This window comes from Enterobacter cloacae complex sp. I3, assembly GCF_014896175.1.
In the GTDB taxonomy this organism is placed as follows: Bacteria; Pseudomonadota; Gammaproteobacteria; order Enterobacterales; family Enterobacteriaceae; genus Enterobacter; species Enterobacter bugandensis.
In genome coordinates this window covers 57,672-172,767 of sequence record NZ_JADBQZ010000005.1, presented here as the reverse complement: position 1 = coordinate 172,767, position 115,096 = coordinate 57,672, and the positions used below count along the sequence as shown (strand labels likewise).

102 protein-coding genes (2 of these 102 only partly in view) are annotated in these 115,096 nt (G+C 57.3%); 50 read left to right on the top strand and 52 right to left on the bottom strand.

What is annotated here, in order from left to right:
- The 3 genes in view from IM271_RS05450 to cecR are tightly spaced (each overlapping or abutting the next) and all read right to left on the bottom strand, a layout consistent with a single transcriptional unit that may run on beyond the window.
- Nucleotides 1–953, bottom strand: the 5' portion of a protein-coding gene (locus IM271_RS05450; protein WP_193052285.1) for an ATP-binding cassette domain-containing protein. The gene continues 787 nt to the left of window position 1, outside the view; 953 of the gene's 1,740 nt are visible here — the first part of the coding sequence; it begins with the start codon at nt 951–953; its stop codon lies off the left edge, out of view.
- A complete protein-coding gene (hlyD, locus tag IM271_RS05445; RefSeq protein ID WP_193052300.1) occupies nt 946–1,941 on the bottom strand; it encodes a secretion protein HlyD in 996 nt (331 codons plus the stop codon). The genes IM271_RS05450 and hlyD overlap by 8 nt, the downstream gene beginning before the upstream one ends.
- The gene (gene cecR, locus IM271_RS05440) at nt 1,941–2,615 is read right to left on the bottom strand and encodes a transcriptional regulator CecR (protein ID WP_045630915.1); all 675 of its coding nucleotides are present in this window, start codon (nt 2,613–2,615) and stop codon (nt 1,941–1,943) included. The genes hlyD and cecR overlap by 1 nt, the downstream gene beginning before the upstream one ends.
- Before the next feature lie 205 nt (nt 2,616–2,820).
- Here cecR and rhlE point away from each other — a divergent pair, with 205 nt between their 5' ends.
- Both rhlE and dinG read left to right on the top strand, forming a co-directional pair.
- Complete coding sequence (rhlE, locus tag IM271_RS05435; protein ID WP_028012434.1) at nt 2,821–4,203, top strand: ATP-dependent RNA helicase RhlE; 1,383 nt, start codon at nt 2,821–2,823, stop codon at nt 4,201–4,203.
- A gap of 97 nt (nt 4,204–4,300) precedes the next feature.
- Nucleotides 4,301–6,478 carry an ATP-dependent DNA helicase DinG gene (gene dinG / locus IM271_RS05430; RefSeq protein ID WP_193052284.1) on the top strand — a complete coding sequence of 726 codons (2,178 nt, stop codon included), beginning with the start codon at nt 4,301–4,303 and terminating at the stop codon, nt 6,476–6,478.
- Here the strand turns inward: dinG and IM271_RS05425 are convergent.
- From IM271_RS05425 to IM271_RS05405, 5 genes are all read right to left on the bottom strand, one after another.
- On the bottom strand, nt 6,465–6,968 hold the full coding sequence (locus tag IM271_RS05425; RefSeq protein WP_047368144.1) for a fimbrial protein: 504 nt from the start codon (nt 6,966–6,968) through the stop codon (nt 6,465–6,467). The two genes, dinG and IM271_RS05425, sit on opposite strands and share 14 nt — an antisense overlap.
- Before the next feature lie 5 nt (nt 6,969–6,973).
- Nucleotides 6,974–7,963, bottom strand: coding sequence for a fimbrial protein (locus tag IM271_RS05420; RefSeq protein WP_193052283.1), 990 nt, complete (start codon nt 7,961–7,963; stop codon nt 6,974–6,976).
- 22 nt (nt 7,964–7,985) lie between these two features.
- A complete protein-coding gene (locus IM271_RS05415; protein ID WP_155026411.1) occupies nt 7,986–10,529 on the bottom strand; it encodes a fimbria/pilus outer membrane usher protein in 2,544 nt (847 codons plus the stop codon).
- A 26-nt stretch (nt 10,530–10,555) separates the two neighbouring features.
- Nucleotides 10,556–11,230 (bottom strand): molecular chaperone, encoded by a 675-nt coding sequence (locus IM271_RS05410; RefSeq protein WP_028012439.1) that lies wholly within the window; start codon nt 11,228–11,230, stop codon nt 10,556–10,558.
- Between the two features lie 69 nt (nt 11,231–11,299).
- Entirely contained in the window at nt 11,300–11,836 is a 537-nt protein-coding gene (locus IM271_RS05405; RefSeq protein ID WP_028012440.1) for a fimbrial protein, read from the bottom strand.
- Nucleotides 11,837–12,091: 255 nt separating this feature from the next.
- Between IM271_RS05405 and ybiB the strand changes: the two genes are divergently transcribed.
- Complete coding sequence (gene ybiB, locus IM271_RS05400) at nt 12,092–13,054, top strand: DNA-binding protein YbiB (RefSeq protein ID WP_193052282.1); 963 nt, start codon at nt 12,092–12,094, stop codon at nt 13,052–13,054.
- Between the two features lie 120 nt (nt 13,055–13,174).
- Here the strand turns inward: ybiB and ybiJ are convergent, their stop codons facing one another.
- The 3 genes from ybiJ to mcbA all read right to left on the bottom strand — a co-directional run bounded on the left by ybiJ (nt 13,175) and on the right by mcbA (nt 14,379).
- On the bottom strand, nt 13,175–13,435 hold the full coding sequence (gene ybiJ / locus IM271_RS05395) for a DUF1471 family protein YbiJ (protein ID WP_014883102.1): 261 nt from the start codon (nt 13,433–13,435) through the stop codon (nt 13,175–13,177).
- Between the two features lie 286 nt (nt 13,436–13,721).
- The gene (locus tag IM271_RS05390) at nt 13,722–13,988 is read right to left on the bottom strand and encodes a DksA/TraR family C4-type zinc finger protein (RefSeq protein WP_028012442.1); all 267 of its coding nucleotides are present in this window, start codon (nt 13,986–13,988) and stop codon (nt 13,722–13,724) included.
- A gap of 124 nt (nt 13,989–14,112) precedes the next feature.
- Nucleotides 14,113–14,379, bottom strand: coding sequence for a DUF1471 family periplasmic protein McbA (gene mcbA / locus IM271_RS05385; RefSeq protein ID WP_047368146.1), 267 nt, complete (start codon nt 14,377–14,379; stop codon nt 14,113–14,115).
- A gap of 243 nt (nt 14,380–14,622) precedes the next feature.
- On the opposite strand from mcbA, the gene rlmF reads away from it, so the two are divergent.
- Nucleotides 14,623–15,534 (top strand): 23S rRNA (adenine(1618)-N(6))-methyltransferase RlmF, encoded by a 912-nt coding sequence (gene rlmF, locus IM271_RS05380; protein ID WP_041910718.1) that lies wholly within the window; start codon nt 14,623–14,625, stop codon nt 15,532–15,534.
- A gap of 45 nt (nt 15,535–15,579) precedes the next feature.
- Here rlmF and ybiO read toward each other — a convergent pair whose 3' ends face one another.
- From ybiO to rhtA, 6 genes are all read right to left on the bottom strand, one after another.
- Entirely contained in the window at nt 15,580–17,793 is a 2,214-nt protein-coding gene (gene ybiO / locus IM271_RS05375) for a mechanosensitive channel protein (protein WP_047368148.1), read from the bottom strand.
- A gap of 124 nt (nt 17,794–17,917) precedes the next feature.
- Complete coding sequence (gene glnQ, locus IM271_RS05370; protein ID WP_028012446.1) at nt 17,918–18,640, bottom strand: glutamine ABC transporter ATP-binding protein GlnQ; 723 nt, start codon at nt 18,638–18,640, stop codon at nt 17,918–17,920.
- Nucleotides 18,637–19,296: a glutamine ABC transporter permease GlnP gene (gene glnP, locus IM271_RS05365; protein ID WP_003858462.1), complete on the bottom strand. Its 660-nt coding sequence runs from the start codon at nt 19,294–19,296 to the stop codon at nt 18,637–18,639. Before glnP ends, glnQ begins: the two co-directional genes overlap by 4 nt.
- A gap of 93 nt (nt 19,297–19,389) precedes the next feature.
- Nucleotides 19,390–20,133 (bottom strand): glutamine ABC transporter substrate-binding protein GlnH, encoded by a 744-nt coding sequence (gene glnH / locus IM271_RS05360; RefSeq protein WP_193052281.1) that lies wholly within the window; start codon nt 20,131–20,133, stop codon nt 19,390–19,392.
- A gap of 361 nt (nt 20,134–20,494) precedes the next feature.
- Entirely contained in the window at nt 20,495–20,998 is a 504-nt protein-coding gene (dps, locus tag IM271_RS05355) for a DNA starvation/stationary phase protection protein Dps (RefSeq protein WP_008501171.1), read from the bottom strand.
- 299 nt (nt 20,999–21,297) lie between these two features.
- Nucleotides 21,298–22,185: a threonine/homoserine exporter RhtA gene (gene rhtA, locus IM271_RS05350; protein ID WP_041910716.1), complete on the bottom strand. Its 888-nt coding sequence runs from the start codon at nt 22,183–22,185 to the stop codon at nt 21,298–21,300.
- A gap of 355 nt (nt 22,186–22,540) precedes the next feature.
- Here rhtA and ompX point away from each other — a divergent pair, with 355 nt between their 5' ends.
- A complete protein-coding gene (ompX, locus tag IM271_RS05345; RefSeq protein ID WP_028012448.1) occupies nt 22,541–23,059 on the top strand; it encodes an outer membrane protein OmpX in 519 nt (172 codons plus the stop codon).
- A 117-nt stretch (nt 23,060–23,176) separates the two neighbouring features.
- Here the strand turns inward: ompX and IM271_RS05340 are convergent, their stop codons facing one another.
- Entirely contained in the window at nt 23,177–24,760 is a 1,584-nt protein-coding gene (locus IM271_RS05340) for a phosphoethanolamine transferase (RefSeq protein WP_193030887.1), read from the bottom strand.
- 269 nt (nt 24,761–25,029) lie between these two features.
- The gene (gene mntS, locus IM271_RS05335) at nt 25,030–25,158 is read right to left on the bottom strand and encodes a manganase accumulation protein MntS (protein WP_014831181.1); all 129 of its coding nucleotides are present in this window, start codon (nt 25,156–25,158) and stop codon (nt 25,030–25,032) included.
- Nucleotides 25,159–25,341: 183 nt separating this feature from the next.
- Between mntS and mntR the strand changes: the two genes are divergently transcribed.
- The 7 genes from mntR to iroN all read left to right on the top strand — a co-directional run bounded on the left by mntR (nt 25,342) and on the right by iroN (nt 34,874).
- Nucleotides 25,342–25,815 (top strand): manganese-binding transcriptional regulator MntR, encoded by a 474-nt coding sequence (mntR, locus tag IM271_RS05330; protein WP_008501176.1) that lies wholly within the window; start codon nt 25,342–25,344, stop codon nt 25,813–25,815.
- Nucleotides 25,812–26,921, top strand: a complete 1,110-nt coding sequence (locus IM271_RS05325) for an anion transporter (RefSeq protein WP_028012451.1) — start codon at nt 25,812–25,814, stop codon at nt 26,919–26,921. The genes mntR and IM271_RS05325 overlap by 4 nt, the downstream gene beginning before the upstream one ends.
- A 101-nt stretch (nt 26,922–27,022) precedes the next feature.
- Nucleotides 27,023–28,117, top strand: coding sequence for an HlyD family secretion protein (locus IM271_RS05320; RefSeq protein ID WP_041910714.1), 1,095 nt, complete (start codon nt 27,023–27,025; stop codon nt 28,115–28,117).
- Entirely contained in the window at nt 28,114–29,685 is a 1,572-nt protein-coding gene (locus IM271_RS05315; protein ID WP_028012453.1) for a DHA2 family efflux MFS transporter permease subunit, read from the top strand. The genes IM271_RS05320 and IM271_RS05315 overlap by 4 nt, the downstream gene beginning before the upstream one ends.
- The gene (locus tag IM271_RS05310; RefSeq protein ID WP_193052280.1) at nt 29,685–31,208 is read left to right on the top strand and encodes an efflux transporter outer membrane subunit; all 1,524 of its coding nucleotides are present in this window, start codon (nt 29,685–29,687) and stop codon (nt 31,206–31,208) included. The genes IM271_RS05315 and IM271_RS05310 overlap by 1 nt, the downstream gene beginning before the upstream one ends.
- Before the next feature lie 104 nt (nt 31,209–31,312).
- Nucleotides 31,313–32,353, top strand: a complete 1,041-nt coding sequence (locus IM271_RS05305; protein ID WP_193052279.1) for an aldo/keto reductase — start codon at nt 31,313–31,315, stop codon at nt 32,351–32,353.
- A gap of 346 nt (nt 32,354–32,699) precedes the next feature.
- Nucleotides 32,700–34,874, top strand: coding sequence for a siderophore salmochelin receptor IroN (gene iroN / locus IM271_RS05300; protein WP_193052278.1), 2,175 nt, complete (start codon nt 32,700–32,702; stop codon nt 34,872–34,874).
- 44 nt (nt 34,875–34,918) lie between these two features.
- Here the strand turns inward: iroN and IM271_RS05295 are convergent, their stop codons facing one another.
- The 4 genes from IM271_RS05295 to iroB all read right to left on the bottom strand — a co-directional run bounded on the left by IM271_RS05295 (nt 34,919) and on the right by iroB (nt 42,206).
- Complete coding sequence (locus IM271_RS05295; protein ID WP_028012457.1) at nt 34,919–35,875, bottom strand: alpha/beta hydrolase; 957 nt, start codon at nt 35,873–35,875, stop codon at nt 34,919–34,921.
- Nucleotides 35,876–35,958: 83 nt separating this feature from the next.
- Complete coding sequence (locus tag IM271_RS05290) at nt 35,959–37,188, bottom strand: esterase family protein (protein ID WP_032102662.1); 1,230 nt, start codon at nt 37,186–37,188, stop codon at nt 35,959–35,961.
- Nucleotides 37,189–37,289: 101 nt separating this feature from the next.
- Nucleotides 37,290–40,949, bottom strand: a complete 3,660-nt coding sequence (gene iroC, locus IM271_RS05285; RefSeq protein ID WP_193052277.1) for a salmochelin/enterobactin export ABC transporter IroC — start codon at nt 40,947–40,949, stop codon at nt 37,290–37,292.
- A 141-nt stretch (nt 40,950–41,090) separates the two neighbouring features.
- Nucleotides 41,091–42,206: a salmochelin biosynthesis C-glycosyltransferase IroB gene (iroB, locus tag IM271_RS05280; protein ID WP_017384908.1), complete on the bottom strand. Its 1,116-nt coding sequence runs from the start codon at nt 42,204–42,206 to the stop codon at nt 41,091–41,093.
- 670 nt (nt 42,207–42,876) lie between these two features.
- Here iroB and IM271_RS05275 point away from each other — a divergent pair.
- The 6 genes from IM271_RS05275 to IM271_RS05250 all read left to right on the top strand — a co-directional run bounded on the left by IM271_RS05275 (nt 42,877) and on the right by IM271_RS05250 (nt 51,042).
- Nucleotides 42,877–44,064 (top strand): efflux RND transporter periplasmic adaptor subunit, encoded by a 1,188-nt coding sequence (locus IM271_RS05275; protein WP_023303343.1) that lies wholly within the window; start codon nt 42,877–42,879, stop codon nt 44,062–44,064.
- Nucleotides 44,061–46,001 carry a MacB family efflux pump subunit gene (locus IM271_RS05270; RefSeq protein WP_023296167.1) on the top strand — a complete coding sequence of 647 codons (1,941 nt, stop codon included), beginning with the start codon at nt 44,061–44,063 and terminating at the stop codon, nt 45,999–46,001. Before IM271_RS05275 ends, IM271_RS05270 begins: the two co-directional genes overlap by 4 nt.
- Nucleotides 46,002–46,004: 3 nt before the next feature.
- On the top strand, nt 46,005–47,375 hold the full coding sequence (locus IM271_RS05265; protein WP_193052276.1) for an efflux transporter outer membrane subunit: 1,371 nt from the start codon (nt 46,005–46,007) through the stop codon (nt 47,373–47,375).
- Between the two features lie 184 nt (nt 47,376–47,559).
- Entirely contained in the window at nt 47,560–48,936 is a 1,377-nt protein-coding gene (locus IM271_RS05260; protein ID WP_193052275.1) for a glycoside hydrolase family 1 protein, read from the top strand.
- Nucleotides 48,937–48,987: 51 nt separating this feature from the next.
- Nucleotides 48,988–50,310, top strand: coding sequence for a PTS sugar transporter subunit IIC (locus IM271_RS05255; RefSeq protein ID WP_048999183.1), 1,323 nt, complete (start codon nt 48,988–48,990; stop codon nt 50,308–50,310).
- 15 nt (nt 50,311–50,325) lie between these two features.
- Nucleotides 50,326–51,042, top strand: coding sequence for a GntR family transcriptional regulator (locus tag IM271_RS05250; protein WP_193052274.1), 717 nt, complete (start codon nt 50,326–50,328; stop codon nt 51,040–51,042).
- A gap of 41 nt (nt 51,043–51,083) precedes the next feature.
- Here IM271_RS05250 and ldtB read toward each other — a convergent pair whose 3' ends face one another.
- A complete protein-coding gene (gene ldtB / locus IM271_RS05245; protein WP_008501186.1) occupies nt 51,084–52,004 on the bottom strand; it encodes a L,D-transpeptidase in 921 nt (306 codons plus the stop codon).
- A 222-nt stretch (nt 52,005–52,226) separates the two neighbouring features.
- Between ldtB and IM271_RS05240 the strand changes: the two genes are divergently transcribed.
- Nucleotides 52,227–53,822 carry an ABC-F family ATPase gene (locus IM271_RS05240; protein ID WP_041910703.1) on the top strand — a complete coding sequence of 532 codons (1,596 nt, stop codon included), beginning with the start codon at nt 52,227–52,229 and terminating at the stop codon, nt 53,820–53,822.
- A 92-nt stretch (nt 53,823–53,914) separates the two neighbouring features.
- Here IM271_RS05240 and IM271_RS05235 read toward each other — a convergent pair whose 3' ends face one another.
- Nucleotides 53,915–56,278 (bottom strand): TIM-barrel domain-containing protein, encoded by a 2,364-nt coding sequence (locus IM271_RS05235; RefSeq protein ID WP_193052273.1) that lies wholly within the window; start codon nt 56,276–56,278, stop codon nt 53,915–53,917.
- Between the two features lie 17 nt (nt 56,279–56,295).
- Complete coding sequence (locus IM271_RS05230) at nt 56,296–57,597, bottom strand: MFS transporter (RefSeq protein ID WP_059357997.1); 1,302 nt, start codon at nt 57,595–57,597, stop codon at nt 56,296–56,298.
- Nucleotides 57,598–57,885: 288 nt separating this feature from the next.
- On the opposite strand from IM271_RS05230, the gene IM271_RS05225 reads away from it, so the two are divergent.
- Nucleotides 57,886–58,959: a LacI family DNA-binding transcriptional regulator gene (locus IM271_RS05225; protein WP_060572581.1), complete on the top strand. Its 1,074-nt coding sequence runs from the start codon at nt 57,886–57,888 to the stop codon at nt 58,957–58,959.
- On the opposite strand, the gene IM271_RS05220 is transcribed toward IM271_RS05225, so the two are convergent.
- From IM271_RS05220 to IM271_RS05205, 4 genes are all read right to left on the bottom strand, one after another.
- Complete coding sequence (locus IM271_RS05220) at nt 58,956–60,212, bottom strand: DUF1479 domain-containing protein (RefSeq protein ID WP_193052272.1); 1,257 nt, start codon at nt 60,210–60,212, stop codon at nt 58,956–58,958. The two genes, IM271_RS05225 and IM271_RS05220, sit on opposite strands and share 4 nt — an antisense overlap.
- A gap of 149 nt (nt 60,213–60,361) precedes the next feature.
- Entirely contained in the window at nt 60,362–61,177 is an 816-nt protein-coding gene (locus IM271_RS05215) for a Cof-type HAD-IIB family hydrolase (RefSeq protein WP_193052271.1), read from the bottom strand.
- Between the two features lie 166 nt (nt 61,178–61,343).
- Nucleotides 61,344–63,776, bottom strand: coding sequence for a formate C-acetyltransferase/glycerol dehydratase family glycyl radical enzyme (locus IM271_RS05210; RefSeq protein ID WP_193052270.1), 2,433 nt, complete (start codon nt 63,774–63,776; stop codon nt 61,344–61,346).
- Nucleotides 63,777–63,780: 4 nt separating this feature from the next.
- Nucleotides 63,781–64,680, bottom strand: a complete 900-nt coding sequence (locus IM271_RS05205; protein ID WP_193052269.1) for a glycyl-radical enzyme activating protein — start codon at nt 64,678–64,680, stop codon at nt 63,781–63,783.
- A gap of 127 nt (nt 64,681–64,807) precedes the next feature.
- Here IM271_RS05205 and fsa point away from each other — a divergent pair, with 127 nt between their 5' ends.
- Entirely contained in the window at nt 64,808–65,470 is a 663-nt protein-coding gene (gene fsa, locus IM271_RS05200) for a fructose-6-phosphate aldolase (protein ID WP_193052268.1), read from the top strand.
- 89 nt (nt 65,471–65,559) lie between these two features.
- On the opposite strand, the gene moeB is transcribed toward fsa, so the two are convergent.
- Nucleotides 65,560–66,312, bottom strand: a complete 753-nt coding sequence (gene moeB / locus IM271_RS05195) for a molybdopterin-synthase adenylyltransferase MoeB (RefSeq protein ID WP_048999333.1) — start codon at nt 66,310–66,312, stop codon at nt 65,560–65,562.
- Nucleotide 66,313: 1 nt separating this feature from the next.
- Nucleotides 66,314–67,546 (bottom strand): molybdopterin molybdotransferase MoeA, encoded by a 1,233-nt coding sequence (moeA, locus tag IM271_RS05190; protein WP_193052267.1) that lies wholly within the window; start codon nt 67,544–67,546, stop codon nt 66,314–66,316.
- 188 nt (nt 67,547–67,734) lie between these two features.
- Between moeA and iaaA the strand changes: the two genes are divergently transcribed.
- The 5 genes from iaaA to gsiD are packed head-to-tail and all read left to right on the top strand — an operon-like array spanning nt 67,735 to nt 73,957.
- Nucleotides 67,735–68,673 (top strand): beta-aspartyl-peptidase, encoded by a 939-nt coding sequence (gene iaaA, locus IM271_RS05185; protein ID WP_192972081.1) that lies wholly within the window; start codon nt 67,735–67,737, stop codon nt 68,671–68,673.
- Between the two features lie 11 nt (nt 68,674–68,684).
- A complete protein-coding gene (gene gsiA / locus IM271_RS05180) occupies nt 68,685–70,556 on the top strand; it encodes a glutathione ABC transporter ATP-binding protein GsiA (protein ID WP_048999335.1) in 1,872 nt (623 codons plus the stop codon).
- Nucleotides 70,557–70,579: 23 nt separating this feature from the next.
- Nucleotides 70,580–72,118 carry a glutathione ABC transporter substrate-binding protein GsiB gene (gsiB, locus tag IM271_RS05175; protein ID WP_048999336.1) on the top strand — a complete coding sequence of 513 codons (1,539 nt, stop codon included), beginning with the start codon at nt 70,580–70,582 and terminating at the stop codon, nt 72,116–72,118.
- Between the two features lie 5 nt (nt 72,119–72,123).
- Entirely contained in the window at nt 72,124–73,044 is a 921-nt protein-coding gene (gsiC, locus tag IM271_RS05170) for a glutathione ABC transporter permease GsiC (protein ID WP_045630942.1), read from the top strand.
- 1 nt (nt 73,045) lies between these two features.
- Complete coding sequence (gene gsiD / locus IM271_RS05165) at nt 73,046–73,957, top strand: glutathione ABC transporter permease GsiD (RefSeq protein ID WP_028012480.1); 912 nt, start codon at nt 73,046–73,048, stop codon at nt 73,955–73,957.
- Nucleotides 73,958–74,020: 63 nt separating this feature from the next.
- Here the strand turns inward: gsiD and rimO are convergent, their stop codons facing one another.
- Nucleotides 74,021–75,346, bottom strand: a complete 1,326-nt coding sequence (gene rimO / locus IM271_RS05160) for a 30S ribosomal protein S12 methylthiotransferase RimO (protein ID WP_041910688.1) — start codon at nt 75,344–75,346, stop codon at nt 74,021–74,023.
- 216 nt (nt 75,347–75,562) lie between these two features.
- On the opposite strand from rimO, the gene bssR reads away from it, so the two are divergent.
- Both bssR and IM271_RS05150 read left to right on the top strand, forming a co-directional pair.
- A complete protein-coding gene (bssR, locus tag IM271_RS05155; protein WP_048960862.1) occupies nt 75,563–75,946 on the top strand; it encodes a biofilm formation regulator BssR in 384 nt (127 codons plus the stop codon).
- Nucleotides 75,947–76,054: 108 nt separating this feature from the next.
- On the top strand, nt 76,055–77,173 hold the full coding sequence (locus IM271_RS05150) for a PQQ-dependent sugar dehydrogenase (RefSeq protein ID WP_048957049.1): 1,119 nt from the start codon (nt 76,055–76,057) through the stop codon (nt 77,171–77,173).
- Here the strand turns inward: IM271_RS05150 and IM271_RS05145 are convergent, their stop codons facing one another.
- Nucleotides 77,174–77,800: a glutathione S-transferase family protein gene (locus IM271_RS05145; RefSeq protein ID WP_193052266.1), complete on the bottom strand. Its 627-nt coding sequence runs from the start codon at nt 77,798–77,800 to the stop codon at nt 77,174–77,176.
- A 240-nt stretch (nt 77,801–78,040) separates the two neighbouring features.
- On the opposite strand from IM271_RS05145, the gene dacC reads away from it, so the two are divergent.
- On the top strand, nt 78,041–79,246 hold the full coding sequence (dacC, locus tag IM271_RS05140) for a serine-type D-Ala-D-Ala carboxypeptidase (RefSeq protein ID WP_032644979.1): 1,206 nt from the start codon (nt 78,041–78,043) through the stop codon (nt 79,244–79,246).
- A 39-nt stretch (nt 79,247–79,285) separates the two neighbouring features.
- Here the strand turns inward: dacC and deoR are convergent, their stop codons facing one another.
- From deoR to IM271_RS05125, 3 genes are all read right to left on the bottom strand, one after another.
- Nucleotides 79,286–80,044, bottom strand: coding sequence for a DNA-binding transcriptional repressor DeoR (gene deoR, locus IM271_RS05135; RefSeq protein WP_193052265.1), 759 nt, complete (start codon nt 80,042–80,044; stop codon nt 79,286–79,288).
- Between the two features lie 66 nt (nt 80,045–80,110).
- Complete coding sequence (gene ybjG / locus IM271_RS05130) at nt 80,111–80,719, bottom strand: undecaprenyl-diphosphate phosphatase (protein ID WP_028012487.1); 609 nt, start codon at nt 80,717–80,719, stop codon at nt 80,111–80,113.
- Nucleotides 80,720–80,726: 7 nt separating this feature from the next.
- Nucleotides 80,727–81,455 carry a phosphatase PAP2 family protein gene (locus tag IM271_RS05125; protein WP_047368172.1) on the bottom strand — a complete coding sequence of 243 codons (729 nt, stop codon included), beginning with the start codon at nt 81,453–81,455 and terminating at the stop codon, nt 80,727–80,729.
- Nucleotides 81,456–81,623: 168 nt separating this feature from the next.
- Here IM271_RS05125 and IM271_RS05120 point away from each other — a divergent pair, with 168 nt between their 5' ends.
- Nucleotides 81,624–82,856, top strand: a complete 1,233-nt coding sequence (locus IM271_RS05120; protein WP_193052264.1) for an MFS transporter — start codon at nt 81,624–81,626, stop codon at nt 82,854–82,856.
- Between the two features lie 67 nt (nt 82,857–82,923).
- Here the strand turns inward: IM271_RS05120 and IM271_RS05115 are convergent, their stop codons facing one another.
- Together IM271_RS05115 and IM271_RS05110 are read right to left on the bottom strand one after the other, a co-directional pair.
- Nucleotides 82,924–83,736: a Cof-type HAD-IIB family hydrolase gene (locus IM271_RS05115; RefSeq protein WP_059355492.1), complete on the bottom strand. Its 813-nt coding sequence runs from the start codon at nt 83,734–83,736 to the stop codon at nt 82,924–82,926.
- Complete coding sequence (locus IM271_RS05110) at nt 83,726–84,940, bottom strand: MFS transporter (protein WP_193052263.1); 1,215 nt, start codon at nt 84,938–84,940, stop codon at nt 83,726–83,728. Before IM271_RS05110 ends, IM271_RS05115 begins: the two co-directional genes overlap by 11 nt.
- An 81-nt stretch (nt 84,941–85,021) precedes the next feature.
- On the opposite strand from IM271_RS05110, the gene IM271_RS05105 reads away from it, so the two are divergent.
- Nucleotides 85,022–85,573, top strand: coding sequence for a TetR/AcrR family transcriptional regulator (locus IM271_RS05105; RefSeq protein WP_028012492.1), 552 nt, complete (start codon nt 85,022–85,024; stop codon nt 85,571–85,573).
- A gap of 21 nt (nt 85,574–85,594) precedes the next feature.
- Here the strand turns inward: IM271_RS05105 and arsC are convergent, their stop codons facing one another.
- From arsC to IM271_RS05085, 4 genes are all read right to left on the bottom strand, one after another.
- Nucleotides 85,595–86,026: a glutaredoxin-dependent arsenate reductase gene (gene arsC, locus IM271_RS05100; protein WP_193052262.1), complete on the bottom strand. Its 432-nt coding sequence runs from the start codon at nt 86,024–86,026 to the stop codon at nt 85,595–85,597.
- 12 nt (nt 86,027–86,038) lie between these two features.
- Nucleotides 86,039–87,328: an arsenic transporter gene (locus tag IM271_RS05095; RefSeq protein WP_069732578.1), complete on the bottom strand. Its 1,290-nt coding sequence runs from the start codon at nt 87,326–87,328 to the stop codon at nt 86,039–86,041.
- A gap of 40 nt (nt 87,329–87,368) precedes the next feature.
- Nucleotides 87,369–87,689: a metalloregulator ArsR/SmtB family transcription factor gene (locus tag IM271_RS05090; protein WP_193052261.1), complete on the bottom strand. Its 321-nt coding sequence runs from the start codon at nt 87,687–87,689 to the stop codon at nt 87,369–87,371.
- Between the two features lie 253 nt (nt 87,690–87,942).
- Nucleotides 87,943–89,628, bottom strand: a complete 1,686-nt coding sequence (locus IM271_RS05085; protein ID WP_014169303.1) for an aspartate:alanine antiporter — start codon at nt 89,626–89,628, stop codon at nt 87,943–87,945.
- A gap of 279 nt (nt 89,629–89,907) precedes the next feature.
- On the opposite strand from IM271_RS05085, the gene IM271_RS05080 reads away from it, so the two are divergent.
- Complete coding sequence (locus IM271_RS05080) at nt 89,908–90,276, top strand: inner membrane protein YbjM (RefSeq protein ID WP_080339193.1); 369 nt, start codon at nt 89,908–89,910, stop codon at nt 90,274–90,276.
- A 30-nt stretch (nt 90,277–90,306) separates the two neighbouring features.
- Here IM271_RS05080 and IM271_RS05075 read toward each other — a convergent pair whose 3' ends face one another.
- Nucleotides 90,307–90,576 carry a GrxA family glutaredoxin gene (locus IM271_RS05075; RefSeq protein WP_028012502.1) on the bottom strand — a complete coding sequence of 90 codons (270 nt, stop codon included), beginning with the start codon at nt 90,574–90,576 and terminating at the stop codon, nt 90,307–90,309.
- Nucleotides 90,577–90,761: 185 nt separating this feature from the next.
- Between IM271_RS05075 and nfsA the strand changes: the two genes are divergently transcribed.
- The 11 genes from nfsA to IM271_RS05020 all read left to right on the top strand — a co-directional run bounded on the left by nfsA (nt 90,762) and on the right by IM271_RS05020 (nt 101,481).
- Complete coding sequence (gene nfsA / locus IM271_RS05070; protein ID WP_193052260.1) at nt 90,762–91,484, top strand: nitroreductase NfsA; 723 nt, start codon at nt 90,762–90,764, stop codon at nt 91,482–91,484.
- A gap of 69 nt (nt 91,485–91,553) precedes the next feature.
- The gene (rimK, locus tag IM271_RS05065) at nt 91,554–92,456 is read left to right on the top strand and encodes a 30S ribosomal protein S6--L-glutamate ligase (protein WP_028012504.1); all 903 of its coding nucleotides are present in this window, start codon (nt 91,554–91,556) and stop codon (nt 92,454–92,456) included.
- Between the two features lie 63 nt (nt 92,457–92,519).
- Nucleotides 92,520–92,996 carry a YbjN domain-containing protein gene (locus IM271_RS05060; RefSeq protein ID WP_003858385.1) on the top strand — a complete coding sequence of 159 codons (477 nt, stop codon included), beginning with the start codon at nt 92,520–92,522 and terminating at the stop codon, nt 92,994–92,996.
- Between the two features lie 350 nt (nt 92,997–93,346).
- Nucleotides 93,347–94,459 carry a spermidine/putrescine ABC transporter substrate-binding protein PotF gene (gene potF, locus IM271_RS05055; protein WP_193052259.1) on the top strand — a complete coding sequence of 371 codons (1,113 nt, stop codon included), beginning with the start codon at nt 93,347–93,349 and terminating at the stop codon, nt 94,457–94,459.
- 143 nt (nt 94,460–94,602) lie between these two features.
- Nucleotides 94,603–95,736 carry a putrescine ABC transporter ATP-binding subunit PotG gene (gene potG, locus IM271_RS05050; protein ID WP_045630953.1) on the top strand — a complete coding sequence of 378 codons (1,134 nt, stop codon included), beginning with the start codon at nt 94,603–94,605 and terminating at the stop codon, nt 95,734–95,736.
- A gap of 9 nt (nt 95,737–95,745) precedes the next feature.
- Nucleotides 95,746–96,699, top strand: a complete 954-nt coding sequence (gene potH, locus IM271_RS05045) for a putrescine ABC transporter permease PotH (protein ID WP_193052258.1) — start codon at nt 95,746–95,748, stop codon at nt 96,697–96,699.
- Nucleotides 96,696–97,541, top strand: coding sequence for a putrescine ABC transporter permease PotI (potI, locus tag IM271_RS05040; protein WP_028012508.1), 846 nt, complete (start codon nt 96,696–96,698; stop codon nt 97,539–97,541). The genes potH and potI overlap by 4 nt, the downstream gene beginning before the upstream one ends.
- Nucleotides 97,542–97,606: 65 nt before the next feature.
- Nucleotides 97,607–98,080, top strand: a complete 474-nt coding sequence (locus IM271_RS05035) for a YbjO family protein (RefSeq protein ID WP_028012509.1) — start codon at nt 97,607–97,609, stop codon at nt 98,078–98,080.
- A 40-nt stretch (nt 98,081–98,120) separates the two neighbouring features.
- Complete coding sequence (rlmC, locus tag IM271_RS05030) at nt 98,121–99,248, top strand: 23S rRNA (uracil(747)-C(5))-methyltransferase RlmC (RefSeq protein ID WP_193052257.1); 1,128 nt, start codon at nt 98,121–98,123, stop codon at nt 99,246–99,248.
- A gap of 72 nt (nt 99,249–99,320) precedes the next feature.
- Nucleotides 99,321–100,028 carry a response regulator transcription factor gene (locus IM271_RS05025; RefSeq protein WP_041912037.1) on the top strand — a complete coding sequence of 236 codons (708 nt, stop codon included), beginning with the start codon at nt 99,321–99,323 and terminating at the stop codon, nt 100,026–100,028.
- Entirely contained in the window at nt 100,012–101,481 is a 1,470-nt protein-coding gene (locus tag IM271_RS05020; RefSeq protein WP_193052256.1) for an ATP-binding protein, read from the top strand. Before IM271_RS05025 ends, IM271_RS05020 begins: the two co-directional genes overlap by 17 nt.
- Before the next feature lie 67 nt (nt 101,482–101,548).
- Here the strand turns inward: IM271_RS05020 and artJ are convergent, their stop codons facing one another.
- From artJ to IM271_RS04990, 6 genes are all read right to left on the bottom strand, one after another.
- Nucleotides 101,549–102,280 (bottom strand): arginine ABC transporter substrate-binding protein ArtJ, encoded by a 732-nt coding sequence (gene artJ / locus IM271_RS05015; protein WP_015571008.1) that lies wholly within the window; start codon nt 102,278–102,280, stop codon nt 101,549–101,551.
- Nucleotides 102,281–102,459: 179 nt separating this feature from the next.
- Nucleotides 102,460–103,128, bottom strand: coding sequence for an arginine ABC transporter permease ArtM (artM, locus tag IM271_RS05010; protein ID WP_028012513.1), 669 nt, complete (start codon nt 103,126–103,128; stop codon nt 102,460–102,462).
- Nucleotides 103,128–103,844, bottom strand: a complete 717-nt coding sequence (artQ, locus tag IM271_RS05005) for an arginine ABC transporter permease ArtQ (protein WP_028012514.1) — start codon at nt 103,842–103,844, stop codon at nt 103,128–103,130. The genes artM and artQ overlap by 1 nt, the downstream gene beginning before the upstream one ends.
- 6 nt (nt 103,845–103,850) lie before the next feature.
- Nucleotides 103,851–104,582 (bottom strand): arginine ABC transporter substrate-binding protein ArtI, encoded by a 732-nt coding sequence (artI, locus tag IM271_RS05000; RefSeq protein ID WP_008500032.1) that lies wholly within the window; start codon nt 104,580–104,582, stop codon nt 103,851–103,853.
- A gap of 19 nt (nt 104,583–104,601) precedes the next feature.
- Nucleotides 104,602–105,330 (bottom strand): arginine ABC transporter ATP-binding protein ArtP, encoded by a 729-nt coding sequence (artP, locus tag IM271_RS04995; protein ID WP_193052255.1) that lies wholly within the window; start codon nt 105,328–105,330, stop codon nt 104,602–104,604.
- Between the two features lie 226 nt (nt 105,331–105,556).
- On the bottom strand, nt 105,557–106,075 hold the full coding sequence (locus IM271_RS04990; RefSeq protein ID WP_028012515.1) for a lipoprotein: 519 nt from the start codon (nt 106,073–106,075) through the stop codon (nt 105,557–105,559).
- Nucleotides 106,076–106,172: 97 nt separating this feature from the next.
- On the opposite strand from IM271_RS04990, the gene IM271_RS04985 reads away from it, so the two are divergent.
- The 3 genes from IM271_RS04985 to IM271_RS04975 all read left to right on the top strand — a co-directional run bounded on the left by IM271_RS04985 (nt 106,173) and on the right by IM271_RS04975 (nt 108,219).
- Nucleotides 106,173–106,496, top strand: coding sequence for a heavy metal-binding domain-containing protein (locus IM271_RS04985; protein WP_028012516.1), 324 nt, complete (start codon nt 106,173–106,175; stop codon nt 106,494–106,496).
- Nucleotides 106,493–107,323, top strand: a complete 831-nt coding sequence (locus IM271_RS04980; RefSeq protein WP_045630959.1) for an N-acetylmuramoyl-L-alanine amidase — start codon at nt 106,493–106,495, stop codon at nt 107,321–107,323. The genes IM271_RS04985 and IM271_RS04980 overlap by 4 nt, the downstream gene beginning before the upstream one ends.
- 272 nt (nt 107,324–107,595) lie before the next feature.
- A complete protein-coding gene (locus tag IM271_RS04975) occupies nt 107,596–108,219 on the top strand; it encodes a helix-turn-helix domain-containing protein (RefSeq protein ID WP_028012518.1) in 624 nt (207 codons plus the stop codon).
- On the opposite strand, the gene IM271_RS04970 is transcribed toward IM271_RS04975, so the two are convergent.
- Nucleotides 108,220–108,858 (bottom strand): hypothetical protein, encoded by a 639-nt coding sequence (locus tag IM271_RS04970; protein WP_193052254.1) that lies wholly within the window; start codon nt 108,856–108,858, stop codon nt 108,220–108,222. It lies immediately after the preceding gene.
- Nucleotides 108,858–110,423: an ExeA family protein gene (locus IM271_RS04965; RefSeq protein WP_193052253.1), complete on the bottom strand. Its 1,566-nt coding sequence runs from the start codon at nt 110,421–110,423 to the stop codon at nt 108,858–108,860. The genes IM271_RS04970 and IM271_RS04965 overlap by 1 nt, the downstream gene beginning before the upstream one ends.
- Nucleotides 110,424–110,724: 301 nt before the next feature.
- Between IM271_RS04965 and gspC the strand changes: the two genes are divergently transcribed.
- The 4 genes in view from gspC to gspF are tightly spaced (at most 14 nt apart) and all read left to right on the top strand, a layout consistent with a single transcriptional unit that may run on beyond the window.
- Nucleotides 110,725–111,456, top strand: coding sequence for a type II secretion system protein GspC (gspC, locus tag IM271_RS04960; protein ID WP_193052252.1), 732 nt, complete (start codon nt 110,725–110,727; stop codon nt 111,454–111,456).
- Between the two features lie 13 nt (nt 111,457–111,469).
- Nucleotides 111,470–113,404: a type II secretion system secretin GspD gene (gspD, locus tag IM271_RS04955; protein WP_048959671.1), complete on the top strand. Its 1,935-nt coding sequence runs from the start codon at nt 111,470–111,472 to the stop codon at nt 113,402–113,404.
- Between the two features lie 14 nt (nt 113,405–113,418).
- Nucleotides 113,419–114,897 (top strand): type II secretion system ATPase GspE, encoded by a 1,479-nt coding sequence (gspE, locus tag IM271_RS04950; RefSeq protein ID WP_193052251.1) that lies wholly within the window; start codon nt 113,419–113,421, stop codon nt 114,895–114,897.
- A protein-coding gene (gspF, locus tag IM271_RS04945; RefSeq protein ID WP_045261802.1) for a type II secretion system inner membrane protein GspF crosses the window boundary here: on the top strand, nt 114,897–115,096 show its 5' portion. The gene runs 1,009 nt beyond the window's last position; the window shows 200 of its 1,209 coding nt (coding positions 1–200); its start codon is at nt 114,897–114,899; its stop codon lies off the right edge, out of view. The genes gspE and gspF overlap by 1 nt, the downstream gene beginning before the upstream one ends.

Here is a 115,096-nt window from a genome sequence, read left to right as displayed (position 1 = left end):
AGGATCGAGCCAAGGGGCGATTCCGACGTGCCTGCACCGCCCAGCAGGTCGATAAACGCATCTTCAAAGCGCGGGGCGGTCTCGTCCATTTCAATCTCAGGCATGCCCGGCGCACGGCGAATATCGTCGACGGTGGCCTCTTTTTTGAGGATCACGCGCACCGAGCGGCCCTGAATCATCCCGTCGCTCACCTGCGGCAGCTTCAGCACCCGCTGCAGCAGCCTGCGGTTGGACTCCTGCGGGCTGTGCAGAAGAAAACTGCGCCCGGCCATGGTGTGCGTCAGCTCGGTCGGTTCGCCCTGATAGAGCAGTTCGCCCTCGTTCATCAGCAGCACGTCACGGCACTGCTCGGCCTCGTCGAGGTAGGAGGTGCTCCAGAGGATCAGCATCCCGTCGCCCGCCAGCTCGTGCACCATCTGCCACAGCTCGCGGCGGGAGATCGGGTCTACGCCGACGCCGGGCTCATCGAGCAACAGCACTTTTGGTTCGCCCACCAGCGTACAGGCCAGCCCCAGCTTCTGCTTCATCCCGCCGGAAAGCTTGCCCGCCAGCCGGTCGGTGAACGGGCCGAGGGAGGTAAATTCGAGCAGTCGGGCGAAGGTTTTCTGCCGGGTTTCACCGGTGACGCTGCGCAGGTCGGCGTACAGATTGAGGTTCTCCATCACCGTCAGATCTTCGTACAGGCCAAACTTCTGCGGCATATAACCGAGCATGGCGTGGAGCGCGCCGTCGTCTTTTATCGGGTCAAGGCCAAGCACGCTGGCCGAGCCTTCATCCGGCTTCAGCAGCCCCGCCAGCATCCGCATCAGCGTGGTTTTGCCCGCGCCGTCCGGGCCCACCAGTCCGGTCACGTAGCCTTTCTGAATGGTGCAGTTCAGCGGCGCGACCGCCGGTTTATCCATTCCGGGGAAGCGTTTGACCAGATTATTGAGCTGGATAACCGCATCATTCATGTCGTTCCCCGTCGTTTAAGGTCACGGTAACAGGCATGCCCTGACGCAGCGCGTCGTCCGCGTCGGTGACGATGATGCGCAGGCGGTACACGAGGTCGGTACGCAGATCCGGCGTTTCTACCGTTTTCGGGGTGAATTCGGCGGTAGGGGAGACAAAGCCCACTTTGCCGTGATACGGCTTGTCCGGGCGACCGTCGGTATAGAGCAGCAGCTCGCGGCCCGGCTGCATCTGGCCGAGATTCGGCTCATCAATGTAGGCCCGCACCCATACCGGACGGGTTAAGGACAGCGTCAAGACGGTGCTGCCCGCGCTGAGCATGCTGCCCGGCTCTACCGCGCGGGTCATCAGCGTGCCGTCAGACGGGGCGGTTAAGATAGTGTCGTGCAGATCCAGCTCCGCCTGAGCCAGCTGCGCCTGCGCCTGCTCGAGGCTGGCCTTCGCCTGGGCGATGTCCTGCTCGCGGTTACCGGAGCGGTACTGGCTTAATTTATCCTGCGCGGATTTCAGCGTCGCCTGCGCCTGGTCGCGGGATGACCGCGCGTTTTCCAGATCGTTGGCGGAAATGGTGCGGCTTTTCCACAGTCCCTGCTGGCGGTTATAGAAGTTCTGCGCGTAGTCGTAGGCGGCTTTGGCCTGCTTAACGGCGGCAGCGGCCTGGGCAATCTCCTCATCGCGATAGCCTGCCAGCATCAGGTCATACTGCGCCTGGGCGACGGAGACGCCGGCTTTTGCCTGCATCAGCGCGTTCTCAAAGGGGGCTTTATCCAGCACGCCGAGCGTCTGCCCGGCTTTGATGGCATCGCCTTCGTCAACGCTCAGCGAGGCGAGACGTCCGCCGACGCGGAAGCTCAAATTCACCGTGCGAATATCCACGTTACCGTACAGCGTCAGGCCCCGATCCTGCTGGCTCTGATACCACAGCCAGCCACCGATTCCCGCGGCAAGCAAAACAACAACCACCAGAACGATGGCGACAGGTTTTTTCATCACTTCAGGCTCCTTTGCGTTAAGCCTTGCAGGATCAGATCGAGATGACAGGTGATGACCTGGCTAATCTGCGCGGCTTTATCCTCATCGAATTGTGCCCAGCCTGTGCGTAACAGGATGGTTTCACGCCCCAGACGGAAGGCGAGAATTTCGCCCAGCAGAGCGTGGGTATGCAAAATGGTGTCGGTATCGCTGGCGTCCCGCCCGGTGTAGGCGGCAATCAGCCGGGTCAGATGGGTGTGCATTGGGGCAATCACCTGATCGTGTACCAGCTGATAAGCGGCAGTGGGGGAGAGCTGCTCGCGGGAGATAAATTTGCTCAGGTTGAGCGTATCGTCGTGCGTCAGCAGGCGGATCATATTGTGGCAGGCATTGAGAATAAGTTGCCTGATAGCGGTACGATCCGGCGTCGGCTGGCTCAGCAGCGCGCAGGCCTCCTCAACGTGTGGGCGAAAATTGTTGCCGATAAAATCGGCAATCCACTGGGCGCAGGCGAGGTATAAATCCTCTTTTGAGCCAAAATAGTAGGTAATGGCCGCAATGTTTTGCCCGGCCTGGGCGGCGATATCCCGCGTGGTGGCATGCAGGCCATACTCGCCAAACTGCGCCAGCGCGGCGGCGATAAGCTGGCTTTTGGCCTGTTCACCTTTGGTTGTCGTCGGTGTCGTATTCATGTCGGCATTAAAAATTAATCAATCGATTGATTAAAATTATACCTGAATCGCTAAATCGTCGAGGGATACGACAGGGATATTTTATGCGCCACGTCACAAAAGCTGCTACACTCCGCACCTTCGCGACATTGTGGTTTTTGTCCTTCTATTCGTGATATCTCCCTGAAAACTACACCTGTGATGGTCGGGGCGGTTCGGAGTTTTTATGTCTTTTGATTCCCTTGGCCTGAACCCGGAAATTCTGCGCGCGATCGCAGAGCAGGGCTACGTTGAGCCAACCCCTATCCAGCAGCAGGCTATTCCGGCCGTGCTTCAGGGCCGTGACCTGATGGCCAGCGCCCAGACCGGCACCGGTAAAACCGCGGGCTTTACCCTGCCGCTGTTAGAGCTGCTGGTAAAAAACCAGCCGCACGCCAAAGGCCGTCGTCCGGTGCGCGCGCTGATCCTCACCCCAACCCGCGAGCTGGCAGCCCAGATTGGCGAGAACGTGCGTGAGTACAGCCGCTATCTCAACATTCGCTCGCTGGTGGTTTTCGGTGGCGTGAGCATTAACCCGCAGATGATGAAGCTGCGCGGCGGCGTGGACGTGCTGGTGGCAACGCCGGGCCGTCTGCTGGATCTGGAACACCAGAACGCGGTGAAGCTCGACAGCATTGAAATTCTGGTGCTGGACGAAGCCGACCGCATGCTCGATATGGGCTTCATTCATGATATTCGTCGCGTGCTGGCGAAGCTGCCGCCGCGTCGCCAGAACCTGCTCTTTTCCGCGACCTTCTCCGATGAGATCAAGGCGCTGGCGGAAAAGCTGCTGCATAACCCGCTTGAAGTGGAAGTGGCGCGCCGCAACACCGCTTCCGAGCAGGTGACGCAGCACGTTCACTTTGTGGATAAAAAGCGCAAGCGGGAGCTGCTCTCCCAGATGATCGGTCAGGGCAACTGGCAGCAGGTGCTGGTCTTTACCCGCACCAAGCACGGTGCCAACCACCTGGCGGAACAGCTGAATAAAGACGGCATCCGCAGCGCGGCGATCCACGGTAACAAGAGCCAGGGCGCGCGTACCCGCGCGCTGGCGGACTTCAAGTCCGGCGACATCCGCGTGCTGGTGGCGACCGACATCGCTGCCCGTGGCCTCGATATTGAAGAGCTGCCGCACGTGGTGAACTACGAGCTGCCAAACGTGCCGGAAGATTACGTTCACCGTATCGGTCGTACCGGCCGTGCGGCAGCAACAGGTGAGGCGCTCTCTCTGGTCTGCGTGGACGAGCATAAGCTGCTGCGCGACATCGAACGCCTGCTGAAGAAAGAGATCCCGCGCATCGAAACCCCGGGCTATGAAGTGGACCCGTCCATCAAAGCGGAGCCGATTCAGAACGGTCGTCAGGGTGGTGGTCGCGGTCAGGGCGGCGGTGGTCGCGGCCAGCAGCCGCGTCGTGCTGAAGGTGGCGCGCCGAAGTCATCCGGCAAACCGCCGCGTCGTAATAACGACGGCAAGCCGGCCGGTGAAAGCCCGTGGCGCAGCGGCGAAGGGAAACCGGCAGGCGAGGGGCAGCGCCGACGCCGCCCGCGCAAGCCTGCTAACCCGCAGTAATCTGGAAGCCCGGTCGTAAAGCCGGGCTTTTCTTTTTGCGACGGCGAAGAGAAAGTGCCACAATAGTGGCTGTTTATACAGTATTTCAGGTTTTCCAATGGCTTTAACCGCGGCGCTGAAAGCGCAAATAGGCGCCTGGTATAAGGCGCTTCAGCAGCAGATCCCCGATTTTATCCCCCGAGCGCCGCAGCGGCAGATGATTGCCGACGTGGCAAAAACGCTCGCCGGGGACGACGGGCGACATCTGGCGATTGAAGCCCCGACCGGCGTCGGGAAAACCCTGTCGTATCTCATTCCCGGCATCGCTATTGCGCGGGAAGAGGACAAAACGCTGGTGGTCAGCACTGCGAACGTGGCCTTGCAGGACCAGATCTTCAGCAAAGATTTGCCCCTGCTGCGCAAAATCATCCCCGATCTCCGCTTCACCGCCGCCTTTGGGCGCGGGCGCTACGTCTGTCCGCGTAACCTGGCGGCGCTGGCCAGCAGCGAGCCCTCGCAGCAGGATCTGCTCGCCTTTCTGGATGACGAGCTGACGCCAAACAACAAAGCCGAGCAGGAGCAGTGCGCAAAGCTGAAAGCCGAGCTCGACGGCTATAAGTGGGACGGCCTGCGGGATCACACTAGCCTGGCGATTAGCGACGACCTGTGGCGCAGGCTCAGTACCGATAAAGCAAGCTGCCTGAACCGCAACTGTCACTACTACCGGGAATGCCCGTTCTTCGTCGCCCGGCGCGAGATCCAGGAGGCGGAGGTGGTTGTCGCCAACCACGCGCTGGTGATGGCGGCGCTGGAGAGCGAAGCAGTGCTGCCGGAGCCGAAAAACCTGTTGCTGGTGCTCGACGAAGGCCACCACCTGCCTGACGTGGCGCGGGACGCGCTGGAGATGAGCGCGGAAATCACCGCTCCGTGGTTCCGACTTCAGCTGGATCTCTTCTGCAAACTGGTGGCGACCTGCATGGAGCAGTTTCGCCCGAAAACCGCGCCGCCGCTGGCGGTACCCGAGCGTCTGAGCGACCACTGCGAAGAGGTTTACAGCCTTATCTCGTCTCTGAACAACATCCTCAATCTTTATCTTCCGGCAGCCCAGGAGGCAGAACACCGCTTCGCGATGGGCGAGTTGCCGGACGAGGTGATGGAGATCTGCCAGCAGCTGGCGAAGCATCTCGAAAAACTGCGCGGGCTGGCGGAGATGTTCCTGAACGACCTCAGCGAGAAAACTGGCTCGCACGACGTGGTGCGGCTGCACCGCATCCTGCTGCAGATGAACCGCGCGCTGGGGATGTTTGAGGCGCAGAGCAAGCTCTGGCGACTGGCCTCGATGGCGCAGGCGTCGGGCGCGCCGGTCACCAAATGGGCCACCCGCGAGGTGCGCGACGGGCAGGTGCATCTCTTTTTCCACTGCGTGGGCATCCGCGTGGCCGATCAGCTGGAAAAGCTGATCTGGCGCAGCGTGCCGCACGTGGTCGTTACCTCTGCGACGCTGCGCTCTCTGAACAGCTTTTCACGGTTGCAGGAGATGAGTGGCCTGAAGGAGAAAGCGGGCGATCGTTTTGTGGCGCTGGACTCGCCGTTCAACCACTGCGAGCAGGGCAAGCTGGTCATTCCACGCATGAAATACGAGCCGCTTATCGACAACGAAGAGCAGCACATTGCGGAGATGGCGGCCTACTTCCGCGAGCAGGTCGAAAGTAAAAAATATCCCGGCATGCTGGTGCTATTTGCCAGCGGGCGGGCGATGCAGCGCTTCCTGGAGCACGTCACCGACCTGCGTTTACTCCTGCTGGTGCAGGGCGACCAGCCCCGTTACCGGCTGGTGGAAACGCACCGCAAGCGCATTGATAACGGCGAGCGCAGCGTGCTGGTGGGGCTACAGTCCTTTGCCGAAGGGCTGGATTTGAAGGGGGATTACCTGACGCAGGTGCATATCCATAAGATCGCCTTTCCGCCTATCGACAGCCCGGTGGTGATCACCGAGGGCGAGTGGCTGAAAAGCCTCAACCGCTATCCGTTTGAGGTGCAGAGCCTGCCTGCGGCGTCGTTTAACCTGATTCAGCAGGTGGGGCGTCTTATTCGTAGCCACGGCTGCTGGGGTGAGGTAGTGATTTACGACAAGCGTTTGCTCACCAAAAACTACGGTCAGCGGCTGCTGAACGCGCTGCCGATCTTCCCGATTGAGCAGCCGGAGGTGCCTGAAGTAAAAAAACGCCCGGCAAAACTGGCCGCCGGGCGCAGGAAAAGCATCCGTGCTAAGGGGCGCGGTCCTACTGGTAAGTAAAGGTCACCTGAATCACGCTGCTGAACGTGCCTGCGGAGACGGGCATAGACGTGGCGTAATAGCGGGCGGAGAGCGGAAACGTGGCCGTGTGGTCAGCCGGGTTAATCGGCACGTTAAACGCCGCCTGCGGGGCGATCAGGATCTTGTCCTGTCGGTCGGCCAGCTCCAGCGCCAGCCCCTTCGCGCTGCCGGTGTTGGCGAATTTGGTCGGGTGCACGCTGTCTGCCTGGCCGTAGAAATAGGCCGTGGCAAGCGCCAGCGTGGCGGGACAGTGCGATACCGAGAGCGAAAAATCTTTCCATTCGCCGGTATCCCCTACATCTTTAAAATTACCTGATACTGCCTGGCCTAAATCTACAGTCAGGTTGCGGCTGGCGCTGTCAATGACGCAGGTGTTGGCGTAAATATTCCCCGTCATCTGGATCTGAATATCATCGGCGTGGGCCTGGGCTATCAGGCCCAGCGCCAGCATCAAAGCTGTTTTTTTCATGATCGTCACTTATAAGCGAGGGTAACGGTGGCGACGGTGTTGGCAGGGCCTGGCGTCACGACGTTGCTGGTTTGTTCGTAGCGAACCTCAAACGGGATCGCCAGCGTCTGGTTGGCGATTGCCTGGCTTTGGGTGTTCACGTAGGTGTCAAAGGTGGCGAGTTGGTTATCAACCAGCATTCTGACCCCGACGCCGGTTGCCATGCCGGGCTGCCGGGTGAGTTTGATCACCCCTTCGAACCCGGTTTCGTAGCCGTTCGAACTGGTGACCTTCACTTCAGGCTGCACGTTGCTGTTGCAGTTCACCGTCACGTCAAAGTTTTGCGCCGGGCTGGATAACATCCCCACGCTAACAAAATCGCTGACCGGGAAGTCGCCCAGATTAATGGTCAGGTTTTTTGGGGAAACGGAGCAGGTGACGTTCTGGAAGTTAACGTTTCCTGCGTAGGCGATAACATTGGGTGAACCAATGCCGTCGTTGCCATATACGCCAATACCGAACTCTGTTTGCGCCTGAAGCAGCGTGCCGGACTGTACCGCATCACTGGTTTTAACCAGCTCAAGCGTGACGTTAAAGTCAAAGGACTGATATCCATCGGTCGAGACATAGCCGATGGGCGTACTGCGGGAATCGCAGGCGACCTTTCCCCCGCCTGAAATGCGCTGGCCCTGGTCGTTCCTTAAGGCAATGCCGACTCCAGGCACGCCTGTGTCATAAACGCCGGTCAACCCGGGTATCTCCGAACCACTTCCGTAATAGCAGGAGATGATTTCCATCCCGCTTTCGTAAGGATGGTTGCAGTTACCCGCGACGTGCACAGTCTGCTCCGTACCGGGAATGGTAGCGCCTACTGCCAGCGTCGTTGGGACCGAAATGGTGGCAACGTTGATCATTTTCGGCATATCGGGCGTAGTGCAGTCAGCCTTCGCATGCGGCATAAATAATGCCGCGGTGCCCAGAATCAGTAAGAAAAAGCATTGTTTTATCATTTGCATAGTCGTTAGCCTGAACGGTGAATCAATGACACTGCGCGGCAGCGTTAATGATGCTGGTTTTCTCTTTCTCATCCGTTAGCGCATAGTCAGCGATGCAGTGCTCGCTCGCGTCCTGTCCCCAGGAAACGGCGAGATGCCCCTGCTGCGGCAGACCCGAAAGATAGGTCTGGCCGTCATTACCCACAATAAACTCGCTGTCCTTATCCTCTGTGGTGACCGTCGCGCCGAACGGCAGCGGTTTGCCGTTGTGCGTCAGCGTCATCAGCACGCGGTTGCCCACGCGGGTGTTAAAGCTGGCGCGCACCACGGCCCCGCGAGTTGGGGTGACGACCTGCGCGGCGTGGGTGACGTCGGCATTGTCCGGCAGCGTTTCGGTATCCAGCGCAATGGTGTTGTGGCGATACGCGGTCACAAACGGGACAACGGTGTAGCCGCGGAAGTCGGTTTCAACGCCGGTCTGGTTAGTGATGTGCGTCCCGTGCGTGCCCGGCGCTTTCACCAGCGCGATGGTCTCACCGAGCGGCTGGCTCAGGGTGATGCCGTTCGCATGGGCAACCACGCCGCCCTGCAGACCGACGTTCACGGTCTGCTGATATTTGTCCTGGCTGACGCCGCCGCTCAGTTCGCCGTATGTTGCTTTGTAATCGGCGTTGAGGCTGGTGGAGTTGCCGCTGCCGGTACTGCTCACCCCCTCCTGAATATTCCAGTTGAGGTTATCTTCTTTCAGCGCCGTACCGTTCAGACCGATATTCTGCGTGGTGCCATCTTTGGTGTTGTTCAGGTTGTAGGTGGCCCAGGTGTTATGCATCCAGTGGTCCAGCGGCACCGAGACGCTCAGCGCGAACTGGTTGTCGTTCGTCACCTCATTGCCGTCTTCGTCGCTGTCGCGGGTGTTTTTGTTCATGCTGTAGCTGAGGCTGTAGCTCACGCCGTGCCAGCTGTTGTTGTAGCTGACGCTCACCGAGGTCATGTCCTGGCTCTGGGTCCAGTAGGTCTCTTTCACCAGGCTCAGGGTTACGGAACCCCAGCCTTCCGGCAGCGTCTGGTCGACGGTGGCTTCGGTACGGGCGCGGCGCTGCTGCGGTTCAGACCAGTCGTCAGAGCGGGTATACGACTCCATGGTGTCTTCCAGGGTGTAAAACCCTTTGCTGTTATAGCGGTAGCCGGCCAGCGAGAAGTTAGTGCCTGACTGGGCGATATCTTTGCTGTAGCGCACGCGCCACGACTGGCCTTTGCTGGCCTGCTGTTTTTTCAGCAGGGCTTTGGCGCGAGTGACGTCAATGGAGAAGGCGCCTAAATCGCCCATGTTTTTCCCGACGCCCACAGCCTGAGACTGATAATGGCTGCTCTGCTGAACGCCGCCGTAGGCGGTGATACCGTAGGGTAAACCGTAGATGGCGCTGCCCTGGGCAAACGGGGTCTTTTCGACATCGTTGTCATAGGAACGATAACGCCCGGCGGTCACGCTGTAGCGCAGGTTTTTTTCACGCTGCAAGACCGGCACGGAGGCAAACGGCACGACAAAATGGCTTTCGCTGCCGTCGGTCTCTTTCACGGTAACCTGCAGGTCGCCGCTGCTGCCGGTGGGGTAGAGATCGTTAATTTCGAAGGCACCCGGCGCGACCGTGTTCTGATAAATGACGTAGCCGTTCTGGCGAACCACCACCAGCGCGTTGCTGTGTGCCGTGCCGCGGATAATCGGCGCGTAGCCTTTCTCGCTGTCCGGCAGCATGTCGCTGTCGGATTTCAGCTCCACCCCGGTGTAGGGAACGCTGTCAAACACGTCGGCAGGGGATGAGCTCTGGCCGACGGTGATGTCGCTTTTCATTGCCACGATATCGCGTTGCGCATAGGTATAAACGGAGGTGAATTTCTGCTCCTCCTCATGGCCCGTGGTGCTGCGATTCCAGGTGGAATAGTTGCGAATGCGCCATGCGCCAACGTTCAGGCCTGGGCGCAGGTTTACGTACTGGCTGCTGTTATCCTGCTCACCGTGCTGTCGCGCGCGGCTGTGGCTGGCATTGGCGCTGTAATTAAGCAGGCCCGCAGTGATCCCTTCGTCAAACTCTTTCGGGTCAATGTAACCGCGAGGCACCTGGCCCAGCGCCGTTTGAGGGATGCTCATCAGCAGCTGCTGGTTGCGAACGCGAAAGGTGGCGGATGCAGCAGGAATGACATGTAAATCAGCACACTGGCCTTTGGCCATCAGCTGCGGAAATTTTTTGGTTTTGATGCCGAGGCTTTTTAATTCCTCAAGGCTAAAGCAAGGCTGCAGCGTGCTGTTGCCCTGCGAATCTTTCTGAAGCGTAAAGGTCACGTTGCGGGTATCAATTTTATTATTATTGATAAATACCGCGACCTCATATTTCCCCGGCGCCTGACCTGGCCCTTTTTCATAGATGGACAAATCGGTTTTACCCTGCTGGGGATTATCAATATCCAGCAGGGCAGGGTTAAAATAATCATCAGCCATAACCTGCTGCGCAAAGATCGCCATTGCCAGGCCACAGAGAATGACCAGCAATGAAGACAATCGGCAGGTGAACGGCTTTTTATGGCTGTACATAATTATTTTATTACCGGGCAAAAGAATTAATGAACGGATTTCGACCAGGTATGGCTGATGCTGCCGAAGTCGGTAATAATGGAATACGTCACGTTCGCGCCCCCGACATTACCCGGTAAGGCAAAATGCGTTTCCGTTTTCGGAACAGCCCAGGTAGCTTTCGCGACTTTATGACCATTCAGCGTAACGGTCTGGAAATTCATATAGAACGGCGTGGGGTTATTCACCACCAGATCGTTCCCTTCGCGGCGCCATTCAAGTTTATCCGCCACATCTTCTGGTCTGCCTTTTACCGCAGACGGGCGATACAGTAATTTGATTCGAGTATTAATGGCGATTTGCAGCGTATTTACCCCCTCAACGTGTTTTGAGGAAGGGATTGCTTTAATGTTCAACCAGTACAGGGATTCCCTGTCTTCTGGTAAATTTCCGCCCGTACGCACCACGCGCAGAACGTTATCTTCGTGCGCATCCAGACGGAAAAGCGGCGGGGTGATCAGGAACGGGGCTTTGGCCAGGTTTTTACCGCCGGAATCAACCCAGGACTGCACCAGATAATCCGTCGCATCTGGATTTGAAAGACCAAGAGAAGATTCCTTTTTATCTCCCTGATAGACCAGTCGGGTGCCGTTAATAATGACCCCAGCATGTGAAGCAGTTGCTACCAGTAAAAGCGTGCTCAGTAAATAACCGTGGCGCATAAAGATTTCTCAATGAATAGAGAAGGTATTAATGCTCGCGAAAGCATTAATATCTCCGGATTGATAAGATCAGTTATAAATAACGGTGAAGGTTGAAACGGAGTTAGCAGGGCCTGCGGTAATTGCCGGGCCGGTTTGGATATAGCGTGCGCCGAACTCCAGATCGTTAACCGCCGTGCCGGAGGTTAACTGATACTGCTGAGACGGCGTATACAGGCTGACAGGCTGCTGCGAGGCATCCACCAGCTGAATCGCCACCCCTGTCGCCGCATCGGTATCTGGCGTTAAGGCAAGCGTTGAATTGTTATTCGCATCCGGTGTTCCGCCAAAGTTAATGGCGGCGGAGGTGACCGTGTCAGGACAATTCGTTAACTGAATATCAAACTTCGTTAAGGTGCTGGTAGAGCCTGCACCGGTAAATACCGTTTTAGACACTTTCCCCAGCTGTACATTTAATGGATTACTTAATCCATTTACGACCTGACAAGCAGAATCGATAATTTCGCCGGTGAAGTTTATTTGCCCTTCACCGTTCGTTGCCGCAAACGTGGATGCAGAACATCCCACCGCTGCGGCGATGATTAAACCTAAAGCAACCTTGTTCATAGCAAATCCTGATATGTTTCGGGTGAGAGCGTTGCCTGGACGTTTTCACCGTTGACCCTTAATGACTTTCCGCTGGTTATTTAATCAAAAAATGTATGAATACGAATCTGCTATAGAAATCACAAATACTTGAAAAAAAGCTTGTGTTTATTTTTTGCTATTAAAACAGAAGGTTGTCTTAAGGGATAAAAAACTAACGGAGAGCCATTCATCAGGGCTATAGTGTTAACAAGATAGGCTGTCAGGAGGAATGTCGTGGATTATCGCAAAATTATCAAAGAGGTAGGACGTGGGAAAAACCACGCCCGCGACCTGGACCATGAAACCGCTCGCGCGCTTTACACCCGTATGCTCAACGGCGAGGTACCGGACCTGGAAATGGGCGGCATCCTGATTGCGCTGCGTATCAAAGGCGAAGGCGAAGCGGAGATGCGTGGTTTCTACGAGGCGATGCAAGCGCAAACGCTGCGCTTAACGCCGCCAGTGGCAAAACCGATGCCGATTGTGATCCCGAGCTATAACGGGGCGCGCAAGCAGGCAAACCTGACGCCGCTGCTGGCGATATTGTTACATAAGCTGGGGTTCCCGGTGGTGGTACATGGGGTCAGCGAAGATCCCACGCGCGTACTGACAGAAACCATCTTTGAACTGCTGGGCATTGAACCGACTCTCCATGCCGGTCAGGCGCAGGCAAAGCTGGAGGGGAACCAGCCGGTCTATATTCCCGTTCGTGCGCTCTGCCCGTCTTTGGAAAAGCAGCTGGACATGCGCTGGCGCATGGGCGTGCGTAACAGTGCGCACACCCTGGCGAAGCTGGCAACGCCGTTTGCTGAGGATGCCGCACTGCGCCTTTCCAGTGTTTCTCATCCGGAGTACGTGACGCGCGTCGGTCAGTTCTTTGCCGAAATCGGTGGACGCGCACTGCTGATGCACGGAACAGAAGGGGAGGTGTACGCCAACCCGCAGCGTTGCCCACAGCTGATGCTGATCGATTCTGCCGGTACGCGCGTTGTGCTTGAACGCGGGGAAGAAAACAGCGATGTGATTCTGCCGGAGTCAAAAGATCCGCAGGTTACCGCGCACTGGATTACGCAGTGCCTGGCCGGAAACGTGCCGGTCCCACAGTCGATCAAACTGCAAATGGCCTGCTGCTTGCTGGCGACAGGGGAGGTAGAGACGGTGGAAGCGGGGTTACAGCGGGTGGCACAGTCGTTTTAGGCAAAAAAAAAGCCCGTCCAGTGGCGGACGGGCAAGCAAGGGTAACAAACAACAGGGTCAATGAGGGTTGGAGCAGCTCACCAGAGGGTTTGGCGAGGGTACAGCATTCATTTCAGGCGATTATTTGTAGATAACCGCAGTACCGCTCAGCTTGTTATTGGTGTTAGCGGAGGTGATGGTGTATCCGCTTGCACCGGCAGCAGCGGCTTTCTCAGCCAGCTTGGCTTCCAGGCCGTCCAGCGTGGTCGCGCCTTCTGCACTTACCACACCGATTTTATTCATGCTCTGGGCCTGAGTGGATGAAACAGGCTCTACGGCGAATGCGCCGAAAGACAGAGCGGACAGGGCAACAGCAGCTACAGCATATTTGATGGTTTTCATAATTAATCTCTCGCAGGTGTTTTCTGTTAAGGGGACGATGTTCCGTCGATGTGATAAGTGTCACGTTTTTTCCTGAGGGATAAAATCGAAGAGAATTGACGTGATCAGTCAAAAAAATTGAATGACAAATAACTTATTGAATATTAATAAATTCAAACCAGCGCTTTACACTTCTTGTGGATGCGCTTTACAGAACAAAGATGAAGGGCACATTTTGCTACGCGGTTCGCTAAAAACCGTGAGCGTAAAGGTAAGTGCAGGCAGGGTTAACTTAGGTAAAGGAGAGTCAGCGTAACTGGCTATCTTTCGATCCTCTGCGATTATAACCTGAATGTGAGGCGTTTTTTGAATCTTTATCCTGCTGGCAGGTAATACATAACCTTACGCCTGGAATGGCTTTACGCCGCGCCTCCGGGATCGGCTCTCCGCATTCTTCGCACTCCTTCAAACTTTCGCCGCGCGGAATCTCACCGCGAGCGCGCGCAACCGCATCTTCAATGGTACTGTTGATCTGTTCGTTAACGGCGTCGTCATTCGCCCAACCGGAAGCCATGGCATCCTCCTGAAATCGGTTTATACCCTGCTTTTAATATGGGGTTAAAAAATGAACAATCAAGATAAAGCGGAAATGAACTGCATCCGGCAGGCAGATGCAGTCTTGTTGTGGAGGAAAAAAATTATTTATAGATGGTTGCTGTGCCGTACATATGGTTATCTCCGCCAGCGGAGTTCACGACAAAGCCTTTCGCACCTTCCTGGCGGGCTTTTTCGGCCAGTTTATTCTGCAGATCGTCCAGGTTACTTGCGCGACTTACCGAGACGGTGCCCGCCGGACGCAGTTGGCTAGTATCGGTACTTTCATTCAGTGGCTGAACGGCCATCGCAGAAAATGAAGCCGTTGCCAGGGCGCCGGCGATAACAGCAAGGGTCAGGTACTTTTTCATAATCACATCCTCATGAGGAAACAACAGGTGATTCCCTTTAAGTTTAGAAGCCTGACGAGTGTGACTTAGCGCAAATATTTGATGATGATCTGCTTATTTTTTGAACGATAAAAACTGACAATTCGCTGACAGATCATAGACGTAGAGGTGTTTGATTTACGGTGTTTTTTTAAGCGCCGCAGAGAAAGATTTACCGCTGGGCCAGCACAGGGTATCTTACGCCGCTGTTTAAAGGAGAACGCCATGACTTCCCAAAAGCCGGGATTGCACCCACGAAATCGCCACCGCAGCCGCTACGACATGAACGCCCTGTGCCAGAGCTGCCCTGCGCTGCAGGACTATATTGTCCAGACCCCAGCGGGTGAGCCGACCGTCAACTTTGCCGATCCGCAGGCGGTGAAAACGCTGAACAAAGCCCTGCTGGCGCATTTTTACGGTGTGGCTCACTGGGATATTCCGGAAGGCTTTCTCTGCCCCCCTGTGCCGGGCCGCGCTGATTACGTTCATCACCTTGCCGATCTGCTTGCCGAAGATCGTGACGGCGCTGTACCGCAGCAGGCTTCCATCCTGGATATAGGCACCGGGGCAAACCTGATTTACCCGCTGATTGGCGTACATGAATATCACTGGCGCTTTACCGGGAGCGAAATCGGCGCCGAGGCCTTTGCCAGCGCGCAGGCGATTATCAGCGCGAACCCTGGCCTGAGCCGCTCCATTCGTCTGCGTCGTCAGAAAGAGGCGGCTTCCATCTTCAACGGCATAATTCATAAAAACGAAAGCTATGACGCTACGATGTGCAACCCGCCGTTTCATGATTCGGCGGCAGCGGCTCGCGCGGGCAGCGAACGTAAACGCCGCAACCTCGGTCAGGCGGAAGACGCCGCGCTGAACTTCGGCGGGCAGCAGCAGGAGCTGTGGTGCGAGGGCGGTGAAGTTGCCTTCATCCTGCGCATGATTGCGGAAAGCCAACAGTTTGGCCGTCAGGTGAAGTGGTTCACGACGCTGGTTTCCCGCGGGGATAACCTGCCGCCGCTCTACCGCGCGCTGAGCGAAGCGGGTGCCGTAAAAGTGGTGAAAAAAGAGATGGCGCAGGGCCAGAAGCAGAGCCGCTTTATCGCATGGTCGTTTATGGACGATAACAAACGTCGCAAATAGTATCCCGCCGTAGGCCGGGTAGGGCAAAGCCGCCACCCGGCTCGGTTACAGCGTCGGCTCCTGCGGAGGGAGCGGCGAGGCGGGCGGCGACAATACCTGATACGTCTGCACCGGCGTTCGCACGTTCGCCAGATCGAAGTGCTTTTTCACCATGCTGTCGAGGGCAAAGCGCACCGTCCACTGCTTCAGCGGCTGGGTGGTGAACGACACGCGCAGGGTGAACGCCGTGTTGGTCAGCCCAACGATGCCGGCAAACGATGGCTCGCCAATTACCAGTCCGCGAATATCCTCCATTTCCATCAGTTCACTGACCGCATCCCGCAGCGCCTGCTTCGCTTTGTCGGCATCTTCATGACGATCCACATCGTAATTGGCCACAACGGAGCCAATGCCGCGCACAAAGTTGGCGAAGGTAGTGATCGATGACCAGGGAATGATGTGATATGCCCCGGTATCCTGACGCACGCCTACCGAGCGAATCGACATCCTCTCCACGGTACCGGTCAGCGGCCCGATGGTCACCAGATCCCCTGTGTTCATCCCGTTCTCAAACTGGATAAAGATGCCGGTAATAATATCCTTCACCAGCGTTTGCGAGCCGAAGGAGATCGCCAGACCCAGCGCGCCGGCACCCGCCAGCAGCGGGGCGATATTCACGCCGATTTCCGATAGCACAATCATGATGGTGATGGTGCTGATGATCACCGCCAGCGCATTGCGGAACAGGGTCAACAGCGTGCGTGCGCGGGCGCTGGGGAGCGGTCTGCCGTGAATATCCGATACCAGACGGTTCTCGATAAGGCTCGCCAGCAGCGTCCAGCCGACGGCGGAGAAGAACAGAATCAGCGCGATACGAATTAAAATATCGACGGTCTTCTCGCCTGCGCCGTTATGCAGCCAGTTCCAGAAATCAAACAGGCTCCACGCATTCAGCAGCAGCATAATCGCCACGCAGACGGTCAGAATGCGCGCCACCTTAAGCGATACCGACATCCAGCCGTTCACCCGTTTTTGCAGTTCCGGGTAATTACGCTGCACCTGCGGCGACAGGGTGATGGTTTTCGAGATCCAGCGGGACAGCAGCCCGGACACAAACGCCGCGATGCCGATAATCGCCAGGCTTTTAAACGTCGCCCCCATCATAAATTTCAGGCTGTTTCCCGGGTCGAACAGCGAGAAGAAGCACAGCACAATAAAATACGCGCTTGCCAGCCAGTGCCACACCAGCGCGAAGGCGCGGATAAACAGGCTAAAGAAAGAGAGGGAACGGTCGGCCAGATGCAGCAGACTCTCGGTGATCGCCCTTTTATTGTGAAAGATAAGGTACAGAGACCAGACGGTTATACAGAGCATAATCAGCACGTTCGCCAGCGCGCCAAACTGCACGTTGACCTGGTTGGAGATAATCGGCACGGCAACCAGCAGGCCGTAGCCTATCAGCCCGCTGAGCACGCTTAGCCGCACGGCCCAGTATTTCGCGCTGTCGTCGTTGATGTTGAAAGGGCGAAGTTCAGGCACACGCGGGCAAAAGATGACGCGCAGCACCGCTTTAAAAAATTCGATGAGCGCAAACGCATTCAGGAAGAGCGCCTGCTGGAAGGCAATGGTTTTGTTGCCCGTATTGAGGCGGTCCGCCAGCACCTGACCGACAAACAGCGTCAGGGCCAGCAGCAGTAAATCGATGATAAACGCCCCGGTAATCATGGCCGGGAGGTGCAGCCAGCTGCTTTTATGCTGATTTTTTTTCCGTCCCCAGTGGCCCATCTTCCGGTAGAGCGGCCAGGCGCACAGGCGCAGCAGCCAGTAAAAAATGAATACGGCACCCGCCAGAATCGCAAACTGCGTGGCGGCTGCGGTGAAGGTGTGGGGATTAAAAGGTTTATGCGAGGTGCCAACAAGATTTCGATAGAGCTGGGCAAAACGCGACGACAGGGCTTCCCCGTAGCGGCGGCTGATGTCGGTGACGTTTTCCAGTACCGTCTTTTCCTCTTCGATCTGCGGTGGCGTAATGGTCGGAACCGGATCCTGAGGCGGCGTGGCGGCCACCTTCCTCAACTGTTCGATCAGCTCCTGCCGGGAGGTGTCATTCTCAAGGACGTCGGCAAGTGCGCTATAGGCCGCTTTTTTTTGTTCTGCATCCGGCTCCGGAGGCGGCGTATTTTGCTGAGTAGCAGTTGCTCCGGTGGTGACGCCGGGGATTGCCACGGCGAGCGATGGCGCACTAAACAGGCTTATCAACAGCAGCAGGATCCACGGCACGGCGTCCTCCGACAAAAATATCGTGCAAAATGATAAGTATAGAGGGCGAGAGGCGGAGGGAAGTTTTTGGGAACAATCTGGCGTAAAAAAGCCGGGCAAGCCCGGCTCGGTATGTAGCGAGGGATCAGGAGACGTGCTGCAGGAACTCCTGCAGACGCTGGCTAGGCGGATTCGCGATCAATTCCTGCGGGTTACCGTCTTCGGCGATGCGGCCTTTATCAATAAAGATCAGGCGGGAAGCCACTTTCTCAGCAAAGCCGATTTCGTGGGTCACGATCACCATCGTCATCCCTTCTTCCGCCAGATCCTGCATGACTTTCAACACCTCGTGGCGCAGTTCCGGGTCGAGTGCGGACGTCGGCTCATCAAACAGCATCATCTTCGGTTTCACCGCCAGCGCGCGCGCAATCGCCACGCGCTGCTGCTGGCCACCGGAGAGCTCGGAAGGGTAGTGGTGCGCACGCTCCGCCAGGCCAACCTTCGCCAGCAGATCTTTTGCCAGCGCTTCCGCCGCCGCTTTGTTGGCACCGCGCACGCGCAGTGGGCCAAACATCACGTTTTCCAGCGCCGTCAGGTGCGGGAACAGGTAGAACTGCTGGAACACCATGCCCGCTTCCTGACGAATCAGACGCTCGTCCACTTTCGGGTCGTTTACCTTCAGACCGTCAACGATCAGATCGCCGCTGGTGATCTCTTCCAGCTTGTTGATGCAGCGCAGCAGGGTCGATTTACCGGAACCGGAAGGCCCGATAATCACCACCACTTCACCCTGCTTGATATTCAGATCGATATTGTGCAGCACCTGGGTTGGGCCAAAGTGCTTGGAGACGTTTTTAAATTCAATCACAGGATTTTCATCCTTCTTTCAAGACGGCGCAGAACGAAGCTCAGTACCAGCGTAATGATCAGATAAACGACGGCGACCGCACTCCAGATTTCCAGCGCGCGGAAGTTGCCCGCAATAATTTCCTGGCCCTGACGGGTCAGTTCGGCCACGCCGATAACGATGAACAGCGATGTATCTTTAATGCTGATAATCCACTGGTTACCCAGCGGCGGCAGCATGCGGCGCAGCGCCAGCGGGAGAATAACGTGGCGGATCGTTTCGCGACGAGAAAGACCTAATGCCAGACCGGCTTCGCTGAAACCTTTATGAATCGACAGCACCGCCCCGCGGGTGATTTCCGCGATGTAGGCGCCCGAGTTGATCATAATGGTCACGACGGCCGCGCTGAACGGATCGATGCGCAGGTCGGTAAAGGCCATTGGCAGGGCGAAGTAGATAAACATGACCTGCACGACAATCGGCGTGCCGCGGATCACTTCGATGAAAACCAGTGCGATGTGGTTTGCAATCCAGCCACCGTAGGTGCGGGCGAAACCGGCGACAAGACCGATAATCAACCCACCTACCAGACCCAGGACCGAAATCCACAGGGTCATTTTAGCGCCTTCAAGCAAGAGTGGAATGGCAGGCCAGATGGCGCTCCAGTCAAACTGCATGATGTATTCCTGTATACCGTGGTGAAAAACGAAAAATGTAGGCCCGGCCAGCGTGAGCGCCGCCGGGCGCTATAAACCTGAATTCAGGTAAAATTATTTAGGCTCAGTACCGAACCATTTTTTATAGATTTCGTTGTAGGTGCCGTTCTCTTTCAGCGTTTTCAGCGCGCCGTTAACTTTCGTGCGCAAATCGTCGCTGCCTTTCGGGAACGCGATACCGTACTGCTGAGCTTCCAGAGAGTCGCCCACGGCTTTGAACTTGCCGTGACCAGCCGTTTTAATGAAGTACAGGATGTTCGGCGTGTCGTGCAGAACAGCGTCAGCACGGTTGGTGCCGAGTTCCATATACGCGTTGTCAATGTTCGGGAACTGGCGCAGGTCTTTGGTTTTGATGTTCGCTTTCGCGTAATCCACGGAACCGGTGCCGCTCTTCACTGCCACCACTTTACCGTCGAGGTCTTTCACGCTTTTTACGTCGTTATTATCCGCTTTGACCATCACCAGCAGGCCGCTTTTGTAGTAGCCGTCAGAGAAGTCGATCGCTTTTTTACGTTCTTCGGTAATGGTGATGCCCGCCAGCGCCAGATCGACGTTTTTGGTTTGCAGCGCCGGGATGATGCCGCTGAAGTCCATCGGCTTCAGGGTGTAGTCCAGTTTGAGTTCTTTGGCGATAGCGGCCCACAGATCAACATCAAAACCAACGTATTTGTCACCCTGTTTGAATTCAAACGGAACGAACGCCGTGTCGGTCGCCACAACCAGTTTGTCGGCAGCCTGAGAGGACACCGCAAAAGCCAGGGTAAGTGCAGCCAGTGAAACTTTTAATACAGACTTCATAGCATTTCCTTTTATATCCACGGGGCGATCCCCTGCGAGAACGACTGGCACAATGAAAAAATCGTGCCAACTTTACAAGCTGTTGTTTTACAAAGGGGATGAAATCATACATTGCACAAAAAGCGTGGCAATGATGTCGTGTTGCACCAGCATGGAGCACCATTTTGGTGCGCTTCGTTTGGGTCAACTGACGGGGAGATATTAAGCGTAAATTCTGACGAAAAAACAATCTTCCATTAACGGTTGTGTGAGGTGATTATTACAATTTATTCACTTTTGCACCGTCTCAGGCAAAAACTGTGCACCATAAATGTGCAAAACCCTCACCAGAGGCGAGGGTTTGACAGGAAAGTCTTATGGATTACTCGATGTTAGATTCGATAAACCACAGGAACTGATCCAGGTCGCGGGATGCGGCGGTGAAGATGTCTGCGGTATCTTCATCCTTGGCTTCGCTAATCGCTTTGCGCACGTCATTGGCCACAATCGCGTAGCGGTCCGCCAGCTCTTTCAGGTGATCCTGAACGGTGTGGATATCCAGCGGGTAGCTTTTCAACGGCGTTTTGCTGTTGATCACCTGCGTGGTCCCAAGCGCGACACCACCCAGCTGAACGGCACGTTCAGCCATCGTATCGAGGTGTGTCACCAGTGCTGTGCGGAAGCCATCCAGCATTTCATGGACGGCAATGAAGTTTGCACCGCGCATATTCCAGTGGGCCTGTTTGGTGATCAGCGAAAGATCGATGAACTGGATCACCTGGCGATTCAGCAACTCAATGGTCGCTTTTTTGTCGCTATCCGATACATCGTTACGGGTATAAAGCAGATTAGACGCTTTCGTTTTCACCAGTTTAGCGGTACTCATAATCTCATATCCTCTTGATGTTTATGTCCCAGGTAATTACGGAACTAAGTATAGCACCGGATTTTTTCTCTGCGGTCTGGCTGTGCCTATCGGTTTAATAGCAAGAAGGAGGTTGATAATTTAATTTATTGAAATTAAAAGATAATTTTAAAATTGATACAGATCAATCTTAATTCGCGTAGAGGGGAATGGGTGGGGAAGGATATTTCGGTTATATGACAAACTATGTAAGAAATTATAACGGATGGCGTTCTGGCCTTTATTCTGCATGGCCGTGAAGCCATGCAGAATATATGGCATTAGCCGATGTCGATTTTCTCAACTTTGGGTTCAGGGCGCATGGTGAGCGTTGACCCCATTGACGCCGCGATAATTGAGCAGAGCGCCAGCGTCTGGGTAAACGTCAGCGTTTCGCCCAGGAACACCATCCCGGAGATCGCCGCAAGGGCGGGCTCCATGCTCATCAGGGTGCCAAATATGCGCGTCGGCAGACGCGTCAGGGCAATCATCTCCAGAGAATAGGGGAGTGCCGTTGAAAGAATAGCGACCGCCAGCCCGATGGGCATGACTGACCATTGCCAGATAGACTCCGTGGCCTGCGCCATACCGATCGGCACAAAAACGATAGCCGCAATCACGGAACCCAGGGCGACCGTTGCCGGGCCATGCTCTTCACCCGCTCGCTGCCCGGTGAGTATATAGACAGCCCAGCAGGCTCCTGCTCCCAGCGCCAGCGCTGCGCCCGTGAGATCAATCTCAGAGACATTCTGGCCGAGCGGCAGCAGGAACCATAAGCCCAGAACGGCCAGCACGACCCAGATAAAATCCACCGGACGACGTGACGAGAAAAGCGCGACCGCCAGCGGGCCGGTAAATTCCAGCGCGACGGCAATCCCCAGCGGGATGGTCTGGATGGAGAGGTAGAACATATAGTTCATTGCCCCGAGGGACAGACCATAAAAAAGCAGGGGAAGACGTTGCTCTTTTTTGAAGCGCAGACGCCAGGGTTTGAAGATGACGACCAGTATCGCCGTTCCCAGCACGATACGCAGGGCTGTTACCCCGGGCGCACCCACCAGTGGAAAAAGCGATTTTGCCAGCGAAGCACCGCTTTGGATGGACAACATGGCAATAAGTATGACGGCTACCGGCAACCAGACCGACGACGTGCGGGATAACCCAGGCATCCTTTCTCCTGTCAGCTAATGTCAAGTGGAGTAAAGGTTGCAGTGTAAAGGAAATATACAGCTACGGTTGAGACTAGGTTGAAAAAAAAGACCCGTGAAATCCGTAAAATGGTTAAGCGCTGGTGGATTTATCACCTGAAAGATTAGGAATAATCTGGATGAATGTAACGGCGCAGACGCGCAATATGGGCGTTTAGTAGGAAAAATCGCATGTGATTTGAAAGAGTTAGCTGAGGTTGGAAACGTTCTGTTACAGGAAAGGCCTCATTAGACATCACGAATCACAAAGAGTTTCGCAAAATTTTTTGATATATTTAAAACTTACGGACTTACTTGAAGCACATTTGAGGTGGTTATGAAAAAAATTGCATGTCTTTCAGCACTGGCCGCTGTACTGGCTGTTTCCGCAGGTACCGCTGTAGCTGCTACTTCTACTGTAACTGGTGGTTACGCTCAGAGCGATATGCAGGGCGTGATGAACAAAACCAACGGTTTCAACCTGAAGTATCGTTACGAGCAGGATAACAACCCGCTGGGCGTGATCGGTTCTTTCACCTACACCGAGAAAGATCGTACTGAAAACGGCGCATACAACAAAGGCCAGTACTACGGTATCACTGCTGGTCCAGCTTACCGTCTGAACGACTGGGCGAGCATCTACGGTGTTGTAGGTGTTGGCTACGGTAAATTCCAGCAGACCGAAAACCAGGGTCTGAACCGCACTGCAAGCAACAGCGACTACGGCTTCTCCTATGGCGCAGGCCTGCAGTTCAACCCAATCCAGGACGTGGCTCTGGACTTCTCCTATGAGCAGAGCCGTATCCGCAACGTTGACGTTGGCACCTGGATCGCGGGCGTAGGTTACCGCTTCTAATCACTTCGGTGAGCTAATAAAAAATCCGCCCAATGTGGCGGATTTTTTTTTAGCTTTTCCCTCTCCTTGTGGGAGAGGGTCAGGGTGAGGGCATCAGACCGCACGAGATCGGACAGCTTACTTACTCTTAATATCAAAAATATCGGTACCCAGATGGTTATAGTCAACTTTCTGTAACTTGAAGTTGGTAACGTACACTGGGGGCGCTTTCTTGTTGGAGATAAACGGGTAATCATTTTTTATCTCTTTGGCCTTAATCCCCGTCCACTGCGAGAAGAACTGCAGGAAATCATTCGCCGAGCGCCGCGCTTTGATAACGCGATGCGTTTTATCATCACTCGACAGCACCATAAACGGCACCTGGAAATTTTGCTGGAACTGGTCGTCGTGCGCCAGATACTGCACTTCTTTGCCACGCTCTTTAAACGCCAGCCCGTGATCAGAGAAATAGACCACAGAGAAGCTTTCGCCCGTATTGCGCAGCTGATCGTAAAGCTTGCTGAGCAGCTCGTCGGTTTGCGTCATGGTATAGAGATAGCAAGAGGTCTCTTTCGACTGCACAAACTCCGCGTATTTACCGCCAGTGCGATCGCAGGCCTGCGGGTGCGATCCCATCAGGTGCAGAACAATCAGCTGCGGCTGGGTGCGCTGGGTAGCAAAGACCTGCGCCGTCATCTTCAGCAGCGCCTCGTCTTTGGTGTTTTTGTCGGCTTCAAAATCGCCGCTCTTCAGGAACTGCACTTCGTCAGCACGCTTAGCAATACTGGCGATGGCGGTGTCGTATTCGCCAATTTGCCCCTGATTGGAGAACCACCAGGTCTGAAAACCGGCGCGGTTGGCCAGCGTGACAAAATTATCCTGAAACTGAGGTTTGCCATCCACTACGCGGTTCAGCGTCAGGCCGAGCGATTTCTGCGTCGAGCCGCTGGCCGCCACATAATCGGTAAACAGGGTGCCGTTGACAGAGCTGGCAAACGGCGTGTTATTCCAGTGCCCACCGAATGCGCCCAGCGCGTCGCGACGTGCGCTCTCGCCAATCACCACCACATAGGTATGGTATTTCGGCTTAACCGCCAGCACGTTCCAGGTGTCTTTCATATTGGAAAGTTCAGCCATGCGCGCCTGCTCGTCGAGAACCTCTTTATTGTTCACGACGACGTCTTTAACGAAACGGAACACCGGATAGCCCGTATCTTTCAGCTTGAACACGCCGCCCCAGGCCAGGTTTTGCATCGGCGCAACGAAAAACGTCCCCACGCTAAACGCCAGGCACAGAGACTCCATTTTTCCCCATGATCTCTTCGCGTCTGCTTTGCGACGAACCGCGATGACGCCAAGCGCAAAGATAAAGAGGCCGACGACGTAGCTGTACCAGGGGAAGATCGTCAGGATCTCCGTCGACTCTTCCATATTGGTGGAGTGCAGCGCCAGCAGGGTGTTGAAGTTTGGCGCGCCGTAGGCCTGGCCAAACGGGAAATACATCGCAGCAATCAGCGAACAGACCCCTACCAACGCTTTCTGCACGCGCGGGGCCGCTCGCCACAGCACATGCAGGATGCAGGTGAAAGCCACTGCATAAAGCAGGCTGAAGGGATAGCCGAGCGCAAAGTTAATCAGCAGCGACTGCAAAAAGTAAAATCCCGTCCACGGGCTTAAGGCCCGGCTGCGGGTAACGATGGTATCTATCAGGGTTACATTCATAGGTCACTATCACAAAAACGCCATGTGCTCACCCTGGCGCCAAGGGTCAAAGCCTGCAGGACAGTGCGTGGAAAGGGAATGAGAGGTCCGCTTCAGCGAGCCGCAAATTGTGCAGGGCTGCAAGAAGATAGTGCGAGCGTGAATTAAGGTCAACAGTTGCTAAACAGATGTTTTGCGAAGGGGGCTGCAAATCCGCAAAAATTATCGGGAATTGGTCAGTTTACAACGGAAGTGTGACAGAAAAATGAAGCGGCGTACCGCAACGCCGCTTAGTGGGAAGGTTTGTCGTCCTGATGCGGTTTGTTGTTAAACATATCGCACAGCATGTTCAACAGCATTAAGCGCACTTTAAAAGGAGAGTGGGTAAACACGGTCATGCACCTCTTGAATTCGTTCATGAGACCTCCTGATGTTTGATCCCTTCGATCCGTGAAGGGTGACTGCATTACATACAGATATAGCACAGGCTATATTGTATAGCTATGGCTATTTCGTTAATTTTTTGTGCTTGTGGAGGGATGGTTTACAATGTGCGCTCTCGATACCGGGCGCTGGAAGCGTCACCCCAATGAGGAAGTACAATGAACCGTCGCGCAGGTAAGCCAACCATTAAAAAAACGACGCAACTGGTGAATGTTGAAGAACATGTCGAAGGTTTTCGCCAGGTACGTGAAGCGCACCGGCGTGAACTGATTGATGATTATGTTGAACTGATTTCCGATCTGATCCGCGAGGTTGGGGAAGCGCGTCAGGTCGATATGGCCGCCAGGCTCGGGGTTTCGCAGCCAACGGTCGCTAAAATGTTAAAACGTCTGGCCTCGGTAGGCCTGATCGAAATGATCCCCTGGCGCGGCGTGTTTCTGACGCCGGAAGGGGAGAAGCTTGCGCAGGAGAGCCGCGAGCGCCATCAGCTTGTCGAGAACTTTTTGCTGGTGCTGGGCGTCAGCCCGGAAATTGCCCGTCGGGATGCGGAAGGAATGGAGCACCACGTTAGCGAAGAGACGCTGGTGAAGTTTCGCGAATTTACCCTTAAATATGGTCCCTCCGCTGAATGAAAATCCCTGGACTGCAGGCCCTGTCACGCGATCGCTTCTTCCATCTCTTATTAATCATTGGCGCCGGGTTAAGCCTGTTTGTGCCGTTTGCGCCACAGGCCTGGTCTGCGGCGATTGACTGGCGCACCATCATCACCCTGAGCGGGTTAATGATGCTGACCAAAGGGGTCGAGCTGAGCGGCTATTTTGACGTCCTGGGGCGTAAAATGGTGCGCCGTTTTGCCACCGAGCGCAGGCTGGCCCTGTTTATGGTGTTCTCCGCCGCGGTGCTGTCGACGTTTCTGACCAACGATGTGGCGCTGTTTATCATCGTACCCCTCACGCTCACCCTGCGTAAGCTTTGCGAGATCCCGGTCAGCAGACTGATCATCTTTGAAGCGCTCGCCGTTAACGCCGGTTCTCTGTTGACGCCCATCGGCAACCCGCAAAATATTCTTCTCTGGGGACGTTCCGGTCTGTCATTCGCCGCTTTTACCTGGCAGATGGCGCCTCTGGCGCTGGTGATGATGTTGTCGCTGCTGGCGGTCTGCTGGTTCGCGTTTCCGGATAAAAAGCTGCAATACCATAGCGGGACCACGGGCCCGCAGTGGCAGCCGCGGCTGGTCTGGAGCTGCCTCGGGCTGTATATCGTCTTTCTGTTCGCCCTGGAGCTGAGGTATGAGCTGGCGGGCGTCCTGCTCGTCGCCGCGGGCTTTGTCGTGCTGGCGCGGCGCGTGCTGGTAAGCGTGGACTGGACGCTGCTGCTGGTCTTTATGGCGATGTTCATCGACGTGCATCTGCTTATTCAGCTTCCCGTGCTGCAAAACGTTCTGCACAGCGTCAGCACGCTGTCGCAGCCGGGACTGTGGCTGACGGCGATTGGCCTGTCGCAGTTTATCAGCAACGTGCCTGCCACCATTCTGCTGCTCAACTACGTTCCGCCGGACACGCTGCTGGCCTGGGCGGTGAACATCGGTGGGTTTGGGCTGCTGCCCGGCTCCCTGGCAAACCTGATCGCCCTGCGCATGGCCAACGACCGTCGCATCTGGTGGCGCTTCCACCTCTGGTCGATCCCGATGCTGCTCTGGGCTGCGGCGATCGGTTTCGGACTATTCCTTCTCATATAGTGCGCAATTTGTCAGTTTTTCCTGGCAAATGTATAGCAACGTCCTAGCTTTAGTGAACGGCATAGTGTGATGCCGCTCACTGACAGGACCGTTGCTGAATTATGGCAGAAGAACAAAATCCACCTGCTGACGAGCAGGATAAAAACAATAACGAGCGTAAACGCCCGGGCAAAAAACCGTTAATTATCCTTGGCATCGTGGTCATCGTGATGGTGATCGTGGCGCTGGTCTGGTGGTTTTTAACCCGCAACGAAGAGACCACCGACGACGCCTTTACCGACGGCGACGTGGTGACCATTGCCCCCAAAACGGCGGGCTACGTTACCGAGCTTCGCGTGCGGGATAACCAGCGCGTGAAGAAAGGGGATGTGCTGGTGGTGATCGATCCTCGTGATACCACCGCCCAGCGCGATCAGGCTCAGGCTCAGCTTGGGCTGGCTATCGCGCAGCTGCATCAGGCTCAGGCGCAGCTGGCGCTCTCAAAAGTGCAGTATCCCGCCCAGCGTGACGAAGCCAAAGCGCAGGTGTTGAAAGCGCAGGCCGATCTGGCGAACGCGCAGGCGGAGTACCGGCGCCAGCGCGGCGTTGACCCGCGCGCGACCACCCAGCAAAGTATTGATTCTGCGAACGCTCAGCTGCGCAGCGCCCAGGCTGGCCTTGCCAGCGCACAGGCGCAGCTGGAAGTGGCGGAGCAGGTACAGTTGCAAATCCGCCAGCAGGAGACCAACGTCGAAGCCCGCGAGCGTCAGGTCGAACAGGCCAAAGCGCAGCTGGAAACCGCGAATCTGAACCTCTCTTACACCGAAGTCCGCGCCCCGTTCGACGGCTTTGTCACCAAACGCAACGTGCAGCCCGGCACGCTGGTTCAGGCGGGCACCGCGCTGTTCTCGCTGGTCTCCCCGAACGTGTGGGTGGTGGCGAACTTTAAAGAGTCCCAGCTTGAGCGCATGAAGCCCGGCGATAAGGTTAGCGTCTCCGTGGATGCCTGGCCGGATATGGAGCTTGAAGGCCATATCGACAGTATCCAGCAGGGCAGCGGCTCGCGCTTCTCCGCCTTCCCGTCGGAAAACGCCACCGGTAACTTCGTGAAGATTGTTCAGCGCGTACCGGTAAAAATCGTCATTGATAAAGGTCTGGATCCGAACAAGCCGCTGCCGCTGGGGCTGTCGGTTGAACCGAAGGTCACCGTGGAATGACGGATCATAGCCACGATAACTGGAAGCCCGCCAGTAACCCGTGGGCGGTGGCGATTGTCGTCACCCTGGCGGTGTTCATGGAAATTCTGGACACCACCATCGTCAACGTCGCGCTGCCGCACGTGGCGGGGTCGCTCTCGGCCAGCTACGACGAATCCACCTGGGTACTGACAAGCTACCTGGTGGCGAACGGCATCGTGCTGCCCATCTCGGCGTTCCTGAGCCGGCTCTTTGGCCGCAAGCAGTTCTTCCTCATTTGCATCGTGATGTTCACCATCTGCTCGTTCCTGTGCGGCATCGCCACCGAGCTGTGGCAAATCATCCTGTTCCGCGTGATGCAGGGCTTCTTTGGCGGCGGGTTGCAGCCCACCCAGCAGTCAGTGCTGCTCGACTACTTCAAGCCGGAGGACAGGGGCAAAGCGTTTGGGCTTTCCTCCATTGCGATTATCGTCGCGCCGGTGCTCGGCCCGACGCTGGGGGGCTGGATCACCGACAACTACTCCTGGCGCTGGGTGTTCTTTATCAACATCCCGGTGGGGATTGTGACGGTGCTGGCGATCTACCAGTTGCTGGAAGATCCGCCGTGGGAGAGCAAATCAAAAGAGAAGCTGACCATCGATTGGACGGGGATCGGCCTGATCGCCCTCGGTCTTGGCTGTTTGCAGGTGATGCTTGACCGGGGCGAGGATGACGACTGGTTCTACTCGAACTTTATTCGCACCTTCGCGGTGCTGACGCTGGTCGGCATTATCGGCGCAATCTACTGGCTGATGTATGCCAAAAAGCCGGTGGTGGATCTGCACTGCATGAAGGACCGCAACTTCGCGATCTCCAGCCTGCTGATGGCGGGGATGGCGATGATCCTCTACGGCAGCTCGGTGGTGATCCCGCAGCTGGCGCAGCAGGATCTGGGCTATACCGCCACCTGGTCCGGGTTGGTGCTCTCGCCCGGCGCGGTGCTGATCGTGCTGACCATCCCGCTGGTACTGAAGCTGATGCCGGTGGTGCAGACGCGCTGGATCATCGCCTTTGGCTTTACCTGCCTGGCGGTGTCGTTCTTCTGGTCGCGCACGCTGACGCCGGATATTGACTTCGAAACCCTGGTGCTGTTCCGCAGCGCCCAGTCGATTGGTCTGGGGTTCCTGTTTGTGCCGCTCACCACCATCGCCTTCATCTCGATACCGAGACGGCTCAACGCCGATGCGGCGGCGCTGTTTACCATGTTCCGCAACGTGGCGGGGTCCATCGGGATTTCACTCTCGACGGCGGCCATCACCGAGCGCGCGCAGGCGCACAGCGCGCACCTTGCCTACCACGCCTCGCCGTTTAACGAGCAGTTCCAGCTGGCGATTCGCGAAAGCGCCCAGGCGATCCAGAACTTCACCACCCAGGTGGGCGACCCCACCGGCATTGCCACCGGGCGGATGTACCAGACGATGATCGAGCAGTCCCGCTTCCTGGCCTACATCGACGTCTTCACCATTCTGAGCGCGGTGGCCTTGTTACTGATTCCGTTTTGTTTGTTGCTCTCGCCGGTTAAGAGCGAGGGGAGTGCAGGAGCACACTGATGATACACAGACGTTTACACCCCCTGATGATAATGATGCTGCTGGTGGGCTGCGCCGTCGGGCCGGACTACCAGCAGCCTGCGCCACCCGCCGTTACGCACTGGAACGATAAGGGCGACAGCGCGGTAAAATCGCAAACCACCTCCGCCGCGACCAATCCGCGCTGGTGGAAAACCTTCGGCTCGCCGCAGCTCGACAGTCTGGTTGAACGCGCCATCGCCGGAAACCTGACGCTGCAGCAAACGGTGCTGCGCATTGCCGGGGCGCGTGAACAGATTAACCAGGCGGGCGGGGCATTTTTCCCGTCGGTGAACGGCAATCTGCAGGCGACGCGCCAGCAGCTCGGGCTGGAAGGGGAGCTAAAATCTCACGGCGTGTACGACCAGCTGGATAATGTCGCCCCTGAACTCAGAGGCGCGCTGGGACCGCTGACGCAGCCGATTAACCTTTATCAGGGCAGCTTCGACGCTCAGTGGGAAATCGACCTTTGGGGTAAGGTGCGCCGTCAGGTGGAAGCCGCCGAGGCGCAGCAGAAGGCCGCCATCGAACAGCGTAACGATGCGCTGGTGTCGCTGGAAGCGGAAGTGGCGCGCGCGTGGCTCCAGCTGCGCGGGGCGCAGAGCATTATCGCTACCCTGAACACCCAGATTAAAAGCGCGCAGCAGACGCTGGATCTGACCGAAAGCCGCCAGCGCGGCGGGCTGTCGCCGCAGATGGACGTGGAAAACGCCCGGGCGCAGCTGGGCAATCTTGAAGCCCAGCTGCCGCAGTATCAGGCCCAGGAACGCCAGGCGATGAACGGGCTGGCTATTCTGCTCGGCAAGCCGCCGGGGGCGCTGGATAGCGAGCTGCAATCCGCACAGCCAATGCCCGCGCTGCCGGATATCGTGCAGACTGGTATACCGTCCACGCTGGCGCGCCGCCGTCCGGACGTGCGCGAAGCGGAGGCCAACCTTCATGCCGCCACGGCGCAGATTGGCGTCTCAGTGGCCGAGCTGTTCCCGAGCTTTACCCTCTCCGGACAGTTTGGCCTGCGCAACAGTGAATCCGGCTGGCTGACCGACTGGAGCAGTCACTTCTACAGCTTCGGCCCGCAGGTTTCCATTCCGATTTTCCAGGGGGGTCGGCTGGTCTCCAGCGTCAAGGTGGCGCGCGCGCAGCAGGGGGCGGCGGTGCTGGACTATCGTCAAACGGTGCTCACCGCGCTTGGCGATGTCGAAAATGCCCTGGTGAGCTATCGCACCGACCAGCAGCGTGAGGCGGGCCTCGCGAAAACCATCGACGCACTGCAAAACGCCTTTGATCTTGCCAGCGACAGCTACCGCCAGGGGATCGCCAGCTTTATCGACGTGCTGGACGCCCAGCGGCAACTGGCGCAGGCCGAGCAGCAGCGCGCGCAGGCGCAGGTACAAAGCGCCCTCGATCTGGTGGCGCTCTACAAGGCGCTCGGCGGCGGCTGGGAGCCGTATCAGCAGGTGCAGCTGCCGGACTACAGCGTCTTTGGCGACGCCCCGCGTGGATAAATATTCAAAGGATTGGGCAAGAAACGGACAGGAACGCCACATTCGCGATGGCTGAGGGGCGGGTATAACTATCGGGTACCCAATCGACATGCGAGGATTATCTTATGCGTTATCAAAAACTGGGCAACACCGGTCTGTTCATTTCTGAACTGTGCCTCGGCACCATGACCTTCGGCGGAGAAGGCGGCATGTGGGGCAAGATTGGTCAGCTCCAGCAGAGCGAAGCAGAACAGCTGGTGGGCCGCGCGCTGGACGCGGGTATCAACTTTATCGATACCGCGGACGTTTACTCGGAAGGGCGCTCGGAGGCGATCCTCGGGCAGGCGCTGAAAAATCTCAACGTCCCGCGCGAGAATGTGGTGGTTGCCACCAAGGTGTTCGGCGAAACGGGCACTGCGGGGGTGAACTCGCGCGGCAGCTCGCGCTATCACATCATCAGCAGCGTGAAGGAGAGCCTGCGTCGCCTGCAGCTCGATCATATCGATCTCTATCAGCTTCACGGTTTCGATCCGGCCACGCCGATTGAGGAGACGCTGTATGCGCTGGATAACCTGGTGCAGCACGGCCACGTGCGCTATATCGGCGTCTCGAACTGGGCGGCGTGGCAGATAGCCAAAGCGCTGGGCATTTCCGAGCGACTCGGGCTGGCGCGTTTTGCGTCCCTCCAGGCGTATTACACCATCGCCGGGCGCGATCTTGAGCGCGAGCTGGTGCCGATGATGCAGAGCGAAGGCGTCGGGCTGATGGTCTGGAGCCCGCTGGCGGGCGGCCTGCTGAGCGGAAAATATGGTCGCGACGGGCAGAGCGAAGCCGGTAGCCGCCGTCTGGCGTTCGACTTCCCGCCGGTGGACAAAGATCGCGCCTTCGACTGCGTGGACGTGATGCGTACCATCGCCGAAAGTAAAGGCGTTTCCGTGGCGCAAATCGCGCTGGCGTGGCTGCTGCACCAGAAAGCGGTGACCAGCGTCATCATCGGGGCGAAACGGGTCGATCAGTTGGATGACAACATTGCCGCAACCGGCATTCAGCTGAGCGATGATGAGCTGAAACAGCTGGATGCGGTCAGCGCGCTGCCGCGCGAGTATCCTGGCTGGATGCTGGAGCGCCAGGGCGAGTACCGTCGCAATCAGTTAGCGCAACAATAACCTTTCTTTCCCCGGTGGCGCTTGCGCTTACCGGGGCTGCGTTCCCTTGTAATGACATATTAACGTTATGTCACTACACGAAATACCAATGGGCTGTTCTCTTCTTCCGCTGTTTCAGTATGCCAGCTTTACGAACGCACAGGGCGGTACCCGGGAAGAATCACTCCGGGCCAATGCGTGCGTTTCATTAATGCGCGCATCCGTGTATTAAGGATTGCCTTAATCCTCTCCAAATGATATTAATTATCATTCTTATTATAAAAATAATGGCAGTTTAAAATATCTGGCAAGGATGTGAGCTTAACGATCGATCACTTTTACGTTAGGCATGTATTAGGGAATGGGTATGAGAATTATCAAGATCTTCTGGCCGCTCACTGCGCTCCTGGCAGGGTTGAACAGTCAGGTATCACTGGCAAAATCCTCCGATGATAACGACGAGACCCTGGTGGTGGAAGCCACCGCTGAGCAGGTACTCAAACAGCAGCCGGGCGTGTCGATTATTACCAGCGAAGATATTAAAAAGAACCCTCCGGTCAACGATCTCTCCGATATTATTCGCAAAATGCCCGGTGTCAATCTGACCGGCAACAGCGCCTCGGGTACACGTGGTAATAACCGCCAGATCGACATTCGCGGCATGGGGCCGGAGAACACCTTAATTTTAATTGATGGTATACCGGTGACGTCGCGCAACGCCGTGCGTTATAGCTGGCGTGGAGAGCGTGATACCCGCGGCGACACCAACTGGGTGCCACCGGAACAGGTTGAGCGTATTGAAGTGATCCGCGGCCCTGCGGCGGCACGCTACGGTTCGGGCGCAGCGGGCGGGGTGGTGAACATCATTACCAAACGCCCTACCAACGACTGGCACGGTTCGCTGTCGTTATACACCAACCAGCCGGAAAGCAGCGACGAAGGCGCTACGCGTCGCGCCAACTTCAGCCTTAGCGGGCCGCTGGCTGGCGATGCGCTGGCCATGCGCCTGTACGGAAACCTGAATAAAACCGATGCCGACAGCTGGGATATTAACTCCTCGGCCGGTACGAAAAACGCGGCCGGGCATGAAGGGGTGCGCAACAAAGATATTAACGGCGTTGTCTCGTGGAAATTAAATCCGCAGCAAATTATCGATTTCGAAGCCGGATATAGCCGCCAGGGGAATATCTATGCAGGCGATACGCAAAACAGTTCTTCCAGTGCCGTCACTGAAAGCCTGGCGAAATCCGGCGAAGAGACGAACCGCCTGTACCGGCAGAATTATGGCATTACACATAATGGTATCTGGGACTGGGGTCAAAGCCGTTTTGGTGTCTATTACGAGAAAACCAATAACACCCGCATGAATGAAGGATTATCCGGCGGCGGTGAAGGGCGTATTTCGGCGGATGAAAAGTTCACGACCAATCGCCTGAGCTCCTGGCGAACCAGCGGCGAGCTTAATATTCCGCTGGATGCGCTGGTCGATCAAACGCTGACCGTGGGTGCGGAGTGGAGCCGAGATGAGCTCGACGATCCTTCCTCTACCAGCCTGACCGTGGATGACAGTGATATCGGCGGCATTTCTGGCTCGGCTGCGGATCGCAGCAGTAAAAACCATTCCCAAATCAGTGCGCTGTATATTGAAGATAATATTGAGCCGGTTCCCGGCACGAATATCATTCCCGGCCTGCGCTTTGATTATCTCAACGAGTCCGGCGGTAACTTCAGCCCCAGCCTGAACCTCTCGCAGGAATTGGGCGATTACTTCAAAGTCAAAGCGGGGATTGCCAGAACCTTTAAAGCACCAAACCTGTACCAATCCAGCGAAGGTTATCTGCTCTACTCGAAAGGCAACGGTTGTCCAAAAGATATTACATCGGGCGGCTGCTACCTGATCGGTAATAAAGATCTCGATCCGGAAATCAGCATCAATAAAGAAATTGGGCTGGAGTTCGCCTGGGAAGATTACCATGCCAGCGTGACCTACTTCCGCAATGACTACCAGAATAAGATCGTGGCCGGCGATAATGTTATCGGGCAAACCGCTTCCGGCGCATATATTCTCCAGTGGCAGAACGGCGGGAAAGCACTGGTGGACGGTATCGAAGCCAGCATGGCGTTCCCGCTGGTGAAAGATCGTCTGAACTGGAATACCAATGCCACCTGGATGATCACCTCGGAGCAAAAAGACACCGGTAACCCGCTGTCGATCATCCCGAAATACACCATTAATAACTCGCTTGACTGGACCATCACCCAGGCGTTCTCTGCCAGCGTCAACTGGACGTTATACGGCAGACAAAAACCGCGTACTCATTCGGAAACTCGTAGTGAAGATACTGGCGGTCTGTCAGGTAAAGAGCTGGGCGCTTATTCGCTGGTGGGGACGAACTTCAATTACGATATTAATAAAAATCTGCGTCTTAACATTGGTGTCAGCAATATCTTAGATAAACAGATCTACCGATCTTCCGAAGGGGCGAATACCTATAACGAGCCTGGCCGGGCTTATTATGCCGGTGTTACCGCGTCATTTTGATCGTAGTGTTACAGGTATACTGCCCGCATCAAGGCGGGCAGTGTTTAGCGGCTTAATGAATGACAGCCTGCTGTGTTACCTGCGTTTTCACCACTGATATCTAACAGCGCTCCGCGGAAGGAGGCGTTGAACATCGGCCCGTGTCCCTGGTTTGGGAAATCCCAAAAGGCGGCATTGACGCCTTTATCTTCCAGCGTGGCGAGGGTGGCATGAATTTTCGTCAGCACTCCGGCAGCATGCGTTTCCCGGTTATCGCCCGGTGTCGCCGAACCTTCCATTATCATCAGGCGCCTGGCGCAGTGTTGCGACGGCTCAACCGCCGTGATGCGGCTCAGTAGCGCATCATGGCCTCTGCCCAACGACGGGCTGGCGCTGTAATACGTCCGGAAATAAGGGGAAGACAGCCATGCATCCAGCACGAACAGGCCGCCGTAGGAGTGCCCCCACAGGCCGCGACGCTGCCGATCGATATTCAATCCCTGTTCCACCTTTGGCGCTATACGCGTTTCCAGTAACTGGCGGAAGTCGTTGCTACCCCCACTCTTACGGTTAAAACGCCCGTTGCGGGTATCCGTTTTGCCGCTTTCTTCTGCTGGCGTATAGTCGTAGGCCCTGCCGTTGAGATCGAAGGGGAGGTTGGTCTGATACCCGACAGCCACAATCACCGGCGGTGATTTTTCTGCCAGCTGTTTGAGCAGGTCGTCGTTCAGGCGGTCCATAACTGCGTTGCCGTCGAGCATATATAAAATCGGGTAGCCCGACGCCGGTGCGGCTTTATTTGGCACGGCCGTCCATACCCGATAATGGCGGCTGCCATCGGCGGAGTCGAACGAGTTGACGCTGAAATGGTAAAACGCAGAGCCTTTATCGGCGATATTCGGCCCCAGTGGCTGCATATCCGGCTTTGCGAAAGCGTGCGCATTCCAGATAAGGGTGAGACCAGAAAGAAGAGTGACAAGCGCCTTGCGTGAGCGTGTTGGGCGATACTTGCGGGCATACATCTGATGTTTATTCCTTTTCCGCAGGTGACATTTTCTTTATTCAGGAAGCCTGTACAGTTGCCTGAAAGTGTTCGCGGGTCAAGTCAACCCTGGAGTAAACCAAGCCCGTCAATCAGTGCGCCGCGCCACCATGCGTAATCGTGACCCCCGGTATACATTGCGCAATGGCTGTCGACGCCAGCGGTAAGCAACTGCTGATGCAGCCGCTGAACGTGGGGTACCGTCGAACCTTCCAGCGATCCCACGCACAGGCGGATGCGCACGCCCTGCGGCGGGGCAGAAAGCAGATGTTCGCTCACCCATGACGAATCGGTTTCGCTGAACACGTTTGGCCGGCTGGCACCCTCTGGCGTCCACCACATCGAAGGGGAGTGGCTGAGCGCCAGCCCGAACGTTTCCGGTGCGTAACGAGCGGCCATGAGCGCGCTGACCCCGCCGAGGCTCTGTCCGGCCAGCACGGTGCGCGAACGGTCTGCCCACCGCCGCTGTGGGTGTTCGGCGCGGATCGTCGGCAACAACTGGCCGGCGATATCCTTTATCAGCTCGCTGCGCCCGCCGAGTATCGCAGTTCGCTCGTGTTCATCGATATTGTCGATGCCAAGTACAGCCACAGGCACGATGCGTCCGTTGTTTATGGCGGCGTCAATTGCCGCGCATACGCCAAGGTGATCGAACCAGGTTTCACCATCGGGCAGTACCACCAGGCCGAGGGGCTGCGAAACATCAACGTCCGGCAGATAGAGCCGAACCCGGCGCGATTCCCCGGCGAGAGTGCGCGCCGAGGTAAGCAATTGCCCGCTGGGTGACCCGCCGCGCCATTCGGACTGGGCGGGGGCTTTATCAAGCGCCAGCACCGACTCCTGTGTGCTTCCCCGAACGTTGATCCCCGGCGTTTTGTTTAGCGGATCGGCGTGCCCGACGAGGGTAGCAAAGCGGCCTCCGGACTGTGCAATCGTCTCGGCCGGGGTGCCGGGGGGGATTTCCACCAGCGAATAGGAGCCGCAGTAGCTTGCGGGTAAACGCAGTGTCAGAGTCCAGATATCCGTCGCGGGAAGGGCGGTCATCATCCCTTTCGCCACGTGCTCTTTATCCGTCACCCGATTCAGACGCAGATAAACGCCCTGTAGAGGGTGCCTGGCGCGCCATAGAAATGTCACATCACGCTCGTCTTTCGCTCCGTCGACTGGCGTCACCAGCGGTACATTTAGCGACTCAGCGTCTCGCCAGAAGTCAGAAAGGTTAGCAATGTGGCCTGCTGCCAGCTGGCTGCGCAGCCTGGCGATAGCAGAGGGATGTTGTTGCATGTTCAGCATTCACTCTCTTTGAATATGAAGGGTGTCAGTATAAATAGCTAAAGCGGCTATTCCGGGAACAGCCGCTTTAGCGCGTGTTTTGTAATGTCTTACGTGCGCAATTACTCTTCCACGATTTCCCCCGTGATGTCGTGCTGGCGATGGGGAACAGAGCTGCCGACGCTGTCATGCCACAAGCGGGTGTAGAGGCCGCCGGCCGCTAACAGCTGTTCGTGGGTGCCGTATTCCGCAAGCTGCCCCTTATCGATAACGGCAATCAGATCGCAGCGCTGCGCGGTGGTCAGACGGTGCGCCACAATCAGCGCCAGGTGCTTCCCGGTGTGCGCGACGTCTGTTAACGATGACATCAATCGCTCTTCGGATGTGCGATCCAGGCGTGACGTGGCTTCATCGAGCAGCAGGATGTGAGCATTCGCCAGTTGTGCGCGGGCCAGCGCAATCAGCTGGCGCTGACCTGCGGACAGATCGGCACCGCCGTTATTCACCGGTGTCCGGAATCCCTGCGGCAGATTGCGCACCGTCTCATACAGCCCTGCCTGTTGAGAGGCAATCTCAACGTCGTCATTGGTACTGGATGGCCGTGAATAACGAATGTTTTCCGCGATATCACCACTAAACAACGCCACATCCTGATCGACTAGCCCAATCTGGCGACGGTAATCGGAAAGCGAGGCATCATCAATTATCCGATCGCCAATGCTGATCCTGCCGTGGGTGGGGGAATACAATCCGGCGATCAGCTTAATCAGCGTTGACTTACCCGCACCGCTGCGACCAACGACCGCGACGACCCTTCCCTCAGGGATTGTCAGGGTAAGTTTGTTCAGCGCGGGTTCAGGGCTGTCGGGATAACTGAACGTGACCTCATCAAGATGCAGCGCGCCGGTGGCGGGCGGTGCGGAAGAGGGCTCGATGTTCTCTGTGCCTTCGGTCGCCAGCAGTTCATTGATATGTTTGCCGCTGGCCGTCGCCTGCTGCCAGGCGTCGACAATTCCTGATAACTGCTGCACTGGCCCATAGAATTGCCCCAGCAGCAGGAAGAAAGCCGCCAGCACCCCGGCGGTCATTTCGCCTTCGGCGACCCGCGATGCACCCACCAGAAGAACGGCGGCATAGGAGGCCTCGGTGCAGAAGGTCAGGAACGGGAAATAGACGGCAAGGTATTTTTGCGCACGTACGCGGGTCGCACGGAACCGATCCGATAACGCGCGCAGCCGGGCGGCTTCCTGTTCCTGCTGGCCATGCGATTGCACAACGCGCAAGCCGGAGACTTTCTCCTGCAGGGTGCTGTTGACTTTGCCTATTTCCAGCCGCGCCTGCGCATAAGCAGGGGAGCTGAGGCGGCGATAAATCCAGGTTGCCAGTGCGACCACTGGCACCGCGCTTAATGCCGTCAGCGCCAGGAGCGGGTCGAGCCAGAACATGGCGGCGGCGATGGCGAACATTGTCACCAGGCTGGTGGCTGCACCGGCAAGGCCGTTTTGCAGAAAGCGGGCGAGAGAGTCCACATCTACGGTCATGCGGGTCAGACGCGAATCGACATGCTTTTCATGCCAGGGGAGACCAAGACGCAGCATATGGCCGAAGCTGCGCAAGCGCACCGTATGCTGGACTGACTCTGCCGCTCTGGCGGCGAAGACTGTCTGTAGTGAATAACAGCACCAGCTCACGGCCACCAGGCACAGGGCGAATAGGGCACAGAGGCCGATAGTCGAGATATCGCCTGTGGCAACGCCGGAGTCAATGCCGCGCTGCAGCAGTATAAGTACCCCGACGCCTGCCGCCGAATCGAGGGCGATCAGCAGGGCGGCGATGACGAACATCCACGCCACGGGCTTCAGCAGCGACGTGACTTTGCGGCCTTTACCGGCCAGCGCCTGCTGTACTGCATTTTCCGGCACGCGCGTCATACGGGCGACAAAGCCTTTATCCCCCGTCTGCGCCGCATCGTCTTGTGCCGCTGGTACGGTCGGCCACAATCCGTTAGGCCCACTGTGGGGAGGCGTGAGGAAATCGCCGTCGCCGGTCATCAGCGTGCGGAACGCCGGACAGCGCGCTTCAAGTTCTGCCTGGGTTCCGGTGTCCACCACCCGGCCCTTATCCAGCACCACAATCCGGCTGGCTAACTGAAGCGTCGAACGGCGTCGGGCAATCACCAGCAGCATATGCTTTTCGTCAGCATAGCGACTCAGCGCGGTGTTGATCTCCGCTTCAGTACCGGCATCGACCGCCGAGGTGGTGTCATCGAGGATCAACACTTCCGGCGCGGTAATGAGCGCCCGTGCCAGCGCGATTCGCTGCCTCTGTCCGCCGGAAAGATTCGTACCGCGTTCGGTTAATTGGGTATCGAAACCTTTCGGCAGGGCGTTGATAAAATCGCTGGCTCCTGCTGCCCTCGCCGCGAGGCGAATGTCGTCCGCCGTTGCCTGAGGGTGCCCGTAGGCGATATTTTCCGCCACCGAACCGGCAAACAGAAAAGCATCCTCAAACACAACGCCTACCCGACGACGAAGCGCCTCCAGCCTGAGATCGCGGAGGTTCTGTCGGCCTGCGCTGGTGTTGAGCCATATCTCTCCGGCGCTGGGATCGTAAAAACGCGCCAGCAGCATCAGCAGCGTGGATTTCCCGGAACCCGATGCGCCCACTACCGCCACCGTTTCACCGGCGTGCAGGGAAAAGGAGACATCGCTGAGGATGCGTCTGCCGCCACGGTACTCGAAGCTCATATTCTCCAGTTGCAGCCCGATAACCTGACCGTTAACCGCCTCCGTCCCGTCTTCCATCTGCGAACGGGTGTCGATCAGAGCAAACACGCGCTCCACGGACGCCTGGGTGCGCTGGGCGATAACCAGAAACGATGCCAGTACACGGGTTGGCCCGGTCAGCATCGCGAGGAAGCTGGCAAACGCCACGAAGGTGCCGAGATCGATGCGACCGTGCATAACCGACCAGCCGCCGTAGCACAGCAGGACGATTTGCCCGAGCACCGGTAGCGCCAGCATGGTGGCACCTGGCATCGCCTGCGAGATGGCCGCGCCGATGCGTACCCGCACCATCTGCCGCGACTGGCGATCCAGCCAGCGCGTTTCACGCAGCTCCGCCACGCAGGATTTTACCACTGAGATCTGCGCCAGCACCTCGCGCATATGTTCGGTGAGATTTGCCAGTCGGTCCGAGGCCAGCCCAGTTTGCGCGAAGACCCGGCGACGCGCGCGCAGCGCAGTGATAGCCAGGCATGCCAGTACGCACACGACGATGAGCGTCATGGCGGGTGACATCCACAGCATCACGGCAATGCCGGCAATGTAATAAGTGAACACCGCCAGCGGCACCGGGCACATCTGTAGCAGGGTATGCACCTGCTGCAGATCGCTGTTGGTCCGTGAAATCACCTGCCCGGTGCGCAGTGCGTCCTGGCCTGCGCCGTCAAGTTTTTGAATACTGTCGAATGCCCGTCCTCGCAGGGTGTGCTGCACCCAGAGCGAGAGCTCCCCGGCATAACCGCGGCGCACGTAGTTACCGATGAAATCAAAAAAGGCAATCAGCAATAGCCCGCAGGCCAGCCACGGCAGACGAGTCGGATTGCCCGCCAGCGCGTCGTTCACCGCTTGCCTTGTCAGCAACGGCGTCAGCGCGGCCAGCAGAATGGTCGAGACCGACGCTACCACTACGATGATGCTAAGTTTCTTACGTTCCCAGCACACGCGTGCCAGGCGAACTATCCAGGACCGCGCAGGAGTGGGAGAGTGAGTCGCAGGCATTAAGCCTCCTCCGTCTGTAAAAAATAGGATCCAAGCCGGATCGCTGTGCAAAAAAAAGCGCCAGCCCGATCCGGTCCCGTATTGTTACGGGCGTATCTCCTGGATGTGTGCTGGCGTATGATCGTCATGACGGCGTAGTGGCTACCCTTTCTGTACCCTCGCGATCAGGCTTTTCGCCACCTCGCTCGGACAGGGTTGCGCTGCCATTTCCGCCGCTACCTCTTCAGAGGCGTCGCGAAGCGCGCGATTGTCGAGGAAAGCATTGATCATGCTGCTCGACAGGCCGTCGTCGCCGGGGATGATCCCGCAGCCGCGTTCGACAACAGCGCGGGCATTTACCGGGCGATCGGCACCCTGGCCGAAGACGATCTGTGGAATACCGGCGTGCAGCGCCGTCAGGGTATTGCCCGCGCCACCATGATGAATGAAGCCATCTGCGCCGTTCAGGAAGGCTCCCATGGGTATCCAGTCGACCAGGCGAACATTTGAGGGCAGTGAGCGCAGATCCGACCGCGCATTGGCCGAAAGATGCAGGATGATCTCGGCATCGACTTCACTGGCGGAATCCATCACCCAGGCGATCAGGTCAAGGCCGTCGACCATCGGTTTGACGGTACCGAGACTCACCAGCAGACGTTTACGGTCGGGCGTCCTCTCCCACCACGGTTCCCACACCGCGCCGCCGTTGTACGGGACGTACTGCATGGGAATAATGGGTTCTCCGTCGTTTTCAAGAATGCTCATGCTCGGTGGTGTTACGTCGATCCAGGCCATATCGCGCGGTGCGGCCCCAACGCCGTGGCGATGATAGGCGTCCGCGAGCGAACGCGTTACGCCTTTGATATGCCAGGGCGTATGGCCGAAGCCGACGGTTTGCATTACGACCGGTATATCGTATTTGGCGGCAATCAGAGGCCCGATGACCCCGAGCGGCGGGTAGATGATGAGATCGGGCCGCCAGTGTCCGGCAAACTCCACCAGGTGGTCGGCCATCTCTTCGCTGAAGAATGAGAAGTTGCCCATTTTTGTGCCGATGTTGCTTTCTTTTCGCTGTGCCTCGCGGCGGCGATAGTCAGCTTCAGAATCAAAACCGGGTGCGGCGTCAAATACCACCAGCCCTGCTTCTGCCGCTTTTTGGGCGAATTTTCCTCCGCTGGCGATCAGCACTTCATGGCCGTTAACGCGAAACGCCTGTGCCAGAGACAGCACAGGATACAGCAGCCCATAGAGAGGCGGGCCTACAAACAAAATACGCATGAGAAAATCCCTCTCCGCTTGACGAACTAAATCAGGAAGTCGACGCAGTCATATGCCAGCAGCAGGACGTTAATTTTCGTTAAGCCTGCTTTGACAGACGCTGCGTCCTTTTTGAGTTTCATCAGCCTTACGAACGGTCCTGTCGCTGACTATTCCGTGACGTAGGCTGGTGAATCGGGAATTCCTTGTCCCGGCTTCCATTAACGCTTACGCGCCGTTGTCCTTTTGAACAGCCCAGGCGGCGTCGTGCTGCCACGCCGCGGTGTTCAGATGCATTTGTTGAGTGTGAGACCGTTCAACAAACCTGGAGAGGCTTGTTTCCTGAAACCTCTGTATACCTTGCCAGATAAACCATCAGTGCAAATGCTAATGATAATAATTACTATTATCATATGTGAGTTGCAACTATAATTAAGCACTTAATGCACAATGAATCGATTATGGGAAAAATCGCAGGTGGGGCTCAGCAAAAGGGGACTCTGTGGATTTAGGCACAAAATCCCACGCTTGCGGCGGTTTACAGGCGGACCTGGTGATTCTGTGTAATTGATGGCGGGGGTCTACGATGACGCTACTTCACCAAATTGCGCGGGTTTACCTCCCGTAAATACTGGCGATGTTACTATGATGCCTGATTCACTGCTGTTTATCGTTATGGAAAACCTGCGTAATGTTAACAAAATTCCCTCCCCGACGCGTAATGACCTGTGCTGCGGCGCTGCTAATTATTTTTAGCATCGCCTTGTTCTTCTTCCTGAGAAGCCCCGAGGTTCCTGAGTATGTTACCGCTCCAGTACGCATCGGCGATATTGAAAACGCCGTACTTGCTACCGGTCGAATTGATGCGATTGAGCGGGTCAACGTTGGGGCACAGGTTTCTGGCCAGGTTAAGTCGCTGAAGGTGAAGTTAGGCGATCGTGTCACTAAAGGGCAGCTCATCGCTGAAATTGATGACGTGCCGCAGCGGAATGATTTACGCAACGCAGAAGCTGCTCTCAACGTGGTAAAAGCGGACCTTCAGGCTAAGCAGGCGCAGTTGAAGCAAGCCTCATTGCGTTTTAAGCGCCAGCGCCAGATGTTAAATGAGGATGCCAGCTCGAGAGAAGATTTCGAAACGGCTGAAACCACGCTGGCCAGTACCCGCGCTGAGCTATCGGCACTGAACGCCAAACTCGTCCAGGCGCAAATTGATGTCGACAAGAAAAAGGTCGATTTGGGTTATACAAAAGTTGTTGCTCCCATGGACGGCATTGTTATTGCCGTTGTCACCCAACAGGGCCAAACGGTTAACTCCAGCCAAAGTGCGCCGACCATTATCAAACTCGCACGTCTGGACGTGATGACAATTAAAGCCCAGATCTCTGAGGCGGATATCACGCGAATTTCACCGGGACAGAAAGCCAGATTCACCATTTTCTCTGAGCCGGATAAGCATTATGACGCCACGTTACGTACCGTTGAACTGGCACCTGAGTCGGTTATGAAAGATGATAGCCTTGCCAGCAGTAGCTCAGCCTCAGGGTCAGGCACGTCAAATGCTTCGGTGTACTACAACGCGCTGCTGGATGTCCCTAATCCAGAAAATCGGCTGCGAATTGCCATGACAGCACAGGTGACCTTGCTGGCTGGAGAAGCTAAAAATACGTTACTGGTGCCGATTCAGGCTGTGCACAAGGTGAGTGGCAACAAACAGCAGGTGCAGATATTGACCAGTGATAACCGGCTGGAAACCCGTGAGGTCAAAACCGGCATTACTAACAGTGTGGATATCCAGATCCTGGACGGTGTAAAAGTCGGGGAACATGTTGTGTTATCGCAGCCGGGTGAAAAAGCGCCCGGGGAAGGGTTTGTATCTTGAGTAATATCATAGAACTCAAGGGCATCAGCCGCACTTACAGGAACGGTGGACAGGATCTCACCGTGCTTAAAGGGATTGATTTGACTATCGCTGCTGGGGAGATGGTCGCGATCATCGGCGCCTCCGGTTCCGGTAAGTCAACCCTGATGAATATTATGGGCTGTCTCGATGTCCCTGATTGTGGCGATTACTTTATCAGCGGTCAAAATGCCGCCCAGCTTTCACCTGACGATCTGGCAAGGATCCGCCGTGAGCACATCGGTTTTATCTTCCAGCGTTATCATTTAATGCCCGACCTGAGCGCGTTAAGTAACGTTGAAATTCCGGCGATTTATGCCAACAGTGAGCGCGAAAAGCGCCGTCTGCGCGCGGCGACATTGCTTGGAAGACTCGGGCTGGAAGGTCGTGAACATCATAAGCCGGGAGAGCTTTCAGGCGGCCAGCAGCAGCGTGTGAGTATTGCCCGCTCGCTGATTAACGGCGGTGAAATCATTCTGGCGGATGAACCCACCGGCGCGCTGGATACGCAGTCCGGTCAGGAGGTACTGTCAATACTCAGTGAACTGAATCAGCGTGGCCATACCGTGGTTATGGTGACACATGATATGAAGGTAGCGCAGCATGCTAACCGTATTATTGAGCTGCGTGACGGTGAAATTATTTCTGATACCGGCAGTCGTGTTACCTCCGGGGTTGCCCTTAAACGACCTGACAGCGTTCAGCAAAGCTGGTGGCAAAGTATTGTTGACCGTACCCGTGAATCCCTGCACATGGCGTTAAAAGCGATGAATGCGCATCGCCTGCGCACGACGTTAACCATGACGGGCATTATTTTTGGTATCGCCGCGGTTGTTACGGTGGTGGCACTGGGAGAAGGCGCGAAACAGCGAACCCTTGATAATATCAAGGAGCTTGGAACCAACGTGGTGAGCATCTACCCGGGAAGGGATTTCTTTGACGACAGCACTGAAGCCATTCGTACACTGGTCCCGGCAGACGCCGAAGCATTAGCAAAGCAGGGGTTTGTTGACAGCGTCAGCCCCGAAGTTAACGCTTCCGACAACATTCGCTTTCTGGGTAAATCCGCTACCGCCACGATCAATGGCGTTGGGCGCGATCATTTTCGCGTAAACGGTATTGAACTGTTGCAGGGATCAACTTTCCAGGACGATCGAAATGCCTCGCAGGAAGTCATCATTGATGAAAACGCCCGCAAGGCGTTATTTGACGATGCGGGACTCAAGGCACTTGGGCAAATCGTTTTTCTGGGTTCCGTGCCTGCACGGGTTGTCGGCATCGCCAAAGGGAACAGCCGAAGCTATGCGCCTAATCGCATTAACGTCTGGATGCCTTACAGCACGGTGATGTATCGAATGACAGGAAAACCGGTGTTGACCAGCATCAGCGTAAGGCTTAAGGATGATGTTGCCAACGAGGCAGCGGTCAGCGCTATTTCTCAGCTTCTCACTCAACGCCACGGCGTGAAAGACTTCCAGCTTTATAATTTCGAGCAGATTCGACAATCAATCGAACGGACCTCAATGACCTTTAGCATCCTGATTCTGATGGTGGCCTGTATCTCGCTGATGATCGGCAGCATTGGGGTGATGAATATCATGCTGGTGTCGGTCACGGAACGGACCCATGAGATTGGCGTACGAATGGCGGTCGGTGCGCGTCAGGGCGATATCATGCAGCAGTTTATGATTGAGGCTGTGCTGGTATGTCTAATAGGCGGAGTGTTAGGTATTGCACTGTCGTATGCCGCCGGAGCGCTGTTCACCGCGCTGGCAGGGGGCATTTTCACCGCCATTTATTCGTGGCAGGCCGCTGCTGCCGCATTCTTCTGCTCAACTTTAATCGGCATGATCTTTGGTTATCTCCCTGCCCGCAAGGCAGCAAGGATGGATCCGGTCGTTTCACTGGCCAGCGAGTAACCCATGAAAATATTATCCCCTTTAACGGTATGCTTTGCTGTCCTGCTTAGTGCTGGCTGCGCCGACTCTCTGAAAAGCGACTATCAGCCTCCTGAGGTGAAATACCCTGCCAACTGGTATCAGGCGGATGCTGCGGAGGAGAGGATGCCGTTCGACTGGCAGGCCTTTAACGATCCAGACCTCGACGGCTGGCTGCGGCAGGTGATGGTGCGCAATAACGATGTCGCTGGAGCAGTATTGCGTGTTTATCGCGCCCGCCTGGAAGAAGAGCGGATTGGCATCACAAACGATCCGGGACTAAAAGGTTCGCTCGCGCTTGACGGTAAAAAACAGCTGAACAGCTCAGCCAACTGGAGCAGGGGCAGCGTTGCCAGTATTAATACCAGCTATGAGCTGGATCTGTGGGGCAAAATAGCGCGGCAGCGCGATGCGAAGGCGTGGGCACGTTTTGCCTCGGAAGAGGATCTGCGTTCTGCACGCCTGACGCTGCTTTCAAATGCCAGTAATAATTACTGGCGCTTAGGCTTTATTAACCAGCAGCTGTCTGTCCTGCAACAAAGCATCAACTATGCAAAAGAGACGCTGCGCCTGGCTAACGCGCGTTATGCCGCGGGCGGTGCCTCCTCTCTGGATGTTGTGGATGCTCAGCAGGGCGTGCTTTCGCAGGAAAACAAGCTGGCGGCGTTGAAGAATGAACGTTTACAGGCGCTCAATCAGCAAGCCGTTTTGCTTGGAACCGCGCCGGGCAGCGCGATAGTCGAACCGAAAGCGTTACCAATGGAACCACTGCCGCAGGTCAGTGGAAAGATCCCGGTCAACGTGCTGCGGCATCGACCCGATATCAGCGCTAAAGAGTGGCGGGTACGGGAAGCATTGGCCACCGTTGATGTCCAGCGTACTGCATTTTATCCAGCGTTTAGTCTGACCGGCTCGCTTGGCACCAGCAGCAGCAGCCTTATGGCCTTCCTGGAAAATCCTGTAGGCTCTGTTGGAGCAAACCTGACCCTGCCGTTCCTGGAATGGAGAGAAAGGGGCATGGACGTGAAGATTGCCCGCAACGACTACGAGCAACGGGTTCTGGAGTTTAAACAGGAACTTTACAAGGCGATGAGTAGCATAGAAGATGCGCTTGCTTTGCGTCATCAACTCCTGGAACAGGAGACGCTTCTACGTGAAGGCCTGGAACTGGCGAAAAAATCAGAGAGGCTAAACGAAGTTCGCTATCGCCAGGGCGCGGTGCGAATTTCTTTCTGGCTTGATGCTCAGGAGAAACGCCGTCAGGCTGAACTGGCACTGTATGAAAATCGCTTTAACCAGTTAAATAATCTGGCAAAAATCTATTTGGAGTTCGGCGGTTCGGTATCTTTTCCCTGAATTGCGCAGACTCATTTACGTCTGGCAGCAATAGGACTTGCTGCCAGGGCGCAGTTCGCAAGACATCCCTCGTCATTATTCAAACCCATCTCACAAAAATCGTTCCTCCCCTTTGATCGAAATTTCATCTCCGACTATATGACTAGTCATATCATTTAAATGACTAGTCATATAGGAGGCAACCATGAATCAATCACTGCCGGCCAACTTTTTATGGGGCAACTCGGTGTCCAGCATGCAGACGGAAGGGGCCTGGAACGAGGGTGGGAAGGGGATGTCGGTGTACGACATTCGTGAAGCCGGAGAAAACGTCTCCGACTGGAAGGTGGCAACCGACTCCTACCATCGCTACCGGGAAGATTTCGACCTGATGCAGGATCTGGGCATGAACTGCTACCGCTTCCAGATCTCCTGGAGCCGCGTCTGCCCGCAGGGCGACGGCGCGTTCAACGACGAGGGCATCGCCTTTTACGACCGCTTTATTGACGATCTCATCGCCCGCGGCATCGAGCCGATGGTCTGCCTCTACCACTTCGACATGCCGCTGGCGCTGGCGCAGGAGTACAACGGCTTCAACGATCGCCGCGTGGTGGAGGCTTTTATCCGCTATGGCAAAAAGATGATCGACTGCTTCGGCGACCGGGTAAAGTACTGGCTGACCTTTAACGAGCAGAACATCTTCCATATGCCGGAAGCGTTCCGCATTTCCGGCTATATGAAAGGCGAGAAAACCCTGCGCGAGCTGTATGAGCTTCAGCACCATGCGATGGTGGCGCACATGTCGCTGACCGAGTATCTGCACCAGACAAAACCGGGCCAGCTAATGGGCGGCATGCTGGCGCACCAGCTGATCTATCCGGCCACCTGCAAGCCGCGCGATATCTTCTGCGCCCAGCAGTATGACGAATTCCTCAACCAGAACCTGCTGCGCGTCTTTGCAGGCCAGGGCTACAGCCCGGCGGTGATGGCGGTGGTAGAGCAGGAGGGCTTCGGTGATATCTATCGCGCCGACGATCTCGCTCTGTTTGCCCGCACGAAAAACGACTTTATGGCCTTCAGCTACTACGCCAGCAAAACGCTGGACAGCGATGCGATCCCGGAAGGCACGCCGGTCAACTATTACCTGCTGCACGGTGAGAAAAATAACCCCTACCTGAAAGCCACCGAGTGGAACTGGCAGATCGACCCGCTCGGTTTTCGCACCATCATCACTCGCTATGCCAACGACTGGCGCATGCCGGTCTTCCCGATTGAAAACGGTATTGGGGTGATTGAGTCCTGGGACGGGGTTAACCCGATTGAGGATACCTACCGCATCGACTACCACCGGGCGCATATCGAGGCCATGAAGGAAGCCATGTTCGAGGATGGCGCAGAGGTCATTGGCTATCTCGGCTGGGGGTTAATTGACATTCTCAGCTCGCAGGGGGACATGCGTAAGCGCTACGGCGTGGTCTATGTCAACCGCGAGAATCACGACCTGAAAGACCTTAAGCGCGTGCCGAAGAAGAGCTACGCGTGGTTAAAACAGGTTATCCATACCAACGGACGCGAGATGTAAGCCGTACGCTGCCGGGCCGTTTTTGTGACTGATTGATGGGAACACTCCGCTATGTCTGAAACAAAAATAACACCGCACATGCAGTCTTTTGTCGACAAATTTGTTGAGTTCTCGGCGCGCCTGGCAAACCAGGTGCACCTGCGCTCCCTGCGCGACGCCTTCGCCACGGTGATGCCGATTTTCATCCTCGCCGGTCTGGCGGTGCTGGTGAACAACGTGGTGTTCCCGTGGATTTTTGAGGGCGACACGCTCACACAGTTTAAGGTCTGGGGCGAGGCGATTATTAACGGCACGCTGAACATCGCCGCGCTGCTGCTGGCGCCGATGATTGCCTGGTCGCTGGCGCGCAACAAAGATTTCGACAATCCGGTCTCGGCAGTGGTTATCGCCGTCAGCAGCTTTATCATCATGATGCCGATGCGCTTACAGGTTACGCCCGTTGGCAGCGACGCTGCGGTCAGCGTGACGCAGGTGCTGACGTTCGCCAATATCGGCTCCACCGGGATTTTCGCCGGGGTGCTGATTGGCCTGCTTTCCACCGAGCTGTTCATCGCCATTTCGCGGCTGAAGGCGCTGCACATTTCGCTGGGGGAAAACGTGCCCCCGGCGGTGAGCAAATCCTTTACCGCGCTGATCCCAACCATTCTTACCTTGTCGGTGTTCGCCGTGCTGGCGGCGCTGCTGGCAAACGTGCTGCATACGGATCTGATCCATCTCATCACGACCTTTATCCAGCAGCCGCTGCGGCTGATCAACACCAGCCTGCCGGGGACGATTTTCATCTACAGCTTCGGCAACTTCCTGTTCACGCTCGGCATTCATCAGTCGGTGGTCAACAGCGTGGTGCTGGAGCCGTTTCTACTGATTAACACCAACGAGAACATGCTGGCCTTCGCCAACGGACAGCCCATCCCGCACATCATCAACAACATCTTTGTGCCGACGTTTGGCATGGTGGGCGGTACGGGCAGCACGATCTCGCTGCTGATCGCCATCTTTATCTTCTCGCGGCAACAATCGGCGAAGCAGGTGGCGCGTCTGTCGCTGGCACCGGGCCTGTTCAACATCAACGAGCCGGTGATTTTCGGCCTGCCGATCGTCTTTAACCTGCCGCTGATGATCCCGTTTGTGCTGCTGCCCGCCATCGGCATTTACTTCGCCTGGCTCTGCACCACGCTGGGGTTAATGTCCCGCTGCGTGGTGATGATCCCCTGGACCACGCCGCCGATCCTCAGCGCCTGGCTGGCGACGGCGGGGGACTGGCGCGCCGTGGTGGTCCAGTTGGCAATCATCGTATTTGGTGTATTCTTCTACCTGCCTTTCCTCAAAATTGCCGAGCGAGTGGCCTTGAAAAACAGCGGGATAGAAAACTAACAGAAAGGAAGGACGATGGTGGCGAAGTACATCACCATAGCGCGGGAAATTAAGAAACGCATTATCAGCCAGCAGTACGCCGCCAACGAACCCCTGCCGGATCAGTTTGCACTGGCGGCGGAGTTCAGTACCAGCCGGATGACTATTCAGCAGGCGATGCGCCAGCTGATCGTCGAAGGGCTGGTCTACACCCGTCAGGGGCAGGGGACGTTCATCCGCAAAAACTTCCTCCAGCTCTCGCAGTGGGATCTCTCCGGCAGCGACTACTTTGGCGCGACCAAAACCTGGGCGCATCTGGGTACGGTGACGAGCCAGGTGGTGCATTTCGAACTGCGCTTCCCGAACGAAAAAGAGCAGGCGTCGCTGATGATTAACGCCGATGCGCCGATCTACGACTTCATTCGCCTGCGTCTACTGAACGGCGAACCGATGTCGCTGGATTCCACGGTGATGCCGATGAATCTGGTGCCGGGCCTGACGAAAAACCACCTTGAAGGGTCAGTGTTTCAGTACGTTCAGGAAACCCTGGGGCTGAAAATTATGGGGTCATACCGGGTCGTGCGGGCGCTAAAGCCCAGCGCGCTGGACAGAGAGCATCTGGTCTGTGAGGAAACCGATCCGGTGCTGGAGGTGGAGCAGGTCATTTATCTGGAAGATGGCACGCCGCTGGAGTATGCCCACTGCCACTATCGCTACGACCACGGCGGGATTGTGATAGTGAATAACGGATAAAAAAAAGCGGGCCTCGAGGCCCGCTTTTTTGATGCGCGTAATTAGTTCAGACGCACCGGCATACCGGAACGGTTCTGAATCGCCTGGTCGACGATGGTGGTTTCCACGTCTGGCTGAGAGGTCACTGACTGCACCGCGCTGTTCAGCGTAATCGGCACGATCTCGTTGTTGTTGATCTGGTCTTCGCTGGTGGAGAGCGGGTTGTGCACTTCGATGTAGCGGCTGCCGTCTGGCTCAGACGTCGCTTTCACCGGTTCGTTGATGAACTGCACGCGCGTACCGACCGGCACGTTTTCGAACAGGAACTTGATGTCGTCGTTACGCAGGCGCACGCAGCCGTGGCTCACGCGCAGGCCGATACCGAAGTTGGCGTTGGTGCCGTGGATGGCGTACAGACGACCAATGTACAGCGCGTACAGGCCCATCGGGTTATCCGGGCCGGCTGGCACAACGGCGGGCAGCGGCTCGCCCGCAGCGATGTATTCCGCGTGCATTTTGGCGGTAGGGGTCCAGGTTGGGCCCGCTTTCTTACGCTCTACTTTGGTGGTCCAGTTCAGCGGGGTGTCTTTACCCAACTGGCCGATACCGATTGGCAGCACGATAACGGTGTTAGTGCCTTTCGGGTAGTAATACAGGCGCATTTCGGCGCTGTTAATCACGATGCCTTCATGAACGGTATCCGGCAGGATCAGCTGCTGAGGAATATTCAGCACGGTACCTGCTTTTGGCAGATACGGGTCAACGCCCGGGTTCGCTTCCAGCATGTTGGACAGGCCCAGCTGGTACTGCGCGGCGAAATACTCCAGCGGCTGAGAGTTACCCTCAGGCACCGTCACCACCTGGTTTTGACCCACCAGACGGCTTCCGTCTGTCGGCAGGGGATACGTCACCGCAGACGCGGTCTTACAAAAACCTACTACGGCTAACGCCGCCGCAAAAAGCGTTGTTAATTTCATGTTCATGTTGTGCGAGGTATCTAAGCCATTCAGGCGATGAGTTGATAAGTCTGAATCTGTGATGGGAGCGCATTATATGTGCATTCCCGCTTACAGGGAATTCAGATGTGTACGAAATCACATTTTTTTCGATTTTGTTAAAGTTTAGTGGATTGCCGCAACACGGGATCTCAATTCGGAATTGTGGCATAATGCCGTGTTTATCACACTTTTCGCAGGAATCTCTCCGTGTTAGTTACCAGCAACGTCACTATGCAGTTTGGCAGTAAGCCGCTGTTCGAAAACATTTCCGTCAAATTTGGCGGCGGCAACCGTTACGGCCTGATTGGTGCCAACGGTAGCGGAAAATCCACCTTTATGAAGATCCTCGGCGGCGATTTAGAGCCGACGCTGGGCAACGTGTCGCTCGATCCGAACGAGCGTATCGGTAAGCTGCGTCAGGATCAGTTCGCCTTCGAAGAGTTCACCGTGCTCGACACCGTGATCATGGGGCACGCGGAGCTGTGGGAAGTGAAGCAGGAGCGCGATCGTATCTACGGTCTCGCCGAAATGAGCGAAGAAGACGGCTATAAAGTGGCCGATCTGGAAACCCAGTACGGCGAAATGGACGGCTACTCCGCGGAAGCGCGTGCGGGCGAGCTGCTGCTGGGCGTGGGTATTCCGGTTGAACAGCATTACGGCCCGATGAGCGAAGTCGCGCCTGGCTGGAAGCTGCGCGTGCTGCTGGCGCAGGCGCTGTTCTCTAACCCGGACATCCTGCTGCTCGACGAACCAACGAACAACCTGGACATCGATACCATCCGCTGGCTGGAGCAGACGCTGAACGACCGCGACAGCACCATGATCATCATCTCGCACGACCGTCACTTCCTGAACATGGTCTGTACGCACATGGCGGATCTGGACTACGGCGAGCTGCGCGTTTATCCGGGCAACTACGACGAGTACATGACGGCAGCCACCCAGGCGCGTGAACGTCTGCTTGCCGACAACGCCAAGAAGAAAGCGCAGATTGCGGACCTGCAATCCTTCGTGAGCCGCTTCAGCGCTAACGCCTCTAAATCCCGTCAGGCGACCTCGCGTGCCCGTCAGATCGACAAAATCAAGCTGGAAGAGGTTAAAGCCTCCAGCCGTCAGAACCCGTTCATTCGCTTCGAGCAGGACAAGAAGCTGTTCCGTAACGCGCTGGAAGTTGAGGCGCTTACCAAAGGCTTTGATGAAGGCCCGCTGTTTAAAAACTTCAACCTGCTGCTGGAAGTGGGCGAGAAAATTGCCATTCTGGGCGCCAACGGCGTGGGTAAATCTACCCTGCTGAAAACCCTGGTGGGTGAACTGCAGCCGGACAACGGCACCGTGAAGTGGTCCGAGAACGCGCAGATTGGCTACTACGCGCAGGATCATGAGTACGAGTTCGAAAATGACCTGACCGTCTTCGACTGGATGAGCCAGTGGAAGCAGGAAGGTGACGACGAGCAGGCGGTGCGCAGCATTCTGGGTCGTCTGCTGTTCAGCCAGGACGACATCAAAAAGCCGGCCAAAGTGCTCTCCGGTGGTGAAAAAGGCCGCATGCTCTTCGGCAAGCTGATGATGGAAAAACCGAACATTCTGGTGATGGACGAACCGACCAACCACCTGGACATGGAATCGATCGAATCGCTGAACATGGCGCTGGAGATGTATCAGGGCACCCTGATCTTCGTCTCTCACGACCGTGAGTTCGTCAGCTCCCTGGCGACCCGCGTGATCGAAATTACGCCAGAGCGCGTGGTGGACTTCACCGGTAACTACGAAGATTACCTGCGCAGCAAAGGTATCGACGGCTAAAAAAAAAGCCGGGTGGCGGCTTCGCCTTACCCGGCCTACGTTCTATCCCCTCTCCCTGTGGGAGAGGGCTAGGGTGAGGGCATCAGGCCGTACTACACCACCCACTCGCTCCCTTCAATCCCGTTTACCCGCAGCGTACGTTTTTCCCCCGCCGGTAACGACACCTTCAGCGCCTTCCACGCCGGACGATAATCCCCGCGCGCGTTGACCTTCAGGTTGATGGTTGCGCCATCACACTCCATTTCCCATTCCACCCACAGCGCATTGCCCTTTTGATAGCCCCAGCTTTCACCGTCGTCCTCAAACAGCAGCCCCGTGGTTGTGCCGACGCCTTTAACCGGGAACAGCTTCAGCTCGCGGGTCGTATCTTTTTCAGCACTCACATGCGTGATGCGCTCGCTAAGCGGCAGACCGGCCCCGGCGCGCACCAGCAGCGGCAGTTTTTCCAGCGGCGCATCAAGGACGATGGATTGCCCGCCCGCATACCACGCGTGGGTGTAAAAATCGTACCAGCCCGTTTCGTTATCCGGCAGCCAGACGCGGCGCTCGCGCTGCCCGGCTTCGACGACGCTGGCGACCAGCAGGTCGCGGCCCAGCAGGAAGTCATCGCACTCTTCGAAGGTCTGCGCGTCGTGCTCGTGGTCGAGGAAGGTCGGGCGCAGCATCGGCTCGTCGTCGGCGTGCGCCTGCCAGAGCAGGGTGTAGAGATACGGCAGCAGGCGGTAGCGCAGCTCAATGGCGCTGCGGATCGCAGGGGTCACGCCCGGGTACATCCACGGCTCGTTCACGGTGCGATCGTCATTCCAGGAATGGATGGTAAAGCGCGGGTGCATTACGCCGTTCTGCACCCAGCGCACGAACAGCTCGGCGTCCGGCTTGTCGCCGGAGAAACCGCCGACGTCGTGCCCGACGTTGAATAATCCGGACAGGCTCATGCCCAGCCCCATGCGGATGTTATAGCGCAGGGTGTCCCAGTTGGTGCGGTTGTCGCCGCTCCAGGTCTGAACGTAGCGCTGCATCCCGGCGCAGCCGGAGCGGGAGATGAGATACGGGCGTTTTTCCGGCGCAAAGCGCTGCTGCGCTTCCAGCGAGGCGCGCATCATCAGCAGCGGCATCACCGGGCGAATGTGCTTGATGGCGATCTCCTTGCCGAAGCCAAAGCAGCGGGCTTCCCCGTCCCACACTTCATACTCGTTGTTGTCGTTCCAGGTGGAGTCGATGCCCATCTCCAGCAACTGCGTGGTCACGCCGTTCTGCCACCACTGCACCGTCTGCGGGTTGGTGAAGTCGAGGTGCGAGCCTTCGTCATCCCAGAAGCTGGAACGTTCAGGCGCGTCGGTTTCTGAATCACGGATGAACAGGCCGCTCTCCGCCACTTCACCGTAGCGGGGATGATCCTGCAGCAGGCACGGCTTGATGTTGGCCGCAAGCTTCAGTCCCGCGTCGTGGAAGGCCTGGCTCATCGCCTTCGGCTGCGGCACTTTGTCGTAGTTCCAGTTGAAGACGTAGCGCTTGCCGTTGATGGAGGTATAGCCGGACGAGAGCTGGAACGAATCGCACGGAATGGCGTGCTCTTCGCACAGGCGGATGAAGTTCATCAGCTGATTCTGCGCGTCCGGTGCGTCGGTGTAGTGCATGGTCGAGCCGCTGTAGCCCAGGCTCCACTTCGGCCCAAACAGCGTTTTCCCGGTCAGGCGCACGAAGGCTTTGGTGACGTCCAGCGCGCGCGCGCCGGTAAAGAGGTAGTAGTCGATGTCGCCCGCTTCTGCCTGCCAGCGGCGATAGGCGGTGTGATAGTTGTCGATCTCGTTGCCCAGATCCAGCCAGCAGCTGCTCAGGTTGTCGTAGAACAGGCCGTAGCTCACGTCGTCGCGGCGGGTAAGGGTGAACGGAATGTGCTTGTAGAGCGGGTCGGTGCTGGCGGCGTTGTAACCCATCGCGTCCAGGTTGCGCATCTCGTAGCGTTTGCCGTTGCGCTGCAGATCGCCCGCTTTCTCACCCAGGCCGTAGAAACGCTCGTCCTTGCGACGGCTGAGATAGTGCGCCACGCCGTCGCCGTGGGCGTTCAGCAGGTAGGCGCTGGTCGGGCGATCCTGGACCAGCGGCTGCCATTCGCCCGCATCATTGCGGTAGTGCCACTCCAGCCACAGGGGCTGGTGGACGGTGACGCGCAGCTGCTCGGTTGCCACCGTCACTGCGTCATCCTGCTGCGTCAGGGTCCAGGCCGGGCAGGAGAAACCGCTCAAGTCGTCACGACGGCGGCCTTCCCACGGCACGTCTTGTTCCGGCGCGATGCTCCAGGTGCGGTCCAGCGCCAGCTCGCCTTCGCGCTTAATCAGCACGCGGAACAGGTTCTGTTCCAGCACGTACAGGCACAGGCGGTGCTGATTATCGACCAGCAGCTCCAGATGATTCGCAGACTGCTTATCAACGGTCCAGTTTTTCAGGGTTTTCATATGCAATACATCCACTATCAGGCGCGCTTAGCGCGACGTTCAGCAATAAATGCCACCAGGAAGAGAGCGCCAATCAGGTCAAAAAAGCCCATGGCAATAAAGAGCGGGTTGAAGCCGATTTTGTCGGCGGTCACCCCGATTAACAGGGAGAACAGGAAGCTGGCGATCCACGCCGCCGAGCCGCGCATGCCGTTGACGGTCGCCATCTGGCCTTTGTCGAACGACTCCACGACCAGAGCACTCAGCATGCAGGAGATGATCTGGTGCCCGAAGCCGCCGATGGAGATCAGCACGATGGTGATATACGGGTCGCGGGTCACGGCGACGATGGCCAGAGAAATCATCAGAAACGCGCCGGTGACGGAGCTTGCCACCACCGAGTTCACGCGGGAGCAGCCGAACCAGCGGGTGTACAGACGCGTCAGGTAGCCGCTCGCTACGCTGCCGAGGTCGGCGGCCAGGAACGGCAGCCAGGCAAACATCGCAATCTGCTTCAGGTCCATGCCGTGCTCTTTGGCAAGGTACAGCGGCACCCAGAAGCTCAGCACCGCCCAGGCCGGTTCCGCCATAAAGGCCGGGATGGCGATACCGTAGAAGCGTTTATTTTTCGAGACGGTTTTCAGCGCGGTCAGGAAGGGCAGCTTGACCGGTGCGGGTTCGTTATCCTGTTTGATAAACGCCAGCTCGTCGCGGCTCAGGTTCGGGTGCTGTTCCGGGTTGTGGTAGAACGCCCACCAGAGGAGCACCCACAGCAGCGCCAGCACGCCGGTAAACATAAACGCGCCCTGCCAGCCGAACGACGCGTGAGCAAAGTAAATGATAGGCGGGGCCAGCATCGCGCCGATGGAGAAGCCCACGCCTGCCCAGCCGGCGGCAACGGGACGCTCTGATTTCGGGAACCATTCACCGATGGTTTTGGCGTTCGCTGGCGTGGCGGCAGCTTCGGAAGCACCCATAAAGAAGCGCAGAATCGCCAGGTGCAGCCAGCTTCCGGCGCCCGCGTGGAAGATACACATCAGCGCCCAGATCCCGGCGCAGACCATAAAGCCAATCTTCAGGCCGATAACGTCGATCAGCCAGCCGCACAGGGGCTGGAAAATGGTGTAGGCGATCTGAAACGCGCCGACTATCCAGGAGTACTGCTCGGTGGTGATCCCGAGGCTCTCTTTCAGTTCCGGGGCGAGGATCCCCAGTGAGTTACGGGTGATGTAGTTAACGGTGACGCCAAGTAAAAACAGCACCAGCACGTACCAGCGCAAATTCTTAATGACGCGACGGGTTTTGCTTGTCGCAACGGTGTTATTGATGTCCTGACTCATTTTACTCTCCACAAGACGGACGGTAAGGGGACGGAGGTTCAGGTGTCACACAGATTGTTATGCCTTTGATTTCTATCCGCTTAGAATGCTTAAGTTGCTATACAACTAGTATGGAAGCTGTGTGACAAGTTCACCTTAGGGAAGAAAATGAGAGGGCAAAAGTGGATTTTGTGCAAAATTTCTCATAATTGACGTAAAACCTCTGGCATGATGGTCGTTATGTCAGTTATTGCCTGACAAATACGCCATGAAAATTTTTTCATTTCGCAAATGGAGCCAGATCACAAAATGGACAAAAGGCTAAAAATCACCGAAATTGCCGCCCGTACCCAGCTCTCCATCAGTACGGTTTCCCGTGTGCTGGCAGGCAAAGCGAATACCAGCGAAAAGGCGCGGGCTAAGGTGCTGGCGTGCGCGCGGGAGCTGGGGGTGATGGACGGCATGGCGGCGGGGCGTCTGCTGCTTAACAGCCTGGTGGTTTTTGCCCCTCAGCGTGCCTTCGACGAGCGGTCCGACATCTTTTACTACCGCGTGATCCAGAGCGTGAGCAAAGGGCTTGCCTCGCACGAGGTTCGGCTGCGCTACTGCGCGCTGGAGGAGAACGACAGCGACGCCCAGATTTTTCTGGCACGCATGAACGAGCCGGATACCCAGGCGGCCATTCTGCTCGGTATCGACGATCCGCATATCCACGATCTGGCGGTGGATGTGGGGAAACCCTGCATGCTGATTAACTGCCGGGACCGCCGCATGCGCCTGCCTGCCGTTGCCCCGGATCATCGCGCCATCGGCGAGCGGGCGGCGGAGTACCTGTTCGAGATGGGGCACCGCGAGGTGATGAACGTGCTGTGCCTGCGTCGCTACACCATGGAGCTGCGCCTGGCGGGGATCCGCGACGCGTGGCACGCTCATAATCTCAGGTTTAACGACAGGCGCGATCTGCTGGTGGTGCCAAGCTTCAGCGCCAGAGAGACGGAGCAACTGGTGAGCGAGTGGCTTAACCAACAGAAGGGAAAAGACCTGCCGACGGCGTTCCTGGTAGGCGGGGACTTTATGGCGGCAGGCACCATCAGCGCGCTGCAAAATCACGGTCTGCGCGTGCCGCAGGACGTCTCGGTGATGAGCATTGACGGCTTTAATCTGGCGGCGATTCAGGATGTGCCCTTAACGGCGGTGCATGTTCCCCGCGACGAGCTGGGAACGGAAGCGGTGCATATGCTCCAGCAGCGGCTGATGCGCCCGGACGCGCCGTCAGGAACATTGCTGCTGAACGGCACGCTGGCCGTGCGGGAATCGGTACGGCGGATACGTCAGGGGAAACGACGCACCGCCGTGGAGCGGGAAGGGCTGTACGACAGTTAAGCCATGCCCAGCGCACGCTTGCCGTGGATATTGAGATCGTTCACGGTAAAACGGTCCTGCCAGCTTTTTTCATAATCCTCGCGCGGGAAGTCTCCCGGCGACGCGCCGGTTTCCAGCGCTTCCTTGACCTTTTTCGCATAGGCGAGGTTCTTCTCGCACATTGGCGCGGCGGGGATGTACATCACGTTGCCCCAGCCCTGCTGATTTTCCACCGGCGCGACAGAGTGGATCACGTCGCAGTGCCACCACACGGAATCGCCGGCTTCCAGCGCCGGAATACTGGTTAATGCTTCGACAAGCAGCGGGTGCCACTTCTCGGAAATCGGCAGCACGCGCCCCGGCGCCACGCCGCAGAGTTCGTCTTCCGGCACGTCGTCCAGCAGCGGACGCAGCAGAATGTAGGCCATTGCTTCCGGCATCGGCACCACGTGCAGCAGCCCCTGGCCGGGGATCATGTCCGACAGCGCCGTCCAGCCCTGGAAGGTGCGGAACACCGAGCATTTGGTGGTGTTATCCACGGTGTATTCTTCCACTTCAGTACGGTGCGCGGCGTTCCACGGATCGTATTTCTCGACGTTGCCGTCAAACACGCGGGCAAACACCTGCTGGTAAGCCGGCAGCAGCCAGCGCTCCAGCGCGCCGGAATCGGTATGCGCCCCCAGCCCTTTGGAGGTGGTTCCCGGCGGACGGCGGCGAATGCGGTCCGGGTAAATCACGCTCACGTCAGGGTCGAACCACTGCTTGCCGTTGCTCTCGAATGTCCATAAACGGTTCAGGAACGACTGCACCTGCGCCATCGCTTCACTCTGGCGCGCCTGCATTTGTGCCTGGGACCAGTAGATCGGGTAAATCTCCGGGCGGGAGGCGGTTAAGGTGCCGAAGAAGTTGTCGCCCGGCCCTTTGTACACCTCGTCAAACTTGTTCAGATCGAGGTAGTCGAGCATCGACCGATCCCACGCCAGCGCCTGCTCGCGGGGGAAGTGACCTTTAATCACCGCGCAGCCGCGGCGCTTAACGGCCTCGCGCTGAGCGTCGGTAATCGTGCCGTTTTTCACATCTGCAAACGGAATCACCGGCCAGACGGATTCGCCTTTATTTTTCAGGGCGTTGATCTCCGCCACGCGGGTGGCGATTTTATCGCTGAGCTTGTCGAACACCGCCTGCACGTCGCCGATCTGCGCGCGTAACTCACGTTTTAACTGACGGATTGCCGCTTTGTGATCCGCCGGCAAGGTTTCACTGGTAAAGGTCATAACTGCCTCGCATCTTTCATTCGAAAGTAAAAATGTCTACAAGTGATACTTTAAGTTAAAAATAAGTTAATGCAATTTTAAAAACTTGACGCAAGCCACAGGACGGAAAAAGAGTGAGAGGCCGGAGCGGGGCTCCGGCGAGGAAAGGATCAGACGTCGAAAGGAGAGTGGTTGTCGAGCACGGCCTGAATGACGTTCAGCGCGCCCTGATGGTTGTTGTCGTCGGTGCTGTAGCGGCTAATGTCTTTAATGCTCTGCGCCGCGTTGCCCATCGCAAAAGAGTATTTCACCAGCTTCAGCATCTCGGCATCGTTGCCGCTGTCGCCAATGCCGACGCACTCCTGCGGGGAGATTTTCCAGCGTTTCAGCAGGCGGCTAATGCCGTTGGCCTTGTGCAGGCCGGGGATAATCAAATCGACAAAACCGAAACCGCTGGTGACCGGCTTCATGATGCCGTCCAGGGAGACGTGCAGTTTATCGACCAGGTTCGGGATATCGCTGTCCGGCAGGTTCAGGGAGAACTTAAACAGCACGTCATCGATTTCGCGGTAATCGCTGATGCGTTTTAAGCGGTGATAGTGCTTTGACATCAGCGCCACGAAGGCGTCCGGGGCTTTGTCGCTGACGTAGGCGCTCTCCAGCCCGCAGGCTACAAAGTTCAGCCCTTTGTCTTTCAGCAGTTCGCCAATAACGATCTGCGACTCATGGTGGGTCAGCTCGCCGTGGAAAACCTGCTCGCCGTGATCGAACACCAGCGCGCCGTTCTCCGCCACGAAGGAGATCTGCTCTTTCAGTTCGGGGAAGAAGGAGATGAGCTGGTAATACTGGTTGCCGCTGGCGACAACGAACTCAATATTGCGGGATTTAAGCTGCTCAAACTGTGCCTGGAAGCGGTCACGATCGTACTGCTTGGCATCATCAAGGAAAGTTCCGTCCATATCGGTGACGATAACTTTAACGGTCATACTGTGCTCCTGGGTCACTGCGTTTTGAAACATTCTAATAACAAGGTGACGGGGAGCACAAATTTAATTTCGAATGAAAGTCAGAAAGCCGGGTGGCGGCTTCGCCTTACCCGGCCTACGGGGAGATGCTGTAGGCCCGGTAAGCGCAGCGCCACCGGGCGTTTTCTTACAGCGTATGCTCAGTACGGGCGATAATATCGTCCTGCGCATCCGGCGACAGGGCGGTGAAGAACGCCGAGTAACCCGCCACGCGCACTACCAGGTCGCGGTACTGGTCCGGGTGCTTCTTCGCTTCCAGCAGCGTTTCGCGGGAGACAATGTTGTACTGAATATGCCAGCCCTTGTGCACCTCGAAGAAGGTACGCAGCAGCACCATCAGCTTCTGGCGATCGCTGTCGTTTTCCAGCGTCGACGGGTTCAGCTTCTGGTTAAGCAGCACGCCGCCAAGAATCGCTTCCGTCGGCAGTTTACCCACGGAGCCAATCACCGCCGTCGGGCCGAGGTGGTCCGTACCGGAGGCCGGGCTAGCCCCTTCTGCCAGCGGGGTGTGGGCCTTACGTCCGTCCGGCGTGGCCATCGTTGCCGCGCCGAACGGAACGTTAGCGGAGATAGACGACGTGCCCGCGTAGTAGTTACCGCCAATCGGGCCGCGGCCGTAGCGGGGGTTGTGGTACTGCTTCAGCTCCTCAATGTAGGTTTCGTAAGCACGGGTCAGCAGCATGTCCACGCTATCGTCATCGTTGCCGTATTTCGGCGCACCGTTGATCAGGCGCTGGCGCAGCTGCTCGTGGGTCAGCCCGTCGAAGTCATCCGCCAGCGCCGCCGCCAGCTGCTGCTGACCGATAGCGCCCTGCTCAAAGACCAGCTTTTTCACCGCTGCCAGGCTGTTGCCGAGGTTGGCGATACCCACCTGCAGGCCGGAGACCCAGTCATACTTCGCGCCGCCCTGCTTGATGCTTTTCGCGCGTTCGATGCAGTCGTCCACCAGCGCCGAGCAGAGAATATCGTGGACGTTCTCCTCCAGCATGGTGTCTACCACGTACTCAATTTCGATAGATTTGCGGGTGTAGTAGCGGATCTGGCTGTCCCACGCCGCCATCACCTCCTCGAAATTGTCGAAGTTGCCGGCTGAGAGCGCTTTTTCCTGCGGCAGGAACACTTTGCCGCTGGTGGCGTCGCGGCCGCCTTCCAGCGCGGCGAGCATGACGCGGGCAAAGTTGATAAAGCTCATGCCGGTGCAGCGGTAGCCCCATTTGCCGCCCACCGCGGTTTCGATGCAGCCGATGGCCGCGTAGTCATACGCATCGTCGCGCTCCACGCCAAGCTTGATAAATTCCGGGATCACGATTTCATCGTTGTTAAATGCCGGCATCCCGAAGCCGCAGCGGATCACCTGCACGCAGGCGTCGAGGAAGTCGTTGCTCATGCCCGCATGATAGCGCACGCTCAGGTTTGGCTGGGTGGAGCGCAGGCGACCGCAGGACTCCAGAATCGCGTAGGAGAGCGGGTTCACCGCGTCCATCGGCTCGCCGTTAACCAGCTTCTGACCACCAATGGTGACGTTCTGGTACAGCGGGCTGCCGGCGGAGGCCTTGGAGTGCGAGCCGGAGCGGATCTTGTTCACTTCCAGCAGCTTCAGCCAGCAGCTGTGCAGCAGCTCGATGGCGTGCTCGCGATCCAGGCTCTGGTCCAGCTCCACGTCGCGGCGATAGTACGGATAGAGATACTGGTCCATACGGGCGAAGGAAACGGAGTGGCCGTTGGACTCAATCTGCAGGATCAGCTGAATGAAGTAGCACAGCTGCAGCGCCTGCCAGAAGGTTTTTGGCGGCTCGTGGGCAATCACGTCGCAGTTTTCCGCCATCGCCAGCAGCTCGTCGCGGCGGCTTTCGCGGGTTTCCGTAGACGCCATCTCACGCGCCAGGTCGGCGAAGCGTTTGATGTGCAGGCTGACGGCTTCCAGCACGATATCAATTGCTTTCAGGAACTGATCGCCGTGCAGGTCTTCCAGCACCGTCAGGTTGATGCGCGAGCGGCGCTCGTCCACTTTGGCGCGCAGGCCGTCGAGACCTTTCTCCAGCACCAGCGGGAAGTTTACCGCCAGGTGCGCGTCGCCGGAGGTCATGTTGCCTTCGGCTTTGATGATGCCGGTTTCCAGCAGGCCTTTCTGCTCGTCGGTGAACATGCCATAGCAGCGATCCTGCACCGTCTGGCCGCGCCACCACGGGCAGATTTCATGCAGAACACGCTTGTTCTCTTCGCTCACCGCGAAGCCCGCACCCGGACGGTCCGCCAGATCGTCAATCTCTTTCTCAATCCAGGAGACGGTATATTCCGGGAAGATCGGCGCGGCGCGCACTTCGCTTGCCTGGTTGCCGATAATCAGCTCGTCGTGCTTGATCCAGATGGTGCGTTCCGCCAGGTGATGTGCCAGCGCCAGGGCGCGACGCACCGGGATCGGCTTGTCCATGTGCTGCTGGTACATTTCGGTGTAATGCTGCGCGCGCTCGGTACAGACCGGCGGCTTGACGATATGCACCAGCGCCATTTTATGCGCTTTAATACGTTCGCTGAGGGTGTTGAGATTCAGGGTGGTCATAGGTTTATCCTCGTAAGGTCGCGGTTAACCCTTTCTGGCAGGCGTACTGCTGCGCGAAATCCAGCAGGGCAGGGTTATCCAGCGGTTTGTCAGGGGCAGAGTAAGGTTGGCCGAGCAGGGTGTATTTGTTCATGCCCAGCGTGTGATACGGCAAAAAGTGAATATCATCGACGCCGAGTTCGTCGGCGGCGAAGTTGGTAATGGCTGTGATGGACGCTTCATCGGCGTTAAAGCCCTGGATCAGCGGCACGCGGATGGTGATCTTTTTCCCGGCAGCGGCGAGGCGCTTCAGGTTGTCCAGGATCCGTTTGGCCGAACCGTCGGTCCACTGTTTGAACACCGCTCCGTCGACGTGCTTAAGGTCGGCAAGGAACAGATCGACGTACGGTAATGACGGCTCCATATAGTGCCACGGAACGTGAAGGCAGGTTTCGACGGCGGTGTGGATACCCTGTTCGTGGCTGGCCTTGAACAGGGCGTGCGCCAGCTCCGGGTTCATAAACGGCTCGCCGCCGGAGAGGGTGATCCCGCCGCCGCTGCGGTCATAAAAAGGTTTGTCGCGCAGCACGGTGGCCATGATCTCGTCCACCTGCTTCTCTTCACCGCAGACGGTAAGCGCCTGCGTCGGGCAGTAGTCGGTGAGGGCGTTAAGCGTCTCTTCACTCAGCTTTTCGCGGTGGATGACCAGGCCATTGAGCGCGCGTTCGATACAGCCCGGTGCCGCCTGCTGGCACAGGTCGCAGCCTTCCAGACACAGGCGCGCGTCAAACAGCACGTCCCGGCTGCGCGAGCGGCTTTCCGGGTTCTGGCACCAGCGACAGCCCAGCGAGCAGCCTTTCAGGAACACCACGGTTCGAATACCGGGGCCGTCGTGGGTGGAATAACGCTGAATATTGAAGATCATATTTTTGCCCTCAAGTTGCATATGAAGATTAAATGACTTTCGAATGAAAGTTATCTTGATTCAGGTCAACTCTTGAGCAGGTTTTATCGTGATAGGGTAAGTGCAGGCTAATTTTGAGGGTGACATCATGGAACTTTATCTCGACACATCTGACGTTGCGGCAGTCAAAAAGCTGGCGCGTATCTTCCCGCTGGCGGGCGTGACCACCAACCCAAGCATTGTGGCGGCAGGAAAAACGCCGCTAGATGAGCTGCTGCCCGCACTGCACGACGCGTTGGGCGGTAAGGGCCGTCTGTTTGCGCAGGTAATGGCAACCACCGCCGAAGGGATGGTGGAAGACGCGCGCAAGCTGCGCGCTATCATTAACGACCTGGTGGTGAAGGTGCCGGTGACCGCAGAAGGGCTGGCGGCCATTAAGATGCTGAAAGCGGAAGGGATCCCGACGCTGGGCACGGCGGTGTACGGCGCCGCGCAGGGGATGCTGTCGGCCCTGGCCGGAGCAGAGTATGTGGCCCCTTACGTTAACCGCGTGGACGCGCAGGGCGGGGACGGGATCCAGACCGTGATTGAACTGCAGCAGCTGTTGGCGCTGCACGCGCCGCAGTCAAAGGTGCTGGCCGCGAGCTTTAAAACCCCGCGACAGGCGCTGGATTGCCTGCTGGCAGGGTGCGAGTCCATCACGCTGCCGCTGGACGTCGCGCAGCAGTTTGTTACTTCCCCTGCGGTGGATGCCGCGATCGTGAAGTTTGAGCAGGACTGGCAGGGGGCGTTTGGACGGACGTCTATCTGACGGGTGCGGCCTGATGCCCTCACCCCAACCCTCTCCCACAGGGAGAGGGAGCAAACACTAAAACGGCAACCTGAAGGTTGCCGTTTGCTTTAACCTCCGCAAACCTCACACCCCGGATTGCGCATCAGCTTCATCTCGCGGAACTGACAGGTCATCGCGTCATACATCACGATTTTCCCCGCGGCAGGCGTGCCGTAGTGTGCCAGCACTTTGATCGCTTCCATTGCCTGCAATGAGCCAATCACGCCGACGAGTGGCGCCATCACGCCCGCCTCGACGCAGGTCAGCGCATTCTCGCCAAACAGACGGCTCAGGCAGCGGTAGCAGGGTTCACCATCCGCGTACGTGAAGACGCTAATTTGCCCCTCCATGCGGATTGCCGCGCCGGAGACCAGTGGGGTTTTGTGGGCAAAACAGCCCGCGTTCAGCTGGTTACGGACGGCGACGTTATCGGTGCAGTCGAGCACCAGATCGTGCTGCGCAATCTGCGCGAACAGCGCGTCGTCATCCAGCATCGCGTCAATCAGTGTGAACTGAACGTTGGGGTTGATGCGCGCCAGCGCCGTGCGGGCAGAGTCTACTTTCGGCTGGCCAACCGTCGCGTCGCTGTGCAGCGTCTGGCGCTGCAGGTTGGACACCGAGACGGTATCGAAATCCAACAGCGTCATCCTGCCCACGCCCGCCGCCGCAAGATACTGCGCGGCGGCGCAGCCCAGCCCGCCGAGACCGACGACCAGCACTTTGGCTGCCTTAAGCGCTTCCTGGCCCTCAAAGTCAAACCCGCGCAGCACGATCTGGCGGTTGTAGCGCATCATCTCCTGGTCGCTCAGCTCCACCGTCATGTCAGCCTCCGAACAGGTGGTTAAAGCGCTCAACCTCAACCCATTCGCCTGCTTCTACATTGCCGCGCTCGCGCTCCAGCACGATGAAGCAGTTACCCAGACTGAAGGAGCTGAAAATGTGCGAGCCCTGGTGCCCAGTGGTGCTCACTTCCATTTCGCCGTCGGCGTTGCGCGCCAGAATGCCGCGCTGGAAATCGAGACGACCCGGTGATTTTTTCAGGCGCGTAGCGGCACGCACGCGCAGGCGTTCCGGTAGCGGGCTGGCTTTGTTGCCGGAAAGCTTCGCCAGCAGCGGGATCGCCAGCTGGTAGAAGGTGAGTGCCGCAGAGACCGGGTTACCCGGCAGGCCGCAGAACCAGCTGTGCGGAAGCTTGCCAAACGCGAACGGTTTGCCCGGCTTGATCGCCAGCTTCCAGAAGGCGATTTCGCCCAGCTCTTCAAGAAGGGTTTTGGTGTAATCCGCTTCGCCCACGGAGACGCCGCCGGAGCTGATGACCACGTCGGCGGATTCGTTCGCCTCGATAAACGCCGCGCGCAGTTTTTCCGGGTCGTCTGGAATAATGCCGAGGTTAATCACCTCGCAGCCCAGCTGCTCCAGCATCAGGTGTACCGCCAGGCGGTTGGTGTCATAAATCTGGCCGTCCTGCAGCGGCTGGCCCGGAAGCTGCAGCTCGTCGCCGGTGGAGAAAACCGCTACGCGCACCTTGCGGATAACGTCAACTTCCGCGATGCCGAGCGAGGCCAGCACCGGCAGTTCACCTACCGTCAATTTCTGCCCGGCGGCAAAAACGGTCGCGCCGAGGGTGATGTCTTCGCCCGTGCGGCGGATGTTCTGGCCCGCTTTAACGTTCGCGGTAAAACGCACGCCGTCGTCGGTCTGCTCGGTCTCTTCCTGCATCACCACGGCATCGCAGCCCTGCGGAACCGGCGCGCCGGTCATGATGCGCACGCAGGTGCCCGCAGGCCATTCGCCGCTAAACGGCTGACCCGCAAAGGCTTTACCCGCCACCGGCAGGGCGTTACCCGTCTGGAGATCCGCCAGGCGCACCGCGTAACCGTCCATCGCGGAGTTATCGAACCCCGGCACGTTCATCGGCGAGACGATATCGCGTGCGGCAATACGACCAAAACAGCGCACAAGCGGCAGCGTCTCAACGTCATGCAGCGGAGAAATACGGTCAAGCATCTGCGAGAGTGCCGTCTCAAGCGGCATCAGTCCGGCGGTAAAATCCATGGTGGGCTCCTGCGGAGTAACAACGAAAGCGCCCATTATGGCAGAAAAGTGCGGCTAACTGTATGACCCGATGGGTGTACGCTTTACATCACTGTTGCGTCTTTCTATATTCAAAAATCATCTGAAGTTTCATCGACGATAATGATATTTATAGAAAAAGCCGCGAATCAGGCTAACGGGTGATGCGAATGGTTAATGCGGTAATCGCAATTCATGGCGGCGCAGGGGCAATCACCCGTGCACAGCTCAGTCCCGAGCAGGAAAAGCGCTACATTGACGCGCTGTACGCCATTGTGGAAACGGGCCAGAAAATGCTGGAAGCGGGCGAGAGCGCGCTGGATGTGGTCACCGAGGCGGTGCGCCTGCTGGAAGAGTGTCCGCTCTTTAATGCCGGAATAGGTTCGGTTTTTACCCGGGATGAAACCCACGAGCTGGACGCCTGCGTGATGGACGGCGTCACCCTGAAGGCGGGCGCCGTGGCGGGCGTGAGCCATCTGCGAAATCCGGTGCTGGCGGCGCGTCTGGTGATGGAGGAGAGCCCGCACGTTCTGCTGGCGGGCGCCGGGGCGGAAAAATTTGCCTTTGAGCACGGAATAGAACCGGTATCGCCGGATCTGTTTTCCACGGAAGAACGCTATCAGCAGCTGCTGGAAGCCCGTACGGCGGGCATAACGCAGCTTGACCATACTGCGCCGCTGGATGAAACCACCAAAATGGGCACGGTTGGCGCGGTGGCGCTCGATAAAGCCGGTAACCTCGCGGCGGCTACGTCAACGGGCGGCATGACCAACAAGCTGCCGGGACGCGTCGGCGACAGCCCGCTGCCCGGCGCGGGCTGCTATGCCAATAACGCCACGGCAGCGGTGTCGTGTACCGGCACCGGGGAAGTGTTTATTCGCGCCCTCGCGGCCTACGACATCACCGCGCTGATGGATTACGGCGGTTTAAGCCTGAGCGAGGCCTGCGAGCGCGTGGTGATGGAAAAATTACCTGCCCTGGGCGGCGTCGGCGGGCTGATTGCGGTCGATCGTGAGGGCAACGTGGCCCTGCCGTTCAACAGCGAAGGCATGTACCGCGCCTGGGGCTATGCCGGTGATGAGCCGAGCACGGGCATCTATCGTGAATAAGGGGGCAGCGCGTGCCGCACACTGAAGAACTGGACAACCGCGAGGTGCTGGCTGTCCATCAGCTGAATATTGCGTTTCAGGAAGAGCGGCAGTTCATCCCCGCAGTACAGAATTTATCGTTCTCGCTCAGGCGCGGCGAGACGCTGGCGATTGTTGGCGAATCCGGCTCCGGTAAATCGGTCACCGCGCTGGCGCTGATGCGCCTGCTGGAACAGACGGGCGGGCAAATCAGCAGCGAGAAAATGCTCCTGCGCCGCCGTAACCGTCAGGTCATCGATTTAAACGAGCTGAGCGGCGCGCAGATGCAGGGCGTGCGCGGGGCGGATATCGCGATGATCTTCCAGGAGCCGATGACCTCCCTGAACCCGGTGTTCCCGGTCGGGGAGCAAATTGCCGAGTCCATCCGGCTGCATCAGGGGCTGAGCGGCGATGAGGCGCTCAGGGAAGCGAGACGCATGCTGGAGCTGGTGCGCATTCCGGAGGCGCAGGCCATTCTGGGGCGCTACCCGCATCAGCTTTCCGGCGGCATGCGCCAGCGGGTGATGATTGCCATGGCGCTCTCCTGCCGTCCGGCGGTGCTGATCGCCGATGAGCCGACGACGGCGCTGGACGTGACGATTCAGGCGCAGATCCTGCAGCTCATCAAAGTGCTGCAGCAGGAGATGGAGATGGGGGTGATTTTTATCACCCACGATATGGGCGTGGTGGCTGACATCGCCGATCGGGTGCTGGTGATGCACAAGGGCAATGCTGTGGAAACCGGTGCGGTCGAGCAGATTTTTCATGCCCCCGAGCATCCTTACACCAAAGCGCTGCTGGCGGCGGTGCCGCGGCTTGGGGCAATGAACGGCAGCGATTTGCCGCGCCGTTTTCCGCTGATTTCCCTGGAGGCGACAGAGCCGCAGGAGGATGAAGGCGAGCAGGACACCGTGGTGTCGGGTAAACCGATACTCGAAGTGCGCAATCTGGTGACCCGCTTTCCGCTGCGCAGCGGAATTTTCAACCGCCTGAAGCGCGAAGTGCATGCGGTGGAAAACGTCAGTTTTGATCTCTGGCCGGGTGAAACGCTGGCGCTGGTAGGAGAGTCCGGCTGCGGGAAATCCACCACCGGGCGGGCGCTGCTCAGGCTCGTGGAGACCCAGGAGGGGACGATAACCTTTAACGGTGAACGTATCGACACCCTGCCAGATAATAAATTACAGGCGATACGGCGAGATATTCAGTTTATCTTCCAGGATCCGTATGCCTCTCTCGACCCGCGCCATACGGTAGGGTACTCAATTATGGAGCCGCTGCGGGTGCATAACCTGCTCGACGGCGAGGCGGCGCAGCGTCGTGTGGCCTGGCTGCTGGAGCGAGTTGGCCTGAAGCCGGAACACGCCTGGCGTTATCCGCACGAGTTTTCCGGCGGGCAGCGGCAGCGTATCTGCATCGCCCGCGCGCTGGCGCTGAACCCGAAGGTGGTGATTGCGGATGAATCCGTCTCGGCGCTGGATGTCTCGATCCGGGCGCAAATTATCAACTTACTGCTGGATTTACAGCGGGATATGGGCATTGCCTTCCTGTTTATCTCGCACGATATGGCGGTGGTAGAGCGTATCAGCCACCGCGTGGCGGTGATGTTTATGGGGCAGATCGTGGAAATTGGCCCGCGAAGGGCGGTGTTTGAGAATCCGCAGCACCCCTACACCCGCAAGCTTATTGCGGCGGTCCCGGTTGCCGATCCCGCGCACCGCCACGGCCAGCGCGTGCTGCTGCAGGATGAGATGCCGAGCAACATTCGTAAACGCGGCGAAGCCGTGGAGCGCGTCACGCTGCGTGAGGTTGGTCCGGGCCACTTCGTGGCTCCGCCGCGCCAGGACAATGCCTTCTCACGGTTATAACTTACAACAGGCAGGAGAACACAATGGTTACATTTGTAGCGCGTAAATGGTTGTTAGCCGCGAGCGTGACGGCAGCCCTGGCCGCTGCCCCCGCGTTCGCCGCCAAAGACGTGGTGGTTGCCGTCGGCTCCAACTTCACCACGCTCGATCCGTACGACGCCAACGACACGCTCTCCCAGGCGGTGGCGAAATCGTTCTATCAGGGGCTGTTTGGTCTCGACAGAGAGATGAAGCTGAAAAATGTGCTGGCGGAGGGGTACACCGTATCCGACGACGGGCTGGTCTATACCATCAAGCTCCGTTCCGGCGTGAAGTTCCAGGACGGGACTGATTTCAATGCTGAGGCGGTAAAGGTCAACCTCGACCGTGCCAGCAATCCTGAAAACAGCCTCAAGCGCTATAACCTGTATAAAAATATCGCCAGCACCGAGGTAGTCGACCCGGCAACGGTAAAAATCACCCTGAAAGAGCCATTCTCCGCGTTTATCAATATTCTGGCGCATCCGGCGACGGCGATGATCTCGCCCGCCGCGCTGAAAAAGTACGGTAAAGAGATCGGCTTCCACCCGGTGGGAACCGGGCCGTACGAGCTGCTCACCTGGAACCAGACCGATTTTGTGAAGGTGAAAAAATTCGCGGGATACTGGCAGCAGGGACTGCCGAAGCTGGACACCATCACCTGGCGTCCGGTGGTGGATAACAACACCCGCGCGGCAATGCTGCAAACCGGCGAGGCGCAGTTTGCCTTCCCCATCCCGTATGAGCAGGCCGCCATTCTGCAGAAAAACAGCAAGCTGGAGCTGGTTGCCAGCCCGTCTATCATGCAGCGCTACATCAGCATGAACGTCACGCAGAAGCCGTTCGATAACCCGAAGGTGCGTGAAGCCATCAACTATGCCATTAACCGTCAGGCGCTGGTGAAGGTCGCTTTTGCGGGTTATGCCACCCCGGCCACCGGCGTGCTGCCGCCGTCTATCGCGTATGCGCAAAGCTATCAGCCATGGCCGTACGATCCGGCTAAAGCGCGCGAGCTGCTGAAAGAGGCGGGTTTCCCGAACGGCTTCAGCACCACGCTGTGGTCGTCGCACAATCACAGCACCGCGCAGAAGGTGCTGCAGTTTACCCAGCAGCAGTTGGCGCAGGTGGGTATCAAGGCGCAGGTGACCGCGATGGATGCCGGGCAGCGTGCGGCAGAAGTGGAGGGGAAAGGGCAGAAAGAGAGCGGCGTGCGGATGTTCTACACAGGCTGGACGGCCTCGACCGGTGAAGCCGACTGGGCGCTGTCGCCGCTGTTCGCCTCGCAGAACTGGCCGCCAACCCTGTTCAACACCGCGTTTTACAGCAATCCGCAGGTGGACAAAGACCTGGCCGATGCCCTGAAAACCACCAAACCGGAAGAGAAAGCCCGCCTCTACAAGGACGCGCAGGACATTATCTGGAAAGAGTCGCCGTGGGTACCGCTGGTGGTGGAGAAACTGGTCTCAGCCCATAACAAAGCGCTGACCGGGTTCTACATCATGCCGGACACCGGCTTTAGCTTTGACGATGCGGATTTAAAATAAACCTCATGCTGAATTATGTTTGTAAACGTCTGCTGGGGCTTATCCCGACGCTGCTGATAGTGGCGGTGCTGGTGTTTTTGTTTGTCCACATGCTGCCGGGCGATCCGGCGCGTCTGGTAGCCGGGCCCGAAGCGGATGCCACCGTCATTGAGCTGGTGCGTAAACAGCTGGGCCTCGACCAGCCGCTGTATATGCAGTTTCTGCACTATATGTGTAACGTTCTGCAGGGCGATTTTGGTATCTCGATGGTGTCGAGGCGTCCGGTGTCGGAGGAGATTGCCAGCCGCTTTATGCCCACGTTCTGGCTAACGATTGCCAGCATGGGCTGGGCGGTGGCGTTTGGGCTGGGCGCGGGGATTATTGCGGCCGTCTGGCGCAACCGCTGGCCGGACAAGCTCGGCATGGCCCTGGCGGTGACCGGCATCTCCTTCCCGGCATTCGCGCTGGGGATGCTGCTGATGCAAATCTTTTCCGTTGAACTGGGCTGGCTGCCGACCGTCGGGGCCGATACCTGGAAGCATTACATTCTGCCCTCCATGACGCTGGGCGCTGCCGTGTCGGCGGTGATGGCCCGCTTTACCCGCGCCTCGTTCGTGGACGTGCTGAGCGAAGATTATATCCGCACCGCGCGGGCGAAAGGAGTCAGCGAGAAGTGGGTCATTCTCAAGCACGGGTTCCGCAATGCGATGATCCCGGTGGTGACGATGATGGGGCTGCAGTTTGGTTTCCTGCTGGGTGGCTCTATCGTCGTCGAAAAGGTCTTCAACTGGCCGGGGCTGGGGCGCCTTCTGGTCGATTCCGTCGAGATGCGCGACTACCCGGTGATTCAGGCAGAAGTCCTGCTTTTCTCGCTGGAGTTTATTCTTATCAACTTAGTGGTGGACGTGCTCTACGCCGCCATTAACCCGGCCATCAGGTATAAGTAAGATGCGATTGTTGAACTGGCGGCGTCAGGCCGTTTTGAACGCGATGCCGGGGCTGAAACCGGAGCATGTCCGCACTCCGTGGTCCGAATTCTGGCGACGTTTTCGCCGTCAGCCGGTCGCAATGGCGGCGGGGCTGTTCGTGCTGGTGCTAATTGCGGTGGCGATCGTTGCGCCGTGGGTAGCGCCGTTTGATGCGGAAAACTACTTTGACTACGACCGCCTGAACGACGGCCCCTCAATGCTGCACTGGTTCGGCGTGGACTCGCTTGGCCGCGATATCTTCAGCCGCGTGCTGGTGGGGGCGCAAATTTCTCTCGCCGCCGGGGTAGTCGCGGTGCTGATCGGCGCGGCTATCGGTACCGTGCTGGGGCTCGTCGCCGGGTATTATGAAGGCTGGTGGGACCGCATCATCATGCGCATCTGCGACGTGCTGTTTGCCTTTCCCGGCATTCTGCTGGCGATTGCCGTGGTGGCGATCATGGGCAGCGGCATGGCCAACGTCATCATCGCGGTGGCGGTCTTTTCGATTCCGGCCTTTGCCCGCCTGGTGCGCGGCAACACGCTGGTGCTGAAACAGCAGACGTTTATTGAATCCGCCCGCAGCATGGGGGCCAGCGATACCACCATTCTGTTCAGCCATATTCTGCCCGGGACGGTATCGTCCATCGTGGTCTATTTCACCATGCGTATCGGCGTGTCGATTATTTCGGCGGCCAGCCTGTCGTTTCTGGGCTTAGGCGCGCAGCCTCCGACACCGGAGTGGGGCGCGATGCTAAACGAGGCGAGGGCGGATATGGTGATTGCGCCGCACGTGGCGATCTTCCCGAGCCTGGCGATTTTCCTGACCGTGCTGGCGTTTAACCTGTTAGGTGACGGGCTGCGCGATGCGCTGGATCCGAGGATTAAGGGGTAGTGCAGTGAAATGTGCCGGGTGGCGGCTACGCCTTACCCGGCCTGTAAAAGATGTGCAGTGAGATTAAACCCGGCTACCCCACAGGTCATACTCGTCCGCGTTTTCAACTTTGACGCGAATAATATCACCCGGCTTAACGTTGGTTTCGCCGTTCAGGTACACCGCGCCGTCGATTTCAGGGGCGTCCGCCATGCTGCGGCCAATCGCGCCTTCTTCGTCCACTTCGTCGATGATAACCATGATCTCGCGGCCCACTTTCTCCTGCAGACGCTCGGCAGAAATCTGCTGCTGCAGCTGCATGAAGCGGTTCCAGCGCTCTTCCTTAACCTCTTCCGGCACCTGATCCGCCAGCTCGTTGGCGGTTGCGCCTTCCACCGGGCTGTACTTGAAGCAGCCGACGCGGTCCAGACGGGCTTCTTTCAGGAAGTCGAGCAGCATCTGGAAGTCTTCTTCGGTTTCACCCGGGAAGCCGACGATAAAGGTGGAGCGCAGGGTCAGATCCGGACAGATTTCACGCCACTGCTTGATGCGCGCCAGCTGGCGGTCAACGGAGCCAGGGCGTTTCATCAGCTTCAGGATACGCGGGCTGGCGTGCTGCAGCGGGATATCCAGGTACGGCAGGATTTTGCCTTCCGCCATCAGCGGGATCACATCGTCAACGTGCGGGTACGGGTAAACGTAGTGCAGACGCGTCCAGATACCGAGCTTAGCCAGCTGCTCGCACAGGCCCACCATGCTGGTTTTCACCGGCTCGCCGTTGTGGAAACCGGAGCGGTGTTTGACGTCCACGCCATAAGCTGAGGTGTCCTGGGAGATGACCAGCAGCTCCTTCACGCCCGCATCGGCCAGACGTTTCGCTTCCGCCAGCACTTCGCCAATCGGGCGGCTCACCAGATCGCCTCGCATGGACGGGATGATGCAGAAGGTGCAGCGATGGTTGCAGCCTTCAGAAATTTTCAGGTAGGCGTAGTGACGCGGCGTCAGCTTCACGCCCTGTTCCGGCACCAGGCTCAGGAACGGGTTGTGCTTTGGTTTTGGCACGTAGTGATGAACATGTTCCAGCACCTGCTCGTAGCTGTGCGGGCCGGTGATCTCCAGCACCTTCGGGTGCACCTCGCGGATTTGGTCCACTTTCGCGCCCAGGCAGCCGGTAACAATCACTTTGCCGTTTTCGGTCAGCGCTTCACCGATGGCTTCCAGTGACTCCTGGACCGCGCTGTCGATAAACCCGCAGGTGTTAACGATCACCATATCGGCGTTGTCGTAGCTTGGCACCACGTCATAGCCTTCAGTGCGCAGTTCGGTCAGGATGCGTTCGGAATCCACCAGGTTTTTCGGGCAGCCCAGGGAGACGAAGCCGATTTTCGGCTGGTGCGTAACATTGCTCATAGGTTAAAAATTCATCAATTATGGAGTTATCAGGGCGGGATTTTACAGCGTATCGCGGGGGATTTATACACTCTTTGCAAGGTGGATGCGCCAGGCCGAGGTTGTAACATTGTAAATAATGTTAATCAGTTAAGAATAATTGATCTCAGGCATTAAACTGTACAAAAAATGACCTTATTCTGAATGTGCAACATGGCTGACAGAGGAGGAAATAGCATGTCCGTTGACAGACTGAAACGCGATCTGCTTAACAAGCTGATCAACGCCCGAATCGACCTGGCCGCCTATCTGCAGCTCAGGAAGGCAAAGGGCTATATGTCAGTCAGCGAAAGCGAACATCTGCGTGATAATCTGTTTGAACTGTGTAATTTCATGCGTGAAAAAGCACCGACCCTGAAGGCGGAATACGATGAATGCGAGCTGATGGCGCTGCGTCGCGCCGCTGAGGTGCTCTCCATTGCAGGGGTATGTTTAATGAACGGACGCCACGACTGCCCGACTTTTATCGCGGTTAACGCGGAGAAGCTTGAAAACTGCCTGACAACGCTCTCTCTTTGCATCATGTGTCTTAACAAGCACGAGACGCTTGCACAGCACTGAGTTCGGGGGGAGACAACTCCCCCCATCTGATTAAGCTTTTGTAAAAGTGGTAACGCGCCCGGAGGTAATGGCTAATCTTTATGCCATATGCCGAAAAAGGAGCGCTTTATGCCTCGATCCTCGTTGATTTTCCTGCCTGCATTGTTCATTCCGTTTTCGCTTCTTGCTGCGCCAGAGGCGGTAAAGGTTGAGGTGCTGCAAAACCGACTCGATCACCCCTGGTCGATGGCGTTCCTGCCGGGCAATGACGGTTTACTGGTCACTCTTAAGGGCGGGCAGCTCAAGCGCTGGCAGGCCGGGAAAGGACTTTCCGATCCCATTGTCGGCGTGCCGAAGGTTTGGGCGAACGGCCAGGGAGGACTGCTGGACGTGGTGCTGGCGCCGGATTTTGAAAAGTCGCGCCGCGTCTGGCTGAGCTACGCCGAAGCCGGGCGTGACGGCAAGGCCGGAACGGCGGTGGGCTATGGTCGCCTGAGCGACGATCTTTCCCGCATCGAGGGATTCCAGGTGGTGTTCCGCCAGATGCCGAAACTCTCAACCGGTAACCATTTTGGTGGGCGACTGGTGTTCGACGGCAAAGGGTATCTCTTTATTGGACTCGGCGAGAACAACCAGCGCCCGACGGCGCAGGATCTGGACAAGCTGCAGGGTAAAGTGGTGCGCCTCACCGAAGACGGTAAAGTGCCGCCGGATAACCCCTTTGTGAACACCTCCGGCGCGCGGCCGGAAATTTGGTCCTACGGCATTCGTAACCCGCAGGGGATGGCGATGAACCCGTGGAGCGACACGCTGTGGCTGAACGAGCACGGCCCGCGCGGCGGGGATGAAATCAACATCCCGGAGAAGGGCAAAAATTACGGCTGGCCGCTGGCGACGCACGGAATTAACTACAGCGGGCTAAAAATCCCGGAAGCCAAAGGCGAGCACGTTGAGGGAGCCGAAAAGCCGCTGTTTGTCTGGAAAGTGTCGCCCGCGGTCAGCGGCATGGCGTTCTATAATAGCGACGTGTTCCCGCAGTGGAAAAACAAGCTGTTTATCGGGGCGCTAAAGGAAAAGGACGTTATCGTGCTGAGCGTGGACGGCAATAAGGTGACGGAGGACGGGCGGATCCTGGGCGACCGGGAGCAACGTATTCGCGATGTGCGGGTGGGGCCGGATGGCTATCTGTATGTCCTGACCGACGAAACGGACGGGCAGCTGTTAAAAGTCAGCCCGTCCGGTGCGTAATCAGGTGACCGGGATCATCACCACGTTACGGTACGCCGGGCGCTCGCTAAGCTGCTTAAGCCAGCGGTCAAGGTTCGGGCGCGGCGTCCATTTCAGACCGAGGTTGGTCAGGTTCCAGACGAACGGCGCTACGGCAATGTCCCCCACGCCGAACGTATCGCCGGAGAACCAGGCGTGCTTCGCCAGCTCATCGTCCATCATCGCAAACAGGTTTTCGCAGGCATCCTGCGCGGCATGAATGGCCGGGTAGTCGCGCTCGGCTTCAGGGGTTCTCACCAGCCCCATCAGGATCACGCGGTGAACGGGAGAGAGCGTCTGATTTGCCCAGTCCATCCACTTCTCACCCTGCGCGCGCTGCGCCGGGTTTTCAACCCACAGGCGGCCAAGACCGTACTGGGCGGCGAGGTAACGCACAATGGTGTTGGACTCCCAAAGGGTTGCGTCTGTTTCGTCATCGCGCAGCAGCGGCACCAGGCCGTTCGGGTTCATCGCCAGATAGTCGGCCTCTTTGTTCACGCCGAACGACATGCCAGCCATGATTTGGTTAAACGGTAAATCCAGTTCCTCCAGCGTCCAGAACACTTTCTTAACGTTGGTCGAATTATTCCTGCCCCACAGCGTAATCATATTTACTCCTGTTGAGTGTGAATCCGGGTCGGCTTTTTGCCATGGTGAGATAAACCTAACAATTACGCAACAGAAGACAAAAAAATCGCCTGAATCAAAGCGTAAATGAATGTTATTGCATAAACTTTAATAACTTTACCCTCGTTGGGTTTCTTTAACCGTTTTACTGCGCTATTACTCATCGCTTCTTGCGACACGGTGATGTGACGTAATTTTTGAATGGACACTCGGGTGGCATTTATGACGCGAAAAATGACTTCTCTGCGCAGCCTGGCGGCAGGCTCTGCGCTTCTTTTCCTGTTTGCACCAACACTCTACGCGGCTGAACAGGCTGCGCCCGAAGCGCCGCCTGTGGACGCGCGCGCCTGGATACTGATGGACTATTCCAGCGGTAAGGTGCTGGCGGAAGGCAATGCGGATGAGAAACTCGATCCGGCCAGCCTGACCAAAATCATGACCAGCTATGTGGTCGGGCAGGCGTTAAAAGCGGGCAAGATCAAGCTGGACGATATGGTCACCATCGGGAAGGATGCCTGGGCGACCGGCAACCCGGCGCTGCGGGGCTCGTCGGTGATGTTCCTGAAGCCAGGCGATCAGGTCTCCGTCTCCGATCTGAACAAAGGGGTAATCATTCAGTCGGGAAATGATGCCTGTATCGCGCTGGCCGACTACGTTGCCGGCAGTCAGGATTCTTTCATTGGTTTGATGAATGGCTATGCGCAAAAGCTCGGCTTAACCAACACCACCTTCAAAACGGTCCACGGCCTGGATGCGCCGGGACAGTTCAGTACCGCGCGCGACATGGCGCTGCTGGGAAAAGCGCTGATCCACGACGTGCCGGATGAATACGCCATCCACAAAGAGAAAGAGTTTACCTTCAACAAAATTCGCCAGCCGAACCGCAACCGCCTGCTGTGGAGCAGCAACGTTAACGTGGACGGAATGAAGACCGGCACTACGGCCGGCGCGGGCTACAACCTGGTGGCCTCCGCGACGCAGGGCGACATGCGCCTGATCTCGGTGGTGCTGGGCACCAAAACCGACCGCATCCGCTTTAACGAGTCAGAAAAACTGCTGACCTGGGGCTTCCGCTTCTATGAAACCGTGACGCCGATTAAACCGGATGCCACGTTCGTTAGCCAGCGCGTCTGGTTTGGTGATAAGAGCGAGGTGAATCTGGGGGCGGGTGAGGCCGGTTCCGTGACCATTCCACGCGGTCAGCTGAAAAACCTGAAAGCAAGCTATACCCTGACCGAGCCGCAGCTCACCGCGCCGCTGAAAAAAGGCCAGGTGGTCGGGACGATTGATTTCCAGCTAAACGGCAAGTCGATTGAACAGCGTCCGCTGATTGTGATGGAAGCGGTGGAAGAGGGCGGCTTCTTCAGCCGGATGTGGGATTTCGTGTTGATGAAATTCCATAGCTGGTTTGGCAGCTGGTTTAGTTAAGTTTTATGCCGGGTGGCGCTGCGCTTACCCGGCATAACCTCAATACATCAACTTCATCTGCTGTGCCTTTGCATGGGCCACAATCTCGTCATCGGGGCGGCAATCGCTGACGATGGCGTCAAACTGCGCCAGCTCACCCATTCTTGCCGAACGCACCTTGCCAAACTTGCTGTGATCGACCACCAGCACATGATACTGCGCGGCATTTAACGCCCAGTTCTTCACCGGCAGCTCCTCCAGATTAAAGCAGGTTGCACCCTGGCGCACGTTCACGCCTGCGGCAGAATAAAACGCGATGTCCGGGCATAAATTGCTAAGCGTGTCCTGCAGGTTAAGCGGTTTAAAGATGGCGTTGCTGGCGTGAAACTCGCCGCCGCAGAGGATCACCCGGCACTCGGGTTTCTCCTGAAGCGCCAGAAAGGTATTCAGGGAGTAGCACACGGCGGTAAAGGGAATACTGCTGTCGATGGCTTCGATAATCCACGGCGTGGTGGTGCCGCAGTCAAAAAATAGCGTCTGGTGCGGCTGAACCAGCGTAGCCGCAAGGCGCGCGGCTTTGCGCTTCTCTTCAACCAGACGCGTCTTCTGGTCGCTGATCAGATAATGGCTGGCGCTGCGCGGCTCAAGGACGATGTACCCGCCCAGCAGTACCACGGGGGCGCTGTCGCTGTTCAGATCGCGACGAATGGTCATCTCTGAGACACCGAGGAGGTTGGCGGCTTCCTTCAGATGCAGCTTATCGCTGCGCTTCAGCGCCTGCAGCAGTTGAGCAATGCGGTCATCGCGTCGTGTTTCCATAGTTCCTCGGGATAAAAAAGTGAGCCCCCGCAGGGCGGGGGCTCAGTGTAACCTGTCCGGTTGGGGTTAGTCACGTATCCAGCCCTTGCGGATCGGGATGGCAAAAATGGCGCGATAGAGCGAAGAGAGCCCGCGGTAGAGCGCCTCACCGAAGAGATTCCACAGGATAGCCGCGCTCACGCAGCCAATCAGCCCCACCAGGAAACCGCCCACCATATCCAGCGGCCAGTGGACGCCAAGATAGACGCGCGACCAGGCGATAGCCACAGCGACCACCATCAGCACCGCACCCGACCACAGGCGATGCCAGAACAGGAAAGCCAGCGCGAAGGTGAAGATAACCGTACCGTGATCGCTCGGGAAAGAGTCATCCGGCGCGTGGTGCAGGAAGGTGTAGCCAATGCGATCGACAAAAGGACGATCGTGCGGGAACGCGTGGCCGAGAAGATAGCTGACCAGCACGCTTACCCCGAGCGCCATCGCGACTTTGATCACCAGCTGGCGCTGTGCCTTAACCTGGCTGCGCGGCCCCCACAGCCAGAGAATGGCAGCCAGCGCAGGCACGATGCTGATAAGGTCTTTCGCCAGAAAGGTGGCAAAATCAATCATCCACTCTGGCGAGGCCGGGGTGGCGTTGATCAGATAAAACAGCTGATAATTCAGATTCTCTAGCATAGCGTAATCACTCTTTTGCAAACCGGGTGGAAACCAGCCCGTAGACCGCCACCTGGGAAAACCAGACCCACCACCCGGCCCACAGGTTGTGAGAGAAAAAATGTGCCCCGCGCATCACCTGGCCGAAGCCCATCGCCAGACCCAGAACCGCGCCAAGGACCACAAAGCTCCAGGCGAGACGCGGACGCTCGCGCCAGAAGGCAAAAAACAGCCCCATCACCATAAAGCCGCTGGAAGAATGGCCACCCGGGAAGCAGCGGCCCGGGCCGCTGTCTGCCGGAACGGCGCTGAACAGGGGGTAAGACACGGCCTTACCGCCATATTCCACCAGATCCCACGGGCAGCTGTGGTGGCTGATGCTTTTCAGCACGCCAACCACCAGCGCGCCAAGCCCCATCAGCAGCGCGGCTGTGACAAGCCTTGCGTTACGTTTGTAAGCGCCGTAAAGCAGCGCCACGGCGCCTAAGGCAATCGCAATGTACTTAGCCAGACGATGGTTCAGCAGATCCAGCAGGTGGTCTTTCTGCAGCGGGAAAGTCTGTGTCGCCGCGTCATACCAGAAGCCGGTGATCCATCTGTCGAGCGCTTCATCGCGCGATAGCCACGTAAACACCACGGCAAGCGCTACTAGCACCAAAAGCTGATAACCATAAAAGCGGGACGGTAAGCGGTAAAGCTGTTTTGTCTTATTAGTCTGTAAGTTAGACAATTCTGAACGGCTGGAAGTGAGTGCCATAATTAGGGATCATTGACGAGTAATCGCGCTATCATAAATCTGTCAACTTAAGGAAACCTTAAACGAAGACGATATGTGCTTTATTTCTGTTTCTCCTCGATAAATCACTATCTCGGATTACGGCATTTCATTAAACTCGTCGCGATTTTGTCATTATAAAGAGATTGCATGTTAAACCGTTCTTCTTCTGGTTCACGTCTGGGTCGTCAGGCGTTGCTTTTCCCTCTGTGTCTGGTGCTCTACGAATTCTCTACCTATATCGGCAACGATATGATCCAGCCCGGTATGCTGGCCGTTGTGGAGCAGTACAACGCGGGAATCGAGTGGGTGCCGACCTCCATGACCGCCTATCTGGCTGGCGGCATGTTTTTGCAGTGGCTGTTAGGCCCGCTGTCGGATCGTATTGGCCGCCGTCCGGTGATGCTGACGGGCGTGGTGTGGTTTATCGTTACCTGCCTCGCCATGCTGCTGGCGCAAAACATTGAACAATTTACCCTGTTGCGTTTCCTGCAGGGGGTGAGCCTGTGCTTTATCGGCGCCGTGGGGTATGCCGCCATCCAGGAGTCGTTTGAGGAGGCGGTGTGTATCAAAATTACCGCGCTGATGGCGAACGTGGCGCTGATCGCCCCCTTACTCGGGCCGCTGGTGGGGGCCGCGTGGGTGCACGTTGCGCCGTGGGAAGGGATGTTTGTGCTCTTTGCTGTTCTCGCCGCCATCGCGTTCTTCGGCCTGCACCGCGCGATGCCGGAAACGGCTACCCGTCTGGGCGAAAAACTCTCGCTGAAAGAGCTGGGCCGGGATTACAAAGCAGTGTTGCAAAATGGCCGCTTTGTGGCGGGGGCGCTGGCGACCGGATTCGTTAGCCTGCCTCTGCTGGCGTGGATCGCGCAGTCACCGGTTATTATCATCAGCGGTGAAAAGCTCAGCAGCTACGAGTACGGCCTGCTGCAGGTGCCGATCTTTGGCGCGTTGATTATCGGTAACCTGGTGCTGGCCCGTCTGACGTCTCGCCGCACCGTGCGTTCACTGATTATCATGGGCGGCTGGCCGATTGCGGCAGGGCTGATTCTGGCGGCGGTAGCGACCGTCGCGTCATCCCACGCCCACCTGTGGATGACGGCGGGGCTGAGCATTTATGCCTTCGGAATTGGCGTGGCGAACGCTGGTCTGGTGCGCCTGACCCTGTTTGCGAGCGAGATGAGTAAAGGTACGGTCTCTGCGGCGATGGGCATGCTGCAGATGCTGATTTTTACCGTCGGTATCGAGGTGAGCAAGCACGCTTACGCGCTGGGCGGCAACGGGTTGTTCAGCCTGTTAAACCTCGCCAACGGCGTGCTGTGGGTTGGCCTGATGGTGGTGTTCCTGAAGGACAAACGCGTCGGAAACGCTCTGCAACCATAATCTTTTTTCCCCTCTCCCCATTGGGAGAGGGACTGGGTGAGGGGCGAGGCCGCCAGACCGCACGCGGTCAATTAAACGGTGCCTCCCCGTTCAACACCTTCTCAATCACGTTTAAAACGCCTTCCTCGTTATTATGCGGTGCTTCAAAGCGCGCCTCCGCTTTAATATGCGGTTTGGCATTTGCCATCGCAAAGCTGAACCCGGACTGACGCAGCATCTCCACGTCGTTGCCGCTGTCACCAAAGGCCACCACTTCGCTGTCCTCGATGCCCCAGCGCGTTTGCAGGATCCGCAGGCCGTTGGCTTTATGCACGCCGGGGATAATCAGGTCAATGCTGCCGTGACCGGTGGTGACGGGCACCATAATGTCACTCAGCTTTTCATGCAGCAGCGCCTGAATGCGCGGAATTTCGTCATCGGAAACGTTGAGCCCGAACTTGAAGAAGATGTCGTTCAGGCTGTTGAAATCCTGCACCCTTTCGAGGCGGTGATAATATTTTGACGCGATATCAATGAAGGCATCGTCATAGGCCTTAAGCGTGTAGGCGCTGCCTTTCCCGCAGGCGATAATCTCAATGCCGGGGACGTCGTTTAAGACGGTGGCCACGGTGCTGAAATGCGCTTTTGTCAGCTCGCCGTTGAACACATCTTCCCCGGCATCGACCACCCAGCCGCCGTTTTCGGCAACAAAGGCAATTTCATGCGCGATCTCCGGGAAGAAGGAGATCAGCTGGTAATACTGGTTGCCGCTGGCGACCACAAAGCGAATGCCTTGCTCCTTCATGCGCGCATACTGCGCCAGAAAGCGCGGGCGGTTATAGGTCTTGGCATCACTCAGGAATGTGCCATCCATGTCGACGGCGATCAGTTTAACGCTCATATCCCTTCTCCATTGACGTTTGTTCCGTTTCCGGCTTTGCCACCGCGCGCGCCACCAGCGCCGCGATAATCACCAACCCTAACACCACCAGCATGGCGCTGCGCAACCCGTAGTGCTCACCGAGGAAACCGAGCAGCGGCGGCCCGACCAGGAAGGCGAGGTAGCCCGTGGTCGCCACCACGCTGACGCGGGTCGGGGCATCCGGGCCGGTGTCGCTGGCGGCCGAAATAGTCAGCGGGAAGCCGAGCGACGCGCCCAGACCCCAGAGGATCACCGAGACCCCGGCAATCCAGTCTACGTCCACAAAGACGATCATCGCGATACCCAGGCCGCCGAGCAGGGCGCTGGCGCGCACTACCGCCACGCGGCTGTAGCGGTCGATAAACCAGCCGCCGGTGAAGCGCCCGACGGTCATCCCCAGCGTAAACCCGGCGTAGATCAGCGAGCCGGAGGTCGGACTAAAGCCGTGGCCGTCCACCATCAGCAGCGGCAGCCAGTCGTTGGCGGAGCCTTCCGCGAACGCCATCGCCAGCACCACCACGCCGATGAGCATCAGCTGGAAATCGCGGTAGAAGGGCAGCCCTTTTTCCGTCGAATGCTGTTCTTCAGCGGAATTCTTGCCGGTACCGTTCGGGATCGCCCGAATGCCGGTCAGGATCGGAATGATGCATACCAGCGCCGCCAGCAGGATATGCAGATTCGCGCTCATGCCAAAGGCCGTCAGCGCCATCCCCACGCCCGCGCCGGCGAGCGTGCCGAGGCTGTAAAAGCCGTGCATCATGGGCAGCACGGTTTTGTTCATCTCGCGCTCGACCGCCGCCCCTTCAACATTAATCGCAACCTCTGCCGAGCCGAAGCTGCCGCCAAATACCGTCAGCCCCAGGGCAAACAGCACCGGCGAAGCAAACCACAGCGCCACGCTTAGCACGATCATCCCAATTACCGCGAAGCACATGGTGGTGCGGATCACCGCCCGCGTGCCAAAGCGCTTCACCAGCCACGCGGAGCAGAGAATGCCGCTCATGGAGCCTATCGACAGGCCGAACAGCACGATGCCCATCTCCGCGGTGGAGACGGACAAAATATCGCGAATGGCGGGCGTACGTGTGGCCCAGGAGGCCATCAGCAGACCGGGAATGAAGAAGAACATAAACAGCGCCCACATGCGGAGCTGCAGGGCTTTGCGGGGAGAGGTCAGCGTCATTGGGGTAGCACCAGAAGTACAACAATAGCGACAACACTAGCAAGTTTGTGTACATTTGTACACAAACCAGGTGAGGGATTTATGAGCAGACCACCGAACGATCCGCATCGACGTGAAAAAATTCTCCAGGCGACGCTGGACACCATTGCCGAACACGGTATTCACGCCGTCACGCACCGCAAAATCGCCACCTGCGCGGGCGTGCCGCTGGGGTCAATGACCTACTATTTCGACGGCATGGAGCCGCTGCTGGAGGAGGCCTTCACGTGGTTTACCCGGCAGATGTCGCAGCAGTACCGGGATTTCTTCGCGGGCGTCACCGGGCCGGAGATGGCGTGTGAATCCATCACCACCCTGATCCACAGCTCGCAGGTGACCACGCCGCACAACATGGCGCTGATGTATCAGCTTTACGCCTTTATGCACCGCAGCGCGGCGCTCAAAACGGTGATGCAGGACTGGATGAAGATGAGCCAGACCACGCTGGAGCAGTGGTTCGACCCGGTCACCACCCGCGCGCTGGATGCCTTCATCGAAGGGATGACGCTGCACTATGTGACTGACCGCGAGCCATTAAGCCGGGAGGAAATTCGGGCGATGGTGGGGAGAATTGCGGGCGAGGGGAACCCATAGGCATCACTCGCCCTGCCTGTTTTACCTGCGTTCGATTTTTTTCCCGCTGGCGTCCACGACGGCTTCGCCATCCTCTTTACTAAACGCGCCTTTCTGCGCGTCCGGCAGGATGTCGAGGACGAATTCAGACGGGCGGCACAGGCGGGTGCCCAGCGGCGTGACCACAATCGGACGGTTAATCAGAATCGGGTGTTGCAGCATAAAGTCGATAAGCTGGTCGTCGCTGAGGATATCTTCGGCCAGGCCGAGCTGTTCATAGGGCTCCACGTTTTTGCGCAGCAGATCCCGCACCGAAATGCCCATGTCGGCAATCAGGGTGGTCAGCTTATCGCGCGACGGCGGGGTTTCCAGATAGAGGATAATCTCCGGCTCCGTGCCGCTGTTGCGGATCATCTCCAGCGTATTGCGCGAGGTGCCGCAGGCTGGGTTGTGGTAGATGATGATGTGGCTCATATCAGTGGCTCATTACAGTGTGAAGGAGAGACGTAGCGCCAGCGCGGCGAGCGTCACAAACAGGACCGGCAGCGTCATGATGATGCCCGTCCGGAAATAGTAGCCCCAGGTAATCGTCATGTTTTTCTGCGCCAGCACGTGGAGCCAGAGCAGGGTGGCGAGGCTGCCGATAGGCGTGATTTTTGGCCCCAGATCGCAGCCAATCACGTTGGCGTAAATCATCGCGTCCTTAATCAATCCCGTCGCCGTACTGCCCTCAATGGAGAGCGCGCCAATCAGCACCGTGGGCATATTGTTCATTATGGATGACAGGAACGCGGTGATGAATCCGGTTCCCAGCGTGGTGGCCCACAGTCCGTGTCCGGCCAGGCTATTCAGCACGCCTGTGAGATAATCCGTCAGCCCGGCATTGCGCAGGCCATACACCACCAGATACATCCCGAGCGAGAAAATAACAATTTGCCAGGGTGCGCCGCGCAGCACTTTTCCGGTGTTTATTGCATGTCCCCGTTTTGCAACAGCGAATAAAATCAGCGCGCCGACGGTGGCGATGGCGCTGACCGGAATGCCGAGAGGTTCAAGCACAAAGAAGCCGACGAGCAGAAGCAGCAGCACGATCCAGCCCGTTCTGAACGTCGGGAGATCGTGAATGGCCCGCGCGGGCTCCTGAAGTTTCGCCAGGTCATATTCCGGTGGAATTTCCTTGCGGAAGAAAAGATGCAGCATCACCAGCGTTGCGACAATCGCGGCGATATCAACGGGGATCATCACCGAGGCGTATTCGCTGAACCCCAGCTTAAAGAAGTCTGCCGACACGATGTTGACCAGGTTGGAGACAATCAGCGGCAGGCTGGCGGTATCGGCGATAAAACCTGCCGCCATCACAAACGCCAGCGTGGCCTGCTTGCTGAACCCCAGCGCCAGCAGCATGGCGATGACGATAGGCGTCAGGATCAGCGCCGCGCCGTCATTGGCAAACAGCGCCGCCACGGCTGCACCCAGCAGCACGATATAAGTAAACAGCAATCGCCCGCGACCGTTTCCCCAGCGGGCAACGTGCAGCGCCGCCCATTCGAAAAAGCCGGACTCATCCAGCAGCAGGCTGATAATGATGACGGCGATAAACGTCGCCGTGGCGTTCCAGACGATATTCCAGACCACAGGTATATCGTTAATGTGAATTACCCCGCTGGCCAGCGCCAGCACGGCGCCAATGGTCGCGCTCCAGCCGATACTGAGCCCTTTGGGCTGCCAGATGACCAGTACCAGCGTAAACAGAAAAATTGCCCCTGCCAGAAACATTGCTTACTCCGTTATATCTGATTTCATGAATATGTATTGATTAGCATGAGCCCGGGAGTCGGTTTTTCAGCTTCATGCGCGTCTCTTCCCGCAGGCAGTTCCAGCTGGTGTCGATAACGGCTGCCGCCCACGCGGGCATGTTGGGAGAGAGACGGTAATGGACCCATTTGCCCTCGCGACGATCGATAACCAGCCCGGACTCGCGCAGCAAAGCCATATGGCGGGAGACTTTCGGCTGCGGTTCGTTGGTGGCGGAGCAGAGATCGCAGACACACAATTCTCCCGTTTCGCGAAGCAGCATGACGATGGCGAGTCGCGTTTCGTCGGAGAGGAGTTTGAAGAGCTGGAGCGGGTGGATCATGGGTGTTCCTGAGGGTAGATTAAATCATATTCGTTTAATCATATATGTTTTGGTGGGGAGAGAGAAGGTCAGATTACAGGACGGGGAATTTCAGGCAACAAAAAACCCATCAACCTTGAACCAAAACGGCGGGGTTGATGGGCTCCACAAATTGGGGACATCAAAGAAAAGCAGTGGCACTAGTTATGACTGCCCCCTGCTAAAAAAGTTCTGCGCGTAACAAAAATTTTTTCATTACGCGCAAACTTAGGAGTTATCCGAGTCCCGGCCAGATGATGATAATCAGCGTACCCGCCAGCGTCAGCAGTACGTTCGCGATAGCATAGGTGCCTGCATACCCCAGCGCCGGGATGTTGCTGCGAGCGGTATCGCTGATGATTTCCATCGCCGGGGCACAGGTACGCGCCCCCATCATTGCCCCGAACAGCAGGGCGCGGTTCATACGCAGCACGTAGGCGCCGAACAGGAAGCAGATCACCACCGGCACCAGGCTGACGATAAGGCCGGACACCAGCATCTGCCAGCCGACGGCGCCCAGACTGTGGCCGATGCCGCTTCCGGCGCTCAGGCCAACGCCCGCCATAAACACCATCAGACCGAACTCTTTCACCATGTTCAGCGCGCCCTGCGGAATGTAGCCGAAGGTCGGGTGGTTGGCTCGCAGGAAGCCCAGCATGATCCCGGCGAACAGCAGACCGGCGGCGTTACCGATGCCGAAGCTAAAGTTGCTGAACTGGAAGGTGATCATCCCGATCATCAGGCCAACGATGAAGAAGGCGCAGAAGGCCAGCAGGTCGGTGACCTGGCTGTGAATGGAAATAAAGCCGATGCGGTCGGCAACGGTTTTTACGCGTCGCGCGTCGCCGCTGACCTGCAGCACGTCGCCTTTGTTGAGCACAACGTTGTCGTCGATAGGCATCTCAATCTGGCTGCGGATCACGCGGTTGAGGAAGCAGCCGTGGTCGGTCAGCTTCAGCTGCGCCAGGCGGCGGCCCACGGCGTTATGGTTTTTCACCACGATCTCTTCGGTGACGATACGCATGTCGAGCAGGTCGCGGTCGAACACCTCTTTGCCGTTACGGAAGCTCGGGTCGAGACGGGCGTGCGCGTCCGGGTAACCCACCAGCGCGATGTCGTCGCCCATCTGCAGCACCGCGTCGCCGTCCGGGTTCGCCAGAATGCCGTTGCGGCGGATACGTTCGATGTAGCAACCCGTCTGGCGGTAAATCCCCAGTTCGCGAAGATTTTTGCCGTCTGCCCATGCCACCAGCTCCGGCCCGACGCGGTAGGCGCGGATAACCGGGAGATAAACTTTACGTTTGGAATCGGTATCCAGGCCGCGCTCGCGGGCGATTTGCTGGGCGCTGGTCTGCAGATCCTGGTGCTGCAGTTTTGGCAGGTAGCGCGCGCCAACGATCAGGCTCACCAGACCAATCAGATAGGTCAGGGCGTAGCCCAGACTCAGATGGTCGAGGGCGGTAGAGAGCTGCGCGCCCGCCATGCCGGAATGCCGCAGCGTATCACCGGCGCCCACGAGCACGGGGGTTGACGTCATAGAGCCGGCCAGCATACCGGCCGTAAGCCCGATATCCCAGCCAAACAGTTTGCCCAGTCCTAACGCGATCAGCAGCGCGCTGCCGACCATCACCAGCGCCAGCATCAGATAATTTTTGCCGTCGCGGAAGAAAATTGAAAAAAAGTTAGGTCCCGCTTCTACGCCAACGCAAAAAATAAACAGCATAAAACCTAAGTTCAGCGCGTCCGTGTTAATGCTGAAGTGCTGCTGGCCTAATAATAAGGAGACGACTAAAACGCCAATGGAATTACCGAGTTGAACCGAACCCAGGCGCAATTTACCCAGGCAAAGACCCAGCGCCAGTACCACAAATAATAACAGGATGTAATTCCCATTTAACAAGTCTGCGACGTTTATATTCACGGAGGCTAACTTCTTGTTTACCAGTAAGTTGTTGAATGAAAGGACTTTTTGGGCTACTGTTTTCTGGGTCAGGGAAAAGCGCTAACGCTCCCTGTTTCCTGCTTTATTCCCTAAAACATTAGCTGGCGTGTAGTTTAATCGCATTAGCTACTGACAGCTACTGATTATCGCATCACCCTGTGCGTACTTTGGCATGGATTGCCGCACTGCTTTATCTGACTGGGCGTCTACCCGACGAATGTGTATTTGATAGAGATAAGTCAGGAGGATAGTTTGAATATGAAACGAAACTGGGCGGGGGTGATCAGCTGTTTTTTGCTGTTCACGGTCGTGTGCATGTCGCTCGCATTTAATGTAAAGGGCGCGTTCAGGGCGTCCGGGCATCCTGAGCTGGGGTTGCTCTTCTTCACGTTGCCGGGGGCTGCCGCCAGTTTTCTCTCCCGTCAAGGGGAGGTGGTGAAGCCGCTGCTGGGCGCCATGCTCGCTGCACCGCTGTGTCTGCTGATGATGCGCCTGATGTATATTTCAACGCGGAGTTTCTGGCAGGAGCTGGCATGGTTGCTGAGCGGCGTATTCTGGTGCGCGCTTGGCGCGCTGTGCTACCTGTTTGTGCGCAGCCTGGTTCAGCACCGACGGCACCGCAAATAAAAACGCCCTCATGGTGAGGGCGTCTCTTCATTACTGCTCGGCAAACAGGCCCAGATGCTCTTTGGCGTAGGCCTCAAAGTCGGTGCAACCGCCGATGTGTTTCTGATCGAGGAAGATCTGCGGCACGGTTTCAACCGGCTTACCGACGGTTTTTTCCAGGTCGGCTTTGGTGATGCCTTCCGCGTGGATGTCCACATAGCGGAAGTTGAAGTCATCGCGCTCTTCGGTCAGTTTCTCAGCCAGCTCTTTCGCGCGCACACAGTAAGGGCACCCTGGACGACCAAAAATTACTGCAAACATTTCTCTCTCCTCAAAAAACAAGCCTGACGGCGAATGACACGTATAGTGCCCCATAACCCGCCGTCATTAAAGAAGGTTTCGCCTGTCGTTATAATATCTATGAGCTATGTTTCGCCAATTACACCGCGCACATCATTGCCTATACTGGCTGCCATACGTATTAAGCAAGACTAAAGAGAGACAAGATGACGCCAACCATAGACCTGCTCCAGTCCCACCGCTCCATTCGCCACTTTACCGATGAGCCGATTACCGAGGCGCAGCGTAATGCGATTATCGACAGCGCAAGAGCCACCTCCAGCTCCAGCTTTTTGCAGTGCAGCTCGATTATCCGTATTACTGATAAGGCCATGCGTGAACAGCTGGTGACGCTCACCGGCGGGCAGAAGCATGTGGCTCAGGCAGCCGAGTTTTGGGTGTTCTGCGCCGACTTTAACCGCCACCTGCAGATCTGCCCTGAGGCCGAGCTGGGGCTGGCCGAACAGCTGCTGCTGGGCGTGGTGGATACCGCGCTGATGGCGCAAAACGCCTTTACGGCCGCGGAGTCGCTGGGGTTAGGCGGTGTCTATATCGGCGGCCTGCGTAACAACATTCAAAGCGTGACCGACCTGCTGAAGCTGCCAAAACACGTGCTGCCGCTGTTTGGCCTCTGCCTCGGCTGGCCAGCGGACAACCCGGATCTCAAGCCGCGCATTCCTGCCGCGATGCTGGTGCATGAAAACCATTACCAGCCGGTCGATCAGGATGTCCTGAATCAATACGACGAAGAGCTGGCGAACTACTACATGACGCGCGGCAGCAATAACCGTCGCGACACCTGGACGGACCATATTCGCCGCATCATCATCAAAGAAAACCGCCCGTTTATTCTTGAGTATCTGCACAAGCAGGGCTGGGCAACGCGATAGTCCATTCCTCCTGCGCCTGCCTGCGTATATGATATGCAGGCTTTTTCCATGTCTTCAGAGAGGTGCAGGGTGAAAATTGCCATATTGTCCCGGGATGGAACGCTCTATTCATGTAAGCGCTTGCGAGAAGCGGCGGCGAAACGCGGGCATCAGGTTGAGATCCTCGACCCGATGTCCTGCTATATGAACATCGACCCCGCCGCCTCGTCGATTCACTACAAAGGCCGCAAGCTGCCGCACTTCGATGCGGTGATCCCCCGCATCGGCTCCCAGATTACCTACTACGGCACCGCCGCGCTGCGCCAGTTCGAGATGCTGGGCAGCTATCCGCTCAACGAATCCGTCGCCATTTCCCGCGCCCGCGATAAGCTGCGCTCCCTGCAGCTCCTCGCCCGACAGGGGATCGATCTCCCCGTCACGGGCATTGCCCATTCACCGGACGACACCAGCGATCTGATCGATATGGTGGGCGGCGCGCCGCTGGTGATCAAGCTGGTGGAAGGCACGCAGGGTATTGGCGTGGTGTTAGCGGAAACGCGTCAGGCGGCGGAGAGCGTGATCGACGCCTTTCGCGGGCTGAATGCGCACATTCTGGTGCAGGAGTACATTGAAGAGGCGAAAGGGCGCGACATTCGCTGTTTCGTGGTGGGGAACGAGGTCGTGGCGGCCATCGAGCGCCAGGCCAAAGAGGGCGACTTCCGCTCTAACCTTCACCGCGGCGGCGTTGCGCGGGTAGCCGATATTAGCGAACGCGAACGGGAAATAGCCGTGAAAGCGGCGCAAACCCTGGGGCTGGACGTAGCGGGCGTGGACCTTCTTCGGGCGACGCGCGGGCCGCTGGTGATGGAGGTGAACGCCTCCCCGGGGCTGGAAGGTGTGGAAAAAACCACAGGGGTCGATATTGCAGGTAAAATGATCTCATGGATCGAGCGTCATGCCACGCCGGGTTACTGTCTGAAAACGGGCGGTTAAATGGATTACCGGGCGCTTTTTGAGTACCCTATGCGAAGTTTTTACTAAAGAGGCTGCACAGCGATGGATTTACAGGTCGTACCTACACTGGATACGTTACGTCAATGGCTTGATGATGCCGGGATCACCTTCTTCGAATGTGATTCCTGCCAGGCGCTGCATCTGCCTCATATGCAGAATTTCGATGGCATTTTCGATGCCAAAATCGATCTGATTAACGACGTGATCCTTTTTTCCGCGCTGGCCGAAGTGAAGCCTTCTGCGCTGCTGGCGCTGGCCTCCGATCTCTCGGCTATCAACGCCAGTTCGTTGACGGTGAAAGCATTTCTCGATATACAGGACGATAATCTGCCAAAACTGGTCGTTTGCCAGTCTTTATTCTCCGGGGCAGGGCTGTCGTTCAAGCAGTTCGCCTGGTTTATGCGCCTGAGCGAAGAGCAAATTTCCATGGTTATGATGGAAGCCAATGCACATCATCTGCTGTATAGCGCGGAAGACGATGCTGAGAATAATGATGCATCTCCCAATTTTCTTCACTAAGCCTGTCTGACTTTTGCGCAGTCGCTGCCATAGCGGCTGCAGAAGGCCATTTTTTCTGCTGCCTTTAACCTTTCTTTAAAGAATTTTTCACCTCCCTCAAGGCCATTTCGGCTTATCACGTAGACTTAACCTGCATAAAAAATTGATAAAAGGCGTTTTTTCGTCTGGGCTATAGCCGGAGACACGGGCTACAGTTATTCTTGCGATGCTTAAAAAAGCGAGCGGATCCTGCCGGGTAAAGAGGTTTCTTTTTATTTTGAGCAGAGCGACAAACTATGCATGATTTTTGCATATATCCAGATTGCACAGTTTAGTTCGTTTGTTAACGAGCTTTCAGAAGGAATAACACTATGATCGCCTTGAATAAAAAATGGTTATCGGGTCTGGTTGCGGGTGCTCTGATGGCCGTCTCTGCCGGCACGCTCGCTGCGGAACAAAAAACGCTGCACGTATACAACTGGTCTGACTATATTGCGCCGGACACGGTCGCTAATTTTGAAAAAGAGACCGGCATTAAAGTGGTCTATGACGTTTTCGATTCCAACGAAGTGCTGGAAGGAAAGCTGATGGCAGGCAGCACCGGTTTTGACCTGGTCGTACCTTCCGCAAGCTTCCTGGAACGTCAGCTGACGGCGGGCGTCTTCCAGCCGCTGGACAAGAGCAAGTTATCGAACTGGAAAAACCTCGATCCGGAAGTGCTGAAGCTGGTGGCGAAGCACGACCCGGACAACAAATACGCCATGCCTTACCTGTGGGCGACCACCGGTATCGGCTATAACGTGGATAAAGTCAAAGCCGTGCTGGGCCCGGACGTTAAGCTGGACAGCTGGGACGTGGTGCTGAAGCCGGAAAACCTTGAGAAGCTGAAAAGCTGCGGCGTCTCCTTCCTCGATGCGCCGGAAGAGATTTTCGCCACCGTGCTGAACTACCTGGGCAAAGACCCGAACAGCAATAAAGCCAATGATTACACCGGCCCGGCGACCGATCTGCTGCTGAAGCTGCGTCCAAACATTCGCTACTTCCACTCGTCCCAGTACATCAACGACCTGGCGAACGGCGACATCTGCGTGGCGATCGGCTGGGCAGGGGACGTGTGGCAGGCGGCGAACCGCGCGAAAGAGGCGAAAAACGGCGTGAATGTGTCCTACTTCATTCCGAAAGAGGGGGCGCTGGCCTTCTTTGACGTCTTCGCCATGCCGGCTGACGCGAAAAACAAAGAGGAAGCCTACCAGTTCCTTAACTACCTGATGCGTCCTGAGGTGATCGCCCACATCAGCGACCACGTTTACTACGCCAACGGTAACAAGGCCTCCGTGCCGCTGGTGAGCGAAGCGATCCGCAGTAACCCGGCAATCTATCCGCCAGCGGACGTGTTCGCCAAGCTGTTCACCCTGAAGGTTCAGGATCCAAAAATTGACCGCGTGCGTACCCGCGCGTGGACCAAGGTGAAAAGCGGTAAATAACGGCGTTTGGTAACGTTGCCCGGTGGCGCTATCGCTTACCGGGCCTACACAACCCGTAGGCCGGGCAAGCGTTCGCGCCGCCCGGCGATGCGCACCCAGACGGTGCGTTTGCACCAGTATTGATCTATGCCGGAGAGCACCCCGTGAATGACGCGATCCCCCGCCCGCAGGCGAAAGTCCGTAAAGCGCTGACCCCGCTTCTTGAAATTCGTAACCTCACCAAATCTTTCGATGGCCAGCATGCCGTGGACGACGTCAGCCTGACTATCTATAAAGGCGAAATATTCGCGCTACTGGGCGCATCGGGCTGCGGTAAATCGACCCTGCTGCGTATGCTGGCCGGTTTTGAACAGCCTACCGCCGGGCAAATTATGCTCGATGGTGTGGATCTCTCCAGCGTGCCGCCGTATCAGCGCCCGATTAACATGATGTTCCAGTCCTACGCGCTGTTTCCGCACATGACGGTGGAGCAAAACATCGCCTTTGGCCTGAAGCAGGACAAGCTGCCGAAAGCCGAAATCACCGCGCGCGTGGCCGAAATGCTGAGCCTGGTGCATATGCAGGAGTTCGCGAAGCGTAAGCCGCACCAGCTTTCCGGCGGTCAGCGTCAGCGCGTGGCGCTGGCGAGAAGCCTGGCGAAACGCCCGAAACTGCTGCTGCTCGACGAGCCGATGGGCGCCCTGGACAAAAAGCTGCGCGACCGTATGCAGCTCGAAGTGGTCGATATCCTCGAGCGCGTGGGGGTGACCTGCGTGATGGTCACCCATGACCAGGAAGAGGCCATGACCATGGCCGGGCGTATCGCGATCATGAACCGCGGGAAGTTCGTGCAGATTGGCGAGCCGGAAGAGATTTACGAGCATCCGACCACCCGCTACAGCGCGGAGTTCATCGGCTCGGTCAACGTTTTTGAAGGGCTGCTGAAGGATCGTCAGGAGGATGGTCTGGTCATCGAATCGCCGGGGCTGCAGCATCCGCTTAAGGTCGATCCTGACAGCTCGGTGGTGGATAACGTGCCGGTCTACGTGGCGCTGCGCCCGGAGAAGATCATGCTCTGTGACGATCCGCCTGCCGATGGCTATAACTTTGCCGTCGGGGAAGTGGTGCACATTGCCTATCTGGGCGATCTCTCCATTTACCACGTGCGCCTGAAAAGCGGACAGATGCTCAGCGCGCAGCTACAGAACGAACATCGCTACCGCAAGGGGCAGCCGACCTGGGGCGACGAAGTGCGCCTGTGCTGGGACGCGGACAGCTGCGTCGTGCTGACGGTATAAGGAGCGATCATGAGCACACATGAACCTCCAGCCCGCGTCAAAAAACCGGGCGGCGTTGCCCACTGGCTGACGCGCCTTAAGATGAACCACGGCCGCAAGCTGGTAATCGCCATGCCTTACGTGTGGCTGATCCTGCTGTTCCTGCTGCCGTTCCTGATCGTCTTTAAGATCAGCCTGGCGGAGATGGCGCGGGCGATCCCGCCGTATACCGATCTGTGGGAGTGGGCCGACGGGCAGCTGACGCTGACGCTGAATCTGGGCAACTTCCTCCAGCTCACCGAGGATCCGCTCTATTTCGAAGCCTATCTGCAGTCTCTGCAGGTGGCGGCGATCTCGACGCTCTGCTGTCTGGTGATGGGCTACCCGCTGGCGTGGGCCGTGGCGCACAGCAAACCGTCAACGCGCAACATCCTGCTGCTGCTGGTGATCCTGCCGTCGTGGACATCGTTTCTGATACGCGTTTACGCGTGGATGGGGATCCTGAAAAACAACGGGGTGCTGAATAATTTTCTGATGTGGCTTGGGGTTATCGATCAGCCGCTGACCATCCTGCACACCAACCTTGCGGTCTATATCGGCATTGTCTATGCCTATCTGCCGTTTATGGTGTTGCCGATTTACACCGCCCTGACGCGGATTGACTACTCGCTGGTGGAAGCCTCGCTCGATCTCGGCGCGCGTCCGCTGAAGACCTTCTTCAGCGTGATTGTCCCGCTGACCAAAGGTGGAATCATTGCCGGGTCGATGCTGGTGTTTATTCCGGCGGTCGGGGAGTTTGTGATCCCGGAACTGCTCGGCGGGCCGGACAGCATCATGATTGGCCGCGTGCTGTGGCAGGAGTTCTTCAATAACCGCGACTGGCCGGTGGCGTCGGCGGTGGCGATTATCATGCTCCTGCTGCTGATCGTCCCGATCATGTGGTTCCATAAGCATCAGCAGAAACAGATGGGAGATCGCGGATGAACAACTTACCGGTAGTACGCTCCCCGTGGCGCATTCTGATCCTCGTTATCGGCTTCACCTTCCTGTATGCGCCGATGCTGATGCTGGTGATCTACTCGTTCAACAGCTCTAAGCTGGTGACGGTCTGGGCGGGCTGGTCGACGCGCTGGTACAGCGAGCTGTTCCACGACGACGCAATGATGAGCGCGGTGGGGCTGAGCCTGACCATTGCCGCGCTGGCGGCCACGATGGCCTGCGTTCTGGGCACCATCGCCGCGCTGGTGATGGTGCGCTTCGGGCGTTTTCGCGGCTCAAACGGTTTCGCCTTTATGATCACTGCCCCGCTGGTGATGCCGGACGTCATTACCGGCCTGTCGCTGCTGCTGCTGTTCGTGGCCCTGGCGCACGCCATCGGCTGGCCGGCGGATCGCGGCATGCTCACCATCTGGCTGGCGCACGTCACCTTCTGTACCGCGTATGTGGCGGTGGTGATCTCCTCGCGCCTGCGCGAGCTGGACCGCTCCATTGAAGAGGCGGCGATGGATCTCGGCGCCACGCCGCTAAAGGTCTTTTTCATCATTACCCTGCCGATGATTATGCCGGCGGTGATCTCCGGCTGGCTGCTGGCGTTCACGCTCTCCCTCGACGATCTGGTTATCGCCAGCTTTGTCTCAGGGCCGGGCGCGACGACGCTGCCGATGCTGGTCTTCTCCAGCGTGCGCATGGGGGTGAACCCGGAGATCAATGCTCTGGCCTCTATCATCCTCGGCGTGGTCGGAATTGTCGGATTTATCGCCTGGTATTTGATGGCGCGCGCGGAAAAACAGCGCGTGCGCGATATCCAGCGTGCAAGACGCGGCTGAAGGATTTAAAATTTCCGGTGATGTGCCGCGCATGACGCGGCACTGTTTTTCAGGGAAGTAAAACATTGGGATTAGTAAAAAAATCACGTATTACGCACGCCCGTCCTAACGTTCCTGCGCTGGTTCAGGTGGCGGCGCTCGCCATTATTATGATCCGCTGCCTGGACGTGCTGATGATTTTGAATACGCTGGGCGTGCGCGGCATCGGGGAATTCATTCACCGCAGCGTGCAGACGTGGAATCTGACGCTGGTCTTTTTAAGCAGCCTGGTGCTGGTGTTTATCGAGATCTACTGCGCGTTTTCGCTGGTCAAAGGGCGAAACTGGGCGCGCTGGGTCTATCTGCTCACGCAGGTGACCGCCGCCAGCTATCTGTGGGCCGCCTCGCTGGGCTATGGCTATCCTGAGCTGTTCAGCATTCCGGGTGAGTCGCGACGTGAGATTTTCCATGCGCTGGTCATGCAAAAACTGCCGGATATGCTGGTGCTTTGCCTGCTTTTCGTTCCGGCGTCCAGTCGGCGGTTCTTCCGCCTGCAATAATGTGTATAATCGCAGCCCTCGTTTTCCTTAAGGTTTTCATATGCAGTGCGCACTCTATGACGCCGGACGCTGCCGCTCCTGTCAGTGGATAGAACAGCCGGTCTCTCAACAACTCACCGCCAAAATGGCCGACCTGCAACAGCTGCTGGCAGCGCACGCGGTGGGCGAGTGGTGCGCACCCGTCAGCGGCCCGGAGCAGGGCTTTCGTAACAAAGCCAAAATGGTGGTCAGCGGCAGCGTTGAAAAACCGCTGCTGGGGATGCTGCACCGCGACGGCACGCCGGAAGACTTAACCGACTGTCCGCTCTATCCCGCCTCGTTTGAGCCGGTCTTTGCCGTACTGAAACCGTTTATCGCTCGCGCGGGGTTAACGCCGTACAACGTTGCCCGCAGGCGCGGCGAGCTGAAGTACCTTCTCCTGACGGAAAGCCAGATCGACGGCGGCATGATGCTGCGCTTCGTGCTGCGCTCGGAAGCCAAGCTGGCGCAGCTGCGCGCGGCGCTGCCGTGGCTGCAGGAACAGCTTCCTCAGTTAAAGGTGATTACCGCAAACATTCAGCCGGTGCATATGGCGATCATGGAAGGGGAGAAAGAGGTTTTCTTCACCGACCAGCACGCGCTGGCGGAGAGCTTCAACGGCGTGCCGCTGTGGATCCGCCCGCAAAGCTTCTTCCAGACCAACCCGACCGTGGCAAGCAGCCTGTACGCCACCGCCCGCGACTGGGTGCGCGCGTTAAACATCCATCATATGTGGGACCTGTTCTGCGGCGTGGGCGGTTTTGGCCTGCACTGCGCCACGCCTGAGATGCAGCTCACCGGCATTGAGATCTCCGCCGAAGCGATTGCCTGCGCAAAGCAGTCCGCCGCCGAGTTGGGGTTAACCAACCTGCACTTCCAGGCGCTGGACTCCACGCAGTTCGCGACCGGGCAAGGCAACGTGCCGGAGCTGGTGCTGGTTAATCCGCCGCGTCGTGGGATTGGCAAATCCCTGTGCGACTACCTGAGCCAGATGGCGCCGGAATACATCGTCTATTCAAGCTGTAACGCGCAGACCATGGCGAAAGACATCGCTCAACTGCCGGGCTATCGCATTGCACGCGTGCAGCTTTTCGATATGTTCCCGCATACCGCGCATTATGAAGTCCTGACGTTGCTCGTGAAATCTTAAACAAAATGTGAACTCTGCCCGCCCATAAAATCAGGTAAGCTTACGTCATAAGAGATGAATAAAGGCTTACCCATGAAGCAGATCCTGCTGGTGGAAGACGACCACGATATCGCGGCGCTTCTGCGGCTCAACTTAGAAGACGAAGGCTACGCCATCACCCACGAGCCCGACGGGGGCAACGCCCTGCAGCGCCTTGAAAAACAGCCGTGGGATGCGGTGATCCTCGACCTGATGCTGCCCAACGTTGACGGCCTGGAGATCTGTCGCCGCATCCGCCAGATGACCCGCTACCTGCCGGTGATCATCATCAGCGCCCGCAGCAGCGAAACCGACCGCATCACCGGGCTGGAAACCGGCGCCGATGATTATCTGGCAAAACCCTTTTCAGTGCAGGAACTGATTGCCCGCATCAAAGCGCTGTTCCGCCGCCAGCAGGCGATGGGGCAGGCGCAGGCTGACGGGCAAATTCAGGCCCACGGCCTGACGATCGATCCTCTGGCGCGCAGCGTGCTGCTTCACGGCCAGGTGGTGGATCTCACCCCGCGCGAATTCGAACTGCTGTACTTCTTCGCCCGCCATCCAGGCGAGGTGTTTTCCCGTCTGGCGCTGCTGGAGCAGGTGTGGGGCTATCAGCACGAAGGCTACGAGCACACCGTCAACACCCATATCAACCGCCTGCGCATCAAGATTGAGAAGGACGCCGCCGAGCCGGAGATAATTCGCACCGTCTGGGGCAAGGGCTATAAATTTGCGGAGCCAAACCATGATGCGCCGCTTTAGCCTGAGCCAGCGTCTGACGCTGCTGTTTGTCCTGCTGATGATGCTCTGTGCTACCGTCGCCTGCGCGGTACAGCTCTACAGCAGTATGCAGTACGGCAACGCGATGGTGCAGCGGTTGTCGGGCGGCCTGGCGCAGCAGATCGTCCAGCGGGAACCGATTCTGGACGCGCAGGGCAGGGTTGACCGCACCGCGCTGAAGCCGCTGTTCGACCGGCTGATGACCTTCAACCCGAGCGTTGAACTGTACGTTATCTCGCCGGACGGCGAAATCCTGGCCGATGCCGCACCGCCCGGCCATATTCAGCGGCAAAAAATCGACCTGGCACCGGTTCAGACCTTCCTGAGCGGTACCGCCATACCGGTACTGGGCGACGACCCGCGCAGTCAAAATAAAAAAGTGTTCAGCGCCACGCCGCTGCGACAGGACGGCGAGCTTAAGGGCTACCTGTACATCATTTTGCAGGGCGAGGAGTCGAACGCGCTGGCGGAAATGGCCTGGCATAAGGCGCTCTGGAGCACGGTGCTCTGGTCATTGCTGTGGGTCGCGCTGTTTGGCCTGCTGGCGGGTCTGCTGGTCTGGTACTGGGTAACGCGTCCGGTTAAGCGCCTGACGGAAGAGGTCACCGGCCTGGAGCAGGACAGCATTAGCGCAATCAGGCTGCTCGCAGCACAGCCGCCGGATGCCGCAGCCAATGACGAAGTGGCGCTCCTGCGCAACAGTTTCATCGAGCTGGCGCGGAAAATTACCCGCCAGTGGGACCAGCTGGCCGACAGCGATCGCCAGCGCCGGGAGTTTATCGCCAACATTTCGCACGATCTTCGCACGCCGCTGACCTCGCTGCTGGGCTATCTTGAAACCCTGTCGCTCAAATCCGCCACCCTGACGCCGCAGGAGCACCAGCAGTATCTCGCCACCGCGCTGCGTCAGGGACAAAAGGTACGACATCTTTCCCAGCAGCTTTTCGAGCTGGCGCGCCTTGAGCACGGCGGCATTAAGCCGCAGCGCGAACGGTTCGCGATGGGAGAGCTGATTTCCGACGTGGCGCAGAAGTTTGAGCTTACCGCCCGCACGCGCGAGGTGAATCTGCATATTGACGTGCCGGGCCCCTTGCCGCTGGTCAATGCCGATGTGTCGATGATCGAGCGCGTGGTGACCAACCTGCTCGATAACGCGATGCGTCATACGCCCACTGGCGGGGAAATTCGTCTGGCGGTCTGGCAGGAGAATGAACGGCTTCAGGTCGAAGTGGCAGACTCCGGAACGGGTGTGGATGCCTCGCTGCGCGACGATCTGTTCCAGCGGCCATCGGCGCTGAATACCCAGGCATCGCGGGAGAACCGCGGCGGGTTGGGGCTGTTAATCGTGAAACGCATGCTGGAGCTGCACGGGGGCGGGATCAGGCTGATGGAGTCGGCGAGCGGGGCACGGTTCAGGTTCTTTGTGCCGCTGTGAGAGAGTGCCGGGTTACCCGGCCTACAGATTACCACCCCCGTAGGCCAGACCACCCGGCAAAAAGAGATTACTGCGGGAACCACTGCTCGCTGATTTTCTGGTACGTGCCGTCTGCTTTAATCGCCTTCAGCGCGCCGTTCAGTTTTTCCAGCAGGGCTTTGTTATCCGGGCGTACCGCGATGCCGAGGCCTGTACCAAAGTACTGTGGGTCGGTCACTTTCTCGGTCGCCGTACCCAGCTGCGGGTTGGTTTTCAGCCATTCGTTCACCACCGCGGTGTCGCCGAATACGCCATCGATACGGCCGTTTTTCAGGTCGATAATCGCGTTCTGGTAGCTGTCATAGGCCACGGTTTTCACTTCAGGATGTTTGTCCTGCAGGTATTTCTGGTGCGTGGTGCCATTTTCCATCCCGATGCGTTTGCCTTTCAGCTCGTCAAAGGACTTGTAAGCCCCTTTCTTCGCAATCACCACCGCCGAGTTGGCGTAGTACGGGTCGGTGAACGCAACCTGCTTGCTGCGCTCCGGCGTGATGTCCATCCCGGAGATCACCGCATCGTATTTCTTGAATTTCAGCGACGGGATCAGGCTGTCGAAGGCATGGTTGGTAAAGGTGCAGTCGGCCTGCATCTGCTTGCACAGGGCTTTCGCCAGGTCGATATCGAAACCGACGATCTGATTGCTGGCGTCCAGCGATTCAAACGGCGGATAGGTGGCCGAAACGCCAAAATTGATTTTATCAGCAGCGGATGCGCCAGCGGCGAAGGTGGCGAGTAGTGCGGCCAGAACTAACTTTTTCATTGTAATGCTCCCGTCTGTCTATCTTGTCATTATGCGCCGTGTCTGCGGCATGGATGTACAATGCCAGTTAATGAATTTATATGCAATAAATATGATTAAATATTGTATGCGGTATAAAAAAAAGCGGATAAGCCATCGGGTTATCCGCTCTGGTAATTACGTTTTATGCACTCGCGTGATTAATTTCTGCGCTCAAACGCTAACGCTTTACGCTCAATCAGTCGCATCATCAGCGTCAGCAGACCGTTCACCACCAGATACACCACGCCGGCCGCGCCGAACACCATCACGTCATAGGTGCGCCCGTACAGCAGCTGCCCGTGACCCATCACTTCCATCAGGGTGATGGTGTAGGCCAGAGAAGTACTCTTAAACACCAGCACCACTTCGTTGGAGTAAGAGGAGAGCGCGCGCTTGAAGGCGTACGGCAGCAGGATCGCCAGCGTGTCTTTTTTGCTCATGCCCAGCGCCCCGCAGGACTGCCATTGTCCTTCCGGGATGGCACGGATCGCCCCGTAAAACAGCTGGGTGGTATAGGCCGCGCTGTTCAGCGAAAGGGCAATCAGAGCGCAGAGCCACGGCTCAGAGAGCAGGTGCCAGATAACCGGATACGCCTGCAGCGACGGGAACTGGCCCGGACCGTAGTAAATCAGGAAGATTTGCACCAGCAGCGGCGTACCGGTAAACAGGGTGATGTAGCCGCGCACGATCCACACCAGCACCGGCGTTTTCAGCGTCAGGATGATGGTGAAGATGAGCGCCAGGATCAGCGCCACAATGATGGACGCCACGGTCAGCGTCAGGCTGGTGTGCAGCCCTTTCATCAGCTCCGGGAAATATTCAAGCATCAGCCTGGTCTCCGTTCAAAGCGCGTCGCACGCAGGTCAATACGCTTTAGGATGTACTGACTGAGCAGCGTGATTACCAGGTAGATAGCCGCCGCCACGATGTACCAGGTAAATGGCTCCTGAGTACGGGTGGCGATGCTTTTGGTTTGCAGCATCAAATCGTTCACGCTGATCAGGCTCACCAGCGCGGTATCTTTCAGCAATACCAGCCACTGGTTGCCCAGGCCCGGCAGGGCGTGGCGCCACATCTGCGGCATCACCAGACGGAAGAAGATCGCTGCTTTCGACATGCCCAGCGCCTGACCAGATTCCCACTGCCCCTGCGGTACCGCTTTCAGCGCACCGCGCAGGGTTTGCGACGCGTACGCGGAGTAGAGCAGGGAGAGGGCAATCACGCCGCAGAGGAACGGGCTGACGTCAAAGTTGTCAATCTGCATCTGCACCGGTATCTGCGCAAAGCCGAGATTGATCGTGAAGCCGTCCGACAGCGTGAGCAGCAGCTGTGAGGAGCCGAAATAGATGAACAGGACCACCAGAATTTCCGGTAGCCCACGCAGTACGGTGACCAGCGCGGAGCCCGCCCAGGCGACGGGGAACCATTTTGCTGATTCCCACACCGCAAAGAACATCGCCAGCACCAGGCCGATAATCAGTGCGCAAACGGCAAGGCCGACGGTCATCCCGGCGGCGCTTGCTAAAGGAAAAATTTCATTCATCAGGAATTACTTCTGGAACCATTTTTTGTAGATGGTTTCGTAGGTGCCGTCTTTCTTCACTTTTTCCAGCGCAGCGTTGAATTTCTGCTGCAGCTCGGTGTTGCCCTGACGAACGGCAATCCCCAGACCGGTACCGAAGTAATCTTTATCGGTCACTTTGTCGCCCACTGGCGCCAGTTTGTCGTTGGCTTTCAGCCACTCGGTCACGACAGCAGTATCACCAAATACGCCGTCGATACGGCCATTCTGCAGATCCAGCTTCGCGTTCTGGTAGCTGTCGTACGGAACGGTGGTGATTTCCGGATGTTTATCCATGATGAACTTCTGGTGCGTGGTGCCGTTCTGCACGCCGACTTTCTTGCCTTTCAGCTGATCGACAGAGGTGAATTTACCTTTCTGACCAATAAACAGGGCGGAGTTGTCGTAGTAAGGGGTGGTGAATAGCACCTGCTTTTCGCGCTCAGGAGTGATGTCCATACCGGCCATGACGGCGTCAATACGGCGGAACTTCAGGCTTGGTATCAGGCTGTCGAACGCCTGGTTGCTGAAGGTACAGGTTGCGTCGATCTCTTTACACAGGGCGTTTGCCAGGTCTACGTCGAAGCCAACAATTTTATTGTTCGCATCAATGGACTCAAACGGAGGATAGGAGGCTTCCGTGGCGAAACGAATGGTCTGGGCTGCGGTAGCGGAAAGGGTAACGCCAGCAAGCAGCACGGCAAGTAATACTTTTTTCATTATATTTCCCCTGACACAATCAATGAGATAAATAGTTTTTGAAGGAATCGGTTTGCGGGTTCGCGAAGCAGCTCGCGTCACCTTGCTCAACGATATACCCGTTTTCCATGTAGACCACACGGCTGGCGGTTTTACGCGCCACTTCCACTTCGTGGGTAACAATGACCTGCGTAATATTGGTTTCCGCCAGCTCGCGAATGATGCTGACGATCTGGGCGGTGATTTCCGGGTCCAGCGCCGCGGTCGGCTCATCAAACAGCAGTACAGCGGGCTCCATCATCAGCGCGCGGGCAATCGCCACGCGCTGCTGCTGACCCCCAGAGAGGTGCAGCGGATAGCGGTCGCTGTAGGGCTTAAGGCGCAGACGCTCCAGCAGCTTTTCAGCACGCGCGATGGCCTGATCTTTGCTTAACCCCAGCACGCGGCACGGGGCTTCAATCAGGTTTTGCAGCACCGTCAGGTGCGGCCAGAGATTGTATTGCTGGAAGACCATGCCGACGTTTTGACGCAGTTCGCGTATAGCTTTATCTGACGGGGTTTTCGCGAAATCAAAATGGTTACCGGCGATAGCCAGCGTACCGGAACGGGGCATTTCAAGCAGATTAAGGACGCGCAGAAGGGAGCTTTTGCCTGCACCGCTTGGGCCAAGTAAAACCAGCGTTTCGCCTTCCGGGCAGTTCAGCGTGATGTCAAACAGCGCCTGGTGTGCGCCGTAGAAGCAGTTAATGCCGTTTAGTTTAATACTCATCGGGGCAGTCTTTACTCATCCAGGCAATCTATAGCAATTGAGGCCGCAGATAGTACCGTTGACAGAATAGTTATGCAATATTTCTGCGTTAAAAGTTAAATATAACCCGCATTTCCTCTTAAACATAGCACAAAATAGCGAACGGCAAGGTCGGCGAGTATAAATGTCGGCATTCCGCGTGAAATGCCGGACATTTTACGGGGGTAACATTTTTATCACTAATGATCTAGCGGTTCTCAATCGACTGGCGCAGCGTGCCGGCCGGGGCATGAACGCTGCCGCCGATATAGCGCACATCGTCCACCGCCCAGCACTGGCCTTCACGGATCATCAGCACTTCGTCCTGCCAGGTTTGGGTTCCCTGGGTCAGCTTCACGCGCAGCGGAATGTTCCGCGCATCGGTGTTCGGGATGGTTGACGCGCTGGCCACCTCGGCGCTGTCCGGCAGCGTGGTGCGGCTGGAGAACGGATCGGATTTCAGCAGGGCATTATGCTGCGGATCGCGAGTGGCATCGTTGAGCAGTTTTGCAAGATTATCGCTCAGGTACGGGCGCAGGGCGGTAAGATCATTTCCGCGATGCTGAATGCGGTAATCATAGAACTGTTGCGCCACGGTATCCGGGCCGCCGTCTATGCAGGGGCCGCTGCGGGTACCGATATCCTTAAAGGCTGGCGTGACCGTGGTAGTACAGGCGCTGAGCACCAGCGCGCAGGGCACTAAAAGTGTTAAAGCAGAGTAGCGCATGTTGATTTCCTTATTTATTAACTATCCTTTCAATCATAGCGTAACGAACCGATAATGCTGTTGCTAACGCATTGAACGCTAAAGAAGGAGAGAAAGTATGCAGTTTTCAACAACGCCAACCCTGGAAGGACAGACCATTACCGAGTATTGCGGCGTGGTCACCGGCGAAGCGATTCTGGGCGCGAACATTTTCCGGGATTTCTTTGCCGGGATTCGTGACATCGTCGGTGGACGCTCCGGCGCGTACGAAAAAGAGCTGCGTAAAGCGCGCGAAATTGCGTTTAAGGAGCTGGGCGAGCAGGCCAAAGCGCTGGGTGCAGATGCCGTTGTAGGAATCGATATTGATTATGAAACCGTCGGCAAAGATTCGAGCATGCTGATGGTGAGCGTAAGCGGCACGGCGGTGAAAACCCGTCGATGAAGCGCTCGCTTTCAACGCTCCTGCTGGCGATGTTGCTGGCAGGATGCGCCCAGGAAAAAGGCATTGTTGATAAAGGTGCCTACGAGCTGGATACCCGCCATCAGGCGCAGGCGGCCTACCCGCGCATAAAGGTGCTGGTGATCCACTACACCGCCGACGACTTCGACACCTCGCTGGCCACGCTGACGGACAAAAACGTCAGCTCCCACTATCTCATCCCCGCAAAACCGCCGACGCCGGACGGGAAGCCGCGCATCTGGCAGCTGGTGCCGGAGAGCGAGCTGGCCTGGCATGCGGGCATCAGCTTCTGGCGCGGCACCAACCGCATCAACGACACGTCTGTCGGCATTGAGCTGGAGAACCGCGGCTGGCAGAAGCGCGACGGTGTGAAAGTTTTCGCCCCGTTTGAGCCCGCGCAAATCGCGGCGCTTATCCCGCTGGCGAAAGACATTATCGCCCGGTACGACATCAAACCGCAGAACGTGGTGGCGCATGCTGATATCGCGCCCCAGCGTAAGGACGATCCCGGCCCGCTGTTTCCCTGGCAGGCGCTGGCGAAGCAGGGGATTGGGGCCTGGCCCGATGCCGGGCGCGTGAACTTCTATATCAATGGTCGTCCGCGCTATCAGGAGGTAGATCGTGCAGCCCTGCTCGATCTGCTGATGCGCTATGGCTATGAGGTGCCGGACAACGCCACGGATCAGCAGCAGCAACGCGTTATCACCGCCTTCCAGATGCACTATCGCCCGCAGGTATGGAACGGCGTCGCGGATGTGGAAACGATGGCCATTGCAGAAGCCCTTTTAGAGAAATACGGGCAGGGGTAAACCTTCGGTTTGCGCCCGAATGCGCGTTTTCCCCTTATTTGTGCTTGAGATTAATCTTAAGTACAAACTCAATTCATTTTTAGTAAATTGACTTAAAATTATCCGGATTTAAGATAGACACATAGCTTGCTAAGTAAATCAAAAAAATATTGCTGGCGGCAGGCGTTCTTATTTTCTCCTTGAGCCTTTCATCAGGAAAATATTGTTGGTTTTCGGTTTTAATACCGCGGCCATGCTATGTCTAATAAATCTAATCTTAAATGGGTATAACAATGTTAAGCATTTACGGTAAAAAATTACGTCCACAACCTGAAATGGAAGCCATTATTTCTGCCACGGAAGGTTTTGAAGAGAAAACCTTAAAGAAATGGCAGAAAATTTCCACGGCTGACTCTCAGTATATTCATATTATCGTCAGCGGCGAAGTCGAATTCCGTCGTGAATCAGACGAACTCTGCATGTTTACCGTCACCGGACAGTGCGTGTTTGGCCTGTCCGCTATTTTCTATCAGTCAGCCCATATGTACGGCCTGGTCCGCGCAAACACCGTGGTACGCAGCATCAAAAAAGAGGCCTTCGCGCAGCTTATGACCGAGAAAAACCTTTGGCCTGAATTGACCAAAGTGCTCTCCTGGTACATCTGCCTGCTGAGCAAACGCGATGATGTTCTGGTCGCCCGTAGCGCCTATTCTGTGGTCCGCGAATTCCTCTACGAAATTAATGAGCTGATTGTTCACCAGCAGCGCGATATTAATATTTATGACTATATTCAGGAATATACCAACCTGGCCCGCAGTACCATTATTAAAATCCTCTCCGACCTGAAAAAAGGTCAATATATTGTGGTGGAGAAAGGTCGTCTGCTTAACCTCACCACGCTGCCTGAAAAATATTAACTACTCCAGCCGGTCTCCTTTTTTACTCAAAGGAGACTGGACGTGATCGTTATGCAACAAACTGCTTTGCGATTGATCCTGCGTTTCGTCAACCGGCGGCGCGGGAATTTTGCCTTGAGAATAATCCTGCTCTTGTTCTTTTAACGCCTGCTTAAACAATTCGGCTAACGAATCATCTTCACTACCCGACGACGCGGTGGCGTTTTCGTGCGCCTCGGTTCCCGGCAGGGTATCGCGCGAGGTATCGTGCCCGACATCCTGCGGCACGGTGCTGTCAGGGGCCTGTTGCCAGTCAGCATCATCGGTGCTTATCGGCAGATCCTGCATGGGCGGCATCTCTTCCCGTACCGGCGCCGGTTTAGGATGCGGATGCGGGAACGGTTTACTCACGTACACATAATGCATATCGGAAAGCTGCGTTTCCGGTTTAGCGACGCTCGCTTTTACCGGTTCAGGGGCCGGGTGGCGCAAATTCCAGTAAATATGCGCGTACAGCCCTGCCATGACCAGGGCGCACAAACCCATTACCCATAAAAAGGTATGACCGCAAATTTTTCTCAGGCTGGGGAGGCGGTACGAAAACCAGACCGCCTCTCCGGTGGTGTAGCTGCGCTGAGCCGCAAGACAGATGGTAGACATTAGGAATGCTTCTCCTGCGTGTTGGCGTCCGGTGTGGCATGCGTGGCCTGAATCAACACGCTCGGCGTGGTATGGGTTTCACGCATTAACTGCATCAGCGTATCTTCCCCTGGAATACCATCCACATGCAGATGCATTTTTTGCTGGAACTCGCGGGTGCGTTTCATCATCTCAGCCGTCCAGGTCTGAGCATGGGTTTCAGGCTGGCCAAGAGCCAGACTCAGCGCCTGATCCAGCCAGCCCATGTCTTTCGCATCGCTGGCGGCGCTGATGGCATCTTTGCCTTCCGGCGTCAGGCGATGCAGCTGGGTAAAGTTACCGGTGGCATGCTGGTTAAACCAGCTGCGGCTCACCTGCCAGGTGCGGTTATTCATCAGCAGATCCATCGAGTCATCGCCTACGCGGGCGACAACAGCGTAGTTAAGATGGTTACCGGTTTTGAGTTCACTGACCCACGGATAACCCTCCTGAGCCAGCGTATCCGGTGAAGCGTTGCCCTGTTTACACATCAGATTGACCTTCCCGGCGTTCTGACACAGCGCATCATCCGCGGAGGCGTCATACCCCCACATCAGGTACAGCTGGTGCATCGCATCCGGTTGATTAACCACTTCATTGTCGATAACCGGCACGACAGGCGCGTCGGCTTTTGGCTTCTGCTGTTTCCAGCTCGCCGGTACGGGAAGCTGAATCGGCAGTTTTGCATTGATTGAGGCGGTTAAATACCATCCGCAGGCGGCGAACAGAACCGAGGCGAACAATCCCACGGTCGCCAGGCGCTTACCGTGTTTTTTCGCCGGGAGGATCTCGCCTGCCGCCAGGCGTAAATGACGCGGGCTGACCTGCGCTGCACGTTCGGTCCAGGCCGCGAGCATTGACAGGTGCGCCAGTTCATTCAGTTTGCTGATGTTGCCTTTGGTCAGCGCGTGCATCTTGCGCACGCGCGCCGGGGTTAGCGGCGAATTCTCGCACCCGTGTTCTTCACACTGCGCCTGCACATAGCTGAGAAATTCCCGGCAGGTCAGGGGACGCAATGTATGACGGGTATGGGCATATTCGCGAAGTTCAGATGGGTGTAAGAGGGCGGCTTCCTGCTCCGCGCTGCCCATCAGCACGATGGACAGACGGAACTCCAGCTCCAGAGCACGCGTAAGCAACATCCCCAGCACCTCACGGCAGGTCTCCTTCATCGCTTCCGCGTGACGGATGACCAGGGTTTTGCTGCGGTTTTTTCCGCCCTGCCACTGATGCAGCACGGCATCCACCGCCTGAATGCGGCTCTTGCTCTCTTTCGTTCCCGGGTTGAGCTTGTACAGCAGGCTACTGGCACTCAGCTTAGGAAACGCGTTGATGGCAATGGCGCCAGGAAGGCTGGCCTTCAGCGCATCGCTGAAGTGGCCCAGCAGCGGTGCGTCGTTGCAAAAGAGCCCGATAATTCCCGCCACCTGGCTTTTCTCTTTCAGCAGGTTGAATACGTCCTGATGATAAGGCACCAGAAAATCGCCGGAGAAACCCGTGATTGTTCTGAATGGCGGTTGTTTAAATTTAAAGTGGCTCTGATACATAACGACTTACCGTCTCTGATTAGGAATAGCAACAGGACGAGAAAGTAAAGCAACGCCACAGGGTGGTCAATTTGCGCACAGGGTAAAAATATCCAGTTGCAATGACCTAACATCCCGATTTTATTTGGTCAATAGTTTTTTTTATTAAAGTTAATGGCGAAGTCGATGGTCGTATTTACGGCAGTTAATTACTATTTTTCACACATATTGGCGCAGCCCGACGCTGCTTATTTCCGCTTTGCTAAAGGCCAGATGAAAAATGAGGTTCTCATTTCTGTCACGGTGGATAACGCCTTGTATTATGTTTGTGCTGTTAATTTTTTGCGGCCAGCAAGGCTATCTGACGTTTAAAGATTATAAAAAAGTTACGAATAAGTTGGCTAAATCTGTTGAACAGCCGCTGAAAAATCGTCGTGAAGAAAAGACATTTACTCTGTTCACGGCTGCGGTGCGTCAGGATAACTTACCGGCTGCCGCGAAAGCCCCGCTGGCAGCGGAAATTGAAGGCATTGTCAGCAGTGACGATGCCTGGCTCTCCTTTGCGGTGATTAAAACCCCGGCAGGCCAGCGCAGCTATCGCGAAGGCGAGCCGCTGACCGGTTTTAACGATGCCTTTATTCAGGAAATTAACAAAGACAATGTGGTGGTTAATTATGAAGGTGCTACGCAGGTACTGGCGTTAAATAAGCCTGACTATTTTAAGGGCGGCGTTGATAGCGGCCCGGTAACCAAATCGACGAAAGATGCAGGCGCGGAAAGCGTGCATCTGGATGATTATCTGGTGTTAAAACCGGTAATCGAAAAAGGCCAACTGGAAGGCTACAACATCAATCCAAGGAATGCCTCAGCGTTCTTCAGCCATTCCGGGCTGGAAAAGGGCGACGTGGCTGTGAAAGTCAACTCTGTCGATATGACCGATGAAGCAAAGGCAAAAAGTATTATTGCCAACTGGTCGAAAATGAAAGAAGCGGAGGTCGTCGTCAGACGTCACGCTCACCTTGAAAATATTCGGGTTAATGTTCTAAACAATTAACAAGTGTACAGACATGAAGAAATTTCCTTGGGCGTGCGTGGCGCTGACCGCATTGTCGTTATATTCCAGTTCGCTGCTTGCAGCCAACTTTAGCGCGAGCTTTAAAAATACCGATATCCGCGAGTTTATCGATACGGTAGGCCGCAATCTTAACAAAACCATTCTCGTCGACCCGTCCGTTCAGGGCACGGTGTCGGTGAGAACCTATAACGTGCTGACGGAAGATGAGTATTACCAGTTCTTCCTGAGCGTGCTGGACCTGTACGGTCTGTCTGTCATCCCGATGGACAACGGCATGGTGAAAGTGGTGCGCTCAAGCGTAGCCCGCACCGCCGGGGCCCCGCTGGCCGACAGCAAAAATCCGGGCAAAGGCGATGAGATCATCACCCGCGTCGTGCGCATGGAAAACGTGCCGGTGCGCGAGCTGGCGCCGCTGCTGCGCCAGCTGAACGATGCCACCGGTATCGGTAACGTGGTGCATTTTGAGCCGTCGAACGTCCTGCTGTTAACCGGGAAAGCCTCGGTGGTGAACCGCCTGGTGGATCTGGTGCAGCGCGTCGACAGAGACGGCATTCAGCGTCGCGAAATCGTGCCGCTGCGCTTTGCGTCCGCCAAAGAGCTCTCCGACATGTTGAACAACCTCAACAACGAAGAGCAGAAGGGGCAGAACGCGCCGCAGCTCGCCACCAAGGTGGTAGCGGATGACGAGACCAACAGCCTGGTGATCAGCGGTTCGGAAGATGCGCGCATGCGCACCCGTTCCCTGATCCATCAGCTGGATCGCGAGCAGAACAACGAGGGGAATACCCGCGTCTTCTACCTCAAATACGCCAGCGCCACCAAAGTGGTTCCGGTGCTGACCGGTATTGGCGAGCAGCTGAAAGACAAGGCGGGTGCGCCGAAGTCGAAAACCGCCACGGCGGCCAGCGATCTGAATATTAGCGCCGACGAGTCAACGAACTCGCTGGTGATCACCGCGCAGCCTAACGTGATGAACTCCCTGGAGAAGGTGATCGACAAGCTCGACATTCGCCGTCCGCAGGTGCTGGTGGAAGCGATCATTGCTGAAGTGCAGGACGGTAACGGCCTGGATCTCGGCGTGCAGTGGACCAGCAAGCACGGCGGCGTGCAGTTCGGCTCAACCGGCCTGCCTATCAGCCAGATTAAAAACGGCACCATGAAGGGGGCAAGCTTCACCGGCCTGGCGACCGGTTTCTTCAACGGCGACTTCGGCGCCCTGATGACCGCGCTCTCCACCGACGGTAAAAACGACATTCTCTCCACGCCGAGCGTGGTCACGCTGGATAACAAAGAAGCGTCGTTTAACGTGGGCCAGGACGTGCCGGTCCTTGCCGGTTCGCAGACCACCAGCGGCGACAACGTCTTTAACTCCGTTGAGCGTAAGACCGTCGGTACCAAGCTGAAAATTGTGCCGCAGATTAACGACGGTGACATGATCCACCTGAAGATTGAGCAGGAAGTTTCCAGCGTTGACAACAGCGCGACGGAAGACGCCAGCCTCGGCCCAACCTTCAACACTCGCACCATTAATAACGAAGTGATGGTCCACAGTGGCCAGACGGTGGTGCTCGGTGGCCTGATGGAAAACGTCACCAAGCAGTCGGTTTCCAAAGTGCCGCTGCTCGGCGATATCCCGCTGGTGGGCCAGCTGTTCCGCTACACCTCGCAGGACACGTCGAAACGCAACCTGATGGTGTTTATCCATACCACCGTCCTGCGTGACGACGACAACTACAGCGCCGCGTCGAAAGAGAAATATGACCAGATCCGCGTTCGCCAGATGCAGCGCGTGGAGGAGAAAAAGCTCGGCATTATTGAGCCAGCGGATAACGCCATTCTGCCCGCGTTTCCGTCTGCCGACACTAAGACTGCCACCCATGCCGCACCGGTGAAAACCAGCGCGACACGCAATCCGTTTAAAGAGTAAGGCGGAGGGGCAACGTGGACGAACTGAGTAAAACACTGTGTAGCAGCAGCTACGCAAAAGATAACGGCGTTTTATTTTATAACAATGACGTCTATATCCGTGATGACACCCCGGCATTTGCACTGCTGGAAGTGCGCCGGGTGCTGGGACGCGCGTTCGTCCCGGTCATCCTCACGCCGGAAGCGTTTGACGAGATGCTGGCCAAAATCTGGCAGCAGAGCAGCGGCGTCTCGCAGCAGCTGGTGGACGATATGGACGCCGATATCGACCTGATGGCGTTAACCGAGGAGATCCCGGACAACGAGGATCTGCTCGATAACGACGAAAACTCGCCGGTGATCCGCCTGATCAACGCCATTCTCGGCGAGGCGGTGAAGGACGGCGCGTCGGATATTCATATCGAAACCTTCGAGCGCACGCTGAGCATTCGCTTCCGCGTTGACGGGGTGCTGCGCCCGGTGCTGCAGCCTGCGCGCAAGCTCGCGCCGCTGCTGGTATCGCGCATCAAGGTCATGTCAAAACTCGACATCGCCGAGAAGCGCCTGCCGCAGGATGGCCGTATCTCCCTGCGCATTGGCCGCAAGGCGATCGACGTGCGCGTCTCGACCATTCCGTCCCAGTACGGCGAGCGCGTGGTGATGCGTCTGCTCGATAAAAGCAATCTTAAGCCTGACATCAACAAGCTGGGCCTGATTGATGAAGAGCTGGAGAAGCTGAAAGGGCTGATTGACCGCCCGCACGGCATTATCCTGGTCACCGGGCCGACAGGCTCCGGTAAAAGTACCACCCTGTACGCCATTCTTTCGGCGCTGAACGGTCACGAACGCAACATTCTGACCGTTGAAGACCCGATTGAATACGAGCTGGAAGGGGTGGGGCAGACGCAGGTTAACCCGCGCGTGGACATGACCTTTGCCCGCGGGCTGCGCGCCATTCTGCGTCAGGACCCGGACGTGGTGATGATCGGGGAAATTCGTGACGGTGAGACCGCGCAAATTGCGGTGCAGGCGTCGCTCACCGGTCACCTGGTCATGTCTACGCTCCACACCAACAGCGCCGCAGGGGCGATAACCCGCCTGCGGGATATGGGGCTGGAATCCTTTTTAATCGGTTCATCGTTGCTCGGTGTCATTGCCCAGCGTCTGGTGCGTCGGCTGTGTACGCACTGCCGGACCACCAGTCCGCTGGATGCCAATGAAAAAGCGCTGTTCAGCTTTATGGACGCGCCGCCAAAAGCAATCTACCGCGCGGTAGGCTGTGAACACTGCCGCCAGAGCGGCTATCAGGGCCGGGCCGGTATTCATGAGTTCCTGGTGGTGGACAGCACCATGCGCCGCGCCATTCATGAAGATAAGGACGAAATGTCCATCGAGACGCAGCTCTTTAAGCAGGCTTACAGCCTGCGTGAAAACGGGCTGCTGAAGGTGATTAGCGGCGTGACCTCGCTGGAAGAGGTGATGCGCGTCACCGCCGAGCGTGGGGGGGATGCGTAATGGCCTTCTACGCCTGGACCGCAACGGACGGCGCGGGGAAAACCCAGCGCGGCACGCTGCAGGCCGAGGGGCAAAAGCAGGTTCGCCAGTGGCTTCGCGAGCAAAAGCTGATGCCCGTCAGCATCAACGAAACCCGCGAGGCGGCGGCGTCCGGTAAAGCGAAAACCGGCGCAAAGCTCTCCACGCCGGTGCTGTCGAT

Bases quoted from the DNA above. Each gene is read 5' to 3' on its own strand.
- hlyD (WP_193052300.1), bottom strand. From the start codon at position 1,941: ATGAAAAAACCTGTCGCCATCGTTCTGGTGGTTGTTGTTTTGCTTGCC.
- cecR (WP_045630915.1), bottom strand. From the start codon at position 2,615: ATGAATACGACACCGACGACAACCAAAGGTGAACAGGCCAAAAGCCAG.
- rhlE (WP_028012434.1), top strand. From the start codon at position 2,821: ATGTCTTTTGATTCCCTTGGCCTGAACCCGGAAATTCTGCGCGCGATC.
- dinG (WP_193052284.1), top strand. From the start codon at position 4,301: ATGGCTTTAACCGCGGCGCTGAAAGCGCAAATAGGCGCCTGGTATAAG.
- IM271_RS05425 (WP_047368144.1), bottom strand. From the start codon at position 6,968: ATGAAAAAAACAGCTTTGATGCTGGCGCTGGGCCTGATAGCCCAGGCC.
- IM271_RS05420 (WP_193052283.1), bottom strand. From the start codon at position 7,963: ATGCAAATGATAAAACAATGCTTTTTCTTACTGATTCTGGGCACCGCG.
- IM271_RS05415 (WP_155026411.1), bottom strand. From the start codon at position 10,529: ATGTACAGCCATAAAAAGCCGTTCACCTGCCGATTGTCTTCATTGCTG.
- IM271_RS05410 (WP_028012439.1), bottom strand. From the start codon at position 11,230: ATGCGCCACGGTTATTTACTGAGCACGCTTTTACTGGTAGCAACTGCT.
- IM271_RS05405 (WP_028012440.1), bottom strand. From the start codon at position 11,836: ATGAACAAGGTTGCTTTAGGTTTAATCATCGCCGCAGCGGTGGGATGT.
- ybiJ (WP_014883102.1), bottom strand. From the start codon at position 13,435: ATGAAAACCATCAAATATGCTGTAGCTGCTGTTGCCCTGTCCGCTCTG.
- IM271_RS05390 (WP_028012442.1), bottom strand. From the start codon at position 13,988: ATGGCTTCCGGTTGGGCGAATGACGACGCCGTTAACGAACAGATCAAC.
- mcbA (WP_047368146.1), bottom strand. From the start codon at position 14,379: ATGAAAAAGTACCTGACCCTTGCTGTTATCGCCGGCGCCCTGGCAACG.
- rlmF (WP_041910718.1), top strand. From the start codon at position 14,623: ATGACTTCCCAAAAGCCGGGATTGCACCCACGAAATCGCCACCGCAGC.
- glnP (WP_003858462.1), bottom strand. From the start codon at position 19,296: ATGCAGTTTGACTGGAGCGCCATCTGGCCTGCCATTCCACTCTTGCTT.
- glnH (WP_193052281.1), bottom strand. From the start codon at position 20,133: ATGAAGTCTGTATTAAAAGTTTCACTGGCTGCACTTACCCTGGCTTTT.
- dps (WP_008501171.1), bottom strand. From the start codon at position 20,998: ATGAGTACCGCTAAACTGGTGAAAACGAAAGCGTCTAATCTGCTTTAT.
- rhtA (WP_041910716.1), bottom strand. From the start codon at position 22,185: ATGCCTGGGTTATCCCGCACGTCGTCGGTCTGGTTGCCGGTAGCCGTC.
- ompX (WP_028012448.1), top strand. From the start codon at position 22,541: ATGAAAAAAATTGCATGTCTTTCAGCACTGGCCGCTGTACTGGCTGTT.
- IM271_RS05340 (WP_193030887.1), bottom strand. From the start codon at position 24,760: ATGAATGTAACCCTGATAGATACCATCGTTACCCGCAGCCGGGCCTTA.
- mntS (WP_014831181.1), bottom strand. From the start codon at position 25,158: ATGAACGAATTCAAGAGGTGCATGACCGTGTTTACCCACTCTCCTTTT.
- mntR (WP_008501176.1), top strand. From the start codon at position 25,342: ATGAACCGTCGCGCAGGTAAGCCAACCATTAAAAAAACGACGCAACTG.
- IM271_RS05325 (WP_028012451.1), top strand. From the start codon at position 25,812: ATGAAAATCCCTGGACTGCAGGCCCTGTCACGCGATCGCTTCTTCCAT.
- IM271_RS05320 (WP_041910714.1), top strand. From the start codon at position 27,023: ATGGCAGAAGAACAAAATCCACCTGCTGACGAGCAGGATAAAAACAAT.
- IM271_RS05315 (WP_028012453.1), top strand. From the start codon at position 28,114: ATGACGGATCATAGCCACGATAACTGGAAGCCCGCCAGTAACCCGTGG.
- IM271_RS05310 (WP_193052280.1), top strand. From the start codon at position 29,685: ATGATACACAGACGTTTACACCCCCTGATGATAATGATGCTGCTGGTG.
- IM271_RS05305 (WP_193052279.1), top strand. From the start codon at position 31,313: ATGCGTTATCAAAAACTGGGCAACACCGGTCTGTTCATTTCTGAACTG.
- iroN (WP_193052278.1), top strand. From the start codon at position 32,700: ATGAGAATTATCAAGATCTTCTGGCCGCTCACTGCGCTCCTGGCAGGG.
- IM271_RS05295 (WP_028012457.1), bottom strand. From the start codon at position 35,875: ATGTATGCCCGCAAGTATCGCCCAACACGCTCACGCAAGGCGCTTGTC.
- IM271_RS05290 (WP_032102662.1), bottom strand. From the start codon at position 37,188: ATGCTGAACATGCAACAACATCCCTCTGCTATCGCCAGGCTGCGCAGC.
- iroC (WP_193052277.1), bottom strand. From the start codon at position 40,949: ATGCCTGCGACTCACTCTCCCACTCCTGCGCGGTCCTGGATAGTTCGC.
- iroB (WP_017384908.1), bottom strand. From the start codon at position 42,206: ATGCGTATTTTGTTTGTAGGCCCGCCTCTCTATGGGCTGCTGTATCCT.
- IM271_RS05275 (WP_023303343.1), top strand. From the start codon at position 42,877: ATGTTAACAAAATTCCCTCCCCGACGCGTAATGACCTGTGCTGCGGCG.
- IM271_RS05265 (WP_193052276.1), top strand. From the start codon at position 46,005: ATGAAAATATTATCCCCTTTAACGGTATGCTTTGCTGTCCTGCTTAGT.
- IM271_RS05260 (WP_193052275.1), top strand. From the start codon at position 47,560: ATGAATCAATCACTGCCGGCCAACTTTTTATGGGGCAACTCGGTGTCC.
- IM271_RS05255 (WP_048999183.1), top strand. From the start codon at position 48,988: ATGTCTGAAACAAAAATAACACCGCACATGCAGTCTTTTGTCGACAAA.
- IM271_RS05250 (WP_193052274.1), top strand. From the start codon at position 50,326: ATGGTGGCGAAGTACATCACCATAGCGCGGGAAATTAAGAAACGCATT.
- ldtB (WP_008501186.1), bottom strand. From the start codon at position 52,004: ATGAACATGAAATTAACAACGCTTTTTGCGGCGGCGTTAGCCGTAGTA.
- IM271_RS05235 (WP_193052273.1), bottom strand. From the start codon at position 56,278: ATGAAAACCCTGAAAAACTGGACCGTTGATAAGCAGTCTGCGAATCAT.
- IM271_RS05230 (WP_059357997.1), bottom strand. From the start codon at position 57,597: ATGAGTCAGGACATCAATAACACCGTTGCGACAAGCAAAACCCGTCGC.
- IM271_RS05225 (WP_060572581.1), top strand. From the start codon at position 57,886: ATGGACAAAAGGCTAAAAATCACCGAAATTGCCGCCCGTACCCAGCTC.
- IM271_RS05220 (WP_193052272.1), bottom strand. From the start codon at position 60,212: ATGACCTTTACCAGTGAAACCTTGCCGGCGGATCACAAAGCGGCAATC.
- IM271_RS05215 (WP_193052271.1), bottom strand. From the start codon at position 61,177: ATGACCGTTAAAGTTATCGTCACCGATATGGACGGAACTTTCCTTGAT.
- IM271_RS05210 (WP_193052270.1), bottom strand. From the start codon at position 63,776: ATGACCACCCTGAATCTCAACACCCTCAGCGAACGTATTAAAGCGCAT.
- IM271_RS05205 (WP_193052269.1), bottom strand. From the start codon at position 64,680: ATGATCTTCAATATTCAGCGTTATTCCACCCACGACGGCCCCGGTATT.
- fsa (WP_193052268.1), top strand. From the start codon at position 64,808: ATGGAACTTTATCTCGACACATCTGACGTTGCGGCAGTCAAAAAGCTG.
- moeB (WP_048999333.1), bottom strand. From the start codon at position 66,312: ATGACGGTGGAGCTGAGCGACCAGGAGATGATGCGCTACAACCGCCAG.
- moeA (WP_193052267.1), bottom strand. From the start codon at position 67,546: ATGGATTTTACCGCCGGACTGATGCCGCTTGAGACGGCACTCTCGCAG.
- iaaA (WP_192972081.1), top strand. From the start codon at position 67,735: ATGGTTAATGCGGTAATCGCAATTCATGGCGGCGCAGGGGCAATCACC.
- gsiB (WP_048999336.1), top strand. From the start codon at position 70,580: ATGGTTACATTTGTAGCGCGTAAATGGTTGTTAGCCGCGAGCGTGACG.
- gsiC (WP_045630942.1), top strand. From the start codon at position 72,124: ATGCTGAATTATGTTTGTAAACGTCTGCTGGGGCTTATCCCGACGCTG.
- gsiD (WP_028012480.1), top strand. From the start codon at position 73,046: ATGCGATTGTTGAACTGGCGGCGTCAGGCCGTTTTGAACGCGATGCCG.
- rimO (WP_041910688.1), bottom strand. From the start codon at position 75,346: ATGAGCAATGTTACGCACCAGCCGAAAATCGGCTTCGTCTCCCTGGGC.
- bssR (WP_048960862.1), top strand. From the start codon at position 75,563: ATGTCCGTTGACAGACTGAAACGCGATCTGCTTAACAAGCTGATCAAC.
- IM271_RS05150 (WP_048957049.1), top strand. From the start codon at position 76,055: ATGCCTCGATCCTCGTTGATTTTCCTGCCTGCATTGTTCATTCCGTTT.
- IM271_RS05145 (WP_193052266.1), bottom strand. From the start codon at position 77,800: ATGATTACGCTGTGGGGCAGGAATAATTCGACCAACGTTAAGAAAGTG.
- dacC (WP_032644979.1), top strand. From the start codon at position 78,041: ATGACGCGAAAAATGACTTCTCTGCGCAGCCTGGCGGCAGGCTCTGCG.
- deoR (WP_193052265.1), bottom strand. From the start codon at position 80,044: ATGGAAACACGACGCGATGACCGCATTGCTCAACTGCTGCAGGCGCTG.
- ybjG (WP_028012487.1), bottom strand. From the start codon at position 80,719: ATGCTAGAGAATCTGAATTATCAGCTGTTTTATCTGATCAACGCCACC.
- IM271_RS05125 (WP_047368172.1), bottom strand. From the start codon at position 81,455: ATGGCACTCACTTCCAGCCGTTCAGAATTGTCTAACTTACAGACTAAT.
- IM271_RS05120 (WP_193052264.1), top strand. From the start codon at position 81,624: ATGTTAAACCGTTCTTCTTCTGGTTCACGTCTGGGTCGTCAGGCGTTG.
- IM271_RS05115 (WP_059355492.1), bottom strand. From the start codon at position 83,736: ATGAGCGTTAAACTGATCGCCGTCGACATGGATGGCACATTCCTGAGT.
- IM271_RS05110 (WP_193052263.1), bottom strand. From the start codon at position 84,940: ATGACGCTGACCTCTCCCCGCAAAGCCCTGCAGCTCCGCATGTGGGCG.
- IM271_RS05105 (WP_028012492.1), top strand. From the start codon at position 85,022: ATGAGCAGACCACCGAACGATCCGCATCGACGTGAAAAAATTCTCCAG.
- arsC (WP_193052262.1), bottom strand. From the start codon at position 86,026: ATGAGCCACATCATCATCTACCACAACCCAGCCTGCGGCACCTCGCGC.
- IM271_RS05095 (WP_069732578.1), bottom strand. From the start codon at position 87,328: ATGTTTCTGGCAGGGGCAATTTTTCTGTTTACGCTGGTACTGGTCATC.
- IM271_RS05090 (WP_193052261.1), bottom strand. From the start codon at position 87,689: ATGATCCACCCGCTCCAGCTCTTCAAACTCCTCTCCGACGAAACGCGA.
- IM271_RS05080 (WP_080339193.1), top strand. From the start codon at position 89,908: ATGAAACGAAACTGGGCGGGGGTGATCAGCTGTTTTTTGCTGTTCACG.
- IM271_RS05075 (WP_028012502.1), bottom strand. From the start codon at position 90,576: ATGTTTGCAGTAATTTTTGGTCGTCCAGGGTGCCCTTACTGTGTGCGC.
- nfsA (WP_193052260.1), top strand. From the start codon at position 90,762: ATGACGCCAACCATAGACCTGCTCCAGTCCCACCGCTCCATTCGCCAC.
- IM271_RS05060 (WP_003858385.1), top strand. From the start codon at position 92,520: ATGGATTTACAGGTCGTACCTACACTGGATACGTTACGTCAATGGCTT.
- potF (WP_193052259.1), top strand. From the start codon at position 93,347: ATGATCGCCTTGAATAAAAAATGGTTATCGGGTCTGGTTGCGGGTGCT.
- potH (WP_193052258.1), top strand. From the start codon at position 95,746: ATGAGCACACATGAACCTCCAGCCCGCGTCAAAAAACCGGGCGGCGTT.
- potI (WP_028012508.1), top strand. From the start codon at position 96,696: ATGAACAACTTACCGGTAGTACGCTCCCCGTGGCGCATTCTGATCCTC.
- rlmC (WP_193052257.1), top strand. From the start codon at position 98,121: ATGCAGTGCGCACTCTATGACGCCGGACGCTGCCGCTCCTGTCAGTGG.
- IM271_RS05025 (WP_041912037.1), top strand. From the start codon at position 99,321: ATGAAGCAGATCCTGCTGGTGGAAGACGACCACGATATCGCGGCGCTT.
- IM271_RS05020 (WP_193052256.1), top strand. From the start codon at position 100,012: ATGATGCGCCGCTTTAGCCTGAGCCAGCGTCTGACGCTGCTGTTTGTC.
- artJ (WP_015571008.1), bottom strand. From the start codon at position 102,280: ATGAAAAAGTTAGTTCTGGCCGCACTACTCGCCACCTTCGCCGCTGGC.
- artM (WP_028012513.1), bottom strand. From the start codon at position 103,128: ATGCTTGAATATTTCCCGGAGCTGATGAAAGGGCTGCACACCAGCCTG.
- artQ (WP_028012514.1), bottom strand. From the start codon at position 103,844: ATGAATGAAATTTTTCCTTTAGCAAGCGCCGCCGGGATGACCGTCGGC.
- artI (WP_008500032.1), bottom strand. From the start codon at position 104,582: ATGAAAAAAGTATTACTTGCCGTGCTGCTTGCTGGCGTTACCCTTTCC.
- artP (WP_193052255.1), bottom strand. From the start codon at position 105,330: ATGAGTATTAAACTAAACGGCATTAACTGCTTCTACGGCGCACACCAG.
- IM271_RS04990 (WP_028012515.1), bottom strand. From the start codon at position 106,075: ATGCGCTACTCTGCTTTAACACTTTTAGTGCCCTGCGCGCTGGTGCTC.
- IM271_RS04985 (WP_028012516.1), top strand. From the start codon at position 106,173: ATGCAGTTTTCAACAACGCCAACCCTGGAAGGACAGACCATTACCGAG.
- IM271_RS04980 (WP_045630959.1), top strand. From the start codon at position 106,493: ATGAAGCGCTCGCTTTCAACGCTCCTGCTGGCGATGTTGCTGGCAGGA.
- IM271_RS04975 (WP_028012518.1), top strand. From the start codon at position 107,596: ATGTTAAGCATTTACGGTAAAAAATTACGTCCACAACCTGAAATGGAA.
- IM271_RS04970 (WP_193052254.1), bottom strand. From the start codon at position 108,858: ATGTCTACCATCTGTCTTGCGGCTCAGCGCAGCTACACCACCGGAGAG.
- IM271_RS04965 (WP_193052253.1), bottom strand. From the start codon at position 110,423: ATGTATCAGAGCCACTTTAAATTTAAACAACCGCCATTCAGAACAATC.
- gspC (WP_193052252.1), top strand. From the start codon at position 110,725: ATGTTTGTGCTGTTAATTTTTTGCGGCCAGCAAGGCTATCTGACGTTT.
- gspD (WP_048959671.1), top strand. From the start codon at position 111,470: ATGAAGAAATTTCCTTGGGCGTGCGTGGCGCTGACCGCATTGTCGTTA.